Source organism: Rhizobium sp. BK312 (assembly GCF_014193605.1).
Lineage (GTDB): Bacteria > Pseudomonadota > Alphaproteobacteria > Rhizobiales > Rhizobiaceae > Rhizobium.
The window spans coordinates 1-112,492 of record NZ_JACHZP010000005.1 but is presented as its reverse complement, the minus strand read 5'-3'; the positions used below and the strand labels follow the sequence as shown (position 1 = coordinate 112,492).

The 112,492-nt window shown below is 61.0% G+C and carries 108 protein-coding genes, 2 tRNA genes and 1 riboswitch; of the genes, 60 read left to right on the top strand and 50 right to left on the bottom strand.

From position 1 onward, the window contains the following. The first annotated feature begins 201 nt into the window (after nucleotides 1–201). A tRNA-Ser gene (locus tag FHT85_RS15390) sits at nucleotides 202–291 on the top strand. A 16-nt stretch (nucleotides 292–307) separates the two neighbouring features. Here FHT85_RS15390 and FHT85_RS15385 read toward each other — a convergent pair. The 3 genes from FHT85_RS15385 to FHT85_RS15375 all read right to left on the bottom strand — a co-directional run bounded on the left by FHT85_RS15385 (nucleotide 308) and on the right by FHT85_RS15375 (nucleotide 3,034). After that, on the bottom strand, nucleotides 308–835 hold the full coding sequence (locus tag FHT85_RS15385) for a helix-turn-helix domain-containing protein (RefSeq protein WP_312861347.1): 528 nt from the start codon (nucleotides 833–835) through the stop codon (nucleotides 308–310). Nucleotides 836–876: 41 nt separating this feature from the next. Beyond that, nucleotides 877–1,413, bottom strand: coding sequence for a dihydrofolate reductase family protein (locus tag FHT85_RS15380; RefSeq protein WP_112412778.1), 537 nt, complete (start codon nucleotides 1,411–1,413; stop codon nucleotides 877–879). Nucleotides 1,414–1,504: 91 nt separating this feature from the next. Further along, nucleotides 1,505–3,034, bottom strand: coding sequence for an FAD-dependent monooxygenase (locus tag FHT85_RS15375; RefSeq protein WP_312861349.1), 1,530 nt, complete (start codon nucleotides 3,032–3,034; stop codon nucleotides 1,505–1,507). Between the two features lie 209 nt (nucleotides 3,035–3,243). On the opposite strand from FHT85_RS15375, the gene FHT85_RS15370 reads away from it, so the two are divergent. After that, nucleotides 3,244–3,870 carry a TetR/AcrR family transcriptional regulator gene (locus FHT85_RS15370; protein WP_112412780.1) on the top strand — a complete coding sequence of 209 codons (627 nt, stop codon included), beginning with the start codon at nucleotides 3,244–3,246 and terminating at the stop codon, nucleotides 3,868–3,870. Between the two features lie 123 nt (nucleotides 3,871–3,993). Here the strand turns inward: FHT85_RS15370 and FHT85_RS15365 are convergent, their stop codons facing one another. Then, on the bottom strand, nucleotides 3,994–4,890 hold the full coding sequence (locus FHT85_RS15365; protein WP_112412781.1) for an SDR family oxidoreductase: 897 nt from the start codon (nucleotides 4,888–4,890) through the stop codon (nucleotides 3,994–3,996). A 93-nt stretch (nucleotides 4,891–4,983) separates the two neighbouring features. Here FHT85_RS15365 and FHT85_RS15360 point away from each other — a divergent pair, with 93 nt between their 5' ends. Further along, nucleotides 4,984–5,817, top strand: a complete 834-nt coding sequence (locus FHT85_RS15360) for a helix-turn-helix transcriptional regulator (RefSeq protein WP_112338454.1) — start codon at nucleotides 4,984–4,986, stop codon at nucleotides 5,815–5,817. A gap of 245 nt (nucleotides 5,818–6,062) precedes the next feature. Next, nucleotides 6,063–7,001 (top strand): NmrA family NAD(P)-binding protein, encoded by a 939-nt coding sequence (locus tag FHT85_RS15355; RefSeq protein ID WP_183774180.1) that lies wholly within the window; start codon nucleotides 6,063–6,065, stop codon nucleotides 6,999–7,001. A gap of 16 nt (nucleotides 7,002–7,017) precedes the next feature. On the opposite strand, the gene attM is transcribed toward FHT85_RS15355, so the two are convergent. Beyond that, a complete protein-coding gene (gene attM, locus FHT85_RS15350) occupies nucleotides 7,018–7,809 on the bottom strand; it encodes an N-acyl homoserine lactonase AttM (RefSeq protein WP_112412782.1) in 792 nt (263 codons plus the stop codon). Between the two features lie 128 nt (nucleotides 7,810–7,937). On the opposite strand from attM, the gene FHT85_RS15345 reads away from it, so the two are divergent. Beyond that, a complete protein-coding gene (locus FHT85_RS15345; protein WP_246780015.1) occupies nucleotides 7,938–8,822 on the top strand; it encodes a LysR family transcriptional regulator in 885 nt (294 codons plus the stop codon). Here the strand turns inward: FHT85_RS15345 and FHT85_RS15340 are convergent. Further along, nucleotides 8,819–10,129, bottom strand: a complete 1,311-nt coding sequence (locus tag FHT85_RS15340) for an MFS transporter (RefSeq protein WP_112412784.1) — start codon at nucleotides 10,127–10,129, stop codon at nucleotides 8,819–8,821. The two genes, FHT85_RS15345 and FHT85_RS15340, sit on opposite strands and share 4 nt — an antisense overlap. Nucleotides 10,130–10,238: 109 nt before the next feature. Here FHT85_RS15340 and FHT85_RS15335 point away from each other — a divergent pair, with 109 nt between their 5' ends. Then, nucleotides 10,239–10,691, top strand: coding sequence for a winged helix-turn-helix transcriptional regulator (locus FHT85_RS15335; protein ID WP_112338457.1), 453 nt, complete (start codon nucleotides 10,239–10,241; stop codon nucleotides 10,689–10,691). Nucleotides 10,692–10,717: 26 nt separating this feature from the next. Here FHT85_RS15335 and FHT85_RS15330 read toward each other — a convergent pair whose 3' ends face one another. The 4 genes from FHT85_RS15330 to FHT85_RS15315 all read right to left on the bottom strand — a co-directional run bounded on the left by FHT85_RS15330 (nucleotide 10,718) and on the right by FHT85_RS15315 (nucleotide 13,518). Next, a complete protein-coding gene (locus tag FHT85_RS15330; protein ID WP_112412785.1) occupies nucleotides 10,718–11,599 on the bottom strand; it encodes an NAD(P)/FAD-dependent oxidoreductase in 882 nt (293 codons plus the stop codon). Then, complete coding sequence (locus tag FHT85_RS15325; RefSeq protein ID WP_112412786.1) at nucleotides 11,596–12,045, bottom strand: RrF2 family transcriptional regulator; 450 nt, start codon at nucleotides 12,043–12,045, stop codon at nucleotides 11,596–11,598. The genes FHT85_RS15330 and FHT85_RS15325 overlap by 4 nt, the downstream gene beginning before the upstream one ends. Before the next feature lie 69 nt (nucleotides 12,046–12,114). Further along, nucleotides 12,115–12,720, bottom strand: a complete 606-nt coding sequence (locus FHT85_RS15320) for an isochorismatase family protein (protein WP_210293711.1) — start codon at nucleotides 12,718–12,720, stop codon at nucleotides 12,115–12,117. A 48-nt stretch (nucleotides 12,721–12,768) separates the two neighbouring features. Beyond that, on the bottom strand, nucleotides 12,769–13,518 hold the full coding sequence (locus FHT85_RS15315; protein ID WP_112412788.1) for a sulfite exporter TauE/SafE family protein: 750 nt from the start codon (nucleotides 13,516–13,518) through the stop codon (nucleotides 12,769–12,771). Between the two features lie 98 nt (nucleotides 13,519–13,616). Here FHT85_RS15315 and FHT85_RS15310 point away from each other — a divergent pair, with 98 nt between their 5' ends. From FHT85_RS15310 to FHT85_RS15295, 4 genes are all read left to right on the top strand, one after another. After that, the gene (locus FHT85_RS15310; RefSeq protein WP_112412789.1) at nucleotides 13,617–14,498 is read left to right on the top strand and encodes a LysR family transcriptional regulator; all 882 of its coding nucleotides are present in this window, start codon (nucleotides 13,617–13,619) and stop codon (nucleotides 14,496–14,498) included. An 84-nt stretch (nucleotides 14,499–14,582) separates the two neighbouring features. Then, complete coding sequence (locus tag FHT85_RS15305) at nucleotides 14,583–15,389, top strand: alpha/beta fold hydrolase (RefSeq protein ID WP_112399430.1); 807 nt, start codon at nucleotides 14,583–14,585, stop codon at nucleotides 15,387–15,389. 135 nt (nucleotides 15,390–15,524) lie between these two features. Further along, a complete protein-coding gene (locus FHT85_RS15300) occupies nucleotides 15,525–16,646 on the top strand; it encodes an alkene reductase (RefSeq protein WP_112338464.1) in 1,122 nt (373 codons plus the stop codon). Further along, a complete protein-coding gene (locus FHT85_RS15295) occupies nucleotides 16,643–17,371 on the top strand; it encodes an SDR family NAD(P)-dependent oxidoreductase (RefSeq protein WP_112412790.1) in 729 nt (242 codons plus the stop codon). Before FHT85_RS15300 ends, FHT85_RS15295 begins: the two co-directional genes overlap by 4 nt. Before the next feature lie 33 nt (nucleotides 17,372–17,404). Here FHT85_RS15295 and FHT85_RS15290 read toward each other — a convergent pair whose 3' ends face one another. After that, a complete protein-coding gene (locus FHT85_RS15290) occupies nucleotides 17,405–17,698 on the bottom strand; it encodes a hypothetical protein (protein WP_112338553.1) in 294 nt (97 codons plus the stop codon). A gap of 152 nt (nucleotides 17,699–17,850) precedes the next feature. Between FHT85_RS15290 and FHT85_RS15285 the strand changes: the two genes are divergently transcribed. Next, nucleotides 17,851–18,918, top strand: a complete 1,068-nt coding sequence (locus FHT85_RS15285) for a LacI family DNA-binding transcriptional regulator (protein WP_112412791.1) — start codon at nucleotides 17,851–17,853, stop codon at nucleotides 18,916–18,918. Here the strand turns inward: FHT85_RS15285 and FHT85_RS15280 are convergent. Continuing rightward, a complete protein-coding gene (locus FHT85_RS15280; RefSeq protein ID WP_112412851.1) occupies nucleotides 18,915–21,101 on the bottom strand; it encodes a mechanosensitive ion channel family protein in 2,187 nt (728 codons plus the stop codon). The genes FHT85_RS15285 and FHT85_RS15280 overlap by 4 nt on opposite strands. Nucleotides 21,102–21,268: 167 nt before the next feature. On the opposite strand from FHT85_RS15280, the gene FHT85_RS15275 reads away from it, so the two are divergent. After that, the gene (locus FHT85_RS15275; RefSeq protein WP_210293710.1) at nucleotides 21,269–22,240 is read left to right on the top strand and encodes a hypothetical protein; all 972 of its coding nucleotides are present in this window, start codon (nucleotides 21,269–21,271) and stop codon (nucleotides 22,238–22,240) included. Between the two features lie 54 nt (nucleotides 22,241–22,294). Here FHT85_RS15275 and pncB read toward each other — a convergent pair whose 3' ends face one another. The 7 genes from pncB to FHT85_RS15240 form a co-directional block, all read right to left on the bottom strand. After that, nucleotides 22,295–23,599, bottom strand: a complete 1,305-nt coding sequence (gene pncB / locus FHT85_RS15270) for a nicotinate phosphoribosyltransferase (protein ID WP_112412792.1) — start codon at nucleotides 23,597–23,599, stop codon at nucleotides 22,295–22,297. A gap of 199 nt (nucleotides 23,600–23,798) precedes the next feature. Then, complete coding sequence (locus FHT85_RS15265) at nucleotides 23,799–24,758, bottom strand: 2-hydroxyacid dehydrogenase (protein WP_112412793.1); 960 nt, start codon at nucleotides 24,756–24,758, stop codon at nucleotides 23,799–23,801. Between the two features lie 11 nt (nucleotides 24,759–24,769). Next, nucleotides 24,770–26,407: an ABC transporter ATP-binding protein gene (locus FHT85_RS15260; protein ID WP_112412794.1), complete on the bottom strand. Its 1,638-nt coding sequence runs from the start codon at nucleotides 26,405–26,407 to the stop codon at nucleotides 24,770–24,772. After that, entirely contained in the window at nucleotides 26,404–27,558 is a 1,155-nt protein-coding gene (locus tag FHT85_RS15255; RefSeq protein WP_112412795.1) for an ABC transporter permease, read from the bottom strand. The genes FHT85_RS15260 and FHT85_RS15255 overlap by 4 nt, the downstream gene beginning before the upstream one ends. Beyond that, entirely contained in the window at nucleotides 27,558–28,652 is a 1,095-nt protein-coding gene (locus FHT85_RS15250; RefSeq protein WP_112338471.1) for a microcin C ABC transporter permease YejB, read from the bottom strand. The genes FHT85_RS15255 and FHT85_RS15250 overlap by 1 nt, the downstream gene beginning before the upstream one ends. A 171-nt stretch (nucleotides 28,653–28,823) precedes the next feature. Further along, nucleotides 28,824–30,677, bottom strand: a complete 1,854-nt coding sequence (locus tag FHT85_RS15245; RefSeq protein ID WP_112412796.1) for an extracellular solute-binding protein — start codon at nucleotides 30,675–30,677, stop codon at nucleotides 28,824–28,826. Between the two features lie 107 nt (nucleotides 30,678–30,784). After that, nucleotides 30,785–31,420, bottom strand: a complete 636-nt coding sequence (locus FHT85_RS15240) for a TetR/AcrR family transcriptional regulator (protein ID WP_183774177.1) — start codon at nucleotides 31,418–31,420, stop codon at nucleotides 30,785–30,787. Nucleotides 31,421–31,455: 35 nt separating this feature from the next. Between FHT85_RS15240 and FHT85_RS15235 the strand changes: the two genes are divergently transcribed. The 9 genes from FHT85_RS15235 (at nucleotide 31,456) to FHT85_RS15195 (ending at nucleotide 38,923) form a co-directional block, all read left to right on the top strand. Then, entirely contained in the window at nucleotides 31,456–32,025 is a 570-nt protein-coding gene (locus FHT85_RS15235) for an isochorismatase family protein (protein ID WP_112412798.1), read from the top strand. Nucleotides 32,026–32,164: 139 nt separating this feature from the next. After that, the gene (mepA, locus tag FHT85_RS15230) at nucleotides 32,165–33,199 is read left to right on the top strand and encodes a penicillin-insensitive murein endopeptidase (protein ID WP_112412799.1); all 1,035 of its coding nucleotides are present in this window, start codon (nucleotides 32,165–32,167) and stop codon (nucleotides 33,197–33,199) included. 100 nt (nucleotides 33,200–33,299) lie between these two features. Next, nucleotides 33,300–33,680, top strand: a complete 381-nt coding sequence (locus FHT85_RS15225; protein WP_015338371.1) for a methylglyoxal synthase — start codon at nucleotides 33,300–33,302, stop codon at nucleotides 33,678–33,680. Nucleotides 33,681–33,714: 34 nt separating this feature from the next. After that, complete coding sequence (locus FHT85_RS15220) at nucleotides 33,715–34,737, top strand: glucokinase (protein WP_112412800.1); 1,023 nt, start codon at nucleotides 33,715–33,717, stop codon at nucleotides 34,735–34,737. A 263-nt stretch (nucleotides 34,738–35,000) separates the two neighbouring features. Further along, nucleotides 35,001–36,740 (top strand): ABC transporter ATP-binding protein, encoded by a 1,740-nt coding sequence (locus tag FHT85_RS15215; protein WP_405047963.1) that lies wholly within the window; start codon nucleotides 35,001–35,003, stop codon nucleotides 36,738–36,740. Between the two features lie 14 nt (nucleotides 36,741–36,754). Further along, nucleotides 36,755–37,579 (top strand): 4-hydroxy-tetrahydrodipicolinate reductase, encoded by an 825-nt coding sequence (dapB, locus tag FHT85_RS15210; RefSeq protein WP_112401132.1) that lies wholly within the window; start codon nucleotides 36,755–36,757, stop codon nucleotides 37,577–37,579. 25 nt (nucleotides 37,580–37,604) lie between these two features. Continuing rightward, nucleotides 37,605–38,240, top strand: coding sequence for a 2,3-bisphosphoglycerate-dependent phosphoglycerate mutase (locus FHT85_RS15205; protein WP_112338479.1), 636 nt, complete (start codon nucleotides 37,605–37,607; stop codon nucleotides 38,238–38,240). A 99-nt stretch (nucleotides 38,241–38,339) separates the two neighbouring features. Further along, nucleotides 38,340–38,630 (top strand): CopG family ribbon-helix-helix protein, encoded by a 291-nt coding sequence (locus FHT85_RS15200; protein WP_112338480.1) that lies wholly within the window; start codon nucleotides 38,340–38,342, stop codon nucleotides 38,628–38,630. Then, nucleotides 38,627–38,923: a type II toxin-antitoxin system RelE/ParE family toxin gene (locus tag FHT85_RS15195; RefSeq protein ID WP_112338481.1), complete on the top strand. Its 297-nt coding sequence runs from the start codon at nucleotides 38,627–38,629 to the stop codon at nucleotides 38,921–38,923. The genes FHT85_RS15200 and FHT85_RS15195 overlap by 4 nt, the downstream gene beginning before the upstream one ends. 7 nt (nucleotides 38,924–38,930) lie before the next feature. Here the strand turns inward: FHT85_RS15195 and phnF are convergent, their stop codons facing one another. After that, the gene (phnF, locus tag FHT85_RS15190; RefSeq protein WP_112338482.1) at nucleotides 38,931–39,665 is read right to left on the bottom strand and encodes a phosphonate metabolism transcriptional regulator PhnF; all 735 of its coding nucleotides are present in this window, start codon (nucleotides 39,663–39,665) and stop codon (nucleotides 38,931–38,933) included. Nucleotides 39,666–39,766: 101 nt separating this feature from the next. On the opposite strand from phnF, the gene phnG reads away from it, so the two are divergent. The 15 genes from phnG to phnN all read left to right on the top strand — a co-directional run bounded on the left by phnG (nucleotide 39,767) and on the right by phnN (nucleotide 52,746). Beyond that, nucleotides 39,767–40,243 (top strand): phosphonate C-P lyase system protein PhnG, encoded by a 477-nt coding sequence (gene phnG, locus FHT85_RS15185; RefSeq protein WP_112338483.1) that lies wholly within the window; start codon nucleotides 39,767–39,769, stop codon nucleotides 40,241–40,243. Next, nucleotides 40,243–40,869 carry a phosphonate C-P lyase system protein PhnH gene (phnH, locus tag FHT85_RS15180; protein ID WP_112338484.1) on the top strand — a complete coding sequence of 209 codons (627 nt, stop codon included), beginning with the start codon at nucleotides 40,243–40,245 and terminating at the stop codon, nucleotides 40,867–40,869. Before phnG ends, phnH begins: the two co-directional genes overlap by 1 nt. A gap of 3 nt (nucleotides 40,870–40,872) precedes the next feature. Continuing rightward, on the top strand, nucleotides 40,873–41,982 hold the full coding sequence (locus FHT85_RS15175) for a carbon-phosphorus lyase complex subunit PhnI (RefSeq protein WP_112338485.1): 1,110 nt from the start codon (nucleotides 40,873–40,875) through the stop codon (nucleotides 41,980–41,982). Continuing rightward, nucleotides 41,979–42,875 (top strand): alpha-D-ribose 1-methylphosphonate 5-phosphate C-P-lyase PhnJ, encoded by an 897-nt coding sequence (locus FHT85_RS15170; protein WP_112338486.1) that lies wholly within the window; start codon nucleotides 41,979–41,981, stop codon nucleotides 42,873–42,875. Before FHT85_RS15175 ends, FHT85_RS15170 begins: the two co-directional genes overlap by 4 nt. After that, nucleotides 42,872–43,648: a phosphonate C-P lyase system protein PhnK gene (gene phnK, locus FHT85_RS15165; protein WP_069610919.1), complete on the top strand. Its 777-nt coding sequence runs from the start codon at nucleotides 42,872–42,874 to the stop codon at nucleotides 43,646–43,648. Before FHT85_RS15170 ends, phnK begins: the two co-directional genes overlap by 4 nt. Nucleotides 43,649–43,657: 9 nt before the next feature. Beyond that, nucleotides 43,658–44,365 carry a phosphonate C-P lyase system protein PhnL gene (phnL, locus tag FHT85_RS15160; RefSeq protein WP_112412802.1) on the top strand — a complete coding sequence of 236 codons (708 nt, stop codon included), beginning with the start codon at nucleotides 43,658–43,660 and terminating at the stop codon, nucleotides 44,363–44,365. Continuing rightward, nucleotides 44,362–44,979: a DapH/DapD/GlmU-related protein gene (locus tag FHT85_RS15155; RefSeq protein ID WP_112338488.1), complete on the top strand. Its 618-nt coding sequence runs from the start codon at nucleotides 44,362–44,364 to the stop codon at nucleotides 44,977–44,979. The genes phnL and FHT85_RS15155 overlap by 4 nt, the downstream gene beginning before the upstream one ends. A gap of 91 nt (nucleotides 44,980–45,070) precedes the next feature. Beyond that, nucleotides 45,071–45,625 carry a pyridoxamine 5'-phosphate oxidase family protein gene (locus FHT85_RS15150; RefSeq protein ID WP_112338489.1) on the top strand — a complete coding sequence of 185 codons (555 nt, stop codon included), beginning with the start codon at nucleotides 45,071–45,073 and terminating at the stop codon, nucleotides 45,623–45,625. A gap of 224 nt (nucleotides 45,626–45,849) precedes the next feature. Then, nucleotides 45,850–46,704 (top strand): phosphonate ABC transporter ATP-binding protein, encoded by an 855-nt coding sequence (gene phnC, locus FHT85_RS15145; protein WP_112412803.1) that lies wholly within the window; start codon nucleotides 45,850–45,852, stop codon nucleotides 46,702–46,704. A gap of 95 nt (nucleotides 46,705–46,799) precedes the next feature. Then, nucleotides 46,800–47,711, top strand: a complete 912-nt coding sequence (gene phnD / locus FHT85_RS15140; protein ID WP_112412804.1) for a phosphonate ABC transporter substrate-binding protein — start codon at nucleotides 46,800–46,802, stop codon at nucleotides 47,709–47,711. Between the two features lie 66 nt (nucleotides 47,712–47,777). Next, on the top strand, nucleotides 47,778–48,758 hold the full coding sequence (phnE, locus tag FHT85_RS15135; protein ID WP_112412805.1) for a phosphonate ABC transporter, permease protein PhnE: 981 nt from the start codon (nucleotides 47,778–47,780) through the stop codon (nucleotides 48,756–48,758). 8 nt (nucleotides 48,759–48,766) lie between these two features. Next, nucleotides 48,767–50,113 (top strand): phosphonate ABC transporter, permease protein PhnE, encoded by a 1,347-nt coding sequence (gene phnE, locus FHT85_RS15130; RefSeq protein ID WP_112412806.1) that lies wholly within the window; start codon nucleotides 48,767–48,769, stop codon nucleotides 50,111–50,113. Between the two features lie 189 nt (nucleotides 50,114–50,302). Next, nucleotides 50,303–50,989: a DUF1045 domain-containing protein gene (locus FHT85_RS15125; protein WP_112412807.1), complete on the top strand. Its 687-nt coding sequence runs from the start codon at nucleotides 50,303–50,305 to the stop codon at nucleotides 50,987–50,989. Nucleotides 50,990–51,004: 15 nt separating this feature from the next. Then, nucleotides 51,005–52,144 carry an alpha-D-ribose 1-methylphosphonate 5-triphosphate diphosphatase gene (locus FHT85_RS15120; RefSeq protein ID WP_112412808.1) on the top strand — a complete coding sequence of 380 codons (1,140 nt, stop codon included), beginning with the start codon at nucleotides 51,005–51,007 and terminating at the stop codon, nucleotides 52,142–52,144. After that, nucleotides 52,141–52,746, top strand: coding sequence for a phosphonate metabolism protein/1,5-bisphosphokinase (PRPP-forming) PhnN (phnN, locus tag FHT85_RS15115; RefSeq protein WP_112412809.1), 606 nt, complete (start codon nucleotides 52,141–52,143; stop codon nucleotides 52,744–52,746). The genes FHT85_RS15120 and phnN overlap by 4 nt, the downstream gene beginning before the upstream one ends. Nucleotides 52,747–52,827: 81 nt before the next feature. On the opposite strand, the gene polA is transcribed toward phnN, so the two are convergent. Next, on the bottom strand, nucleotides 52,828–55,830 hold the full coding sequence (gene polA, locus FHT85_RS15110) for a DNA polymerase I (protein WP_112412810.1): 3,003 nt from the start codon (nucleotides 55,828–55,830) through the stop codon (nucleotides 52,828–52,830). A gap of 538 nt (nucleotides 55,831–56,368) precedes the next feature. On the opposite strand from polA, the gene FHT85_RS15105 reads away from it, so the two are divergent. Further along, nucleotides 56,369–56,785: a MarR family winged helix-turn-helix transcriptional regulator gene (locus tag FHT85_RS15105; RefSeq protein WP_112338499.1), complete on the top strand. Its 417-nt coding sequence runs from the start codon at nucleotides 56,369–56,371 to the stop codon at nucleotides 56,783–56,785. 66 nt (nucleotides 56,786–56,851) lie between these two features. Here the strand turns inward: FHT85_RS15105 and FHT85_RS15100 are convergent, their stop codons facing one another. After that, nucleotides 56,852–59,194: an EAL domain-containing protein gene (locus FHT85_RS15100; RefSeq protein ID WP_112412811.1), complete on the bottom strand. Its 2,343-nt coding sequence runs from the start codon at nucleotides 59,192–59,194 to the stop codon at nucleotides 56,852–56,854. A 199-nt stretch (nucleotides 59,195–59,393) separates the two neighbouring features. Between FHT85_RS15100 and FHT85_RS15095 the strand changes: the two genes are divergently transcribed. Beyond that, nucleotides 59,394–60,782, top strand: a complete 1,389-nt coding sequence (locus tag FHT85_RS15095; RefSeq protein ID WP_112412812.1) for a dipeptidase — start codon at nucleotides 59,394–59,396, stop codon at nucleotides 60,780–60,782. A 103-nt stretch (nucleotides 60,783–60,885) separates the two neighbouring features. After that, complete coding sequence (locus FHT85_RS15090) at nucleotides 60,886–61,809, top strand: nucleoside hydrolase (RefSeq protein WP_112412813.1); 924 nt, start codon at nucleotides 60,886–60,888, stop codon at nucleotides 61,807–61,809. A 41-nt stretch (nucleotides 61,810–61,850) separates the two neighbouring features. Here the strand turns inward: FHT85_RS15090 and FHT85_RS15085 are convergent, their stop codons facing one another. From FHT85_RS15085 to FHT85_RS15065, 5 genes are all read right to left on the bottom strand, one after another. Then, nucleotides 61,851–63,023, bottom strand: a complete 1,173-nt coding sequence (locus FHT85_RS15085; protein WP_112412814.1) for a M20 aminoacylase family protein — start codon at nucleotides 63,021–63,023, stop codon at nucleotides 61,851–61,853. Between the two features lie 186 nt (nucleotides 63,024–63,209). Further along, the gene (locus tag FHT85_RS15080; RefSeq protein ID WP_112412815.1) at nucleotides 63,210–64,265 is read right to left on the bottom strand and encodes an ABC transporter ATP-binding protein; all 1,056 of its coding nucleotides are present in this window, start codon (nucleotides 64,263–64,265) and stop codon (nucleotides 63,210–63,212) included. Further along, nucleotides 64,262–65,809, bottom strand: a complete 1,548-nt coding sequence (locus FHT85_RS15075; protein WP_246780014.1) for an ABC transporter permease — start codon at nucleotides 65,807–65,809, stop codon at nucleotides 64,262–64,264. Before FHT85_RS15075 ends, FHT85_RS15080 begins: the two co-directional genes overlap by 4 nt. A 218-nt stretch (nucleotides 65,810–66,027) precedes the next feature. After that, nucleotides 66,028–67,044: an iron ABC transporter substrate-binding protein gene (locus FHT85_RS15070; protein WP_112412852.1), complete on the bottom strand. Its 1,017-nt coding sequence runs from the start codon at nucleotides 67,042–67,044 to the stop codon at nucleotides 66,028–66,030. Between the two features lie 315 nt (nucleotides 67,045–67,359). Further along, nucleotides 67,360–68,697: an MFS transporter gene (locus FHT85_RS15065; protein WP_112338509.1), complete on the bottom strand. Its 1,338-nt coding sequence runs from the start codon at nucleotides 68,695–68,697 to the stop codon at nucleotides 67,360–67,362. Between the two features lie 392 nt (nucleotides 68,698–69,089). Here FHT85_RS15065 and cyoA point away from each other — a divergent pair, with 392 nt between their 5' ends. The 5 genes from cyoA (at nucleotide 69,090) to FHT85_RS15040 (ending at nucleotide 74,246) form a co-directional block, all read left to right on the top strand. Continuing rightward, a complete protein-coding gene (gene cyoA, locus FHT85_RS15060; protein WP_112412817.1) occupies nucleotides 69,090–70,208 on the top strand; it encodes a ubiquinol oxidase subunit II in 1,119 nt (372 codons plus the stop codon). A 47-nt stretch (nucleotides 70,209–70,255) separates the two neighbouring features. Continuing rightward, complete coding sequence (gene cyoB / locus FHT85_RS15055) at nucleotides 70,256–72,259, top strand: cytochrome o ubiquinol oxidase subunit I (RefSeq protein ID WP_075856461.1); 2,004 nt, start codon at nucleotides 70,256–70,258, stop codon at nucleotides 72,257–72,259. A 4-nt stretch (nucleotides 72,260–72,263) separates the two neighbouring features. Continuing rightward, nucleotides 72,264–72,893 (top strand): cytochrome o ubiquinol oxidase subunit III, encoded by a 630-nt coding sequence (gene cyoC / locus FHT85_RS15050; RefSeq protein ID WP_112338511.1) that lies wholly within the window; start codon nucleotides 72,264–72,266, stop codon nucleotides 72,891–72,893. Beyond that, a complete protein-coding gene (gene cyoD, locus FHT85_RS15045) occupies nucleotides 72,890–73,294 on the top strand; it encodes a cytochrome o ubiquinol oxidase subunit IV (RefSeq protein WP_112338512.1) in 405 nt (134 codons plus the stop codon). Before cyoC ends, cyoD begins: the two co-directional genes overlap by 4 nt. 187 nt (nucleotides 73,295–73,481) lie before the next feature. Then, nucleotides 73,482–74,246, top strand: a complete 765-nt coding sequence (locus FHT85_RS15040) for an SURF1 family protein (protein WP_183774174.1) — start codon at nucleotides 73,482–73,484, stop codon at nucleotides 74,244–74,246. A 34-nt stretch (nucleotides 74,247–74,280) separates the two neighbouring features. On the opposite strand, the gene FHT85_RS15035 is transcribed toward FHT85_RS15040, so the two are convergent. Then, the gene (locus FHT85_RS15035; RefSeq protein ID WP_112401141.1) at nucleotides 74,281–74,847 is read right to left on the bottom strand and encodes a histidine phosphatase family protein; all 567 of its coding nucleotides are present in this window, start codon (nucleotides 74,845–74,847) and stop codon (nucleotides 74,281–74,283) included. Nucleotides 74,848–74,959: 112 nt separating this feature from the next. After that, nucleotides 74,960–75,032: riboswitch (cobalamin riboswitch) on the top strand. A gap of 58 nt (nucleotides 75,033–75,090) precedes the next feature. Here FHT85_RS15035 and FHT85_RS15030 point away from each other — a divergent pair. Genes FHT85_RS15030 through FHT85_RS15020 form a run of 3 tightly spaced genes read left to right on the top strand, consistent with a single transcriptional unit; the run spans nucleotide 75,091 to nucleotide 76,714 of the window. After that, entirely contained in the window at nucleotides 75,091–75,300 is a 210-nt protein-coding gene (locus FHT85_RS15030; RefSeq protein WP_015338334.1) for a CbtB-domain containing protein, read from the top strand. Nucleotides 75,301–75,312: 12 nt separating this feature from the next. Beyond that, nucleotides 75,313–76,053 (top strand): CbtA family protein, encoded by a 741-nt coding sequence (locus FHT85_RS15025; RefSeq protein ID WP_112412819.1) that lies wholly within the window; start codon nucleotides 75,313–75,315, stop codon nucleotides 76,051–76,053. A 34-nt stretch (nucleotides 76,054–76,087) separates the two neighbouring features. Further along, nucleotides 76,088–76,714 carry a hypothetical protein gene (locus FHT85_RS15020; protein WP_112412820.1) on the top strand — a complete coding sequence of 209 codons (627 nt, stop codon included), beginning with the start codon at nucleotides 76,088–76,090 and terminating at the stop codon, nucleotides 76,712–76,714. Between the two features lie 113 nt (nucleotides 76,715–76,827). Here FHT85_RS15020 and FHT85_RS15015 read toward each other — a convergent pair whose 3' ends face one another. Beyond that, nucleotides 76,828–77,136, bottom strand: a complete 309-nt coding sequence (locus FHT85_RS15015) for a GCG_CRPN prefix-to-repeats domain-containing protein (RefSeq protein ID WP_112338518.1) — start codon at nucleotides 77,134–77,136, stop codon at nucleotides 76,828–76,830. A 238-nt stretch (nucleotides 77,137–77,374) separates the two neighbouring features. Here FHT85_RS15015 and FHT85_RS15010 point away from each other — a divergent pair, with 238 nt between their 5' ends. Further along, a complete protein-coding gene (locus tag FHT85_RS15010; RefSeq protein WP_112338519.1) occupies nucleotides 77,375–78,982 on the top strand; it encodes an inorganic phosphate transporter in 1,608 nt (535 codons plus the stop codon). Nucleotides 78,983–79,122: 140 nt separating this feature from the next. Here the strand turns inward: FHT85_RS15010 and FHT85_RS15005 are convergent, their stop codons facing one another. The 6 genes from FHT85_RS15005 to FHT85_RS14980 form a co-directional block, all read right to left on the bottom strand. Beyond that, complete coding sequence (locus FHT85_RS15005; RefSeq protein WP_246780001.1) at nucleotides 79,123–79,566, bottom strand: MucR family transcriptional regulator; 444 nt, start codon at nucleotides 79,564–79,566, stop codon at nucleotides 79,123–79,125. Nucleotides 79,567–79,757: 191 nt separating this feature from the next. Next, on the bottom strand, nucleotides 79,758–80,324 hold the full coding sequence (locus FHT85_RS15000) for a helix-turn-helix domain-containing protein (RefSeq protein ID WP_112412821.1): 567 nt from the start codon (nucleotides 80,322–80,324) through the stop codon (nucleotides 79,758–79,760). A gap of 46 nt (nucleotides 80,325–80,370) precedes the next feature. Then, on the bottom strand, nucleotides 80,371–81,159 hold the full coding sequence (locus tag FHT85_RS14995; protein ID WP_112412822.1) for an EAL domain-containing protein: 789 nt from the start codon (nucleotides 81,157–81,159) through the stop codon (nucleotides 80,371–80,373). After that, entirely contained in the window at nucleotides 81,149–81,304 is a 156-nt protein-coding gene (locus FHT85_RS14990) for a hypothetical protein (protein WP_162700984.1), read from the bottom strand. Before FHT85_RS14990 ends, FHT85_RS14995 begins: the two co-directional genes overlap by 11 nt. Nucleotides 81,305–81,490: 186 nt before the next feature. Continuing rightward, the gene (locus FHT85_RS14985; RefSeq protein ID WP_246780000.1) at nucleotides 81,491–82,264 is read right to left on the bottom strand and encodes a sugar phosphate isomerase/epimerase; all 774 of its coding nucleotides are present in this window, start codon (nucleotides 82,262–82,264) and stop codon (nucleotides 81,491–81,493) included. 269 nt (nucleotides 82,265–82,533) lie between these two features. Then, nucleotides 82,534–84,411, bottom strand: a complete 1,878-nt coding sequence (locus FHT85_RS14980; protein ID WP_112412853.1) for an adenine deaminase — start codon at nucleotides 84,409–84,411, stop codon at nucleotides 82,534–82,536. Nucleotides 84,412–84,737: 326 nt separating this feature from the next. Here FHT85_RS14980 and FHT85_RS14975 point away from each other — a divergent pair, with 326 nt between their 5' ends. From FHT85_RS14975 to FHT85_RS14960, 4 genes are read left to right on the top strand one after another with little or no spacing between them, the layout of a single operon-like run. Beyond that, the gene (locus FHT85_RS14975; protein WP_112412824.1) at nucleotides 84,738–85,775 is read left to right on the top strand and encodes an ABC transporter substrate-binding protein; all 1,038 of its coding nucleotides are present in this window, start codon (nucleotides 84,738–84,740) and stop codon (nucleotides 85,773–85,775) included. A 46-nt stretch (nucleotides 85,776–85,821) separates the two neighbouring features. Next, nucleotides 85,822–86,646 (top strand): ABC transporter permease, encoded by an 825-nt coding sequence (locus tag FHT85_RS14970; RefSeq protein WP_112412825.1) that lies wholly within the window; start codon nucleotides 85,822–85,824, stop codon nucleotides 86,644–86,646. Further along, nucleotides 86,646–87,437: an ABC transporter permease gene (locus FHT85_RS14965; RefSeq protein WP_112412854.1), complete on the top strand. Its 792-nt coding sequence runs from the start codon at nucleotides 86,646–86,648 to the stop codon at nucleotides 87,435–87,437. Before FHT85_RS14970 ends, FHT85_RS14965 begins: the two co-directional genes overlap by 1 nt. A gap of 6 nt (nucleotides 87,438–87,443) precedes the next feature. Then, nucleotides 87,444–88,502 carry an ABC transporter ATP-binding protein gene (locus FHT85_RS14960; RefSeq protein ID WP_112412826.1) on the top strand — a complete coding sequence of 353 codons (1,059 nt, stop codon included), beginning with the start codon at nucleotides 87,444–87,446 and terminating at the stop codon, nucleotides 88,500–88,502. 651 nt (nucleotides 88,503–89,153) lie between these two features. Here the strand turns inward: FHT85_RS14960 and FHT85_RS14955 are convergent. The 6 genes from FHT85_RS14955 to FHT85_RS14930 all read right to left on the bottom strand — a co-directional run bounded on the left by FHT85_RS14955 (nucleotide 89,154) and on the right by FHT85_RS14930 (nucleotide 95,004). Further along, nucleotides 89,154–90,113: a sugar phosphate isomerase/epimerase family protein gene (locus tag FHT85_RS14955; protein ID WP_112412827.1), complete on the bottom strand. Its 960-nt coding sequence runs from the start codon at nucleotides 90,111–90,113 to the stop codon at nucleotides 89,154–89,156. A gap of 17 nt (nucleotides 90,114–90,130) precedes the next feature. Next, nucleotides 90,131–91,138, bottom strand: a complete 1,008-nt coding sequence (locus FHT85_RS14950) for a Gfo/Idh/MocA family oxidoreductase (protein WP_112412828.1) — start codon at nucleotides 91,136–91,138, stop codon at nucleotides 90,131–90,133. Between the two features lie 10 nt (nucleotides 91,139–91,148). Continuing rightward, entirely contained in the window at nucleotides 91,149–92,123 is a 975-nt protein-coding gene (locus tag FHT85_RS14945) for an ABC transporter permease (protein ID WP_112412829.1), read from the bottom strand. Beyond that, nucleotides 92,123–92,899, bottom strand: coding sequence for an ATP-binding cassette domain-containing protein (locus tag FHT85_RS14940; protein WP_007695014.1), 777 nt, complete (start codon nucleotides 92,897–92,899; stop codon nucleotides 92,123–92,125). Before FHT85_RS14940 ends, FHT85_RS14945 begins: the two co-directional genes overlap by 1 nt. 17 nt (nucleotides 92,900–92,916) lie before the next feature. Beyond that, entirely contained in the window at nucleotides 92,917–93,873 is a 957-nt protein-coding gene (locus FHT85_RS14935; RefSeq protein ID WP_112412830.1) for an ABC transporter permease, read from the bottom strand. A 99-nt stretch (nucleotides 93,874–93,972) separates the two neighbouring features. Beyond that, on the bottom strand, nucleotides 93,973–95,004 hold the full coding sequence (locus FHT85_RS14930; RefSeq protein ID WP_112412831.1) for a sugar ABC transporter substrate-binding protein: 1,032 nt from the start codon (nucleotides 95,002–95,004) through the stop codon (nucleotides 93,973–93,975). A gap of 201 nt (nucleotides 95,005–95,205) precedes the next feature. Here FHT85_RS14930 and FHT85_RS14925 point away from each other — a divergent pair, with 201 nt between their 5' ends. Continuing rightward, nucleotides 95,206–96,231, top strand: coding sequence for a LacI family DNA-binding transcriptional regulator (locus FHT85_RS14925; RefSeq protein WP_246779999.1), 1,026 nt, complete (start codon nucleotides 95,206–95,208; stop codon nucleotides 96,229–96,231). Nucleotides 96,232–96,293: 62 nt separating this feature from the next. Here FHT85_RS14925 and FHT85_RS14920 read toward each other — a convergent pair whose 3' ends face one another. Genes FHT85_RS14920 through iolD form a run of 5 tightly spaced genes read right to left on the bottom strand, consistent with a single transcriptional unit; the run spans nucleotide 96,294 to nucleotide 102,097 of the window. Further along, nucleotides 96,294–97,427, bottom strand: a complete 1,134-nt coding sequence (locus FHT85_RS14920; RefSeq protein ID WP_112412833.1) for a Gfo/Idh/MocA family protein — start codon at nucleotides 97,425–97,427, stop codon at nucleotides 96,294–96,296. Nucleotides 97,428–97,453: 26 nt separating this feature from the next. Next, nucleotides 97,454–98,515, bottom strand: coding sequence for a sugar phosphate isomerase/epimerase family protein (locus FHT85_RS14915; RefSeq protein ID WP_112412834.1), 1,062 nt, complete (start codon nucleotides 98,513–98,515; stop codon nucleotides 97,454–97,456). Between the two features lie 3 nt (nucleotides 98,516–98,518). Further along, nucleotides 98,519–99,334 (bottom strand): SDR family oxidoreductase, encoded by an 816-nt coding sequence (locus tag FHT85_RS14910; protein ID WP_112412835.1) that lies wholly within the window; start codon nucleotides 99,332–99,334, stop codon nucleotides 98,519–98,521. Continuing rightward, nucleotides 99,331–100,224: a myo-inosose-2 dehydratase gene (iolE, locus tag FHT85_RS14905; protein WP_112412836.1), complete on the bottom strand. Its 894-nt coding sequence runs from the start codon at nucleotides 100,222–100,224 to the stop codon at nucleotides 99,331–99,333. Before iolE ends, FHT85_RS14910 begins: the two co-directional genes overlap by 4 nt. Nucleotide 100,225: 1 nt before the next feature. Continuing rightward, entirely contained in the window at nucleotides 100,226–102,097 is a 1,872-nt protein-coding gene (iolD, locus tag FHT85_RS14900) for a 3D-(3,5/4)-trihydroxycyclohexane-1,2-dione acylhydrolase (decyclizing) (RefSeq protein ID WP_112412837.1), read from the bottom strand. Nucleotides 102,098–102,201: 104 nt separating this feature from the next. Between iolD and iolG the strand changes: the two genes are divergently transcribed. The 7 genes from iolG (at nucleotide 102,202) to FHT85_RS14865 (ending at nucleotide 109,755) form a co-directional block, all read left to right on the top strand. Continuing rightward, nucleotides 102,202–103,209, top strand: coding sequence for an inositol 2-dehydrogenase (gene iolG / locus FHT85_RS14895; RefSeq protein WP_112412838.1), 1,008 nt, complete (start codon nucleotides 102,202–102,204; stop codon nucleotides 103,207–103,209). A 3-nt stretch (nucleotides 103,210–103,212) separates the two neighbouring features. Next, the gene (locus tag FHT85_RS14890; RefSeq protein WP_112412839.1) at nucleotides 103,213–104,643 is read left to right on the top strand and encodes an NAD-dependent succinate-semialdehyde dehydrogenase; all 1,431 of its coding nucleotides are present in this window, start codon (nucleotides 103,213–103,215) and stop codon (nucleotides 104,641–104,643) included. 10 nt (nucleotides 104,644–104,653) lie between these two features. Continuing rightward, entirely contained in the window at nucleotides 104,654–105,460 is an 807-nt protein-coding gene (locus tag FHT85_RS14885) for an HpcH/HpaI aldolase family protein (protein ID WP_112412840.1), read from the top strand. Further along, on the top strand, nucleotides 105,460–106,428 hold the full coding sequence (locus FHT85_RS14880) for a hydroxyacid dehydrogenase (protein ID WP_112412841.1): 969 nt from the start codon (nucleotides 105,460–105,462) through the stop codon (nucleotides 106,426–106,428). Before FHT85_RS14885 ends, FHT85_RS14880 begins: the two co-directional genes overlap by 1 nt. After that, nucleotides 106,421–107,545, top strand: a complete 1,125-nt coding sequence (locus FHT85_RS14875) for a Gfo/Idh/MocA family protein (RefSeq protein ID WP_112412842.1) — start codon at nucleotides 106,421–106,423, stop codon at nucleotides 107,543–107,545. Before FHT85_RS14880 ends, FHT85_RS14875 begins: the two co-directional genes overlap by 8 nt. A gap of 165 nt (nucleotides 107,546–107,710) precedes the next feature. Then, nucleotides 107,711–108,595 (top strand): MurR/RpiR family transcriptional regulator, encoded by an 885-nt coding sequence (locus FHT85_RS14870; protein WP_112412843.1) that lies wholly within the window; start codon nucleotides 107,711–107,713, stop codon nucleotides 108,593–108,595. A gap of 815 nt (nucleotides 108,596–109,410) precedes the next feature. After that, entirely contained in the window at nucleotides 109,411–109,755 is a 345-nt protein-coding gene (locus FHT85_RS14865; protein ID WP_112412844.1) for a hypothetical protein, read from the top strand. Between the two features lie 32 nt (nucleotides 109,756–109,787). On the opposite strand, the gene tnpC is transcribed toward FHT85_RS14865, so the two are convergent. The 4 genes from tnpC to FHT85_RS14845 all read right to left on the bottom strand — a co-directional run bounded on the left by tnpC (nucleotide 109,788) and on the right by FHT85_RS14845 (nucleotide 112,401). Further along, a complete protein-coding gene (tnpC, locus tag FHT85_RS14860; RefSeq protein ID WP_112412845.1) occupies nucleotides 109,788–111,332 on the bottom strand; it encodes an IS66 family transposase in 1,545 nt (514 codons plus the stop codon). Nucleotides 111,333–111,400: 68 nt separating this feature from the next. After that, nucleotides 111,401–111,754, bottom strand: a complete 354-nt coding sequence (gene tnpB, locus FHT85_RS14855; protein WP_112412846.1) for an IS66 family insertion sequence element accessory protein TnpB — start codon at nucleotides 111,752–111,754, stop codon at nucleotides 111,401–111,403. Beyond that, nucleotides 111,751–112,137 (bottom strand): IS66-like element accessory protein TnpA, encoded by a 387-nt coding sequence (gene tnpA / locus FHT85_RS14850; protein WP_112412847.1) that lies wholly within the window; start codon nucleotides 112,135–112,137, stop codon nucleotides 111,751–111,753. The genes tnpB and tnpA overlap by 4 nt, the downstream gene beginning before the upstream one ends. Nucleotides 112,138–112,324: 187 nt before the next feature. Next, a tRNA-Met gene (locus FHT85_RS14845) sits at nucleotides 112,325–112,401 on the bottom strand. Nucleotides 112,402–112,492 lie beyond the last annotated feature (91 nt).

The following is a 112,492-nucleotide window of genomic DNA, read 5'->3' as shown; positions in this document are numbered from 1 at the left end:
TTTGCGGGCAGACCGGTCTTATGCCGCCTCATCCATTTCCTTAGATAAGTGGAGCGCGAAATAAGCGCAATGGGGATGAGACGCAGAGTTTTTTGTCCAGAAGTCAAAAAACTGTCAGATTCGGGTTGATCCTAGAAAATTCATCGGTATATATCGCGCCGTTCCCACAATAGCTCCTTTATCGGATGCGAAAGTGCAGATGGACAGGTGGCCGAGTGGTTTAAGGCGCACGCCTGGAACGCGTGTGTGCGTGAAAGCGTACCGTGGGTTCGAATCCCACCTTGTCCGCCATTTACAACTGTTTATTCTACACCTCCAGACAGTCCAGTAATTCAGAGATCGCGCGTTCATAATTCGCATGCTCCGGGTCCGTTGCTGCCGGCTGTGGGCCATTCGCGTCCGTCGCCACGGCAAGCGCTGCACCGTGCGTATAATCGACAAGAATATGCACCCATAGCAGAGCTTGCGACGGCGAAAGGCCAAGTTCTCCCAGCAGATCCGTCAGGTTGTCGGTGATCCGCCTTGCATGGTCTGGAAATACGGCTGGCCGGTTGAAGATCGCAAGGGTCAGACCTGGATAGCGCACCACCTTTGCCCGATACGCCTTTAGCAAGCCCTCTATTCGAGACCGAACCGCTCCCTCCGGAGGCGCGGCAACGTCGGCATAGACGCTCTCCGCCAGTGCCTTGATCAATCCGTCCCGGTCCTGGAAGTGGTGATAGATCGTCATCGGGTTGACATTCGCACGCGTGGCGACCGCCCGCATCGTCAGATTTTCAAATCCCTCGCTGCTCAGGAGAGCCAAAGCCTCCGAAAGAATTTTTGCCGGCGACACGCCGTTCTCATCGGCGCGTGGCCGGCCTCGGCTTCGCTTGGTCATTTCGCAACTGTGTAGGTCGTTTGCACCAACCCGGAGGGAAATGGACAGGTGCTCACATGCGTGAGATGAACGTCGCGCGAGAGCGGGCCGAACAGGGGGCGGCCGCTGCCGAGCAGTATCGGAACGCGCGTGATGACCAGATCGCTGATCAAGCCCTCCCGGAGGAAGGACTGGATGATCCGCCCGCCGTCGACATAGACGCGGCGACACCCTTCCGCTTCGAGCATGACCATAGCCTGCTTCGGCGACTTCCGCGTGAAACGGACCTTGCCGGCAAGCTCGGACGGAACCGGCTGTTCTGCCAGGGTGGCCGAAAGAACGAGCACCGGGCGCGTATAGAGCCATGGCTTCATGTCGCGGACTGCATCGAAGGTGCCCCGGCCCATTATGATGGCGTCGATGTCTTCGATGAAATCATCGTAGCCATGGTCTTCGCCGGAAGCGTCATACCTGAGCAACCACTCGATGTCGCCGTCATCACGAGCGATGAACCCATCCAAGCTGGTTGCTATGAAAACATGGCCGCTCATCATCGCATCTCCATAATTATACTTTGTATAATTATGGATCGTTGGCGTTGTCAAGAATAGATGATGAAAGAGCGGGCCGAGTTCGGCCGAAGAGCTACGCTTCCCCGAACCAGCGAGATGCGGCATCGGCGGCGGCTTCAACGTCCGGCTCTGTCTCGCAGACCCAGGTGACGACACCATCGGGCCGCACGAGCAAGGCACCCAAGCCAAGCCGATCCCTGACGTCACTGGCGAGATAGGCAATCCGGTCACTCCAACGATCGGCAAGCGCTTCAAGCGATGCGCTGGCATCGAAATCGAGCAGCAGGCCTCCGCCTGCTCTCAGAAGATCGCCGACCCTTTTCCCATCAGCCAATTCGAAATCAGGAGCGCTGCGGCCGACGAGCGGATGGCTGCCACCGAGATCATAGCGGAGAGAAACGCCCCAGACGCGTTCGGCGAAATAGGTTGCGCCATCACGCGTGTCGATCAGATCGCGGATGATGGCTTCGAGGGCACGCGAGCTCCGGCTCGGCCGGATGAGCGCCACCTGCGCACGTGACCAGTCGAGCACCTGCGCTCCGACGGGATGCCGCTCGCTGGAATAGGTATCGAGCAGGCTGTCCGGCGCATCGCCACGGATCACGGCGGCAAGCTTCCATCCAAGGTTCATCGCGTCGCCCAGACCAAGGTTGAGGCCCTGGCCGCCCAAGGGGGAATGGATGTGCGCGGCATCGCCGGCAAGCAGAACGCGCCCTCTGCGATAACTGGTCGCCTGGTAGGCGCGGTCCGTCCATGTGGTGGCAAGCTTGAGCGCCGTTAGAGTGACTTCGGTGACGGAGATACGGCGCAGCACCGACTGCACATGCTCGAGCGTGATCGGCTGGGTCCGGTGGAAAGCACCGCCGTCGAAGTCGACCATCGCGATCGTCGCGGGCGGCGAAAAAGTGTACATGCCCGTCGCGGTGTAGTGGCGGCCTGTTTGAAGCTTGCCCGGGTCTGCGATCTCGACGTCAGCAGAATAGCCGGTAAATTCGGGATCGGTGCCGACAAATTCGAAGCCGCCAGCCTTACGAACGATGCTGCGGCCGCCGTCGCAGCCGACGAGCCAGTGCCCACGAAAGGTCTCGCCTCCGGCGCAGACGGAGACACCTTCATCCGACTGCTCGAAGCTCTCGACGCCGAAGCCGCGGCTGATCTCGACGCCCATCGCCTCGGCGCGAGCGGCCAGGATCGTTTCGAGGCTTTCCATCTCGACCATCATGCTGGTGCCGGCCGGGCTTGGCAGGCGATAGGGCCATTTCGAGGCATCGATATTGTCATGGAAGAACTGGATACCGGCAAAATGGCCGCCGGGGCGGCCCGGCTGATGCATCCAGTGCGCAGCCGATGCGGCGCGATCGCCCGAACCGTCCTTCGGAGTTTTGGGTGCAGCGATATCGCCCAGCAGGCCGCGACGATAGAAGGCTTCGATGGTCGGCGCCGAAAGGCCGCGCATGCCGAAGGGAAGGCGCTTCAGAGGCGAGCGCGGATCCTCGGCCTGCTCCAGCACCAATACGGAGAGACCGGCGAGACGCAGCTCACAGGCGAGAAACAAGCCGACAGGTCCGCCGCCGGCAATCAGGACATCATAAATCAAGAGAATTCCTCAAGCGAGCAGCGCCGCAAGGGCGCCAGACATTCCGGCTTCCAGGAGCCCCAGCCGGCGCGAGTCGGTGGAAAAAGCCAATCTCCATTCGAGCGGGCGACGGTGCCGTCACGGGAACAGCCATAAAACCTGTGCCAATTTCACCGATTTTGTGATCGCAATATTTTTACACTCGGTATAAATTTACTTATGGTATAAATATCTTCATGTCAAATCGAATCAAACTCCGGGACCGTAAGAAGGAGATGACGCGTCAGGCGATCTCCAACGTCGCAACACGCCTGTTCGTCGAACATGGCTTCGACAAGGTTTCCGTCGCCGACATCGCTGACGAAGCAGAAGTCGCCAGGAAGACGGTATTCAACTACTTCCGCCGCAAGGAGGATCTGGTTTTCGATCGCGAGGATGAGGTGCGCGAGTTGGTGCGCAAGGCGATTGCCGACCGCGGCCGAGCGCCGCCGGTGCGCGCCTTCCAGGCGCTGATGCGGGAACTGGTGGAGACGCAGCATCCCCTGTTCAGGATCACGGAGCGGCCTATCGCGTTCTGGCGCATGGTGGCGGAGAGCCCGGCACTGACGGCGCATGCATGCGGACTGCAGGTGAGCCTTGCCGGCGATCTCTCGATAATGCTGTCCGACGCCGTGGGCCGGCCCGCTTCCGATCCAGAGGCGCGGCTCGCCAGCACCATGTTGATGGCGACGCTGGTGACCGCCTATGGCGAGGCGCTGCGCGCCTTTCGCCAGAACGGAAAGCCCGACGCCGCTCTGCTAGGCATCATGGACCGCGGCTTTGCCGGCGTTGACGCAGCACTTGCGGGCACGCCCTACATCTGACCCTTGAAATTTCCGGATCGCAGCCTGAAACGATGAAAACCCGGCCGAAGGGTCGGCCGGGTTTTCGAATACATGCTCAGCCAGACTTCGATCATCCGCGGACCGTGGCCGATGGCACCGGCATTACGCTGCGGAAACCTGCAGCTCTGCAAGATCCTGAAGCAGCGTCGGACCTTTCGGCTCCCAGCCTAGCGTCTGGCGCGTCTTGGCGCTGGAAGCCGGCATGTCATGTCCCGCGAACAGGGCGAGCCAGCCGAAATAATCCTGCGCCTCCTCCTTGGCGACGGACTTGACCGGCAGGCTCAAGCGCCGCCCGATGGTCTCGACGATATCGCGCATGGGCACGCCTTCTTCGGCGGCGGCGTGATATTTGGCGTTCGGCTCGGCCCGTTCCACGACGAGGCGATAAAGACGGCCGACATCGGTAAAATGCGCCGCCGGCCAGCGGCTTGATCCATCTCCGACATAGGCGCAGACACCCTTTTCCCGGAATATCTGGATCAAAGGCGTAATGAGCCCCTGGCTGACCGGATCATGCACCTGCGGGAGGCGCACGACCGAGACATTGACGCCGATTTCACTCGCCAATATCCCGGCTTCCTCGGTGGCGGCACGCGGATGCTTGTCGGAGCGGACGATCGGATTATCTTCCTTCGCGGGCTCGCCCGGCACCGTGTTGGCGATCGGCGTGCCCGACGTAATGACCAGAGGGCGCGCGGAACCGGCAAGCGCCGAGGCGAGCGTTGCGATGACTCGACGATCATCCTCGCAATTCTGGGCGAATCTCGTGAAGTCATGGTTGAAGGCAAGGTGGATGACGCCGTCGGATTGCGAAGCGCCGCTTTTCAGGATGGCCGCATCCTCGATCGTGCCGTGAAGGACTTCGGCGCCGGCAGCGGCGAGGGCGACCGCCTTTTCCTTCGAGCGCGAAAGGCCGAGCACCTGATGGCCTGCACCGATCAATTCCCTGACGACATGCGAGCCGACATTTCCGGTCGCACCGGTAACGAATATACGCATATGCACTGTCTCCTTATTTCGTCGGAGACAAATCTGTGCCTATCGTTTATTCTGGTAAAGTAGTGACCTTATCATAGTAAAGACACTAACAGGATGACCGATCTCATCGAAACCGAAAGCGCGCTCGGGACCTATCTGAGGGACCGCCGCGCGAAACTCGACCCATCCGCCCTGGGATTTGCCGGCGAACGGCGGCGCACGCCTGGACTACGGCGCGAGGAAGTGGCGCAGCGCGCCAATATCAGCCCGACCTGGTACACATGGCTGGAACAGGGCCGTGGCGGTGCGCCTTCCGCCGACGTGCTCGACCGGATCGCCCGCGCGCTGATGCTGACGGAAGTGGAGCGCGAGCACCTGTTCCTGCTTGGCCTCGGGCGTCCGCCGGAAGCGCGCTATCGCAAGAATGATGGCGTTACGCCGCGGCTGCAGCGCGTGCTCGATGCGCTGGAGCCGAGTCCCGCCATTATCCGGACCGCCACCTGGGACGTCATCGCCTGGAACCGGGCAGCACCCGTGATGCTGATCGATTACGGATCGCTGCCACCGGAAGAACGCAACATTCTGCGCTATATCTTTCTCGATCCGCGTGCGCGCGCCGTGCAATATGACTGGGAAAGCGTCGCCCGTTTCGCCCTGGGCGCATTCCGTGTCGATGCAGCGCGCGCAGGCGCATCGAGTGAGATCGAGCCTTTCGTGGCGGAACTTTGCCGCATCAGCCCGGAATTCAGGGCCATGTGGCGCGAAAACGATGTTCCTGGCACCCACACCGAAGCCGTCAAACACATACGCCATCCCATCCTCGGCCCGCTGGCATTCGAATATTCGGCCTTTTCGGTCGATGGCCGGACGGATCTCAGCATGATCGTCTACAATCCGGCAACGCCTGACGATGCCGAGAGGATCAGGTCGCTGCTGCCTCAGCCGTAAGTACTGCGTCGCGCGCGGGTACCTATCTATTGACAGCATCCGTGAAGCCGACCTAGATATCGTCCGTCGAAAATGGCTGGCTTGGTCTCGGTAGGCCCAGGCCCTTCTCCCTCCATGGAGAGGCTCTGTTCCGCGCTTGCGCGGATACCCCGACAGTCCCTGCGCCTCGTGCGCGTTTCGGGTCTGCGCGGTGGTAGCCATTTGACGATGCTCCCTCGGCAGACCATGTTCGAAGGAGCCGTTGTATGTCCATGATCGATCGATCCAAGCCTATCCTCGTCTATCTCGCGGCCGGCGTTCAAGGTAGCGCCGTCGTCCACGCCGCGTTGCAGCGTGGCCTCAAGGTTCGGGCGCTTGTGCGAGACCGGGAGCGCGCCGCCGCACTCTTGCCCCCTTGTGTCGAGCTTGCTGAAGGGGATCTTCGCGATGCCGCCTCGCTTCGCGCCGCCAGCACCGGCATCAGCCATGCCGTGCTGCAGATTCCGATCGGATCTCAGGGGGACATGCGTATCCAGGCCGACAACGCGATATCGGCTTCGCTCGGATCCGGCATGAAATCCATTGTGCTGAAGCTTGCGAGCGCCAGCCGACCAGCGCCTTGCGAGGAACCGAGCTTCGCCGCCAACGCCATGATCGAAGACATTATCCGCACGTCAGGCCTGCCCTTCGCCACAGTTCGCCCCACAATGTACCTCGACAATCTCTTGAAGCCTTCGGCGCGCAAGGACATCATTGAACATGGGATCTTTGCGCCACCGATTGCCGAATCCCAGCGGATCGCCTGGACCTCGGTCGAGGATTGCGCCCGTGCCGCTGTTACTGTTCTGGAACGGGGCATTGTATCAGGCGATCATCGCATCGCCGGGCCGGAAAGCGTTGATGGAAACGAGCTTGTCACGCGCATCGGTGCGGGGCTTGGTCGCCGGATTGCCTATCGCCAGCAGCCGCTCGACGAATTCGAGCGGGATGTCGATGCGGCGATGGGGCCGGGAACAGGGCGCCGCGTCGCCTCGAAATTCCGCTTCTTCGCATCGCATCCGGAACAGGCGGATGCCATGCTGGCCGAGCCCTTCAGGCCGCGAGCCGGCCTGGAGGATTTCCAGCCGACGGGCGTCGAGGAATGGGTTCGTCAGCATCGAGCACAGTTCTTCAATACGGAACAAGCGCCATCAAGTCGGGGCTGATCGGCGGAATGCGCCTTCAATCATAATAGGCCGGGGCGTGCTTGAACCGAGGCCACGCCTCGGGATCATGCCCCGTGACCACCAGCGCATCGGTCTGTTCGGCAAGCGCACGCAGCTTGCCGACGGATCGCACCGTGTCGACGGCGGACGCCATGAAGCCGGGGAGCGCTTTTTCGTTCCAATGATCGAGCGTATAGGCGGCATCGATCGCCAGCAATATCGCGCCTGCGTTCGACAGCTGCACGAGAAAGGATTGATGGCCGACGCTATGGCCCGGCGTGAAGATCATCCGCAGCACGCCGTCGCCATAGAGATCGTAGCCATCGGTCGCGTCGCCCTCCAGGAAGCGCCATTTCAAGCCGGGACGGTCGAAATCACGACGGACATAGGCACCGGTAGCGAACCAGTCCGGCGCAAAGGCATAGTCATATTCGCGACGTTGGGCGATATGGGTCGCGTTCGGGAAACGGCCGATAGCGCCACTGTGGTCGGAATGCAGGTGGGACAGCACGACGAAGCGGATGTCTTCACCGGATATGCCGATCTTTGCTAGCTGCGCGACGCATCCTTGCTCTTCGGTCATCACAGGCTGATAGCTATCGATCACATCGCCCCAATAGCAGCGCGGATCGGTCAGACCTTCCGCAGCCAGTCCGCCATCGATGACGACATTACCCTTCGGATGCGTCAGCAGAAACCAGGGAACCGGGATTTCGCAATCGGCGTCTCCACCCTGATTCATCCTGATATCGTGCGCCTTGCAGCGCTGCGTGCCCGATTGAAACATGTAAAGCCTTATATCGCTCATGAGCCTGACCTGTGGTTGCTGTTTGAGTGCCGTTTTCGGCGATCGAATGCTTCTCTACTAGAGGGCATCATCCACTTACATTTATCGGCTGAGCCGATATATTGGCGCGTATGGATCTGTTGGTGGCGATGCGTGTCTATGTGAGGGTGGTGGAAAGGGGCAGCATGTCGGCCGCCGCCCGCGATCTCGGTATGGGCCAGCCTGCCGTCAGCGAGCGCATTGATCGGCTGGAGCAATATCTCGGCACGCGGCTGCTGCACAGAAACACCCGCAAGCTTTCCGTCACTGATGTCGGCGCCGCCTTCTACGAGCGCAGCAAGCAAGTTCTCGAAAGTGCCGACGATGCCCTGACGGTCGCGAATGGCGATCAGTCGCTCCGCGGTACGCTCAGGATCGCAGCGCCGCATGGCGTCGGCGAGGTCCTGCTGCCATCGATCCTGCTGCAGATGCGCAAGCGCCATCCGCTGCTAAAGATCGAGCTGATCCTCAACGACAGGATCGTCGATCCCGTGACGGAGGGCGTCGATATCTCGCTGCGTCTCGGCGATCTTGGCGAAGGCAGCTTCATTGCCCGCAAGCTCGGCCATGTCGGCCGTGTGCTCGTGGCCTCGCCTGCCTATCTCGATGAGCATTGGGTGCCAACGATACCCGACGAGCTTGCCGACCACCCCTTCCTGCGGGTCTCCGGGCTCTTCAACGGCGGACGGCTTCCGTTGATCGGCCCGGAGGGACGGACCGAACTTGCCCCTATCGATATTGTGCTCAGCACCAGCCATTGGCGGCCGCTGCACCGCTTGCTGCTGGATGGAGCCGGCATTGGTGTCCTGCAGGAGCCGGTCTGCGCGGAGGATCTGGCGACCGGTAGGCTGATTCGCCTGCTGCCCGAGCTCACCGTGCCGGGATTCGATCTGCATACGCTCTATCCGGCAATAAGGCCGGCTCCGCCCCGGATTCGAGCGGTGCTCTCATTGTTGGAAGAGCAGCTGGGCTCGGCTTCCCCGCCGGAAAACTAGCTATTTTTGTGATCGACGCTCCGTGTCGCCACCTCAGGCGTTGCCCGCAAGGTCAGCGCCCAGAAGAGAAGCGTTGTGAAGCTTATAACCCCACCCGAGATGCAGACGCCCGTCCAGCCGGCATGAGCATAGATGATGGTCGCCGTCGAGGAGCCGACGGCGCTGCCGATGGAGTAGAAGACCATGTAGGCGGCGGTCAGCCTATTCTGCGCATCAGGCCTGACGCGATAGATCATGCCTTGATTGGTGACGTGCACCGCCTGCAGGCCAAAATCGATGACGAGGACACCGAGGATGAGCCAGAGGATCGAGCGATCCAGCATCGAGATTGGTAGCCAGGCAAAGAGCATGAGAACAAGCGCGATGCCTGTCGTGCGCTGGCCATGGCCACGGTCGGCCCAGCGCCCCGCCCTGATGGCGCCGAGCGCACCCGCGGCACCGGCAAGGCCGAAAAGGCCGACTTCGGTGTGGGATAGGGAGTAAGGCGGCGCGGTCAGCGGCAGCACGAGCGGCGCGAGCAAGGTCGTGATGTTGGCGAAGATCAGCGTGGCGATGATCCCGCGGATGCGCAGGACCGGCTCCTCGACAAGTAGGGTGCCGAGCGAGCGGATGAGACCGAAATAGGAGAGTCCGCTCCTCGGCTTCTCCTGCCGCGGCAGCGCGCGCCAGAGGAGAAGCGCAATTACCAGCGTCAGTGCGGCTGAGACAATGTAGACGGTCCGCCAGCCGGAGAGGTCGGTCAGCATTCCCGCGACGCTACGCGCCAGCAGGATGCCGAGGACGATGCCGCTTGTGACCATGCCGACGATATGGCCGCGCTCGGCAGGTTGCGCCAGGCTCGCCGCATAGGCAACGAGCGCCTGTGTGACCACGGCCAGAAAACCAACCGCGGCCATGGAGGCAAGCAGCATCGCGGCACTGGACGAGAAGCCGACGAAGACGAGTGCTGCCACACTCAGCAGCGATTGCACGATGATGAGCTTGCGCCGGTCGACAAGGTCGCCGAGCGGCACCAAGAGGATCAGGCCGAGCCCATAGCCGAGTTGCGTCGCACCGACGATGAGGCCGGCAACCGTGCGCGACAGCTTGAGATCATCGGCCATGACATCGAGAAGCGGGTGGGCGAAATAGGCGTTGGCGACAGCAAGGCCGCTCGCGACGGCAAATAGGAGAATCGTTGCTCGCGTCAGCTGCGAATTGGCCTCTCCCGAGTATTCGGCACCCTTGGACGAACCCTCTCGTGAGGAATGAGGGCGCAGAATGTCCTTCGCGCTGCCGGCCGGCGGCGCGTCCTGATCGATCGTCATTGCAAAACTCCCGATTCTTCGGTTTAATAATGAAACCAACAATCGAGTAACATCATTGGTTTAATCATGCAACCATTCCTACTAGCAAAAGACTGGAAGGGCTAAGGCGATGGTCGCGCGGAAAAGCCTGAAGGGTGATTATTGTCCGAGCGCACGGTCGCTCGACGTGATCGGCGACTGGTGGTCGCTTCTGATCGTGCGCGACGCCTTCGACGGGCTGACGCGCTTCGGCGAGTTTCAAAAGAGCCTGGGGATCGCCAAGAATATTCTCACCGAGCGCCTGCGCACGCTTGTCGCGAGCGGCATCCTGGAGCTTGTGCCAACAAGCGAAGGCGGCACGCGCATGGAATATCACCTGACAGCGATGGGAAAGGATCTCTTCCCGGTGATGGTGGCATTGCGGAAGTTCGGCGAGCGCCATCTCTTTGCACCGGCCGAGGAACATTCGCTGCTGGTGGATCGCGCCACGGGACAGCCGGTGCAGCTCGACATCCGGGCACAGGACGGCAGGTCCATCGGACCGGATGAAACGGTTATCGTGAAGGTGCCGGAAGGCGAATAGCGCAAGTATGTCTTCCGAAACCGGGCTTAGAACACCAGCGAACGATGCAGCTGCGCGCCCGCCCAGGCACCATCGCCGACCGCGAGCGACACCGAATGCGGGATACGGGCAGCGTCGCCACAAGCGAAAGCGCCTGAGATAGTCGTTTCTTTCATGGCATCCGTCTGGATCTGGGTGCCGAAAGGCGTTTCCTCGATCGCGCAGCCGAGCCGCTCGGCAATCGGGCTCGAGGGCGACACGCGCGATGCGGTAAAAAGGCCGGCAAACGGCAGCAGCCGTCCATCGGTTAGCCGAACATCGGCCTTTCCTTCCAGCCTTGCGATGGGTGCCGCCTCGATCGTGACGCCGCGCGCGGCGAGATCGGTACGCTGTGCCCCATCCGGAACAAAGCTGCCGTTGAGGAAGAGCGTCACCTCGCCCCATTCCGGCAGCAATTGCGCCTGATGCAGCGACATCGGGCCGGTGGCGATGCAGCCAATACGGCCCTGACCGAGTTCGTAGCCGTGACAATAGGGGCAATGGAACACGCTCTTGCCCCAGCGTTGGCCGAGGCCCTCGATCTCGGGCAAGGCATCGGAGACGCCGGTCGCGAAGAGAAGGCGGCGGCCATCATGGCGCGTGGCATCTGCCATGGTCACGACAAAGGCATCCTTCTCGCCCTCGGCCTGTTCGGCCGTGCCCTCGACCCAGGTCAGCGTCGGATAGGCGGAAAGCTGTTCGCGCGCCTTGCGGGCGATCTCGCCGGGGTTGATGCCATCCTGGCCGAGAAAGCCGTGGGATTCCTCGGCGAAACGATTGCGCCGCTTGCCCGCGTCGATGACCAGCACCTTGCGGCGGGCACGGAGAAGCTGGAGGGCGGCCGCCATTCCGGCGTAGCTGCCTCCGATGACGATGACGTCGTGGCTCATGACGGGGTCCTTTCTGAGCGCCACTGCGCATGACGCCGCGCAAATTCGCCGGCGAGATCGGCCAGCGTGACGTTTTCGAAGCGCTGGAGGAGCAAGGCTTCGGCTTCGGCAAAAGCATCATCGAGGACGGAATTGACCGATTGCTCGACCAGACATTCTGGCGTCTCGTTGCGATTGCCGATGGCAAAGACGGCAGGCTCGCCGAGCGCTTCGTGCAGCTGGCGCAGCGTGACGCTTTTGAGATCGGCCGCAATAGTCCAGCCGCCGGTATGCCCCTTGGCGGAACGGACAATGCCCACCTCGCGCAACAAGCCCATGGTGCGGCGCACGACGACCGGATTGGTGTGCATGCATTGCGCCAAGGTTTCGGAGGTCAGCGGCCCCTCCTGCTCGGCCATATGGAGCAGAGCGTGGAGAACGGAGGAAAGTCGGCTATCGCGTTTCATGTAACTTCAATTATTACGATTCGACGCGACATTCAAGAGCGGCCTGCATTGATGAGGCGAGACCTGCGACTAAGCCCGCTCTTTGAAACGAACCTCGCGTGCCGAAGCGCAGATCTTGATCTCGTCGCCGAGCGACCATTCCGCCGCCCTTGCCGCCATGGCTGCGGGCACGCCCTGCGAACCCGGCCCAGCGGGAACATCATAGGTGGCGTGCGCATCATGCGGCAGCAGCACGCCATAGCCGCGCTCAAGCGCCGCCCGCGCCGTTGCGGCAACGCACATTTCCGAGAGCACGCCGCATATCACCAGATCCTTCACGCCGAAGGCTGTGAGAATGGCGTCAAGATCGGTGCCGTCGAAGCCGTCATCCTCCGTTTTCCTGATGACCACTTCGCCTGATAGTGGTGGAAAATGGAGTTTCCATCCCGACTGAAACGGCTCATCCAGCGCGCCCGCCGGACCATCATTCTGCAGGAAAATCACGGGGGCCCATGCTGACCGCGCCTTGTGTAGCAAGACCTCCACCGCCGACCTCAACATGGCGTAGCCCGGAACTGCACTTGGGCCTTGTACGAAGGCCTTCTGGACATCGACGACCAGCGCGGCATCGGCCAATGGATTGTTATCGGAAATCTCTCGCTGCTCTTCTTCCATCAATCCTTCAGATCCTGCCATGAAACAAACTCCATATGGGTGCGCACCGGGCAGCCCGGCAAGACTGCCTCAGAAAGAGGCCTTCATCACCATCTCTGCGCCAAGCACCAGCAGACAAATCAGAAACCAGCGGCGGAAAGTGGCAGGACTGACGCGATTGCGAATGATCTGGCCGGCCCACATGCCGGCAAGTGCCGGGACGACCGCGAGGGTAGAGAGCGCGAGATTGTCGATGCGGAAGGCGCCGTGCCAGGCAAGCGCTGCGGCCAGTGCCACGGTGGACACGGTGAAGGAAAGGCCGAGCGCCTGAACCAACTCCTCCTTCTCCAGTCCGAGCGACTGCAGATAGGGTACTGCCGGCACGACGAAAACACCGGTCGCCCCTGTGAGCAGACCGGTGACCCCGCCGACGAGCGGCGATAGCAGTGGCTCGAACCTTGCGGGCACATGCAGTTGACGGGCGAACAAAGCATGGCCGGCATAGACGATGAGCGCCGCACCCAGCGCAGCGTTCGTCGGACGCGTATCGTCGGCGGCAAGAAAATATGAGCCGGCGAAGGTTCCGATGACCACGGCAAGAACCAAGAGAAGGAAACGACGGGCAAGTGAACCAAAACTAGGGCCGGCCAGCAGCTGCCAGGCATTGGTAACGGAAGACGGGACGATCAGCAGGCTGGCCGCGACGAGCGGCGAGATCAGCGCGCCCAGCACGCCCATCGCCACGGTCGGCAGCCCCATGCCGGTGACGCCCTTGACAGTGCCGGCGACGAAGAAGGTCGCGAAGATCGCCGCGACGAGCCATATCGAATGATCCATCATGCCTTTTCAGTAGCAGAGACAAAGACCGGCACAATGCGGATGATGCGAAGCCAGCCTTCGGCTTTTCCGAAGGCTGGAGATGCGATACTCTTCAGCCCATGCGCTTTGATCTGACCGACCTTCGCCTGTTCCTCGCCGTCGTCGATGCCGGCAGCATCACGCATGGAGCCGCCGATGTCGGGCTTTCGCTGCCGGCCGCCAGCGAGCGGCTGCGGGATATGGAGGTGAATGGCGGCGTAAAGCTGCTGGAGCGCGGGCGACGCGGTGTGAGCCCGACGCCCGCCGGCGAAGCGCTAGCCCATCATGCCCGGTTGATCCAGCGGCAGCTCACGCAGATGCGCGGCGAGCTTGGCGAACATGCCAGCGGCTTGCGCGCTAGCGTCCGGCTTCTCGCCAACACCGCGGCGATTGTCGAATACCTGCCGCCGCGCCTTGCCGGATGGATGGCCAGGAACCCGCGAACGGACATCGATCTCAAAGAGCGCCAGAGCATCGAGATTGCCCGGGCCGTTTCGTCCGGGCTGGCCGAGATCGGTATCCTGTCGGACGCGGCCGATACCTCCGGCCTGATATTGCGGCCCTTCGCGATCGACAGGCTCGTGGTGGTGATGTCTCGCGACCATGCGCTCGCGCCGTCAAAGCAGATCGCTTTTGCAGAAATCCTGCACGAGCATTTCGTCGGGCTCGCAGGCGGAGCGCTGCAGGATCATATCGACGCGCAGGCCGCCCGACTCGGCAGCCGATTGAAAATGCGGGTGCGGATGCGGACATTTGAGGCCATTTGCGAGATGGCAGGCCGGCGCATCGGCATCGGCATCGTACCCGAAACGGCAGCACGACGCTGCAGCCGATCCGCGAAAATTGCGGCCCTCCGTCTCACCGACCGGTGGGCGACGCGTCGGCTTTCGATCTGCGCCCGCTCCCTCGAAGAGCTGCCATCGCCCGCCCGCGATCTTTTCGAGCACCTAGCAACGATATGACCGTAGCCTGTTGAAAAGACGCGCCGGCATCGACTAGTCTCGCCGCATGGCTGTCAAGAGGAGACGGCACAATGGGAGGTGGGTATGGAATTTCACGATGATGAGCTTCATCGCTTCGAAGCCGAAGGGGCCGCGCCCTTGCCGCAAACCGAGGTGGAAGGCCATGTCGATCATGATGGCGCGCGTATCTGGTACGCTTCCTATGGCAGCGGCGCACCGGTGATCCTCCTGCATGGCGGGCTCGGAAACAGCGGCAATTGGGGCTATCAGGTGCCGGCGCTGATCGACACAGGCCATCAGGTTATCGTCATCGACAGCCGGGGCCATGGCCGCAGCACACGCGACGAGCGACCATACACGTATGAGCTCATGGCCTCCGACGTTCTCGCCGTCATGGACAGGCTGAAGATCGACAAAGCCGCCATGGCCGGCTGGAGCGACGGCGCCTGCATCGGCATGGTGCTTGGAAAAACCCATCCGGAGCGCGTTTCCGGCGTCTTTTTCTTTGGCTGCAACATGGATCCGAGTGGCACCAAGGAATTCGTGGCGACGCCGATCATCGAGCGCTGCTTCTCCCGCCATACGAAGGATTACGCAGCTCTTTCCGCCACGCCGGATAGGTTCGATGCCTTCGTCGAGGCTGTCGGCCTGATGCAGCGGACCGAGCCGAACTACACCATCGCCGATCTCGCCGAGATCAATGTGTCTGTTGCCATCGTGCACAGCGAGCACGATGAGTTCATCAAGCGCGAACACGCCGATTATCTTGTCCGGCATATTCCCGGGGCAAAATTGATCTTTCTGCCCGGCGTCAGCCATTTTGCACCGCTGCAGCGGCCGGCGCAGTTCAACGCAGCTCTGCTCGCCTTCCTCGCTCGGACTGCCGCCTGAGATCAGATTCAGTTGCGCATGTCCGATCGTTGGAATAAATGATGACCATCATCTTATTCGAACTCCCGAGACCGAATCGCCGCTGACAGGCCCTTCCGCCCCGGGGAGCAATTTGGCTCCAGGCAGGAGAATTTTATGACAGCCACTTTGTTTTCGCCTCTTTCCATTGGTCCTTACGAACTCGCGCATCGCATCGTCATGGCGCCGCTGACCCGCATGCGGGCGAGCCAGCCCGGCAATGTGCCCTCGGCTTTGAATGCAGAATATTATGCGCAGCGCGCCAGCGAGGGTGGGCTCATCATTTCCGAGGGCTCGCAGATTTCACGCGCCGGACAGGGCATGCCGGCAACGCCGGGCATTCATACGGCCGAACAGATCGCCGGCTGGAAGGCAGTGACGGATGCGGTTCATTGCAAGGGCGGCAAGATCTTCCTGCAGCTCTGGCATGTCGGCCGCATCTCCCATTCCTCGCACCAGCCTGATGGCGCTCTGCCGATTGCTCCTTCGGCCATCGCCGCTCAGGGACAGGCCTTCACGGCCTCCTTCGAGCGCGTGCCCTTCGAGACGCCACAGGCGATCGATATCGACCTGATGCCGCTTTTGATCGACGTCTATGCTCAAGCCGCCGCCAATGCCAGGGAAGCCGGCTTCGACGGCGTCGAGATTCATGGCGCCAATGGCTATCTGATCGAGCAGTTCCTGCAGGCGCGCACGAACCAGCGCACCGACCAATACGGCGGCTCGATCGAGAACCGCACGCGGTTGTTGCTCGAGGTGGTCGAGGCGGTTTCCGAAGTCTGGGGGTCGGATCGCGTCGGTGTCCGCCTCTCGCCCTTCGGCATCGCCAATGACAGCGGCGAGGACGATCCCTTACGCCTCTATGGCCATGTCATTCGCGAACTGGACCGGCTCAACCTTGCCTATCTGCATCTGATCGAGCCGCGCGCCAGCGGTGCCGGCCAGGCCGAGGTCGACCATAAGAACGTGCCGTCGGCTGCGGAATTGTTCCGGCCCGCCTGGTCCGGCACGTTGATCGCCGCGGGCAATTTCCGGCCTGATACGGCTGAAGCGGCACTTGCCGCGGGCCATGCCGATGCCATCGCCTTCGGTCGCCTGTTTATCGCCAATCCCGATTTGCCGGAGCGCATTCGTCGCGGTGCTCCCCTTAATCCCTATCATCGCCCAACGTTCTATGGCGGCGGTGCCGTGGGTTACACCGACTATCCGACGCTGAAGGCCAGGGAGGCTGCCGAATGAGCACGCCAAGCGCAATTATTGTCGGAGTGGGTGCCGAGCAGGGTCTGGGTGCGGCGCTCTGCCGGCTTCTCGCGGACAAGGGCTATCATGTCGTCGTTGCAGGCCGGACCGCAGCGAAGATCAATCAGGTGGCCGCTACCATCCAGGTAGTCGGCGGCAGTGCCGAGGCGATCGAAACGGATGCGACGGATGAAGCCGCGGTCATCCGGCTATTCGAGCACGCCTTTACCACTCGGAACGACATCGCTCCGCCCGATCTGGTCGTCTTCAACGCTGGCATCAATCGCCAGATCGGCTTCCGCGACCTGACGGCCGCCCAATTCGAAGAATTCTGGCGCATCTGCTGTTTCGGCGGTTTCCTCGTCGGGCGCGAGGCTGCGCGGCATCTGGCGCCGCTTGGCCGTGGCACCGTGATCTTCACCGGCGCTTCCGCCAGCTTGCGCGGTAAGGCAGGCTTTGCGCAATTTGCCGCCGCCAAGGCCGGTCTTCGCATGATCAGCCAAAGCATGGCACGCGAATTCGGTCCCCTCGGCCTTCATGTCGCTCACACCATCATCGATGGCGGCATCGACGGGGAACGGCTGCGCTCGCGTCGGCCGGATGTGGACGCCGATGGGCTGTTGAATATCGACGCCATCGCCGAGAGCTACTGGCATATCCATCGTCAGCATCCTTCGGCCTGGACGCAGGAGCTCGATCTGCGCCCTTACAAGGAAAATTTCTGAGGCTCGAAATTTCGCGCGCTCCATGGCGTAGCTCTAGCAATTCCGCGACAAAGCCTTGGCGATCGCGAGAAACTTCGGGTCTTCTAGCCCATTGCGATGCCGGATCTCGGCTTCGTTTTCGGTGTCAGACGCGTCGCTCGGAATCGTAAAGGACCATGCCGAGGGATGTTTCCGGCGGCGGCGGAAAATGTTTGCCAGTCGACCCAGCAAACCTTGCCGGCCGGCCCCGCCCTTGTCCTCCGGTGAAGGCGGCTCGACTGCATCCGGATTGCCCGGATCGCCCCATCGATCATCATAGAGATCCTTGAAGAGATAATTAGTCAGCATCGGTTTGCCTTTCATTTTGAATCGATTCAATTATAGCTTACTTTGCCTTCTTGAATCGGTTCAATAATAGACCTTAAAACTGCACCGTCAAGAAGAATTGAACCGATACAACTTCGTTGCTAGTATCCGCCGGAAACATAAGGAGCATTTCATTGGCTAAGGGCACCATCAGGCTCGCGGATGTCGCTAAGGCGGCAGGCGTATCGCAGGGGACCGCCTCTAATGTTTTCAACCGGCCCGAAGTGGTGCGCGAGGAAGTGCGTGAGCATGTGCTCGCGACAGCCAAGCGGCTCGGCTATGCCGGGCCGAGCCTGACCGGCCGGCTGCTGCGGGCGGGAAAGGTCAATGCCATCGGCGTCGCCGCGGTCGAGCCGATTGCCTATTTCTTCAATGACCCTTGGGCCAGGGCTCTGCTGGCCGCGGTTTCCCGCGTGTGCGATGCCAGCGGCACCGGTTTGGCTTTGGTCTCGGCCAAGGACCGGCAGACGGTGGACTGGAACATCAAGAGCGCATTGGTGGATGGCTTTATCCTGCTCTGCGTAGAGGGCGGGGAGAAACTGGTGCAGTTGACGCGCGAGCGGCAATTGCCCTTCATCGCGCTCGCCTTGAATGACGAGGACCCGTCGATCCCTTCGATTAGCGTCGACAACGTGGGAGGCGCGGCCGTTGCGGCGCGGCATCTGGCGGAATTGGGCCACAGGCGTTTCGGCGTGCTCGCAACAGAACTTTCGGACGACAATGTGGGGCCGGTCGGAATTGCAGAGATCGAACGCGGGATCTATTCCACCTCCCGCAATCGCGCACTCGGTTATTGGCAGGCGCTCGAAGCATTCGGGATTGGCCGCGAGGACGTGCCGATCTATGAGACGCTCAACGACAAGCCAAGCGTTGAAGCCGGGCTGAACTACCTGTTTTCCCTGCCCGAACCGCCGACTGCGATCCTCGCCATGTCCGACAACATCGCGCTTCTGGCGATCAACTGGCTGCGGGCGCGAGGTCTCTCCGTGCCGCAGGACGTCTCCGTCATCGGCTTCGACGGCGTGCCGGAAGGCGGCATGGTAGAGCCCGGCCTGACGACGATGGCCCAGCCCTTTGCCGAGATCGCGGAACGCGCGGTGCAGGCCGTTCTTCACGATGCCGTGCCGGCCGAGCGCGAGATGATCGGCGTCACGCTGATCGTGCGCGGCAGCACGGCGGCGCCGAGACCCGACCGGATCTAACCTGCCTGCTGCGCGCCATCCACATTTGCCGCCCGCATCTCGATAAGCTGCCGGGCAGCGGCGGCAGCGGCGTCCTTGTCGCTTGCCACCTGCACGGTGGGGAAGGCGAACTGGATGCCGTTTTCGTCGAAGGACTGCTTGATTAAGGCCAGCGCGCTGCGGCGGATGACGGAGAGCTCGTCGGGCTTGGCGGTGATCGCCAGCCTGATCTCGATCGCGAAATCACCGAACTGTTCGACGCCTTTCATCTTCAGCGTCTGGATGATGCTCGGCTTCAGGTCCTCGTCTTCGAGCAGGCGTTGGCCGATATCCTTGACGACGCGCTTCAGCTTCACGAGATCGGTATCGTAGGTGACCTTGACGATGATCTTATCGATCGCCCAGTCGCGGTTCATGTTGTTGACCGCACCGAGCGAGCCGAAGGGGATCGTCGCCAGCGGGCCGCGCTGGTGGCGCAGCTTGACTGAGCGCAGGCTGAAGGATTCCACCACGCCCTTGTAGTGGCCGCTTTCGATATATTCGCCGATACGGAAGGCATCGTCCCAGAGATAGAAGACACCGCTGATGACGTCCTTGACGACGGTCTGCGCACCAAAGCCGACCGCCACGCCGACGACGCCGGCGCCGGCGATCAGCGGCCCGATCTGAACACCGAGGCCCGACAGCACCATCATGACGGCGATGATGCCGATGACGACGGCAAGGATGTTGCGGAAGATCGGCAGCAGCGTCTGCAGCCGGGCGCGGCTCGCCCTCATCTCATCCGATTCGCCGGCGGCCGGCAGGGATTGCATGACTTTGCCGTCGATATAGGTTTTCGCCAGCTGCCAGACGAGATCGGCAACCAGAAGGATGATGATGCCGCCGAGAATGCCACGAGCGATACGGCCGACATTCGATTCACTGCCGCTCATCATCGCATGCGCCTCGACCCCCAGCATGTGGCCGAGCCATAAAGCCGCAAAGGTAATGATCAGCGCCCGCAAACCGCGGTCGAGCAGCACAGCCGCGATCTTGCCGGCACCGAAAATACCGTCGGCCGCATCATGCAGAGCCCCGATCGCCTGCGTGGATATCGACAGGACGCGCGGCAGCAATATCGCATAGATGCCGATCCACAAAAGGCCATCGAAGCCGGCCACCCAGAGACACCAGAGCACCACGAAGAAAATCGTCAGCAACCAGGAAATGGTCTTTGCCCCACGGCTTTCCGCCGGGAGCGGCCTCGACCACACGGCAGCCGTGGCGATCAGGAACAAACCGATGCCGAGCGTGTAGCCGATGAGGTCGCGCGCACCTGCGGAAAAGTCCAGCGACGTGACGGCCTGTATGATCGCCCAGCCGCAGGCGAAATAAATGGCAAACAGTGTGCATCGCCGATACCAATATGATGCGACGCGCCGCCGCTCGGCGATGCGGGCGGCCCCGCCGTCCTCATCCAAAACATCATTGGCGCGGCGCATGGCGATCAATTCCATCACAAGCTTGCCGATGGAGATCGCCAGCCTGATCGATACCATCGCGATGACGCAGGCGATGGCGAAATTTTCGATGACCGGCGGCCAATCGAAGGCAAGAAGCGGAACGAGTGTCACCAGGCCATGGATGATGGCGGGCACGACGCCGCCCAGAAACTGGAAGCGCGCTGCCTGCAGTTCCGTCTCGGTACCGGCAGCCCTCTCGGTGCGCTGCATATGCCTGGTGTTGATGAAACGGGCAACGGCGAGTTCGGCCACCAATCCGAGGAAGAACAGGAGGACAATCTGAACGATGATGCGCACGAGCCCGACCGACTTGCCCTCTCCCTCCAGCTTTTCCGATGCGGTCATGACCTCATAGGGCAACGTCATCGCAGCGCCGGAGACCAGCTCGAGGTGATGCCGCGTGTGGCCGAGCATGCCCGACAGAACCGACATCTGATTGCCGTCGGCGGGAGCCGGATCGGTGGCGGGTGCGGGTTTATCGCTGGCGGACGCAGGCTGACTGTTGAGCTGCGTGGTAAGCCACTGCCTGACATCGGGCTCGTTCAGCAGCTGGATCAGCTCGCGAACCTTGTCGGGCGGCGGAGTTGTCGGCTGCGGTGCGGCCGCATTCTGAGCGAAGACCGCCATGGGCACAGCCAGTACGAAAAGACAAAAAAGCAGGCCTCCGATCGTCCACCTGCCGCCCCTGACATTCCTCATCTGCGCTGCCCTTCTTGCCATCGGACCATCCGGCCCGCTCCTGCAGACTATACGCGTTTTTGACACGGGCAAGCAGGCACTTACGGCTCCTAATCCTGATCATGCCGCCATTGCCCCGCAACGGCTGTCGCGCTAGGTTCTGCTGCAATACCGTTCAGGACTCGGGGATGCGCGTGTTCAATTTCCTGAAAAGTCTCTTCGGCAGAGGCGAGCAGGCAGAGGTGCGTACCGGCCAAACCTCCCCGACGCGGGAGCCGGAGAACACGGCCGCTACCAAAACCCTCGATCTCAACATTCCCGATGAAGCCTTGCAGGACGAAGCGGTTTTCGCCGCCTATCTGCAGGAACGATTGCCGTTCTTCGGCGACCTGATCCGTGCCGATTACGATCCTGCCGTCGGCAGCCTGACGCTGCACAGCCGCAACGGCGATACGATGACAAAATTCCTGAGCAATGCGCTGCTGGCACTGCGGGAAAAGCGTGGGCCGGCGCGCGCGCAGGCGCTCCTCAACTATCTCAACATGACGGAGGCCATGGTCGACAGCGGCGATCTCGCCAAGGTCCTGCCGGTGCTGAAGGCGCGCGATTTCGTCGAGGTTGCGCGCCAGCAGATGATGCAGGCCGTCAAGGACGAGCCAAATCCGCCGCAATTCGTCTATCTGGAGGAAGCCGAGAACCTGATCAAGCTCTTCGTCGTCAACGGCGAAACGGCGGTCAACTACGTGATGGCCGAAGCACTCGACGATTGGGGCATCGATGCCAGGGAACTCGCCGAAACGGCGCAGGCCAACCTGCAGAAGTTCCTTGCCAAGACCGGCGTCCAGATCGCCAAACGCAGCCGGTTCCAATATGTCGAGGTGGACGGCCAGTTCGAATCCAGCATTGCCTTCCTGCCGAATTTCTGGGCGCAGGTGCAGGAGCAATCCGGGGGCGCCGCGCCGATCGCCGCCTTCCTGTCGCGCGACAAGGTGTTCTTCACGCATGAGAACGACATTGAAGGTCTGCAGCTTCTGGAATTGATCAGCGCCGATCTCAGCGACGTGCCCTACGTTATTTCGCCGGATCAATATCGCTGGGAAAATGGCCGCTGGACGCTATTTCGCCGCGTCACCCGGATAGAAGCGGCCATTCGCCACTAGACGTTTTACGCATTCCGGACGGAAAACCGCTAGGCATTTTTCCTGGGAAACGCCTTAAACCAGCACTTCCTGATCGACGCGATCTTCCGCGCCGAAGAACTTCAGATAGCGCTCGACTTCCGCAGGCTCACCCGTCGCCTTCTGAGGATTGTCCGAGAGCTTCACGGCCGGTCGGCCGTTTACCTCGATGACCTTGCAGACGATCGAAATAGGGTTAAGGCCCTTGAGTTCGGTCGGGGCGCAGCCGGCGAAATCGTTGGTGAGATTGGTGCCCCAACCAAAACTCATGCGGACGCGGCCATCGAAATGCTTATAGGTGTCGATGATGGCATCGACATCGAGGCCGTCAGAGAAGATCAGCAGCTTCTGACGCGGATCGCGGCCCATCTTCTTCCACCATTCGATGATCTTCTCGCCGCCTTCGATCGGCGGGGCGCTGTCGGGACGGAAGCCGGTCCAGTCGGCCACCCATTCCGGAGCGTTGCGCAGGAAGGAAGCCGTGCCGAAGGCATCGGGCAGCACGACGAGCAGATTGCCGCCATAGAGACGGTTCCAGTCACGCAGCACCTTGTAAGGCGCCTTTCCGAGCTCTTCATCATTTTTCGCAAGGGCTGCGGCGACCATCGGCAGCTCATGGGCATTGGTGCCGACGGCTTCAAGATCGGAATCCATGGCGAGCAGCACGTTGCTTGTGCCGGTGAAAGCGTGCGGCACGCCTTCCTTCAGCGCCTCGACGCACCAGCGCTGCCAGAGGAAGCTGTGACGGCGGCGGGTGCCGAAATCGGAGATGCGCAAACCCGGCAGCTCGCGCAACCGCTCCACCTTCTCCCACATCTTGGCCTTGGCGCGGGCATAGAGCACATCGAGGGTGAATGGACCGAGCGCCTTCAGTGCCGTTCGCGAACGAAGCTCGTTGATGATGGCGAGTGCGGGGATTTCCCACATCGTCGTGTCCTTCCACGAACCGTGGAAGTCGAGAATATACTGGCCGTCGCGCTTCGAGAGCTCATATTCCGGCAGCTGGAAATTCGACAGCCAGGCGAGGAATTCCGGTTCGAAGATCTGTGCGCGGCCGTAGAAACTGTTACCCGCCAGCCAGATCATCTCCTTCTTGGAGAGGCGGAGCGTTCGGGCATGGTCGAGTTGCTCGCGCAATTCCTTCTCGTCGATCACTTCGGCAAGGCGAACGCTCTTGGTGCGATTGATAAGCGAGAAGGTGGCATCGACATCCGGATAGAGTTTCCAGATCATCTGCAGCATCAGAAGCTTGTAGAAATCCGTATCGATCAGGCTGCGGATGATCGGATCAAGCTTCCAGGTATGGTTATAGACGCGGGTGGCGATATCCGTCTTGGTCATGTCGTTCCTGCCCCGTCTCCTGCCCTACGGACGTCATGCTAACCGCCGACCATCCTGCCGTCATGCGGTTGTAGCGCCTTGTTATCAAAAAATGTTGAGCGAAAGTCCAGTCGCTGAAAGAAAATTGATGTGAGGGCAAACGCGCCACATTTGACCGTCGGAAGCGAAGCGCCGCAACTTCCCCCGCATCCTACCGGATTTAGTAACCCCGGTTGCGATCTACCAGATGCTGCAGCGGTTCGCCGCGTTCGAAGCGGGCGATCTGCTCCTCGACATGGCGCATCAGCGCCCTTTCGTCAGACATGGCGGAATCATGCGGCGTGATGATGACATTTTCCAGGTCCCAGAGCGGATCGTCCGCAGCCAGAGGCTCGACGGCGAAGACATCGAGGGAGGCGCCGCCGAGAATGCCGGTACGAACAGCCGAAGCGATATCGGCCGCAACCTGGCTCTTGCCGCGGCCGGCATTGATGAAAACCGGCTTGCCGAGCGGGCCGTTGCGATGCAGCCTGGAAAAAAGCGAGGCGTTGTAGATACCCGTCGTCTCCGGCGTCAGCGGCAGGAGGCCGACCAGGATGTCCGTGCGCGCCAGGAATGCATCGAGCCCGGTGGCATCGAAGGTTTCCATGCCGTCGATCTCTTTTTTGCTGCGGGACCAGCCGATGACATTGAAGCCCATGATCTTCAACTTGGCGGCGGCATCGCAGCCGAGAACACCGAGGCCCATGACGCCTACGGTAACTTCGGCGGCTTCAGGGCCATTCTGCTGCGCCCAGACGTGCTGGCGCTGATTCCTGAAATGCCCCTGCACATCGCGCAGATGCATGAGGCACTGCATCACGACCCATTCGCTCATGCGCACCGTCAGGCTGCGATCGACGAAGCGGACTATCGGGATGTCAGGCAGGCCGGCAATCGACATCATCGAATCGACACCGGCGCCGCCCGAGAAAATCACCTTGAGATTGGGCGCTCTCTCGAAAAGATCGGCATCCGGCTTCCACAAAAGCGCGTAGTCGACATGGGAGAGATCAGTGCCTTTATTGGCGGGATCGCCCAGATTGATGCTGCTGCGATCGGCAAAGGCCGCCTCAAGCGCCTTAGCAACGGACACAGGATCGAATTTGAGGTCGACGAGAATGGGGCTTTTGGCCGGCATGATGGTGGTCTCTATTGCTGGATCGCGGCGGTCGGCACCGCCTCGATATTGAAGGCGGCGGCAAGCAGCGCCCTGGTGTAATCCTCTTTCGGCGCCCGGAAGATATCGACGGAGGCGCCCTGCTCGACGACCTTGCCGAAGCGCATGACGATCAGCTCGTTGGCGAGCGCTTTCACCACTTTCAGATCGTGGCTGATGAAGAGATAGGCAAGATCGTGCTTCTGCTGCAGGTCGCGCAGCAGATCGACTACCTGCGCCTGCACGCTCATATCGAGCGCCGAAGTGGGCTCGTCGAGCATGACGAAACGCGGCTTCAGCACCATGGCGCGGGCAATGGCAATGCGCTGGCGCTGGCCGCCGGAGAATTCGTGCGGGAAACGCCAGCGGGTGGACGGATCGAGGCCGACCTCCTCCAGCGCCCAGCAGACGCGCTTGTCGCGCTCGTCGGCCGAAAGCGAGCGCTCATGCACCTTGAGCCCTTCAGCGATGATCTCGCCGACCGACATGCGCGGGCTGAGTGATCCATAAGGGTCCTGAAAGACGACCTGCAGCTGGTTGCGGAGAGGCCGCATCTCGCGGAACGAATAGCCGGCTATATCCTTGCCGACGAAGGCGATACGGCCCTTGGAGGAAATGAGCCTGGCGAGCGCCAGGCCGAGCGTGGTCTTGCCTGAGCCGGATTCGCCGACGACGCCGAGCGTCTGGCCGGCGCGGAGCTTCAGATCGATGCCGTCGACCGCCTTCACATGATCGACGACCTTGCGCATGAAGCCGGCCTTGATCGGGAACCAGACGCGAATATCGCTGCCTTCCATGACGACGGGCTTGTTCGCATCGCTTGCCGGCGGCTCGCCGCGCGGCTCGGCGGCCAGCAAATGGCGGGTATAGTCATGCTGCGGTCTCGTGAAGACGTCCTCCACCGTGCCGGTCTCGACGATCTTGCCCTTGGTCATGACGCAGACACGATCGGCAAACTTGCGGACGATGCCGAGATCGTGGGTGATGAACAGCATCGACATGCCGTGCGCGCCCTTGAGATCGCGCAGCAATTCCAAAATCTGCGCCTGCACGGTGACGTCGAGCGCAGTCGTCGGCTCGTCGGCGATCAGGAGTTCGGGGCGGTTAGCGAGCGCCATGGCGATCATCACGCGCTGGCGCTGGCCGCCGGACAGTTCATGCGGATAGGCCTTGAGACGCTTTTCCGGCTCGCGGATGCCGACCTGGTTCAAGAGTTCCAGCGTACGGCTGCGCGCGGCCTCGCCCACGATACCCTGATGCAGCGCCAGGATTTCGCTGATCTGCTTTTCGATCGAATGAAGCGGATTGAGCGAGGTCATCGGCTCCTGGAAGATCATCGTGATGTCGTTGCCACGCACCGCGCGCAGCTCGTTGTCCGATGCCTTCAGCAGATCCTTGCCCTTGAACAGGATTTCGCCGGAGGGATGGCTTGCGGACGGATAGGGCAAGAGCTTCAGGATCGAATTGGCCGAAACCGATTTTCCTGAGCCGGATTCGCCGACCAGCGCCAGCACCTCGCCCTTATGGATATCGAAGGAGACGCCATCGACGGCGATCGAGGTCTGCCCGCCCTGATGAAAGGCGACGGAGAGGTCGCGGACGGACAGCAGCGGAGTGGAGTTTTCGCTCATCGGAACGTCTTCCTCGGATCGAAGGCGTCGCGCACGGCCTCGCCGATGAAAATCAGCAGCGACAGCATGATCGACATGGTGAAGAAGGCCGAAAGCCCCAGCCAGGGAGCCTGCAGATTGGATTTGCCCTGGGCGATCATTTCACCCAGCGACGGTGAGCCGGGGGGCATGCCGAAGCCCAAGAAATCCAGTGAGGTCAGGGTGGTGATCGAGCCCGACAGGATGAAGGGCACGAAGGTCAGCGTCGCGACCATCGCGTTCGGCAGCAGGTGGCGATACATGATGGTACGGTTGTTGACGCCGAGCGCGCGGGCGGCGCGCACATATTCGAAATTGCGCGCCCGCAGGAATTCGGCGCGCACGACGCCGACGAGACCGACCCAGGAAAACAGCAGCAATATGCCGAGGAGGATGAAGAAGCCGGGCGGCAGCACCGAGGCGATGATTAGCAGAATATAGAGCACCGGCATGGACGACCAGATTTCGATGAAACGCTGCATCAGAAGATCGGTCCAGCCGCCGAAATAACCCTGTATCGCACCGGCGCAGACGCCGACGACGGCCGAGCAAATGGTGAGCGCCAGGCCGAACAGCACCGAGATGCGGAAGCCGTAGACCAAGCGGGCGAGCACATCGCGGGCCTGATCGTCAGTGCCGAGCCAGTTGAAATTGCTCCAGTTGCAATTCGGATCGGCAACACCGCCGGGATAGCCCGAGCAGCTCGTTTCCTTGCTCATCGCCCAGAAAGGCGGCGTCGGCGCCGACATTCCTTTAGGCAGATTGGAGTTGGCGGTCTGATAGGAATAATGGATCGGCGGCCAGATCATCCAGCCATTGGCATTGATCTCATCCTGAATATCCGGGGCGCGATAATCCGTCTGCGCCAGGAAACCGCCGAACTTCTCCTCGGGATAATCGACAAAGACCGGCGTCAGAATCTCGCCCTTGTAGGAGACGAGGATCGGCCGGTCGTTGACGATGAATTCGGCGCCGAGGCTGAGGACGAACAGCACCAGGAAGATCCAGAGCGACCAGTAGCCGCGACGGTTCGCCTTGAAATTCTCCCAGCGGCGCACATTGGTCGGCGAGAACAGGCCCTTGCGCGGCGGCTTCACCGTTGTTGGGAGCGTCTGCTGATTGGCTGCGTCCATCACACGTCCCTCCGCTCGAAGTCGATACGCGGATCGATCCAGGTGTAGATGAGGTCTGAGACGAGGCTGACGACGAGGCCGAGCAGCGAGAAGATGAAGAGCGTGGCAAACACCACCGGATAATCGCGTTGGACGACGGAGAGATAGCTCAAGCGTCCCAAGCCATCGAGCGAGAAGATGTTCTCGATCAAAAGCGAGCCGGTGAAGAAGGCGGAAATGAAGGCGCCGGGAAAGCCGGCGATGACGATGAGCATGGCGTTGCGGAAGACATGGCCATAGAGCACGCGCCGTTCGGAAAGCCCCTTGGCGCGGGCGGTGATGACATATTGCTTCTTGATCTCCTCGATGAAGGAATTCTTGGTGAGCAGCGTCGTCGTGGCGAAGGCGGCGAGCGACAGCGAGATCAGCGGCAGCACAAGGTGCCAGAGATAATCGAGGATCTTCTGCCACCAGGTGAGGTCGGCGAAATTATCCGAGACGAGGCCGCGCAGCGGGAACCAATCGAAGAAGGAGCCGCCGGCAAACAGCACGATCAGCATGATGCCGAACAGGAAGCTGGGGACCGCATAGCCGACGATGATAATGCCCGACGTCCAGACATCGAAAGTCGATCCGTCCTGCACCGCCTTGCGGATGCCGAGCGGAATGGAAATGGCGTAGGAGAAGATCAGGATCCAGATCCCGAGCGAGATCGACACCGGCAGCTTCTGGGCGATGAGGTCGATGACGGTGGTATTGCGGAAGAAGCTCTCGCCGAAATCGAAGCGGATATAGTTCCACATCATCTGGCCGAAACGCTCGAGCGGCGGCTTGTCGAAGCCGAACTGCTTGTCGAGCTTGGCGATCAGCTCGGGATCGAGCCCCTGCGCGCCGCGATATTTCGAGCCGCTGTCGTCGAAGGATTGCTGGGCAGCCAGGTCCGTACCGCCACCCGACAGGCGGCCGTTGGCGTTATCTCCCTGCCCGGTCAGCTGCGCGATGACCTGCTCGACCGGGCCGCCCGGCGCGAACTGCACGATGGTGAAGGAAATCGCCATGATACCGACGATGGTCGGGATCATCAGCAGGAGGCGTCGCAGGATATAGGCGCCCATCAGTCCGCCGCTCCCTCGAAGAGGGGTATGTTCCGCCTCGCCTCAATCCGTCCGTCGATCAAATCACATTCCCTTCCGCCGGATCGAGACCGGCGCAGTCATATCAGCTTGAAACTATCCGAATCAGCCTTCTGCATTTGGAGCCAGCAGGCCCCTCATTGCAAGAGAGGCTCACTTTCCGGCGCTTTTCGACCACCAGACATCGGGGAAGCCGATGGAATATTCGGGCAGTTGGGCCGGATGCGCGAACTTGTCCCAATAAGCGATATGGAAGCTGGTGGTGTAAAAGAGCGGAACCACGTAGTGATGGGCGAGCAATACACGGTCGAGCGCCTTGGCGGTGGCGTCCTTCTCCTCGACGTCTTTAGCGAAAATGACCTTGTTGACAAGAGCATCGATGCCTGGATCAGAAATGCCGGCAAAATTACGTGAACCCTTACGATTGACGGACGCAGATCCCCAGAAATCAATCTGCTCGTTGCCGGGATTCAACGTTTGCGCCCAAACCGTCCAGATTATGTCATAGTCGAAGTTCTGAACGCGATTGATGTATTGCGATGAGTCGACCGTGCGGACGGTAGCGTTGATGCCGATTTTCTTCAAATTCTGGGCATAGGGTAGAACCCATTTTTCCACGAAAGGACTGCCGAGCAAAATCTCGATCGAAAAGGGCTTGCCCGTCTGAGCATTCACCATCTGGTTGCCCTTCAGAACGTATCCCGCCTGCTTGAATAGATCGAGCGCTTTACGCAGATTGTCGCGGGCCTTCTGCTGATCGCCGCCAACCGGGTTGGTATAAGGCGTCGTGAAGACTTCAGCCGGAACCTTGTCCTTCACTTCATTGAGAACGCCGAGCTCTTTACCTTCCGGTAGGCCCGACGAAGCGAGCTTCGTGCCGAAAAAGAAGCTATTGACGCGGCTGTACTGGTTGAAAGCGATGGCGCGGTTCAGCTCTTCGAAATCGAAAGCATAGTTCAGCGCCTCGCGAACACGCTCGTCCTTGAACTGTTCGCGACGCATGTTGGGCACGAGCGCCTGCATAACGCCGGTGGCGCGAAGCGGATTGGGCACTTCCTCGCGCTTGATACGACCGTCCTTGGCGGCGGGAAAATCGTAGCCGGTGACCCAGCGGCTTGCGACGTTATCCTGCCAATAGTCGATAGTGCCGCCGCGGAAGGCCTCGAATTCTACATCATTATCGGTGAAGTAAGTGTAGGAGATCGACTTTAAATTGTTCAAGCCGACATTGACGGGCAAGTCCTTGCCCCAATAATCGTCGCGCAATTCGTAACGGATGGTGGAACCGGGCGAGACGGAAACGACCTTGTAGGGTCCGGATCCCATAACGGGCTCGAGTGTGGTGCGGGAGATATCTCGCGGTTTACCGTCCGGCCCCGTACCTTCCCACCAGTGCTTTGGCACGATCGGGAACTGGCCAAGAATCGACGGCAGTTCACGATTGTTCTTCTCGTCGAAATAGAAGGTCACATCGCGCTCGCCGGTCTTTTCGGCGCGTGTCACATGGCTGTAATAGCTGGTGAAGAGCGGATTGAGTTCCTTCGCCTTGTCGAAACTGAAAACGACATCCTCTGGCGTCACCGGCTGTCCGTCTGCCCACTTTGCTTCGGGCCGCAGGCGGAAAGTAGCATTGGAAATATCGTCCGGATAGGAAACGCCTTCGGCGAGCAAGCCATAGGAGGAGGAAATCTCATCATCTGCCGATTTCAGCAGGCTGTCAAAGACGAGACCGGCTCCTAACGAACTTATACCTGCTACCGGATTGCCCTTATACAACACCGGATTCAGCGTATCGAAGGTGCCATTGCTCGACAGCTTCACCTCACCGCCCTTGGGCGCCTCCGGATTGACATAGTCGAAACGCTTGAAGCCGGGTTGATATTTCAAGTCGCCAAGAATAGCCGTGCCGATGCGGAATTGCGGCTCTTCGGCTTTCGTGGATAGAGGCATTGCCAGCAGGCAAAAAAGAGAAACGACCAAGCCTGCTTTCAACCGCGACAATGCCATTCATGATCTCCTGATGATGTCTGAGGAATCAGCATACGGCAAATGAGGGCAAAAAGCAGGACGCAACAACTCATCTCGTTGCAAAGGCTGAAAACCGTGTCCGAGGCTCAGTTTTTTGCCGTAGCATCCTCAAGACGTTTGCGCAGCATCAGCCGCAGTTCCGCAAAGACGCGCCGGTCCTCGGCGGCATCCGGGTCGCTGGAAACGACGACGGCAATGCGCAGCAATTCGAGCACGATGCCCGCCATCAGAACGATATCGTCCGTGATCGGCGGATGGGCCTGCCGCAGAAAGGCGGCAATCAGCTCTCGCAACTCCGCGCGCGAGCGCGCCTTGCGGTCCTTGGGAATATCGCGACGCCCGGCTAGTACGGGAAACTCGGGATATTGTTCGATGAAAGCGGCGAGTGCATCGAAGATTGCCTCACCGCTACCGGCGGCGGAAAGCCCTATGCTCCGTTCCGCCATGTCACGAAGCCCCGCCTTAAGGCGCTCCAGGCGATCGATATGCAGCGCCTCAGCGAGCAGGGGCTTTGTCGGAAAGAACTGATAGAGCGAGCCGATCGACGAATGCGCCTCCGCCGCGATCTCCGTCATCGTTGCCGCATCGTAACCCCTGCGCGCAAAGACTTTTGCCGCCGCTTCGAGCAGAACGGCAACGCGATCGTGGCCTCGCTGCCGCTTCGGCGCGCGCGTCTTCAATTCTTCACTTGATTTTTGTGAGGCCATCCTCATATTTTCCATTGTGAGGATACCCTCATGTTTTCTCGGAGCCCCAGATGTCACTTTACGATCCCAAAACCACCGCTCTTGTTTCCATCGACCTGCAAGGCCTCGTGCTCAGCCGCCCGCTTGCGCCCTACTCCGCCCAGCAGATCGTCACCAATACGGTCGCCATCGCAAACAAACTGAAGGCCGATGGCGGAACGACCGTTTTCGTGACCGTCGGATTTTCCGCAGACTATGCCGACGCTGTCAATCAGCCGACCGACGAAAGCTTCCCGGTTCCCCCAGGAGGCTTGCCGCCGGCCGCGCTCGAAGCTCCGGCCGAGATGGCAGCGCTGACGCCCGATGTCACCATCGTCAAGCGCCAGTGGAGCGCCTTCTACGGCACGGAACTCGATCTGCAGCTGCGCCGCCGTGGCATCAAAACGCTGATCGTGACTGGCGTCGCCACCAATTTCGGTGTGGAAGGCACCGTGCGCGATGCCCACGCGGCAAATTACGCCGTCATTGTCGCTGAAGATGCCGTGACGACCCTTTCGCAGGAGATGCAGGATTTCGCCTGCACGAAAGTGCTGCCGCGGCTGTCGCGTATCCGCAAGACGGCGGAAATCCTGGCGAACTGATCTGTAGTAACGACGGCCATGCCGGCAAAGGCGGTCGGCCGTAGCCACCGGCGATTGCCGCGGATTCACTTCCATCCTGTTTCAGGATAATCTCCCAGCAAATCACTTCGGCTAATGCCGACCGCCTTCAAGGATATGCATGGCTTCACTTCTGGCTCGCGCCTTTCGAACGATCGGCAAATTCTCTCTCGCAACCTCGATCGGGATGGGCCTTGTCGCCAGCGATGCGCTGGCGCAGCAGGCCACACCTTCGCCCGGCAGCGCAAAAGCGGTCTTCGGCGCCGTGACGTTACCGACGCAGGGGGTACCGCAATCGATCGGCTTCTATGCCAAGGGTTGCCTTGCGGGCGCGGTGGCTCTGCCGGCCGACGGCCCGACGTGGCAGGCGATGCGCCTGTCGCGCAATCGCCGCTGGGGCCGGCCGGAAACGATCGGCCTGCTTGAGCGCCTGTCGCGCGACGCGGCGAAGAATGACGGCTGGCCGGGCCTGCTTGTCGGCGATATCTCGCAGCCGCGCGGCGGTCCGATGATCAACGGTCACGCCTCGCACCAGATCGGCCTCGATGCCGACGTCTGGCTGACGCCGATGCCACGGCGCAAGATGACGGCGGAAGAGCGCGAAGCCCTGTCTTTCACCACGATGCTCGCCAAGGACAAGTTTCTGACGATCAATGACAAGGTCTGGACGCCGGCGCATGCGCGCCTGCTGATGCGCGCGGCGAGCTATCCCGAGGTCGAGCGCATCTTCGTCAACCCGGCCATCAAGAAGAAGATGTGCGAGACATGGACGGGCGACCGCAGCAATCTCGGCAAGCTTAGGCCGGAATACGGGCACGACTCGCATTTCCACATCCGCCTTCGCTGCCCTCCCGGCTCGGTCGGCTGCACGGGGCAGGCCCCGGTCGCCGCCGGCGATGGCTGCGACAAGTCGCTCGCCTGGTGGTTTGGACCCGAGCCCTGGGCAAAGCCGAAGCCCAGCACCAAGCCCCCGGTCAAGCCACGCGAAGTCATGGTTGCCGATCTGCCCAAGGCCTGTCAGGCCGTGTTGGCGGCACCTTCGGCTGCTTCCGCACGCTCGGCTGCCTCCGGCGATAAAGCTGCCGGCGTTTCGGCGGAGACGGACGCAATGCCGGTTTCGGGTGATACGCCGCCAGGTCAGATTCCACAGCAATAGATCCTGCACCCGTCCTTGCCCGAGGCGTCTTTCAAAACGCGCCCCCTTGGTATAGAAGGCGGATAAATCGATTGAAAGCATCGGGCGGAGCAAGGATTTCATGGCCGGCAGCAAATGCATCGCATTGATCGCGCATGATCAGAAAAAAGATGCGATGGCAGAATTTGCGCGACGCAATGAGGCCGCCCTTGCCAATTGGAACATCGTCGCCACGGGCACGACGGGCGGCCGCGTGCTGGATGCCTGCCCCGACCTCAAGGTCACCCGTCTGAAAAGCGGCCCGCTCGGTGGCGACCAGCAGATCGGCGCGCTCATCGCCACCGGCGAGATCGACATGCTCGTCTTCTTCATCGATCCTCTCACTCCGCACCCTCACGACGTCGACGTCAAGGCATTGACGCGGCTTGCCGTTCTCTACGACATTCCGATGGCGCTCAACGAATCCACTGCCGAGCGGCTGATCAAAACACTGAACCATTAATCCGCCTTGCCGGCGGCAGACCACGGACCTGGCCATGCCCGAGCTCAATCACAGCGATGCCCCCCTGCCTTTCCCAATCCTGATCGGCGATATCGGCGGCACCAATGCGCGTTTCTCCATCCTCGTCGATGCGGACTCCGAACAGGAGCATTTTCCGGTCGTGCAGACGGCGAATTTCGCCACGATCGACGACGCAATCAAACTCGCGCTTGAAAACAGCAAGGTCCGACCCCGTTCGGCAATTCTTGCCATGGCGGGTCCCGTGCAGGGTGACGAGATTCCGCTGACCAATTGCGATTGGGTGATCCGTCCGAAGACGATGATCGCCAATCTCGGCATCGAGGACGTGCTCGTCATCAACGATTTCGAGGCGCAGGCGCTCGCGATCGCCGAGATTTCCGACGAGCATCGCCAAACCATCGGCCAAGCATCCGGGAACATGACCGCATCGCGCGTCGTGCTCGGGCCGGGTACCGGGCTTGGTGTCGGCGCCCTGGTTCATACCCAGCATCAATGGGTGCCTGTACCGGGCGAAGGCGGGCATATCGATCTTGGGCCGCGCACGGAACGCGACCTGCAGATCTGGCCGCATCTGGAACCCATCGAAGGCCGTATCTCGGCCGAACAGGTGATCTGCGGCCGCGGCCTTCAGAACCTCTATCATGCGATCTGCGCGGCTGACGGCATCGAACCGAGCCTCAAGGAGCCGGCCGATATCACCAATCATGCACTCGCCGGCACCAACAGGCAGGCCGAGGAGACATTGACGCTGTTCGTTACCTATCTCGGCCGCGTCGCCGGCGATTTCGCCATGGTCTTCATGGCGCGCGGCGGCGTCTATCTCTCGGGCGGCATCCCGCAGAAGATCCTGCCCGCGCTGCAGAAGCAAGAATTCCGCGCCGCCTTCGAAGACAAGGCACCGCACACGGAATTGATGAAGACGATCCCGACGCACGTGGTCGTCAATCCGCTGGCAGCGCTTTCCGGCCTGGCGACCTATGCTCGCAAATCCACGAGCTTCGGCCTTGCGACGGAGGGCCGTCGCTGGCGGCGTTAACCGCTTGCCAAACAGCTCATGGCGCGCCAAAACAGCCGGCGCGCCTCCTTTTTGAAGAGGCCGCCTTCCTCTATAGTGATTGCGGCTCCGCGATCGGCCTTAACCAGCGCGGCACGCCATGTCTAGCCAAAGCCGTGCTAACTCTTTAATAGAGCCGCGAAAGCACGTGCCAGATGCGGCTCGCTTGGTTCAAGACAGGAAGCCGATTATTGAAATTGCCTGACCCGAAAAGCAAAAACGTCGACAGCGAAGCCATCACCGGCATGCTGAAGCGCATTATCGCCGAGAACGGCCGCGATCATATTCGCGGCTACGCCATCGCGATTACCTGCCTTATCCTCGTTGCGCTTTCGACTGCTTACATCGGCTACATCGTCAAATCGGTCATCGACAGCGCCTTCATCGCCCGCAATATCGTCGATGCCTGGAAAATCTGCTTCAGCATCTTCCTCGTTTTCGTGGTGCGCGGTTTTGCCGGGTATTTCCAGTCGGTCATTCTGTCGAAGATCGGCAATAACATCATCGCTCGCTACCAGCGCCGGCTCTATTCGCATCTGATGACGCTGTCAGTCGGCTTCTTCAGCGAAGCGCGCTCCGCGCAGCTCGCCGCCCGCATCAGCCAGAACGTCTCGGGCATCCGCGATGTCATGAACCTGACGATCACGTCGACGGCACGCGACCTTCTGACCTTCGTCGCCCTGCTCTGCGTCATGGTCTTCCAGGATCCGGTGCTCAGCATCGCATTCGTCGTTATCGCACCGCCGCTCTTCTTCGCGCTGCGCTATATTTCTAAGCGCCTGCGCGCCGCCACGCGCGATGCGATCGTCCTGAACAGCCATGTACTCGGCGCGATGCAGGAGACTATTCAAGGCGTTTCCATCGTCAAGGCCTTCACGATGGAAGAGGAGCTCGAGCGCAAGATCAACAAGCTGATCACCGCCGCCGAGCACCGGCAGAACCGCATCGCCCGCCTTTCGGAGCGCAACGGACCGCTGATCGAAACCGTCGCCGGTTTTGCGATCGCCAGCCTCTTTGCCTATGCCGCTTATCGCTCGATCTACGACAATGTCTCGCCGGGCGTGTTCTTCTCCTTCGCCACTTCGCTGCTGCTTGCCTACGATCCGGCCCGCCGCCTTGCAAAGCTGCAGGTGCAGCTGGAGCGCGCGGTCGTCAATGCACGGATGATCTACGAGCTGCTCGACATGGAGCCGCGCCAGCGCGACCTGCCGGATGCCAAGCCGCTTAACGTGACCGACGCCCGCATCGAGTTCCGCGACGTTCATTTCGCCTATGGTGATGAATCCGTACTTTCCGGTGTCAACTTCACGGCCGAGGGCGGACAGACGACAGCGCTCGTCGGGCCTTCTGGCGCCGGCAAGTCCACCGTCATCAATCTGATCCCGCGCTTCTACGACCCAAAATCCGGCAGCATCTTCATCGACGGGCAGGACATCGCGCATGTGACGAAACAGTCGCTGCGGGAACAGCTCGCCTATGTGTCGCAGCAGCCCTATCTCTTTGAAGGCACGATCCGCGACAATATCCGCTACGGCCGCCCGAACGCGACGGATGCCGAGATCGAGGAAGCAGCGCGCCTCGCCTATGCCCATGATTTCATCGAGGCGCAGCCGATGGGGTATGACACACCGGTCGGCGAAAACGGCGTGACGCTGTCCGGCGGCCAGCGGCAGCGCCTGTCGATCGCCCGCGCGCTGGTGCGCAACGCGCCGATCCTGCTTCTGGACGAAGCAACCTCTGCGCTCGACACGGAGTCCGAAGCGGCCGTGCAGAAGGCACTGGAAGAGGCGATGAGCGGCCGCACGGTCGTCGTCATCGCGCACCGCCTGTCGACGGTCATCCGCGCCGAGAAGATCGTCGTCATGCAGAACGGCCGAGTTGTCGAAGAGGGCAACCACGAGACGCTTGCGACGGCCGACAATGGCCTCTACGCTCGGCTCAACAACCTGCAGCTACCGGCCATATCAAGCAATTCCCGCAAATAGACGATAGAGACGACATGAGCGACGATGCGATGAAGCTGGTGGTGGTTGGCGCGGCGGGCCGCATGGGGCAGGCTCTCATCCGCATCATTCATGCAACCGATGGCGTGGCCCTGCATGCCGCCGTCGCTCGTCCCGGCTCCGCCTTCATCGGCAAGGATGCCGGCGAGATCGCCGGGCTCGGCCCGATCGGCATTCCCGTCACCGACGATCCGCTTTCCGCCTTCCTTCACGCCGAAGGTGTCATCGATTTCACAACGCCGGCAACCAGCGTCACCTTTGCCGGCCTCGCCGCACAGGCACGCATCGTCCATATCATCGGCACGACGGGATGCTCGGATGAGGACGAGGCGAAGTTCAAGGCGGCGGCGCGCCATGCCCGCATCGTCAAATCGGGTAATATGGGCCTCGGCATCAATCTTTTGAGCGTGCTTGTCGAACAGGCGGCGCGGGCGCTGCCTTCGAATGACTGGGATATCGAGGTGCTGGAGATGCACCATCGCCACAAAGTCGATGCACCCTCGGGCACCGCGCTGCTGCTCGGTCAGGCGGCTGCGAAGGGCCGTGGTATCGACCTCAACGACAATTCCGTGCGCGTGCGCGACGGCCATACGGGTGCGCGTCCTGTGGGCACGATCGGCTTTGCGACCCTGCGCGGCGGCGGCGTGGTCGGCGATCACTCGGTGATCTTCGCCAGCGAAAGCGAGCGATTGACGCTGTCGCACAGCGCCGGCGACCGATCGCTGTTTGCGCGCGGCGCGCTGCAGGCAGCGCTCTGGGCGCGCGACAAGAAACCCGGCTTCTATTCCATGCTCGATGTACTCGGGCTCTCCACACGTTGATCCGAACCTATCAGGGAGAAATTTTATGAGCGGTACTCTTGTCCTCGTTCGCCATGGCCAGAGCGACTGGAATTTGAAGAATCTCTTCACCGGCTGGAAGGATCCCGATCTGACCCCGCTTGGCGTCGAAGAGGCCAAGACTGGCGGCAAGGCACTGGCGGATTACGGCATCAAATACGATATCGCTTTTACCTCCGCATTGACGCGCGCCCAGCACACACTTGATATCATCCTCAAAGAAATCGGCCAGACGGGCCTCAAAACGATCAAGGATCAGGCGCTGAACGAGCGCGACTACGGTGATCTCTCCGGCCTCAACAAGGATGACGCCCGCGCCAAGTGGGGCGAAGAGCAGGTCCACATCTGGCGCCGCTCCTACGACGTTCCGCCGCCCGGCGGCGAAAGCCTGCGCGACACCGGTGCCCGCGTCTGGCCCTACTACCTCACCGAAATCCTGCCGCGCGTGCTTGCCGGCCAGAATGTGCTGGTGGCCGCCCATGGCAATTCGCTGCGCTCGCTCGTCATGGTTCTCGATCGCCTGAGCAAGGCGCAGATCCTTGAGCTGAACCTCGCGACCGGCGTACCGATGGTCTACAAGCTCAAGGCCGATTCCACCGTCGCCTCGAAGGAAGTCCTCGGCGACATGTCCGGCGCGCATTAAGCTATTGAACGGAAGCCACCCCTCATAGGCCTGAGATGAGGGGTGGGAAATGCCGCAATATGTGTTACACTGCACTGCGTATGTAACACATGGGCCGACATGAGCGACGCGACATTTACCTTCCGAGTTGAAGAAGAGTTGAAGGCGGCTTTCAGCGAGGCTGCGAAAGCGCATGATCAGACCGGTGCGCAGTTGCTCCGGGCTTTCATGCGCGATTATGTACAGCGCCAGCAGGATGCCGCTGACTATGACATGTGGTTTCGCCAGCAGGTGCAGGCCGGTCTTGCTTCAGCCAACGCCGGCAATCTCATTCCTGACGACAATATAGACGCTGAATTCGCTGCGTTACGAGAAGAAACACGCCGCAAACTCAGCGGGCGTTCTTCGTGAAACTTGCCTGGACTCCCGAAGCAAGAGCTGATCGACGCGCCATCTATATTTACATCGAGGCCGAGAATGCCTCCGCGGCAATCGCGCTGGACAAGCTCTTCGCCAAACGGTCGAAACAGCTCATCACCCATCCGATGACGGGCCGATCCGGCCGCGTGTCCGGGACGCGAGAACTCGTCGTGCATCGAAACTATTTGCTGGTTTATGACGTCGCCGGCGAGACGGTGCGCATAATTCGCATCCTGCATGCCGCACAGCAATGGCCGCCGAACGATTTTCAGCCGACTTCGTAGCTCGGCCTTAATTCTCAATCGTGAACCGCACCCTGTCTGCGGCGAAGCGGGAAATCGAATACTGCACCGGGACATTGTCGAGATCGGCGTTCAGCGCCTGGGCGACGAGAACAATGGCGCCCGGGGATAGCTGCAGATCGGCAAGATCGCTCTCGTCGGCATGTGTCGCGGTAATCTCGGTGACGACGCGGACGTAATCGGGAACGCCAAGCTCCTTGAATGCCTTGGTGATCGAACCGGTTGTCCGATAGACCTCCGCGATATCGCCGAAACGATCCGCCGGAAACCAGCTGGTGGCGCGCGATACAGGCCGATGGTCCGCCTGACCCAGCGTCTCGAGCCTTATCAACGGCGTTCCCGTCCTGACCTTGAGCTGTTTGGCCAATTCGGTGCTGGCGGCCTCTTCGCCGGATGCAAGCAAGACGCTGCGGGTTTCGCGCACCTGATCGCCGATCCCTTGCGAAAATCGCGTACGTCTCGAAATCGGAAAACTTAGCCGCTCCTTGCGCTCGATCAGCGTCCCGCGTCCCTGCACGGCCCTGACGATGCCTTCCTGGGCGAGTGCTGCCAGCGCGCTTCTGATCGTGTGCCTGTTGACGCCGAACTGCAGCGCCAGCACCGTTTCCGGCGGCACCATGCCCGTCTCGTCGAAGTCGCCGTGATTAATGGAGGTGCGAATGCGGTCGGCAATCTGCCGCCAGAGCGCCACGCCCGTCTGCCTCTGTATCTTCTGCCCTGCCATTTCGCCCACTCGCCCTGTCACACGCTTGTCACGACTCGCTAATAGATATAAACATATCTTGTATGGTTGTCTATATCAATAGACATTTAGAGGAAGGCGCGATGAATTCAGCACAAAGGCAGGAAGCGGCGGCACAGGAGCGTCGGGAACGCAAGCGCGTCGCCGATCTCTTGGCGCAGGCAGAACGCGACGAGCTAGAGGCGGCATGGGAAGCATTGCCGAGCAAGCCGGCGGTACAGCCGGTGCGCGGCCCCGAGACCGGGCTCGTCATGGTGCGCGGCCGCATCGGTGGTGGCGGCTCTCCGTTCAATCTCGGCGAAGTCACGGTGACACGCGCTACCGTCCGGCTGGCATCCAACACGATCGGCCATGCGCACGCGCTCGGCACAGATCGGGAAAAGGCCCGGCTTTCGGCCATCTTCGATGCACTCTGGCAGCAATCGGCTACGAAAGAGTTCGTCGAAAAGGCGATCCTGCAGCCCGTGACCGAACGTATCGAAAATTATGATCGCAAGCGCGCGGAAGAGACGGCGGCGACCCGCGTCGATTTCTTCACCATGGTTCGCGGAGAAGATTGATGAGCCTTTCCAGCACCCCGACCTTCGGCAACGAAGCCCTGACCGGCGGTTTCACCGATCCGGTTTTCGACGCCCAAAGCGTCTTCAAGATGACGATGGACGCCATGGCGCGCCCGGGCACCCTGCAGACCATTACCGCCGATATTGCGCCGCCGGCTCCGCTCGGCATCGCTGCCGGCGCCATCGGCCTGACCCTTTGCGATCACGACACGCCGGTCTGGCTCTCCAATGGTCTCGCGCGATCGAGCCTGCCGGAATGGCTGGCATTCCATACAGGCGCACCCATCATATCGGAGCGGCTGGAGGCACATTTTGCCTTTCTTGAAGCTGGTATGGCGCTTTCCTCCTTCAGCCAGTTCGGCATCGGCACCCAGGAATATCCCGATCGCTCGACGACGATCATGCTTGAGATCGAAAGCCTCGAAGGCGGCAAGGAACTGGCGCTATCGGGTCCGGGCATCAAGGATATCACCATGATCGCACCGATCGGCCTGCCGGATGCGCTGCTGCGCATCTGGAACGACAATCGCGCTCTCTTCCCGCGCGGCGTCGATCTCATCCTGACGGCGGGCCGGCAATTCCTCTGCCTCCCGCGCACCACCAAGATCATCGCGACGGAGATGTGACGTATGTATGTTGCTGTAAAGGGCGGTGAAGCCGCCATTGCCAATGCGCACCGGCTGCTGGCCGACCGGCGCCGCGGCGACCGCTCGCTGCCGGCCGTTGGCATCGACCAGATCGTGGCGCAGCTCGCACTCGCCGTTGACCGCGTCATGGCCGAAGCCTCGCTCTATGACCGTACGCTGGCCGCACTTGCCGTTCGCCAGGCCCGCGGCGACATGATCGAAGCGATCTTCCTGCTCAGAGCCTACCGCACGACGCTGCCGCGCTTTGGCTACTCCCAGCCGCTTGACACATCAGCAATGAAGATCGAGCGCCGCATCTCCGCGACCTACAAGGACTTGCCCGGCGGCCAGCTTCTCGGCCCGACCTTCGACTATACGCACCGCCTGCTCGACCCGAGCCTTTTGACCGACGAACCTGTCGACGAGCCGATGCAGCGCCCGGCCGAAGACGGCCGCGTCATGCGCGTTTCCGAAATCCTCGATCAGGAAGGGCTGATCGAAGGCGACGGCACCATGCCCGTCGACCACGAGATCGGCGACCTCACGCGCGAGCCGCTGGAATTTCCGATGACCCGCGATCTTCGCCTGCAGGCGCTGGCCCGCGGCGATGAAGGCTTTCTGCTGGCGCTCGGCTATTCGACGCAGCGCGGTTACGGCCGCACCCACCCCTTCACCGGCGAAATCCGCATCGGCGAAGTGGAGGTCGAATTCGACGTACCGGAACTCGGCTTCGCCGTCTCGCTCGGCCGCATCCAGGTGACCGAATGCCAGATGGTCAACCAGTTCAAGGGCTCGGCCAAGGCGCCGCCGCAGTTTACCCGCGGCTACGGCTTGGTCTTCGGCCAGAGCGAACGCAAGGCTATGGCCATGTCGCTGGTCGACCGCGCGCTGCGCGCCGAGGAACTCGGCGAGGATATCGTTGCGCCGGCTCAGGATGAGGAATTCGTCATCTCCCACTCCGACAACGTGCAGGCGACCGGCTTCGTCGAGCATCTGAAGCTACCGCACTATGTCGATTTCCAGGCCGAACTCGACCTGGTACGGCGCATGCGCCGCGACTTCGAGGCCGCTCGCGAAAGCGGCATGGACCCCATGACGGAGGCAGCCGAATGACCGAACTCGCCACCTACAATTTCGCCTATCTCGACGAGCAGACCAAGCGGATGATTCGTCGCGCCATCCTGAAGGCGATCGCCATTCCCGGCTATCAGGTGCCTTTTGCCTCGCGCGAAATGCCGATGCCTTATGGCTGGGGCACCGGCGGTGTGCAACTGACGGCAGCGATCATCGGTCCGCAGGACGTGCTGAAGGTCATCGACCAGGGCGCCGACGACACGACCAATGCGGTCTCCATCCGTGCCTTCTTCCAGAAGGTTGCCAATGTCGCCGTGACCACCCGCACGGACGAGGCGACCATCATCCAGACGCGCCACCGCATCCCGGAGGCCAAGCTGGGGCCGAACCAGGTGCTCGTCTACCAGGTACCGATCCCGGAACCATTACGCTTCCTCGAGCCCCGCGAGACCGAGACGCGTAAGATGCATGCGCTTGAGGAATACGGCCTCATGCACGTGAAGCTCTACGAGGATATCGCCCGCAACGGCCGCATCGCCACGACCTATGCCTATCCGGTCAAGGTCGCCGGCCGCTACGTCATGGACCCATCGCCGACGCCGAAATTCGACAATCCGAAAATGCATCTTTCGGACGCACTGCAGCTGTTCGGCGCCGGCCGCGAAAAGCGCATCTATGCCGTGCCGCCTTACACCGAAGTCGTCAGCCTGGATTTCGAGGATCATCCCTTCGAAGTACAGCGCTTCGACAAGCCCTGCGCGCTTTGCGGGGCCGAGCAGGTCTATCTTGACGAGGTGATCCTCGACGACAAGGGCGGACGCATGTTCGTCTGCTCCGACACCGATTTCTGCGAAGACCGTCGTGCCCACGGCCATGTCGGCTCGATGCTGGCATCCGATGGATTGACTGGTGGCAAGGAGGCTGCCGAATGAGTGACTTACCCCTTCTGAAGGTCAAGGACATCTCGAAGTTCTACGGCAGCCGCATCGGCTGCCGGGACGTGTCCTTCGAGCTGTGGCCCGGCGAAGTGCTCGCCATCGTCGGCGAATCCGGCTCCGGCAAAACGACGCTGCTCAACTGCATCTCGACACGGCTGCTGCCGACGACGGGCAGTGTCGAATACCACATGCGCGACGAGACCTATCGCGACCTGTTCCGCATGAACGAGGCCGAGCGGCGCTTCCTGATGCGCACCGACTGGGGCTTCGTGCACCAGAACCCGGCCGACGGCCTGCGCATGACGGTTTCGGCCGGCGCCAATGTCGGCGAGCGGCTAATGGCGATCGGCAACCGCCACTACGGCAACATCCGCAACACCGCCATCGACTGGCTGGAGCGGGTCGAGATCGACGCCGACCGCATCGACGACCAGCCGCGCGCCTTCTCCGGCGGCATGCGCCAGCGCCTGCAGATCGCCCGCAACCTCGTGACCGGCCCCCGCCTCGTCTTCATGGATGAGCCGACCGGCGGCCTCGACGTGTCCGTGCAGGCCCGCCTGCTCGATCTGGTGCGCGGCCTCGTCAACGATCTCGGCCTTTCGGCCATCATCGTCACGCACGATCTCGCGGTCGCCCGCCTCCTGTCGCATCGCATGATGGTGATGAAGGACGGACAGGTGATCGAACACGGTCTAACCGACCGGGTGCTCGACGATCCGCGCGAACCCTATACGCAACTGCTGGTCTCTTCGATCCTGCAGGTCTGAGGAACAAACATGGCAACCCCACTCGTCGTTTCCGAAGTCTTCAAAAGCTTCACCATGCATCTGCGCGATGGCATTCGCCTGCCGGTCGTTGCCGATGTCTCCTTCTCCGTCGCATCAGGCGAATGCGTCGTGCTCGGCGGTCCGTCCGGCATCGGCAAGAGCTCGCTGCTGAAGATGATCTATGGCAATTATGCCGTCGACAGCGGCCAGATCCTTGTCACTCACCGGGACAGGATCGTCGATCTTGCCACCGCCGACCCGCGCACTGTGCTTGAGGTCCGTCGCCAGAGCATGGGCTATGTCAGCCAGTTCCTGCGCACGGTTCCACGCGTCGCCGCCGTCGATGTCGTTGCCGAGCCGTTGCTGGCGCGCGGCGTGACCGTGGACGAGGCCAGGGCTAGGGCGGCCGAGCTGCTAGCACAACTGAACTTGCCGAAGGAACTTTGGCAGCTGCCGCCCGCCACTTTCTCGGGCGGCGAACAGCAGCGCGTCAACATCGCCCGCGGCTTCATCACCGACCACGCCATTTTGCTGCTGGACGAGCCGACGGCGTCGCTCGATGCCCGCAACCGGGCCGTCGTGGTCGACATGATCGAGCAGAAGAAGGGAGCCGGCGTTGCCCTTCTCGGCATCTTCCATGACGAAGAAGTGCGCGAGGCCGTCGGCAGCCGCGTTCTCGACGTTTCGCAGTTCTCGCCGCGGAAGGCCGCCGCATGAGCCGCAAACTGGGCGAGACGCCCTTCATCAGCCCTTCGGCCAGCGTCAACAACTCGACGCTCGGCCGCTATACCGAAGTCTCCGACCACTGCCGCATCGATGAAGTCGAGATCGGCGACTATTCCTACATCATGCAGGATGGCGCGGTCTGGTGCGCGACGATCGGCAAGTTCGTCAACATTGCCGCCGCCGTGCGCATCAACGCCACCAACCACCCGACATGGCGCGCCACGCTGCACCATTTCACCTACCGCGCCGCCGACTACTGGCCGGATGCCGATATGGAGACGGATTTCTTCACCTGGCGGCGCGACAACCGCGTTGTCATCGGTCACGATGTCTGGATTGGCCACGGCGCGACCGTGCTGCCCGGCGTGACGGTCGGCAATGGTGCCGTCATCGGCGCCGGTGCCGTCGTTTCCAAGGACGTCGCGCCCTACACCATCGTCGGCGGTGTGCCGGCCAAGCTTATTCGCGAGCGTTTCACGCCCGAGGTCGGCGCGCGTATGGACAAGCTCTCATGGTGGGATTGGGATCACGATCGCCTGCGCACGGCGCTTGCGGATTTTCGCGCCCTTTCGGCGGAGGAATTTCTGGATCGCTACGCCGCCTGAGGACGCTTTCCGCCCAAGCCGGGCTTGCAGGAGACCGGCGGCCGCTTCAGCCTCGGGCGATCTGTCTAGCTCGAATTAAGGAGGCCTCTTAATGGCAAAGCAATTTTCCAGCGTTGACGACCGGCTTCGCGATTTCATCGCGCGGCAGCATATCTTCTTCACGGCGTCCGCGACATCGGAATCCCGGGTCAATGTTTCGCCGCGCGAAACGTTATGCCTGCGCATCATCTCCCCGAATACTGCCATTTATCTCGACCGCACCGGCAGCGGCAACGAGACATCGGCCCACATGAAGGCCGACGGGCGGCTGACGATCATGTTCTGCGCCGTCGAAGGGCCGCCGATGATCCTGCGTCTCTACGGCCGCGGGCGGATCATTCACCGATCGACACAGGAATATCGGGAATTGCTGAATGATTACTATGCGGGGGAAGAGCCGCTCGGCGCACGGCAGATCGTACGACTGGACTTCGATCTCGTACAGACTTCCTGCGGTTTCGGCGTGCCGCTCTTTTCCTACGAAGGCGAGAGGCCGAGCCTCGACCAATGGGCGAAAGCTAAGGGTCCTGATGGCATTGAAGAATATCGGCGCGAGAAGAATAGCTTCAGCATGGACGGCCTGCCGACAGGCATGTTTGACGGCTAAACTTAGCGGAAAGCCCTCAGCCGGCTAATCTTGCAAAAACGACGGGAATTGTAACAGCAGTTACATAAAACTGACATCGGAGCTTCATGAAGCGGGACTAATCGGTTGCCTTGTGATTGGCGCCGACCCCGTCGAAACTCCCTTCGAGGCAGGGGCATGCGCCCATTCTTAGCACCGGTACCGCTGAAATTTTTGCAGCCCGGCAGCCGCGAAAGGGAAGCACTATGTTCGAACTCAGGAATGTCTCGCGCCGGTTTGGAAACAAGCTCGCTGTCGATTCCGTGACTTTGGACATACCGCAGGGACAGATGGTCGGCGTCATCGGCCGTTCCGGCGCCGGCAAGTCGACTTTGCTGCGCATGATCAATCGCCTCGCCGATCCGAGTTCCGGTTCCATCCATTTCGCCGGCACCGAGGTTTCGAAGCTCAGCGGCCGTGCGTTGCGCAGCTGGCAGCGCGATTGCGCCATGATCTTCCAGCAGTTCAACCTCGTTCCGCGCCTCGACGTGCTCACCAACGTCATGCTCGGCCGGCTGAACCAGCGTTCGACGGTACTGAGCCTGCTGTCCGTCTTTTCCCGTGAGGAACGCATTGAAGCCATCGCGGCACTCGAGCGTCTCGGCATCGAGCAGACGGCCCTGCAGATGGCCGGCACACTTTCGGGCGGCCAGCAGCAGCGCGTCGCCATCGCCCGCGCCCTTATGCAGCAGCCGAAGATGATGCTGGCCGACGAGCCAATCGCCTCGCTCGATCCCCTCAACGCCAAGATCGTCATGGATGCGCTGCGCGACATCAACGAACGTGAAGGCATCACCGTCATCACAAACCTGCATACGCTGGATACGGCGCGCAACTATTGCGAACGCATCGTCGGCATGGCAGCCGGTAAGGTCGTCTTCGACGGCAAGCCAACCGATCTGACGGCAGCCGCCGTCAAAGAAATCTACGGCACCGATAAGGACGGCGCCGGCATCGACGAGAGCATGACGTCGACATCCATCAATATCGCCGATCAGGCCGCGCAAGCCGCGGCGACTGAATCTGCCGGCCCGCAACCGCTGGCACTGGCCGGTCTCTGAGAGGGACGGCCGGGATCGAAGGCCCGCGTCAAGGGCGCATTTCTTCTATCAGATCGAAGACATCCGGGGACACCGGTTAATCAGGAGACGAACCCATGTTGAAGAAAGCACTTTTTGCCGCTACGGCGCTGGTTGCGCTCGCAGCCGGCGCTGCTGCCAACGCAGCAGACCTCAAGGAATTCCGCATCGGCATTCTCGGCGGCGAAAACGAAGCCGACCGCCTGCGCAATTACGCCTGCCTTTCCGACCACCTGAAGAAGGAATTCGGTTTCGAGAAGGTTTCGCTGTTCCCGGCTGCCGACTATAACGGCGTTATCCAGGGCCTGCTCGGCGGCACGCTCGACTTCGCCGAACTCGGCGCTTCCGGCTATGCAGCCGTCGCCATCAAGGACCCGAAGGCCGTTACCCCGATCCTGACCACGCAGCAGACCGACGGCTCCACCGGCTACTACTCGATCGGCCTCGCCCTCAAGTCTTCCGGCATCAAGACGATCATAGACGCCAAGGGCAAGAAGCTCGGCTACGCCGATCCGGACTCCACCTCGGGCTACCTCGTTCCCCTCACGCAGATTCCGAAGACCACCGGCGTGCCGAACGACAAGTTCTTCGGCTCGACCCAGTTCAACGGCGGCCATGAAAACAACCTGCTCGCCGCCTATGACGGCAAGGTCGACGTCGCTGTCGACGATTCCTCGGGCGTTGGCGATTTCAAGGACGGCTTCACCTCCGGCACCTTCCGCAAGGAAGTCGACAAGGGCGCCGTGGATCCGAACAAGCTCGTCGAAGTATGGCGTTCTCCGCTGATCCCGAACGGCCCGCTCGTCGTTCGCAACGCTCTCGGCACCGAATGGCAGACGAAGCTGACGGACTTCTTCATGAAGCTCCCGACGGCCGACGCCAAGTGCTTCAACGCCATCGAAGGCGGCGACTTCAAGGGCTACGTCAAGGTTACCCCGGACTTCTACAACGCCGTCATCGACGTTCGCAAAGCTGCCATCGGCGGCTGATCCGCATTCCGATAATTGGGCGGCCGGCAACGGCCGCCCTTTTGCTATTCACAGAGGCTTGACTTCATGACGATCGCCGATACGCACCCGAACATGCAGAGCGCGCCACAGAGCGCCAAGGAGATCGGCGACGCCTGGAACAAGATGGTGGCCAAGCGCCGCCTCTACACCGGCATCGGCCTCGTGATCCTGCTCGCCGCCTTCGTCAGCTCGGTGCGCTTCGCCGACGAAAACAACGCCGGACATTTCTTTGATCGCCTGCCGCATCTCTTCGATTTCCTGAGCTGGCTCATTCCAAAGGACTGGTCGGACGTCTATCGCGCGCTCTTCGATCTGCCGAGCCCGAATGGAGCCAATGGCGCCGGCGGCGAGGAGTTCAATTTCCCGCTCGGCCGCGTCTATGTCTGGGGCAATTTCTATATCCCTGAATATTTCGAGCTGATGATCATCACGATCAACGTAGCGCTGGTATCGACCATCATCGGCGTCGTCTTCGCCGTGCCTTTGAGCTTCTTCGCCGCCCGCAACATGTCGCCATCCAATCCGATTCGTCTGGTGACCAAGCGTATCATGGAACTTCTGCGGGCTTTTCCCGAGATCGTCATTGCCGGATTGTTTTCGGCGATCCTGTCGATCGGCCCGATCGCGGCCATCATCGCCGTCGGCCTGCATACAATCGGCGCGCTCGGCAAGCTCTTCTACGAAGTGGTCGAGAACATCGACATGAAACCGGACGAGGGCATGCGCGCCGTCGGCGCGAGCTGGAGCGAGCGCGTGCGCTTTGCCGCCCTGCCGCAAGTGCTGCCGAACTTCATGTCCTACGCGCTGCTGCGTCTGGAGATCAACGTTCGCGCCTCCACCATCATCGGAGCCGTCGGCGGCGGCGGCATCGGCGAGGAGCTCAAACTTGCGATTTCACGCGGCTTTGGCGCCAAGACATTGGCGCTGGTGTTGCTTCTCTTCCTGACGATCATCGCCGTCGATCAGTTTTCTGCATGGCTCCGCCGCCGTCTGGTGGGCGAACATGCCTTCCTTTTGCAGCATTGAGGTTGACCATGTCCATCATCGACGCCAGCCGCATGCAGGAAATCGAAGCGCGCTATCCGGAGGTTCTTCACCGGTCCTTCCGCCAACGCTTCGGTGCGCTGATGATGTTCATCGGCATTGTCCTCTACGGCATTTATGCCGCGTGGTTCTTCGATCTGCCGAAAGTCATTTCGGAAGCACATTGGGAGCGCGTCGGGATCTATCTTAGCGAATGGGTGAGCTATGACGTGCAGCCGGAATTCCGCATCTCCGGCGACAAGATCACCATTAAGTATCCGCGCTTTTCGCCTTTGGGCGACAATCCCAATCCTGACTGGGTCAAGACCAACCCCGATGGCAGCATGACCGTTTCCGTCAGCGGCACGAGCCGCACGGTAACCGTAACCAAAACGCAGGCTATCGTGACTGCGCACGGCATTACGATCCCGATCGATATCGCCGGCGATGCGCCGAAGATCATCGGCTCCGAGCCCGTACCCAGCTGGATGACCGTCTATGACGACAACATCCTGGTCAATCTCGGCTTTGCCGGCGATGCCAGCATTTCCACTGATCGCGTGAAGATCCGCAAGCGCTTTCTTGGCTGGGCCAACTTCGTGTTCGACACGCATTCGCCCTTCTTCGACAAGCCGGCGAGCGAAGTCATCAGCCTCATCGTTTCGGGGCCGCGGCTGGACCCTGCCCAGTCCAACCTCTCACTGGCCTTCGACAATATCTGGAACAATGGCGCGTGGCAGCATGGCGACGTCTGGACCAAGCTGTTCCAGACCATCGTCATGGCGTTCCTCGGAACACTCCTCGGGTCGCTCGTAGCATTTCCGCTCGCCTTCCTGGCGGCCCGCAACATTACCCCGAACCGGCTGCTCAACCAGATACTGAAACGCCTCTTCGACTTCCTGCGCTCGGTGGATATGCTGATCTGGGCGCTGTTCCTGACCCGCGCCTTCGGCCCCGGCCCGCTCGCCGGCAGCGGTGCGATCTTCCTCACCGAGACAGGCACGCTCGGCAAGCTCTATTCCGAGGGGCTTGAGAATATCGACAACAAGCCGCGCGAAGGCGTGAAGTCTACCGGTTCGCCGACCATTCTCGTGCATCGCTACGGGATCATGCCGCAGATCGTTCCGGTCATCGTCAGCCAGACGCTCTACCAGTGGGAATCGAACGTGCGCGGCGCGACCATCATCGGCGCCGTCGGCGCGGGCGGTATCGGGCTCAAACTTTGGGAAGCGATGCGCACCAACGCGAACTGGGAAAACGTCGCCTATATGGTGCTGTTGATCCTGATCGTCGTCTTCCTGTTCGATGCCGCATCCAACGCCTTGCGTTCGCGGCTGATGGGTGCGCGAGCGAAATAAAAAAGATCGGGAAAAAATCATTACGCATCATCATTCTGTCACGGGAATCCGGTAGCGCAGGCCGGCAAGACCGCAGCGGTCAAGCTGGCTTTAGCCGGATTCGGACCGTTGCTGCCTTGCTGCTCTTGCGGTTTGTCGCAAATCACCCAACAGTGTCCCGCGCAGCCGATTTTTCCAAGGAATGCAGCCTTGCGCTATGCTCTCTATTTCACGCCGCCCAAAGAAGATCCGTTGACATCGCTTGCCGCCCGCTGGCTGGGCCGTGATGCATTTTCGAATGAGATTTTTTCCGACAAGGCCATGGCGCCGCTGCCGGAAGGTCATGCCGAACTGACGGCCGATCCGCGCCGCTACGGCTTCCATGCCACGCTGAAGGCGCCGTTCGAGCTAGCCGCTTCGGTGACCGAGCGAGATCTCCTCGATGTCGCCGCCGAATTCGCCTCGCAGACCAAGGCTTTCACCATTCCGGAGCTTGTACTTGGCCAGCTCGGCCATTTCTTCGCGCTCGTGCCCAGCACCGTTTACGAGCCGTTACAGGATTTCGCCTCGCGTGTCGTGAAAACCTTCGAGCCTTTGCGCGCACCGCTTTCGGACCATGACATCGCAAGGCGCAAGCCGGAAGGCTTGACGGAGCCGCAGCGCGCCAATCTGCTGCGCTGGGGCTATCCTTATGTCAATGACGAGTTCCGTTTCCACATGACGCTGACCGGTCGGGTTCCCACGGAGCGTCAACCCGAACTACAGGAAATTCTGCGCCATCGCTTCGCCGAACATACCGGCAAGCCGCTCGATATTTCCGGCCTCGCCGTCTTCGTCGAAGAAGAGCGTGGCGCTCCCTTTACCGTCCGTTCCTGGCTGCCGCTTGCCGGCGCCTAATATGAAAGAGCCGATATGACCAAAGAAACCGTCCTTTCCAACGCCCGCATCGTCCTCGAAGACAAGATCGTCGAAGGTTCCGTGCTGATCCGTGACGGTCGCATTGCCGCCATCTCCGAAGGCAAGTCCGATATCGGCGAGGATTTCGAGGGCGATTATCTGATCCCCGGTCTGGTCGAGCTGCATACCGACCATCTGGAGGCGCATTATTCCCCTCGCCCGGGCGTTCGCTGGAACAAGACGGCGGCGATCCAGGCGCATGATGCGCAGATCGTCACCTCGGGCATTACGACCGTGTTCGACTGCCTGCGCATGGGCTCGGACGAGGACGGCGGTTTCGAAAAAGGCGAGATGCGCGATATGGCCGATGCCATCCAGGCGGCCCAAAACGAAGATCGCCTGCGCGCCGATCACCTGATCCACCTGCGCTGCGAAGTCTCCTCCGACAACGTCCTTGACCACTTCCAGGATTTCGAGAAGGACCCTTACGTCCGTCTGGTTTCGCTGATGGACCATGCGCCGGGCCAGCGCCAGTTCCAGACGATGGATCAGTACATCTTCTACTATCAGAAGAAGCGCGGGCTCAGCGACGAAGCCTTTGCCAAGTTCGTCGCCAAGCGCCAGGAGGAATCGGCCAAATATGCCACGCCGCATCGCGACGCGATCTCCAAGGTCTGCGCCGAACGCGGCATAACGGTTGCCAGCCATGACGACGCGACGCTCGCCCATGTCGACGAAGCCATCAACTACGGCGTTCGCCTGGCGGAGTTCCCGACCAGTATCGATGCCGCCAAGGCTTCCCACGGTGCCGGCATGAGCGTGCTGATGGGCGCGCCCAATATCGTGCGCGGCAAGTCGCATTCGGGCAATATCGCCGCCCGCGACCTCGCCGAACTCGGCGTACTCGATGTACTTTCCTCCGATTACGTGCCGCTCAGCCTGTTGCATGCCCCCTTCATCCTCGCGGACGAAGTCGAGGGTATTTCGCTGCCGCAGGCGATCGCCATGGTGACGGCGACGCCCGCAAGGACCGTTAGCCTGAACGACCGCGGCCGCATCGCAGAGGGCCTGCGCGCTGATCTCGTGCGCGTCCGTCGCGATCATGGCGTTCCGGTTACGCGCTCCGTCTGGCGAGAAGGACGCCGGGTGGCATGAGCGCAAGCGCCAATCTCGAGCCGGCTAATCTCGGCCTGACGGATGCGACAGCGGGCACGCTCGCCGTCGTCGTCGGCCCGAGCGGTGCCGGCAAGGATACGCTGATGAATCTGGCCGCCCAGCATTTCGCCGGCCGGCCGGATGTCCACTTCGTTCGCCGCGTCATCACGCGCGACGGCGATGCTGGTAACGAAGACCACAGAAGCGTCTCCGACGCCGATTTCGATGCGATGGAACAGGCCGGCGCCTTCGCCGTCTCCTGGGAAGCGCACGGCCTGAAATATGGCATTCCGGCCGACGTCTTCGACGAGCTTGCGCAGGGCCATCTGGTGATCGCCAATGGCTCACGCTCGGCGCTGCATCACTTCCAGAGCGCATTTCCACGTCTGAAGGTCATCAACATCACGGCGACACGCGAAGTGCTGGCCGAGCGGTTGATGGCGCGCGGACGCGAGAGCCGCGAAGACGTGCTGAAGCGGCTGGAAAGAAGCTCGCTGACCGTTGAGGGCAGCTACGACGTCGCCGATATCGACAATAGCGGCACGCTCGAAGAGGCCGAGCGCGCCATTATTTCGGTGCTGGAAATGCTGATCGGCAAATAAGAGTATTTAAGCTGCCCAATCTCGCCCTTGGCGGCGAGAAAGCAATTTCACCGACTTAGGAATGCGACACCCGATATAGCCTCAATGCGCCTCATCCCAATTGTGGGCAGCGCGCGCATCGACCTTCAGCGGCACGGCCATGTCGACCGCCGGCATGGCAGCGTTTTCCATGACGGAGACGATGATCGGCGTCGTGCGCTCGACATCGGCATCCTCGACTTCGAAGATCAGTTCGTCATGCACCTGCAGGAGCATGCGCACACGATCGCCGAGCCCGGCCGCAGCCAGAGCCGGCTCCATCTTGATCATCGCGCGGCGGATGACGTCGGCGGCCGATCCCTGGATAGGGGCATTGATCGAGGCGCGTTCGTTGAAGGCGCGGACGGAGGGGTTGGACGAACGGATTTCCGGGAAATGGATGCGGCGGCCGAAGATGGTCTCGACATAGCCCTTGTCGCGCGCCGCCTGCTTGGCGCCTTCCATGTAATCGCGGATGCCGGGGAAGCGCTCGAAATACCTCTTGATATAGTCGCCTGCTTCCGAGCGCTCGATCGAGAGCTGGTTGGCGAGACCGAAGGCGGAGATGCCGTAGATGATGCCGAAGTTGATCGCCTTGGCGCGGCGGCGCACCTCACTTGGCATGCCATCTACCGGCACGCCGAACATTTCGGATGCGGTCATCGCGTGAATGTCGATGCCGTCCTCGAAGGCCTGCTTGAGCTGCGGGATATCGGCGACATGCGCCAGAACGCGCAACTCGATCTGGCTGTAGTCGGCGGAGACGAGCTTGTGGCCCGGCGTCGAAATGAAGGCGGTGCGGATCTTGCGGCCTTCCGCCGTGCGCACCGGAATATTCTGCAGGTTGGGCTCGGAGGAGGAGAGGCGCCCGGTCGTGGTCGAGGCCAGCGAATAGGAGGTGTGGACGCGCTTCGTCTCGGGATGGACATAGCTCGGCAACGCATCCGTATAGGTGGATTTCAGCTTGGTGAGCTGGCGCCAGTCGACGATCTTGCGCGGCAACTCGAAGCCGGCCGCCGCCAGGTCCTCCAGCACCTGTGCCGAGGTCGACCATTGCCCCGTCTTGGTCTTGCTGCCACCGGCCAACCCCATCTTGCCGAAAAGGATATCGCCGAGCTGCTTCGGCGAGCCGATATTGAAGCGCTCGCCGGCCAGATTGTAGATCTCGTCTTCCAAGGCGGCGGCACCCTGCGCCAGCTCGCCGGAAAGGCGGGAAAGGATCTGCCGGTCGATGGTAATGCCGCGCTCCTCCATATGGGCAAGCACTGGCACGAGCGGCCTTTCCAACCGTTCGTAGACGACTGAAAGTTTTTCTGCCGCAAGTCGTGGTTTCAGCACCAGCCAGAGGCGCAGCGTCACGTCGGCGTCTTCAGCGGCATAGGCGGTCGCGCGGTCGATATCGACGAGATCGAAGGTGACGTTGGACTTGCCGCTACCAGCGACGTCCTTGTAGGCGATCGGCTTGTGGCCGAGCCAGCGCTCGGAGAGGCTGTCCATGCCATGCGTGGCATTGGCGCCGCCATCGAGCACATAGGACAGCAGCATCGTGTCGTCGAAGGACCGCGTCTCGATGCCGTAGCGCTTCATCAGCAGGTAATCGTATTTGAGGTTCTGCGCGATCTTGAGGATGGAGGCATCCTCCAGCAGATCCTTCAATCTCGGCAGCGCATCACGCAACGGGATCTGATTGTCGGCCAGGCCGCCGCCCAACAGATCGCCGATACCGGTCTTGTGAGCGAGCGGCACATAGGCGGCACGGATGGAAGAACCCGAGGGATCGTTGCGGTTGTCGGCGATCGCCAACGAGAAGCCGACGATCTCGGCCTGCATGGCATCGAGTGAGGTCGTTTCCGTATCGAAAGCGACGATACCGGTTTCGCGCGCATCCGCGATCCAACGGTCGAGCGTGGCGATATCGCGGATGGTCACATATTTCGAATGGTCGATCGGCGCGCTCGCAAAACTTGCGGCGCGCGCCTTGGCGAGATCCTCGGGCTCTGTGGTGCCATCCAAAGCCAGACGCGCCTTGGCCGACGGCGCTGGAACCGATGCCCCTTCGGCCTCGACAACGCTGCCGGCAACAAGATCGACATTTTCGCCAACATCGAGATCGGGACCATGAGCGCCCTCGCCCCATTCGATCTTGACGACGGCGGGCTCGATTGCAGCCGCATCGCAGTCGCAGGCCTCCGCGACGCGCCGCGTCAGGGTCGTGAATTCCATGGTCTTCAGGAAGCCGATCAGCTTCGGGCCGTCCTGCGGCTCCAGCACCAGCGCGTCAAGCGCAAGTTCCAGCGGTACATCCGTCCTCAGCGTCACCAACTGGCGCGAAATGCGGGCAAGTTCGGCATTGGCGATGATGTTTTCGCGGCGCTTCTGCTGCTTGATCTCGTCGGCGCGGGCAAGCAGCGTATCAAGATCGCCGAACTCCTCCAGAAGCTGCGCCGCCGTCTTCGGGCCGATGCCGGGAATGCCGGGGACGTTGTCGACCGAGTCGCCGGTCATGGCTTGCAGATCGATCATCTTGTCCGGCGATACACCCCACTTCTCGACCACGTCGGGAATGCCGATCTGCTTGTCCTTCATGCTGTCATACATGTGGACCATGGGGGTGACGAGCTGCATCAGATCCTTGTCGGACGAGATGATCGTCACATCGGCGCCAGCCGCCTCCGCCTGTCGGGCATAGGTCGCAATGATGTCGTCTGCCTCGAAGCCGTCAGTCTCGATGCAAGGCAGGTTGAAGGCGCGAGTCGCCTCGCGGATGAGGCCGAACTGCGGGATCAGCTCCTCCGGCGGCGCCGAGCGATTAGCCTTGTATTCCGGGAAGATATCCTTGCGGAAGGTCTTCGAGGAATAGTCGAAGATCACGGCAAAATGCGTCGGCGTCACACCCACGGAGGTATCGCGCGCCGAAGTCAGCAGCTTCCACAGCATGTTGCAGAAACCGGAGACGGCACCGACCGGCAATCCGTCGGACTTGCGCGTCAGCGGCGGCAAAGCATGAAAGGCCCGGAAAATGAAACCGGAGCCGTCGACGAGGAAGAGATGATCACCTTTTTTCATGGAAGCATGGATAGCGTGACGCACTTCCAACGTCCATATAAACTTCGGTTTTGCAGGCTAGAGCGCTTCCGCTTTTCTTCGAATCGCAGAAACGCTCTATCTTCTGCTTTTATGCAATTCCGGACGGAAAACCGCGATACACTTTTCCTGGAATTGCTTTGATGAGATGACCAGATCTCTCACCGAAACGTTACTAACTTTTAATCAATCTAATCTGCGCATTCCCTTGAAAAACCGCATTCGAAACCTCAAATCCTAATCACCGGCGATTGATACGCCGCGGGTCTGACAACCGGCCTGTCCCCCGCCATGTCAGACTAGGACAAAGGCCTATCCCCTCTCCGGGCCTTTGTCCCTCTTTCATGAGCCGCCATGGCGTCCCCTCCAGGCCATGGCGGCTTTTTCATGTCAAAAAATGCAACCTGTGAAGGTGAAAAATTTACCTGAGTTGCTTATTTCAGAGGGGATCTACCCGAAGAATTGCTGATTGTCTTGCTCCTGAATTATGGGCATATTTGCAATCATGGGATTTAATCGGATGGACTCCGCCGCCTACCTTGCCAGTCAGATGGCGAAGGGATTCGCTCGCTCGCTACAACAACGCGCGGCGACGCTGGGCTTTTCCCCCGGTCAGTTTCCGATCCTGCTCGAATTGTGGTCCGAGGACGGGCTGACGCAGAAGCAGCTGCTCGAGAGGATCGACATCGAACAGGCGACGATGGCCAATACGCTGTCGCGCATGGAACGGGACGGCCTGGTGGAACGCCGCCCGCATCCTTCGGACAAGCGGGCGCAACTGGTCTTCCTGACGAACAAGGCCGCAGCCATGCAGGCGGAAGCGATCGAGGCCGCCATGGCCGCCGATACGGATCTTCTCAAGGATTTCCGGCAATTCGAACGCGAGCTGCTGCTGGAATATATCCGGCGCGTGCTGGAGAATGCCAGGCAGCTTTAGAGCAATCCCAGGAAAAGCATGCAGCGGTTTTCCGCAAAGCCGCTTCATACTTTTGCGCAACGCGCCTCAACCCTGGCCGACCACCTTATTCAAAGCCGACTGGAACTGGCTCGGCCCGACATCGGGCTTGCCGAAGAATATCCCCTGAAGCTGGGCGCAGCCTTCCTCGATGACGATGCGGCGCTGGGTTTCCGTTTCGACCCCTTCCGTGACCACAGGCATATTCAAGCTGTGGCCGAGGCCGATGATGGCGCGGACGATCGAGCGAGCTGCGGGATCGTGTTCGAGGGCGCCGGTGAAGCTGCGATCGACCTTGATCTTGTCGAATGGGAAGGCGCGCAGATTGCTGAGCGAGGAAAAGCCGGTGCCGAAATCATCCATGACCACGCGAACGCCGAGGCGATGCAGCCGCTGCAATGTCGCGATTACAGTCGTTCGTTCGCGCATCAGCGCCGCCTCCGTGATCTCCAGTTCGAGGCGCTGCGGATCGAGGCCGGTTTTGCGCAGGATGCGTTCGATCTGGTCGTAGAGGGTCGGGATCATGAATTGCAGCGGCGAGAGGTTGACCGCGACATTCGCGGGCTCGCTCCAGCGCGTCGCCTCCTGGCAGGCCTGCTGCAGCACCCATTCACCGATCGCAACGATCGATCCACTTTCCTCGGCAATGGGAATAAACGTCTCTGGATCGATCACGCCTCGATCCGGATGCGCCCAGCGCAACAGCGCCTCATAACCGCTGACACTGTCGCTGCCGACGTCGTAGATCGGCTGATATTCCAGGAAGAGCTGACGGCGCAGGATGGCTTGACGCAGATCGTTCTCAAGCTGGCGACGAGTGCGCACGGCCTTGTCCATTTCGGCATCGAAGAAGCAGGCATGACCCCGACCCGCATGCTTGGCACGATAAAGCGCCATATCCGCATTGGCGTACAGCTGCTCGGCGCTCGTGCCATCACGCGGATAGATGGCGATACCGATGCTGACGCCGACGGCCGTCGGATCCCGGGCGGTATCCATCTCCATGCCAAATTCCGAAAGAACGCGTTCGGCAAGGCGCGTGGCCCCCTCAGGCTGCTGACGCCTGGGCTGGATAATGGCGAACTCGTCGCCGCCGAGCCTTGCCACCGTATCGCCCTCCTCGATCGCACGCTGCAGGATGCCGGCAACCTTGCAGAGGATGCGATCGCCTTCCGCATGGCCGAAGACGTCGTTGATGGCCTTGAAGCGGTCGAGATCCAGACAGAAGATGGCGACTTCCCCGCCCCTGCGGTTGGCCACCTGCAGCGCTTGACGCATGCGCTGGTCGAACAGCGAGCGATTGGGCAGATCCGTTAATATATCATGGTGCGCCAGATGCTCGATCATCTGCTGCGCCTGACGCCGCTCGGTCAGGTCGCGCACGACCAATACGCTGCATTCGTGGCCGCGATAGGTGATGGAGCGACGCACGGTTTCGACTGGGATCGCGTTGCCATCATAGCCGGACAGCGTTGTCTCCAGTGGAATGGCCGCATCACTTTGGGCATCTATGTCGATCGCCAGGAAGGTTTCTGGCGGGGCACCGACCACCTGCTGCTGCGACCATCCGGAAATGGTGAAAAATCGCTCGTTGGCATCGATGACCCGGCCGTCACGGATGATGAGCAGGCCTTCGAGCGAAGCATTGGCGAAGCCGCGAAGGTCGGTCAGATGACGGTCGATGAAGATGGCGCCCAGAGCGATGAGGATCAGACCCATCGCGGCGGCCATGACGATGCCTGCGAGGATGCTTCGATCCATGGCGAGGGCGGCCCCCGGCATCCCAATTTCGGGCGTCAGTGTCACGCCGCTCATCGCGGTGAAATGCAGGGAGCAAATCGCAAGCAACAGCAGAAGCGCGCCGACCATGATGCGACTGAAGCCACGAAGGCTGCGAAACACCAGGAAAGCCAGTGAAGAGAAGACGCCACCGATGGCGACTGAAGCGACGACGCGCGGTATATCGAAGGAGAGCTTTGCCGAAGCCTCGATGGCCTGCATGCCCGTGAAGTGCATAGCGGCTATTCCAAACGCCATCAGCATGCCGCCGACTGTAAAGGAAACGCGATTGTCCCATTCGAAGGCAACGGCAATCGCGAGCCATGAGCCGAGGATGGCAAAGACCACCGAAAGCGCGGTCAGCGAAACGCCGTAGGAGATGGGAAGGTTGCTCTCATAGGCGAGCATGGCAATGAAATGCGTCGCCCAGATGCCGACACCACTGGCAAAGGCCGCAGCCGCAATCCAGTAGCGACGCTGATGAGACCCGCATTCCTGTGCACGCGAAAAAAGAAGCATGGTGGCAAGGCTGCCGATGAGGCAGATGGCCGCCGCCACGAGAATAAGCCTGAAGTCATGAGTGTCGCGAATACATGCAATTACTGAAAACATTACGCGTCTCCAGAATACTTTTCTGGATTGACGTTATTTCTAATAATCTAAAAAACTTGTAAACTACATGCGCAACTAATCACATAAGAGCAGGCCTCCATCGAAAGAGGCAAGCTACGGTAAATTTTCGGTTTTAACGCCTCGAAACCGGCTGGCCTTTGGTCTATCGTCGCTCCGAATTTCACGTAAGGAGTCGGATATGACCGATCTATCGCCCGTTCTCGACCGCGCCGATCAGAACCTTCCCTCCAGCCTCGACAACCTCTTCGAGCTGCTGCGTATCAAATCCATCTCGACGGACCCGGACTATAAGACGGAATGCCGCAAGGCGGCGGAATGGCTGGTCACCTACCTGAATTCGCTCGGCTTCAAGGCCTCCGTACGCGATACGCCCGGTCATCCGATGGTGGTCGCTCATCACGATGCAGGCGCTGCAGATGCGCCGCATGTGCTGTTCTACGGCCACTACGACGTGCAGCCCGTCGATCCGCTCGAGCTTTGGGAAAGCGATCCCTTCGCTCCCGCGATCAAGGACCTGGGCAATGGCCGCAAGATCCTGACCGGTCGCGGCACGTCCGACGACAAGGGGCAGCTGATGACCTTCGTCGAGGCGGTGCGCGCCTATAAGGAAACCAAGGGTGCGCTGCCGGTGCGCATCACCATCCTCTTCGAAGGCGAAGAGGAATCCGGCTCGCCCTCGCTCAAGCCCTTCCTTGAAGCCAATGCTGCCGAGCTGAAGGCGGACTTTGCCCTTGTCTGCGATACCGGCATGTGGGACGGCGATACGCCGGCAATTTCGGCAGGCCTGCGCGGCCTGGTGGGCGAAGAAATCGTCATCACCGCTGCTGACCGCGACCTGCATTCGGGCCTTTTCGGCGGCGCTGCCGCCAATCCGATCCACATTCTGACCGACATCCTTGCCGGACTGCATGATGAGACGGGGCGCATAACGCTTCCCGGCTTCTATGAAGGCGTCGAGGAAACGCCTGCTAATATCAAGGCGTCCTGGGAGAAGCTCGGCATGACGGCCGAAAAATTCCTCGGCGAAGTCGGCCTGTCGATCCCCTCGGGCGAGAAGGGCCGGTCTGTGATGGAACTCACCTGGGCGCGGCCGACGGCGGAAGTAAACGGCATTTGGGGTGGCTATACCGGCGCCGGCTTCAAGACGGTGATTGCCGCCAAGGCATCGGCGAAGGTCTCCTTCCGCCTCGTTGGCCAGCAGAATCCGGCGGCGATCCGCGAGAGCTTCCGCGCCTATGTGCGCTCCAAGATCCCTGGGGATTGCTCGGTGGAGTTTCATGAGCATGGCGGCTCGCCGGCCATCCAGCTTTCCTACGATTCGCCGGTACTGACCAAGGCGAAGACCGCGCTTTCCAACGAGTGGCCGAAACCAGCCCTCATCATCGGCATGGGCGGCTCGATCCCGATCGTTGGCGACTTCCAGAAGATGCTAGGCATGGAATCGTTGCTCGTCGGTTTCGGCCTCTCCGACGACCGCATTCATTCGCCGAACGAGAAATACGAGCTGCGCTCCTATCACAAGGGCATTCGTTCCTGGATCCGCATCCTTGATGCGCTAGCCAGCTAAGCGATCCGCGGGACGAACACCGCTTGCGCGCGTCCCACGACCATCCCGCCAGGGCGGCAGGAAACGCCGCCGCGCCACTTCGCTGCGACCGATGAGATAGAGTATGGGAATCTGGATCGATACCGATATGGGATTCGATGATATCGCTGCCATTCTGGTGGTGGCGCATTCGGATCTCGTCATCGATGGCGTTTCGCTCGTCAGCGGCAATGCACCCCTGTCTCATGTTAAGGCCAATGCAGCGAGCGCTGCCGCCGTCTTCAACTGGACCTTTCAGATCCATACCGGCCGCGAGCTGCCCGTTCTCCGCAAGCTGGAAACCGCGCAGAACATTCTCGGCCAGACCGGCATTCCGACCCCAGGCAGAAGCCTGCCGCCGGCCGATCCGCTTCCATTCAGCGACGCATTTACCGCGCTATGCGACTGGCTTTCCAACAGCGACGGGCCGAAACGCATCCTGGCGCTCGGGCCGCTCACGAATATTGCCGCTTTGGCATTGGCACGGCCGGATCTTGCCGCCCGCATCGACGAGCTGACCTGGATGGGCGGCGGCGTCACTGCAGGCAATCACACGGCATCGGCCGAGTTCAATGCCTTTGCCGATCCGGAGGCACTTGCCATTGTGCTGGCGCATGAGCTGCCGTTGCGCATGATCGATCTCGATATCTGCCGCAAGGTCTTGGCCTGGCCGGAGGATGTCGCCCGCATCCGCGAGAATGATGGCGAAAAGGCGCAGCTGCTCGCTGACCTGCTCGAGGGCTATGTCAACATCGCCATCAGCCGCGGCAGACCGGCCATGGCGATCTACGACCCGACGGCTGCCGCCATTTTCGTCGAACCTGACATCACCGCCCTTCGGCATGCCCGGATCGATGCGGAATTGCATGGACGGCACACGCGTGGGCGCACCGTCGTCGAAACGCGCGCCTCGCATGGGCAATTCAATGGCCATTTCGCCGCGGAAATCGATGCCGAAAGGGCACGCCGGATCATATTCGACGCATTGCTGCGAGAGGCTGAACGCTGAAAAGAGGCGGTATACCGCGGTAAGGCACGCTCAGCCCTGTCTCAACCCTCTCCCAATTCCTGCTCGACCAACGTCGTCCAGAAAGCCACACCCGACGCGATTGCCTCATCGTTAAAATCATAGGCCGTATTGTGATGCAGGGCGCCGTCAACGGCCGGGCCATTGCCGAGCCAGACATAGCAGCCGGGAGCGTTCTGGCCGAAGAAGGCGAAGTCGTCGCCGGCGGTCGATGGCGGGAAGCGGATCCGCACATTCTCGCCAAAAACAGCCGTCGCAGCCTTCAGCGCCCGCGCCGTGGCATCGGCATCGTTGATGACGGGCGGGATGCGGCGCTCGAATTGATAGTCGACGGCGATACCGAACATGGCCGCAGTGCCATGCGCCAGGCGTCCGATCTCCTCTTCCAGCTGATCGCGGACCTCCGGCGTATAGGCGCGCGCCGTGCCGCCGATCTCGACCGTATCTGGTATCACGTTCAGCGCCTTGGGATCGCCCGCCTGCAGCGAGCAGGCACTGACGACGGCCGGCTGCAGCGGATCGACGACGCGACCGACGATGGTTTGCAGCGCGGAAAGGAAGGTCGCCGCTGCCGTGATCGGGTCCTTGCCGAGATGCGGCTTGGCGCCGTGGGTGCCGGTACCGCGGAAGGTGATGCGCCAGCTATCCGATGAAGCAAGCTGCGGCCCTTCGACAACCGCCATCTCGTCGACCGCAAGACCGGGCATATTGTGAAGCCCGTAGACGGCGTCGCACGGAAACAGATCGAAAAGGCCATCTTCGACCATGCGCCTGGCGCCACCACGACCTTCTTCCGCCGGCTGGAAGATGAAATGCACCGTGCCGGAAAAGCCGCGCTTGGCGGCCAGATGACGGGCGGCACCGAGCAGCATCGTCGTATGGCCATCATGCCCGCAGGCATGCATCTTGCCCGGGATCGTGGATTTATAGGGACGATTGGCCTTTTCTGGCATGGCGAGCGCATCCATGTCGGCGCGAAGGCCGATATGGCGCGTGCCGTTGCCGACCTGCAGCGTGCCGACGACACCGGTTTTGCCGAGGCCGCGATGCACGGTCAGTCCTGCTTCCTCCAGCAAGGTGGCGACGATGCCGCTGGTGCGCTCCTCCTCGAAGCCGAGTTCCGGATGCGCATGAAGATTGCGGCGGAGCGAAGTGAGGAAAGCAAGATCCGGCTCGATCTCATGATGAAAAGACATGGAGAGACTCCTTCGGCATGGGGCACGATGATGGCGCGCCTAAAGCGCACCGCGATCCTTCAGATTCGCTTCTTGCGCTTTAGGACCTTGATTTGACGCATGTCGTTGTCGCAAAACCGCTGCACACTTTTGCGCGACATGCTTTATCTTCCCCAAAGCATCGCCTGCTTCAACTCGAATTAACGCTCAGCTATCGAGCCTGTCGAACACATGTGCCTTTCCGATGACGCTCACCGAAACCATGCTGCCGACCTCGGGGAGGCCGACGCCGGAACTCCTGATATTCAGCGTCTCGGAGCCGTTGGAGAGCACGACCGTAACAGCGCAGACGGCGCCACCGAACTCGATTTCGGTCACCTTGCCGATGCAGGCAGCACCCGCGCCGGCTTCATCGATCGCCCGGAGGCGCAATTGCTCCGGCCGCAACATGATGTCGGTGCGACCCTGCCGGTTCCCAGCGCCGACCGGGATCTGCCCCAGGACACATTTGGCCAGACCTTGATCGAGATCGGCCGCCAATATGATGGCATCGCCGAGGAAGAGTGCCGTCTCGCGATCCCTCGGGTTGAGATAGAGCGCCTGCGGCGTGCCGGCCTGTATGAGCCTGCCCTCGCGCAGGACAGCAACCTGATCTGCAAAGGACAGGGCCTCCGCCTGATCATGCGTCACCAGGACCGCCGTGATGCCGGCGATCTGCAGCACGCGGGCGACGGCCTTGCGCATGTTTTCGCGCAGGCCGGTATCGAGGGCGGAGAAAGGCTCGTCGAGCAGCATCAGCCGCGGCTTGCGGCCGAGCGCGCGGGCAAGCGCCACGCGCTGCTGCTGGCCGCCGGAGAGCTGATGCGGGCGGCGATCGAGCATGCCGCGGTCGAGTTCGACCATATCGATGAGGGCATTGATGCGCTGATCGCGGTCGCGCGCGCCGCGCTCCATGCCGAAACCGATATTCTCCGATACGCTCAGATGCGGAAACAGGGCGCCATCCTGAGAGACAATGCCGATGCCGCGCCGATGCGCGGGTACGATGGCCTCTCCATCCGCCAGCGTTTCGCCCTGAAGCACCACCTGACCGGCATCGGGAGTTTCGAAGCCGGCGATGATCCGCAGCAGCGTCGTCTTGCCGGAGCCGGACGGGCCGACGATGGCCGTGCGGCTGCCGGCTGCTATCGTGAGGTCGATATTGTCGAGCGCCTGCACGGGACCATAGCGCTTGCTGATATTCTTGATCGCCAGAAAGGTCATTGTCCGGCCGTTCGCTTTGATTGCACGTAGAGAAGAAGGGTGAGCGGCAGCGACAGGACGACCATCATGAAGGCGTAGGGCGCTGCGGAAACATAATCGATCTCGCTGGTCAGCGACCAGAATTTCGTCGCCAGCGTTTCCGTGCCGTTGGGAGAAAGCATCAGCGTCGCCGTCAGTTCGTTGGTGATGCCGAGGGCGACGAGCGCGACGCTGGCCGCAAAGCCGGGAGCGGCAAGCCGCATGGTGATCTGCCGCACCGCCTGCGCCGGCGTGCGGCCGAGCGCCATGGCGGCGCGCTCGAGTTCGACGGGTGCCTGGGCGATGCTGGCACGCAGACCGACCATGGCGCGCGGCAGAAACAGCAGCACATAGGCGAGCAGAAGGGTGGCAAACGTCTGATAGAGCGGCAGGACCAGCCGGACGGTGATCGACACCAGGGCCAGGGCGACGACGACGCCCGGCAGCGAGCCGACATAATAGTGGCAGGCTTCGAGAATGCGCTGCAGCCGGCCGGGCGCGCGTACCGACAGCCATGCCATCGGGGTCGCTGCAATGGTGGCGAGGAGGCCACCAGCAATCGCGAGAAGAATGGTCTGCAGCAAGGCCGAGCCGACCGTGTCGATCCGCCAGACGCCGGCGCCGCCGAGATAAAGCCAGCGCGCCAGGGTGACGAAAGGAACACCGAGCGTCAATGCGGCGGTGACGATGGGCAGCGCGACCGCGGGGACGACGAACCAGCCGAGACGGCGCCGATCAGCCGGCCGGGCTGCACCCGAGCCGATGCGGGCATAGCGTTCGTTGCCACGCGCCAGCACCTCGATGCCGAGCAACAGCAGGCAACAGAAGACGAGCACGCCGCCGAGCATGTTTGCCGCCGGACTGTTATAGGCCGATTGGAACTGGTCGACGATGGCGGTCGAGAAGGTGTCGAAGCGGATCATTACGTAGAGACCGTATTCCGCCAGGAGATGCAGGCCGATCAGCAGCGAGCCGCCGCAGATGGCGAGGCGAAGCTGCGGCAGGATCGCCCGGAAGAAGACGCCCCAGGGGTCGAGGCCGAGCGAGGCGGCGGCATCCTCAATCGCCGGATCGAGCCGGCGCAGGGCGGCTGCGACCGGCAGGTAGAGAAAAGGAAAATAGGCAAGCACCGACACCAGCACGCCGCTCCACAGCCCGCGCATGCTCGGCACGAGGCTGACCCAGGCGTAGCTGTGCACGAATGCGGGAACGGCAAGCGGCGCGGCGGCCAGCCACGACCAGAGCCGTGCGCAAGGAATATCGGTGCGCTCCGTCAGCCAGGCGAGCGTCACTGCCAGCAGGATGGAAAGCGGAATGGTGCAGACTTCGAGCAGGACGGTATTGACGAGGAGATCGCCGACGCGGCTACGAAAGATCAAGGCGCTGACTTCCGCCCAGCCCGTGTCGATCGTGATCCAGACGATGAAGCCGAGCGGCACCAGGCTCAGAAGCGCGACGATCGAAGCAAGGGCGACGACGGATGCATGCCGAACGCGGCTGCGCGGAGCAGCCGTCAACTGGGGCATTCGGATGGCGGCGGCCTCGCCGGCATATGTGTTCTTCTGCAGCAAATCTAAGCTGCCTTTCACGCCCTGAAATGGGAAGGCAACCGCCGCTGCCGGCGATTGCCCGATCGATCGGCTTTAAAGGCCATCCCCATGCCCCTAGCAGGGCACAGGATAGTGATGCAAGAGCCAAGCCCGTCCGAAAGCGCCCTAAAGGCGCCGCGGCACGGGGCGTTGCCTCAGATAAGGCCCGCTTCCGTCATCAGATCGGTAACCTTCTTGCTGTTCAGCTTCGAAGGTTCGACTTTCGGAGCCTGGAGGTCGGAGAGCGGCACGAGTTTCGGATTGGAAGCCTCGCCATTGCCGACGGCATATTCAAACGAGTTACCATCGCGCAGAACGGCCTGGCCGCCCTTGCCGGTGATCCACTTCAGGAAAGCCTGTGCTTCCTTCTGGTGCTGGCTGGACGCCAGAACGCCGCCGCCGGAAATGCTGACAAAGGCACCCGGATCCTGGTTCTTGAAATAGTGCAGCGAGACATTCTTGCTGTTTTCGCCGGTCTTGGCCTGATCGCCGAACCAGTAATAGTGATAGATGACGGCGCCTTCGGTCTCGCCGGCATTGACGGCCTTCATCGCGACGCTGTTGCCCTTGTAGAAGCTCGCATTTTCCTTCATCGCCTTCAGCCAGGCGCGGGTTGCGTCCTCGCCCTTCAGCTCAAGCAGCGCACTGACGATCGCCTGGAAATCGGCGCCGGCCGGCGAAGCGCCCCAACGGCCCTTCCACTTGGGCTCGGCAAGATCGAGGAGCGATTTCGGCAGATCGGCTTCCTTCAGCTTGGTCTTGTCATAGGCGAAAACGGTGGACCGGGCGGCAACGCCAACCCAATTGCCGTCGGCTGCCTTGAAGGTTTCGGGCACCTGGGCGAGCGTCGCCGCATCGACCGGAGCGAAGAGCTTGTTGGCATCGACCAGTGCCATGCCCGGCGAATTTTCCGTCAGATAAACGTCTGCCGGAGAGGCGGCGCCTTCCTGAACGATCTGGTTGGCAAACTGCATATCGCTGCCGTTGCGGATCGTGACCTTGATGCCGGTTTCCTTGGTGAAGCCATCCGCCCATGCCTGCGTCAGCGTCTCATGCTGGGCATTGTAGACGACGATGCCATCGGATTCCGCGGCATGAGCCAGCATCGGAGCGACGGCAAGACCTGCGGCAAGCGCCAGCGCGCTGGTGAGATGAGAAAAGGAAAAAGTCATTAGGTCCTCTCGCTTGGAAGCCACCGTCATCGGGCAGCGATGCGGTAGCCTATATTTTTCCTGACCGTTTTTTTCAAGTTTACGGTGGCCCCTGCTTATCACAAAAGTTTGATAATGGGAGTCAAGATTTCGTCGCGATCCCCGCAGCGAGGTCGAGCCAGGCACGATCAGCATAGGAGACCAGCCCGTCTCGCCGCCAGACTCGTGTCAGGAACATGCAGGCGAGGTGGCCCCTTCCGGCTCAAGCATTGGGCACTAATAAAAAGGCCGCGGCATCTGCATGCCGCGGCCTTTCGCTGAATTCGAAGATCGGTCTCAGTTGTCTCGCGTCTCCAGCGTCTTACTGAAGAAGATTGCGACCAGCGTGCAGACGACGCCCGACAGCAGATAGAGGCTGGTATAGACGAGGCCGAACTGGCTGGAGAGCGCAAGCGCCACGAATGGCGCAAAACCGGCGCCGATCAGCCAGGACAGATCCGACACCAGGGCCGAGCCGCTGTAGCGGTAGTTCTGGCTGAATCGGGAAGCGCTGGCGCCTGCCGCCTGACCGAAGGAGAGGCCGAGCAGCGTGAAGCCGAGAACCACATAAATGTGGCGGCCGGTCGCGCCGCCATCGAGCAGCCAGGGTGCCACGAAGGCGAAGCACGCGATGAGCACGGCGCCGATAGCGAGCTGATTGCGGCGGCCGATCCGATCGGCGAGCATACCGGAACATATGATGGCGAGAATGCCGCAGATCGCACCGAGGAATTCCACCAGCAGGAACGAACCCGAACTCTGCTCGCTGTAGAGCGTCACCCAGCCCAGCGGGAAAACCGTGACCAGATGGAAGGTCGCAAAGCTTGCCAGCGGCACGAAGGCGCCGATCAGGACGTCGCGGCCATGCACGCGCAGCAGCTCCGTCATCTTTACCGGCTCCAGCTCATGACGCTCCAAGAGCGTGCCGAATTCCTCTGTCGCCACCAGACGCAGGCGGGCGAAGAGCGCGACGACGTTGACGGCGAAGGCGCAGAAGAAGGGATAGCGCCAACCCCAATCCAGGAAGTCCGCCGTCGTGAGGCTCGTGACGAAATAGGCAAACAGGGCGCTTGCCAGCATGAAGCCAATCGGGGCGCCAAGCTGCGGGATCATCGCATACCAGCCGCGATGGTTCGTCGGGGCATTGAGCGCGAGGAGCGAAGCAAGACCATCCCAGGCGCCGCCGAGCGCAAGGCCCTGCCCAATGCGGAAGATGGCGAGCAGGATTATCGCGTAGACGCCGACTTCGGAATAGCCGGGCAGGAAGCTCATGGATGCCGTGGATCCGCCGAGCAGAAACAGGGCGATCGTCAGCTTGACGCCACGGCCATAGGTGCGATCGATCGCCATGAATATGAACGAGCCGATCGGACGCGCGATGAAGGCGAGCGAGAACACTAGGAACGAAAGCAGCGTGCCATGCAGCGGGTCGGCGAAGGGGAAGATCAGCTTCGGGAAGACCAGTACGGATGCAATGGCATAAACGAAGAAATCGAAGAATTCCGACGTGCGACCAATAATCACGCCGATGGCGATGTTGCCGGGGGCGACCGAGCCGCCCGCATGCATGCTGCGGGCATCGCTCTCCAGAGTTGAAGATGTGGGGTTCAGTGTTTCATGCGTTACGCTGACCATGCGCGGGAGCCTCCCTCTCCGAGCACGAATTCCTCCACGAACTCGCGCGTAATGAAAATGTCGATCAAACGTGCGAACATATCAAGTATCCAGCATGAAATAATTCGCAAATTAGCAATCAGTCGAGCCATTATCTGCCTTTGGCGCCGCGTTCCGGACGAAGAACAACCGCCGGTGATAGCCATTTGTTCCGATCCGGGTATATTAGCGCCGGCAAAAGCGAATTGCTCAATAGAAAACCTTCTGGATTTCTGAGGGTTTTCCCGATAGGTGGGACAGCATTCCATACCGCAATGCACTCTATCTTGCTGCGGTGCGACGAAACACCTCATATCGTTCATGACCGCCGTCCTTTAGTCGCGGTAGGGTCGAAACAAAAAGAGCTTTAAGACGTGCTAAGACTATCGAAGATTTTCAGCCGTTTGTCTGTCATCCCACTGTTTTTGCTGCTGTCGGGCTGCAATCTGGTGGTGATGGATCCCTCCGGCGATATCGCCATGCAGCAGCGAGACCTCATCATCATTTCGGTCGTGCTGATGCTGATCATCATCATTCCGGTGATCTTCCTGACCCTGTATTTCGCCTGGAGATACCGCCAGTCGAACAAGGAAGCGACCTACGAGCCGGAGTGGCATCATTCGACGCGTCTGGAACTGGTCATCTGGTCCGCTCCGCTTGCTATCATCATCGCGCTCGGCGCGGTGACCTGGATCAGCACCCACCAGCTCGACCCTTACCGCCCGCTCGACCGCATCGCCGCCGACAAGCCGCTCAGCGCCGACGTGAAGCCGCTGACGGTCGAAGTGGTGGCGCTCGATTGGAAATGGCTCTTCTTCTATCCGGAATACGGCATCGCCACCGTCAACGAGATGGCAGCTCCCGTCGACCGCCCGATCAATTTCAAGATCACGGCCTCGGCCGTGATGAACTCCTTCTTTATTCCGGCACTGGCTGGACAGATCTACGCCATGCCGGGCATGGAGACGAAGCTCCACGCCGTCATCAACCATCCCGGCGAATTCCAGGGCATGTCCGCCAACTATAGCGGCGCCGGCTTCTCGCACATGCGCTTCAAGTTCCATGGCCTCAACCAGGCCGATTTCGACCAGTGGATCCAGAAGGCGAAGAGCCAGGGCACGGCGCTCGGCCGCCAGGAATATCTAGCGCTTGCCAAGCCCAGCGAACGCGAGCCGGTACGCTACTTCAACACCGTCGACGACGGGCTCTACAACGCCATCCTCAACATGTGCGCCGATCCGAGCAAGATGTGCATGAGCGAGATGATGCATATCGACGCCAAGGGCGGCGGCGGCAAGGAAAGCCACGAAAACCGCGAGCGCCTGATCTATGACAATCGCGATGGCGCCTCGGCCGAGGTCACACCGGTCAAGGCAGACGGCGGCGCCGGCCACACCATGCAGCATGGCGACAACTCCATGCCGGGCATGGATATGGGCAACGGCTCTTCTTCCGATTCGTCGACCGGTTCGGCGCAGCATCAGGGTCATTGATCCGGTGCGCTCAATAACAAGACATTCATAAGGGACAGAGGCAATCCATGTTTTCCAACCCGGACCTCTATAAATTCATCTTCGGTCGGCTGACGCTCGACTCCATTCCGTATCACGAGCCGATCCTCGTCGTGACCTTCCTCGGCGTCGCCATCGGTGGTATCGCGCTCCTCGGCCTGCTGACCTATTTCCGCCTCTGGGGCTATCTCTGGAAGGAATGGTTCACCAGCATCGACCACAAGAAGATCGGCATCATGTATGTCGTGCTGGCGCTGATCATGCTGCTGCGCGGTTTCTCCGACGCGCTGCTGATGCGTCTGCAGCAGGCGATCGCCTTCAACGGATCCGAGGGCTATCTGCCGCCGCATCACTACGACCAGATCTTCACCGCCCACGGCGTCATCATGATCTTCTTCGTGGCGATGCCCTTCGTCACCGGCCTGATGAACCTCGTCGTGCCGCTGCAGATCGGCGCCCGCGACGTGTCCTTCCCGTTCCTGAACAACTTCTCGTTCTGGATGACGACGGCAGGCGCGATCGTGATCATGATCTCGCTCTTCATCGGCGAATTCGCCAAGACCGGCTGGCTGGCCTACCCGCCGCTTTCCGGCATTGCCTATAGTCCAGACGTCGGCGTCGATTATTACATCTGGGGCCTGCAGGTCGCGGGTATCGGAACGACGCTTTCGGGCATCAACCTGATCGCAACCATCGTCAAGATGCGCGCGCCGGGCATGACCTTCATGAAGATGCCCGTCTTCACCTGGACGTCGCTCTGCACCAATATCCTGATCGTTGCATCCTTCCCGATCCTGACCGCTACGCTCGCTCTGCTGACCCTCGACCGCTATGCCGGTACGAACTTCTTCACGAACGACCTCGGCGGCAATCCGATGATGTATGTCAACCTCATCTGGATCTGGGGCCACCCGGAAGTCTACATCCTGATCCTGCCGGCCTTCGGCGTCTTCTCGGAAGTCGTCGCCACCTTCTGCGGCAAGCGCCTCTTCGGCTACGCCTCGATGGTTTACGCCACCTGCGTGATCATGATCCTCTCCTACCTCGTCTGGCTGCACCACTTCTTCACGATGGGCTCGGGCGCCAGCGTTAACTCCTTCTTCGGCATCACGACGATGATCATCTCGATCCCGACGGGTGCGAAGCTCTTCAACTGGCTGTTCACGATGTATCACGGCCGCATCCGCTACGAGCCGCCGATGCTGTGGACCGTCGGTTTCATGGTGACCTTCACCATCGGTGGCATGACCGGCGTCATGCTCGCGGTTCCGCCGGCCGACTTCGTGCTGCACAACTCGCTGTTCCTGATCGCCCACTTCCATAACGTGATTATCGGCGGCGTTCTGTTCGGCATGTTCGCGGGCGTCAACTACTGGTTCCCGAAGGCCTTCGGCTTCAAACTCGATCCCTTCTGGGGCAAGATGAGCTTCTGGTTCTGGCAGATCGGCTTCTGGTTCGCCTTCATGCCGCTCTATATCCTCGGCCTGATGGGCGTCACCCGCCGCGTCAGCCAGTTCGACGATCCGTCGCTGCAGATCTGGTTCATCATCGCCGCCTTCGGTGCCGGCCTCATCGCTATCGGCATCGCCTGCTTCCTCATCCAGCTCGCCGTCAGCTTCATGAAGCGCGAAGAGCTTCGTGACCATACCGGCGACCCCTGGGGCGGCCGCACGCTGGAATGGTCTACCTCGTCGCCGCCACCGGCCTACAACTTCGCCTTCACGCCGATCGTCTACGATCACGATGCGTGGTGGGACATGAAGAACCGTGGCTACGTCAGGCCGACCGAAGGCTTCATTCCGATCCACATGCCGAAGAACACCGGCACCGGCATCATCCTCGGCGTGCTCTCCATCGGCTTTGCATTCGGGATGATCTGGTACATGTGGTGGCTCGCCGCCATCACCTTCGTCGCGATGATCGTCATCACGATCGGCCATACCTTCAACTACAAGCGCGACTACCACATTCCCGCCGACGAGGTCGTCAAGACCGAGAACGAGCGTACGAAGCAGCTCGCAGGACAGGTGTAAGACTATGACGACCCACTCTGCACAAGCTCCCATGGACGGCGAAACACCCGCCTTCTATCTGAAGGAGGAGCATCATCCGGAAGGCAGCACCATGCTGGGCTTCTGGATCTACATCATGAGCGACTGCCTGATCTTCGCAGTCCTCTTCGCCACCTTCGCCGTACTCGGCCACAGCTATGCGGCCGGCCCGTCGCCGGCCGACCTCTTCGAGCTGCCGCTCGTCGCCCTCAACACGGCGATGCTGCTCTTCTCGTCCATCACCTATGGCTTCGCCATGCTGGCGATGGAGAAGGACAACAAGTCGGGCACGCTAATGTGGCTGACGATCACCGGCATCTTCGGCGCCCTCTTCATCTTCTTCGAACTTTACGAGTTCTATCACCTGATCCTCGACGGTGCCGGGCCGCAGCGCAGCGCCTTCCTATCGGCCTTCTTCACGCTGGTCGGCACGCACGGTCTGCACGTCACCACCGGTATCGTCTGGCTGATCACGCTGATGGTGCAGGTTGGCCGCTATGGCCTGATTCCGGAAAACAAGCGCCGCCTGATGTGCCTTTCGATGTTCTGGCACTTCCTCGACGTCGTCTGGATCGGCGTGTTTTCCCTCGTCTACCTCATGGGAGTTCTCGGATGAGCTCGAACGCAAACCATTCGCATCATTCCGGCGACGCCCACGGCCACGATCATCATGGCGGCCACGAGGCATCACACGGCACCTTCAAGAGCTACATGACGGGGTTCATCCTCTCCGTCATCCTGACCGCCATTCCCTTCTGGCTGGTCATGGGCAAGGTCATCTCCGATCCGGCCGTCACCGGAGCGATCGTCATGATCCTCGGCGCGATCCAGATCGTCGTGCACATGATCTACTTCCTGCACATGAACACCCGCTCGGAAGGCGGCTGGAACATGATGGCGCTGATCTTCACCATCGTGATCGTCATCATCGCGCTGTCCGGCTCGCTCTGGGTCATGCATCACCTCAATGCGAACATGATGCCCATGTCGCCCGAGATGATGCGCAACATGCCGTAAATTCGAGCGGCGGGCCTTCAGACGAAGGCCCGCCCTCTTCCCGGCGCGAGAATTCGCCGGATGCTGCGCAGTGCATGCTTAAAATGCCGGAAGCCGCAGCCAAATCTTCCCGACCGCGCATGATCTTCAGCGAAGAGTATTGAACCGCCCGAAATCATGCGTCAGCGCGTCCCCGGAGACCTGCGCCATGACCGATATTTCCTCGAGCACATCTCAGGGCAAGCCGCGCTCGACGCTTAACCTTATCATCTGGGTATCGCTGCTTCTGCTCCTGACCGCCCTTCTCATCGGCCTCGGCACCTGGCAGGTGAAGCGGCTGCACTGGAAGCTGGATCTGATCGCCAGGGTCGATGCGCGCGTGCATGCGCCGGCGGTTCAGGCACCCGGCCCGGCGCAATGGGCCGATATCACGGCCGAAAACTCCGAATACAAGCATGTCCAGGCAAGCGGCACTTTCCTCAACGAAAGGCAAGCGCAGGTCTATGCCTCGACTGTGCTCGGCGCGGGCTATTGGGTTCTGACGCCGCTGAAGCTTGCAGACGGCACGATCATCATCATCAACCGCGGCTTCGTTCCCACAGAGAAGCGCAATCCGACGACGCGCGCCGAAGGCGAGCTTTCCGGGGAGACTACGGTGACCGGCCTGCTGCGTATCAGCGAGCCAAAAGGCACGCTGCTGCGTTCGAACGTGCCGGCGGAGGAGCGCTGGTATTCACGCGACGTGGCGGCCATCGCCAAGGCCCGTGGGTTGCAGAACGTGGCACCCTATTTCATCGATGCCGACGATGCGAAAAATCCCGGCGGATTGCCCGTGGGCGGGCTAACGCAGATTACCTTCCACAACAGCCATCTCGTCTATGCCATCACCTGGTATGGACTGGCTGCCATGACATTGGGGCTGGCCGTCTATCTCGTCTATTTCGAGAGGCAGCGGGCAAAAGCGGCTCACTGAGGACTGGAGCGTCGCATTTTTGCTGGAATTGGCCTTAGATCGTCATTTTCGGGAAACGAAGCTGCCAGCGTCGGCCGTCGCTCGTCATCTCGACAATCCCGAACGGCTCGACATCAACAGCCCAGAATGCTGCGGGCGGCGACTGCAGGGCCTGCAGAACAGCAGCACGAATAACGCTCGCATGGGTGATGACGACGATATGGCCGGTATCGTCGATGTGATTCCCCATCCATTCGCCCACACGCTTCATGACCGCCGACAGGGTTTCGCCCCCATGCGGCGCAACCGACGTATCCGTCATCCAGAGCGCCAGGGAATCCGCATCCCTTTCATGCAATTCGGCAAGGGATTGCCCGCGCCAATCGCCATAATCGCATTCGCGCAGGGCGACGTCCGGGATAGCATCGAGGCCGAGGACGGCGGCGGTCTGGCGGGCACGCAAAGCCGGGCTCGCCCAAACCCGGTCGATTGCCCCGAGCCCGAAGGACAAGGATTGAGCCTGCTGAACCGCCTTCGCCTCCAAGGGCTCGTCATCCGGAAAGCAGCCGTTCCGATGGGCTCGCGTCGCCCCATGACAAATCCAGCTCAAACGCGTTTTCATAAGATTCCTCTGTTTCCATCCCCTACCGCGCTCTTGTCGCGATTTCGCATCGCTGTGGCGCTTGATTGACAATCATATTTGCAGATAGCTATAAACTTGCACTTGCGGGTGTGGAAGCCGGTGGAATCCCGGCGCGGTCGCGCCACTGTAATCGATGACGGAAACTTCGCCCTCGAGAGCCAGACCCTTCCCGCAAAAACCCTTCCGCAAATGGAACGCGCTTTTCTTAACGAGGGAAATACAATGTCCGACACCACTTTCGCCCCATCCGCAGTTCCGCAGCCGATCCCGCTCGGCCAAATCCTGCCCTGGGCCATTTTCGCCGGCCTTCTGATGCTGCTCGCGATCTATTTCATCGGCGCAGAAGAAGGCGCGACCTCGCTCATCTCGGGCATGTATGTGCACGAGTTCGTGCATGACGCCCGTCACCTTCTCGGCTTCCCCTGCCACTAAGGGGTCAAGCACATGGTTGGACGTCTTTTGCTCCGCGGCATGATCGTCGGGGCCTTTGCCGGTATTTTCGTTTTTGCATTCGCCCACATCTTCGGCGAACCGCTGGTCGACTGGGCTATCAGCTTTGAAGAAAAGGCCGCGCAGGCAGCCGGCGAAGCGCCGGAACCGGAAATCGTCAGCCGCGCCACGCAGGCGGGCATCGGCCTTTTCACCGGCAGCGTGATCTTTTCGACCGCAATAGGCGGATTGTTCGCGCTGGTCTTCTCGTTCGTCTACGGCCGCATCAGCCCCTTGGGTGCGCGCGGCACGGCGGCGCTGCTCGCGCTCGCCGCTTTCGTGACGATCTCGCTCGTGCCCGACATCAAGTATCCGGCAAACCCGCCGGCCGTCGGCAATTCCGAGACGATCGGTGCGAGAACAGAGCTGTTCTTCATCATGATCGTTGCCTCCATCGTCGGCATGATCGTCGCGGTGGGCTTCGGACGCAGGCTGGCGGCGCGATATGGTTCCTGGAACGGTGCGATCATTGCCGGCATCGGCTACATCGTCTTCATCGCGCTGATCCAATATCTGCTTCCCTCGATCAACGAAGTGCCCGAGCAATTCTCGGCCGTCGTACTCTGGCGTTTTCGCATCACCTCGCTCGGCATGCACGCCATCCTTTGGACGACGCTCGGCCTTGCCTTCGGAGCCTGGGCGGAACGCCAACTGCCGCAGACACGCTACCGCAATGCCAGCTTGCGCCGGGCTTAGTGTGGTAAATAGATCGCGTCCCGCGCATGGCAACATGCGCGGGAGACGCCCGTATCCAGGCGGCGTCCTGTTTGCAATCTTCTGTCTCATCGTTGCGGGTTGGCCGGCTTCGGTTGCCGCGCATGGCGGCGGCTCCTCCGGCAGCCAGGCTGGCATTCCGATTCCCAGTCTTACCCATGGCGAGATGGCAGTGATCGCTCCCTATTACGGGCGGATCATCTCGCTTGCTGAGAGCGTATCGGATACCGACGAAACCTTCCGCCGTCTCTTGAACTTTGCGCAGATCCAACGCGCTTATTGCCTATGGGGCCTGATGCCGGGCAGCGTCAGCGACGAGGAAAGCCCATTCAACGAATGCTCCCACGCCTACCTCGCCGCGGCGAAGGCGGTGCTGCTGCAAATGCGCGTCATGAAAGTGGAGAAGGCATCGGTCGACGATCTCGTCTCCGACATCGACACGGCACTCGTGCGCAACAATCTCTCGCTCATCCTGTGCAAATTCAGCGGCGAGAGCTTCAATACGGCCGATCTCATCCGGCCGGAGCTTGCCGATATCGCGCTTCATATGAAAAGCCTTGCTGTGATCTTGTCGGCCAGCCTACTCGTTCTTGCGGGACTCTGGCTCGGAGCGCGCGCGTTACGACTGCAAGCTCAGCCTTAAAAACCGTTCTATCTTTTTGTTTTTATGCGATTCCGGACGCAAAACTGCTGCGCATTTTTATCGGAACTGCCCTCAATAAAACACCGCCGCAAGATGCGGCGGTGCTTCTGATCTCACCAGTAGTGCGGACGATCGCGCCAGCGGCCGTCGCCCCAGCCATCGCGATGATGGCGATGGCCGTGCCAGCCCCATGGCGGCGGCGGTGGCGGCCTGTAGTAACCCCAGCGCCGGGGCGGCGGACCCCAGCGATTGGGGCGGCATTCGCCCCAGCGCGTCAGGTGCCAGCCACGACCGCAGGCATAGTCAACTTTCACAATCGGCACGGAGGCCGTTGGCCCAACGGCCGGGATAGGCATTGCCTCTGCCGAAGATACAACCAGGCTGCCGAACAAGGCAGCAATGGCAATCACGGACGATCTCATGTTAATGGCCCTCTATCCAAGTCCCTTACATGGGGATTTAACCCCCGAAGGTATGAACGCCGGCTGAACCGAAAATGGCCTTTTGGAGGCAAATCAAGATCAGCCCGAGAACCTGCCGGCAGTTGAACGGGCTAGGCACTGCCCGCATTTGCAGTTCGCCGCAGCCTGTTCCCGCGTCACGAGAGTTTCATGAAGGAGGCTTACACCGACGATATCAATTGCCATAAAGGAGTTTGGGATGGTCGACCTCGCTTCAAACACATCGGAGGGTGGCAATGCCAACCATCCAATTCATGGCGCAGGCAGCTCGGCAAAATGGTTTCTGCCGCTCTTCGGCATCGTCGTCCTGGCCGGTCTCGTCTATGTCGCCTACGCTCTCGGCAGCGATCTTGCGGAGGCCGCCGCAGTTCCGTGGATATTGCTCGGGCTGGCGCTGCTGATCGCGCTCGGCTTCGAATTCGTCAACGGCTTCCACGATACTGCCAATGCCGTTGCCACCGTCATCTACACGCGCTCGCTGCCGGCGGAGTTCGCCGTCATCTGGTCGGGCTTCTTCAACTTCCTCGGCGTTCTGACCTCATCGGGCGCCGTCGCCTTCGGCATCCTGGCGCTGCTGCCGGTCGAGCTCATCCTGCAGGTCGGCTCCGGCTCCGGTCTCGCGATGGTCTTCGCCCTGTTGACTGCCGCCATCATCTGGAATCTTGGCACCTGGTATCTCGGCCTGCCGGCCTCGAGCTCACATACACTTGTCGGCTCGATCATCGGCGTCGGCCTCGCCAACCAGTTCCTGGCACCCGCCGGCTCCGCCACCAGCGGTGTCGACTGGTCGCAGGCAAGCAGCGTCGGCATGTCGCTGCTCTTGTCGCCGATCATCGGCTTTGCCATGGCCGCCCTATTGCTGCTGGTCGCCAAGGTGCTGATCCGCAACAAGGAGCTCTACGAAGCGCCGAAGGGCAATGCACCGCCTCCGCTCTGGATCCGCGGCCTGCTGATCTTCACTTGCACCGGCGTGAGCTTCGCCCACGGCTCGAATGACGGCCAGAAGGGCATGGGTCTGATCATGCTCATCCTCATCGGCCTCGTACCGACCGCCTTCGCGTTGAATAAGACGCCCGACGTGAACTATCTCGAAGCTTACAAAACTGCCTCGACGCAAGTCGAGACGGTACTCGGCAAATATGTGAAGCCGGGCGTTGCCGCACCGGCCGATCCGAAGGCCACCGTCAGCAGCGCCGTAAAGACCAAGACCTGGACGGACGCGACGACACCGGCTCTTCAAGCATATATTCATGCCACGAGTGCGGAGATCGCGGCCTATCCAAGCGTCGAGAAGCTGCCGAACGGGCTCGTCGGCAACGTTCGTAACGATATCTATCTGATCGGTGAATCGCTGAAATTGATCGACAAGCAGAAGCTGCTGCCGATGAGCGCCGAGGACCTGAAGGCCGTGACCAACTATCACGCCGCCGTCGATCACGCGACCAAATTCATCCCGCTCTGGGTGAAGGTTGCCGTGGCGCTGGCGCTCGGCCTCGGCACCATGGTCGGCTGGAAACGCATCGTCGTGACCGTCGGCGAAAAGATCGGCAAGACGCATCTGACCTATGGCCAGGGTGCTGCCGCCGAAGTCGTCGCCATGCTGACCATCGGCGCCGCCGACCATCTCGGCCTGCCGGTATCGACGACGCACGTCCTGTCCTCCGGCGTCGCCGGCACCATGGCGGCAAACGGTTCCGGCCTGCAGTGGTCGACGGTGCGCAACATGCTGATGGCCTGGATCCTGACGCTGCCGGCTTCGATCACACTGGCCTTCGTGCTGTTCATCGTGCTGCGCCAGGTCTTCTGATCGACAGCGGAGACTATTCCTGAAGACGGTGGCGCCCTGACGAGGGCGCCATTTTGTTTGCAGCATTGCGCGGACGAATTCTCACGGAGCACACAAGCAGCGCCGGTCAAGCGTGTGCGAAACGCCTGTTCCGAAATTGCTCAGTCGACGGTTTCCCTCTTGTTGCCGTTCGCACCGAGGCCGGAAATCTTGGCAAGCTCCGAACGGCGATTGGCATAATTCTGCGCCACCATCGGGTAGTTGGGAGCAAGCCCCCATTTCTGCCTGTATTCCTCGGGCGTCATGCCATAATGCACGCGCAAATGACGCTTCAGCGTCTTGAAGCGTTTGCCGTCTTCGAGGCAGACGATGTAGTCGTTCGTCACCGATTTCTTCAAATCCACAGCCGGCACCAGATTGGCGCGCTCGACGATGGAAGCCGACCCATCCAATGTTAGCAACACCTCATGAATGTCCTTGATCAGCCTGGGAAGGCTGTGGATGGGAACGGCATTATGGCTGACATAGGCCGAAACGATCTTCACGCAGCCATCGAACAAGGAAGGCTTCGGCAGAGCGGGGGTTTTTGTCTCGAAAGAATCCATGATCTTTTCCCGGATCTCATTGGTTCCTCGTGCGCCGCCCCGCTCGAATTGCATCATGTGCCATACCCGCGGACGGACATCGCACCGTTTCGATTTGCGCCCTGTTTCGGGGCGCTGTCCCGGTTCGATAACCGGGGCTCAATGCGTCCGCATCAAATGCGTACGCAATTACAGCCAGTAGCTTCCGCCTCCTATTTCGTATCCGCAGCAGACTGCGGCAGTTCGCCGGCAGGATCCGCGAAGTAGACCGCCAGCTTGTTACAAAGGGTGACGAGCGGCATGCCAAGCATGAACGCCGTGTGAGTGGGATCTCCGCCGCAATGCTGCAAAGTCTGGAGAATGAGCTTACGCTCAACATCCTCCATCGTCTGGCCCACCAGTGTTTTGACGGCGGCATCCACGGGTTCGTGCAGTGATTGGCCATCGCCAAGATGGAGAGCAATCTCCTCGAGCAATCGATTTTCACTTGCGGTCACGATGACGACATCATCGGCATGACCGCCGAGTTCACACAAGACATAGAGACCCGTCTCCGCATCGATGGTGACGCGGGCCACCGCCTCGGCGGCCTGATCGCAAATGAGGACATGTGGGCCTGCTCCGCCGACGAAAGTGGCTGACAGCTCACCGCCGCTTCCGGAGAAGACGATGCGAAGCCGGCTGACCAGGGCGCGCAGCAATGTCTTCGTCTTGAGTTCGCTCGCCGCACGCGCCGCCGATATGTGATAGGCCGATGTGAAAGCCAGTCGCTGCATCATGGCATCACCTGCAGAGCGAGAATGACAGGCTCCGGTGCGCAATTGTTCATGCCACCCCCCGCAAGACAGCTTTGCGCTTATGACGTCGAAGCCGCGCCAGGGAAACCGGCCTCGAAAGCAGGAAACCCTGGACATGCGTTGCGCCCGCCTCCTGCGCGGCATTGAGTTGAGTGCCGGTTTCAATCCCCTCGACGACGACAAAAGGAGCGAAACAGGATGCAAAACCGACGATGTGGGAGAGGCTATTGCTTCCGTCGCGGCCAGGCCTGTTATCCCAGACAAAGGCTGCATCGATCTTGACGATATCTGCAGGCACCTGCAGCAGCGATGCCGGCGTGGCAAACCCAGACCCGAAATCATCGATCGCGATACGACAACCGAGAGCACGAATCATCTTCATGCGTTCGATGGATACGCCGACGACCGGATAGCTTTCGGTGACCTCAATGACAAGCCGCGAGGCAAGTTCCGATCGGCGGCTGATTCGGCCGAACACATCGGCAAACCGATCCGAATGCGACAGGCTGGTGGCGGAGAGATTGAAACCGAGTACCAGCGTCTCATCCGCAGCCAGGTCGGACAGCACCATATCCAGAATACGCAGATCGAGATCGAACCAGCGATCCTGGCGTTCAAGGAGCGAAACGAAGGTGCCGGCCGTATGCACGGTTCCGTCCGAGTCCGTTACGCGTGCCAAGCTTTCGGCATAGAACACCTTGCCGGGATTCGCGGCATCATGAATCCACTGCGCGGCAAAACCCAGCCCGCCTTCGGCAATCGCCTTCAAGATCAGGGCTCCGTGCCCCTCTTCCTCGCGGCTTGCATTACCGTTCATCGGGCCTCCCTTTCGGGGCGAAGCGGCAAAGCATCGGGAAGCCGGAAGCAGCAGCCGCGCGCGGCGCATATCGCGTCCAAACATAGGACTTCAGATAGCTATAATCTGCCTCTTCCATCTTCCAGACACCTTCAACCTCAATCATTGAGGCTTCCCTCCATCGAGCTGGAAATATTGCGCCGAAGACCGTAGTCAACCGGCGAGGATATGCGTACGAGATAGTTATTTAATAATTGCTAATAGACTAATTAACGATCACTGCAAAAGTCAATCTCCGCGCGGCACTCTTCCTTTCAACTAAATTAAAATATTAATGCTCTTCAACAATTATTCACCATTTGGGGCGGGACCACCAGCCACTTCGCTTCGCAGACTGTAGAGCCAAACCTAAATGTGACAAATCCTTGTGCCACAATCTTTCCCATTCCAGGCTCACGATACCGCTATAGCCATCGGCGTCGAGCACCCAACGCAGCGCCGCCATCGGGAACTCGCCGGTGCCGGGCTGTACATAACTGTAGGGCAGCCTGGGCCCCGGCCGGGAAACGCTGTCCTTGACATGGAGATGGTGCGTATTGCGACGAACCTGCCTCCAGGTTTCGACGGGATCCTGCCCGCCCTTGCGCCAAGTGTGATGTGTATCCCATATCAGCGCGCAATCTGGGGCTATTTCAAGGAAGCGCGGGATGGCGTCCGGCAGTGCTAGGAAATCATGGGTTTCGATGACCATATCGGCAAGAAAGCCTTCGCGCACGGCGATCTCACGCCACCATTGCAGCGTGGCCAGCGCCTCAGCCAGCTCGCCCTCATCGGCGGTTTCACCACCATCGAAAACCCTGAGCGAACGAACGCCGGCGGCCTCCGCCCAAGGAAGATAGCGCAGGAACTCCTCCTTCGCCTGGGCCGTCGCTCCGACCAGACGCAACGAAGTATTGAAGGCGCAGACGCCTACGGCAGAGCCTTCCAGCACCTTGGCCAAGCTTGCGGGAGAGCCGAATCTGTCCGTGAAATAGGCGACGAGATCGATGGTGCTCCCAAGGGCTCGGATTTCTATCGCATCGATGCCGTGGTTTGCCGCCAGTTCGAGGGCTTCGACCAGTTCCAATTCCGCACATCCCAAAGTGGAAAATGCCGATGTTATTCGCGGCGCATGACTATCAAGTGCAATCACCAGAGCCTCCTCCGCCCTGTTGCCGGCTACCGCCGCTTAACGTGCCCGTGAACACGCCCAGCCTCCACAGCTTGCCGCTCGACATAAGTAACCGGACGGATAATTAAGAAGCTGGCTTCCACCGTCAAGCGCGGATTACAGGGCCGCCCTCATCAACCTTCTATACCGCAAGGCGGATATTCCGAATGGTCTGGCGGATATCCTTACCAGACGATCGGGTGAGTTTCGCCGGTCGCGACATTGACGAAACCTTCCGGCGCCCTTCCGGAGGGAGCGACCAGCACCCAGCGCCAGGGCGCGCAGGTGAGCGTCGCAAAGGAAAGCCGTTCGGGAAAGCCCGGCCACCAGCGCGGCGAGAACGTCGGCTCATACATCCAGTCGATCTCGGCCCCGGCCTTATACAGCGCCTGCATCTCCGCATCCAGCTCCTCGGCCGAGCGTGCGGTCATCAGACCGCCGACTTCATAGCGAACGCGGGCGACGACCTTGCCGCCCGAGACCAGCACCCAGCCGCCCTGCTGCTCCTTCAGCGCGTTGGCGACCATGGCCATGGCTTCATCGGAGGAACCGACCACCCAGATATTGTGCTTGTCATGGCCGAGCGTGGCGCCGAGCGCAGTATCCGGCGTGCGCGGGCCTGTTCCCAGCCAGAACATGCGCGCGACCTTGGCCTCGCCGGAAAAGCGGTCGACGATCGCGAATTTCGTGACGTTGCGATCATGGTCACGCTCAACGGCACCATCGCGGACCGGCAGATCCATGGTGATGAAATCATCGGCCCAGTGGAACGGTCGCAGCAGGGCAGCCTTGGCCGTGGCCTCATCTGACGGAGCGACAATGCGAAAATCTTCCGCCGTGACGATACGATCGATGCGAACCGTCTGCGTCGCCCATGCTGGCCAGTCGACCTCGGGGCGAACGCCGACGAAGGTCTTGCCTTCGGATGCCGGCTTGCCATCGGCCCAGACCTTGGCGATCGATAGCGTCTTCACATCGTCCAGCAGCACGATATCGGCAAAGCGGCCGGGCGCGATGGAGCCGACCCAAGGAGTCAGGCGCATGTGGCGGGCGGGATTGATCGTCACGCATTGAATGGCGATTTCCGGCGCCAGCCCGTTTTCGATTGCCAGGCGGACATTGTAATCCGTAGCACCGATCTTCAGCGTATCGCTGGCGCTGCGATCGTCGGTAACGAAGGCGATCTGCGACCAGTCGGACAGGCCTTTCTCGATCAGGCCCTTGATGACCTCGGGCAGGGAATGCGGCCTGAGCTCGATGAACAGGCCATGCGTCAGCTTTTCCCAGATCTCCTCCAGGAACCAGCCTTCGTGATCGGAAGCGAGGCCAGCGCCGGCAAAGGCATTGATCGACGGCAGATCACGCAGGCCCGCGCCGTGACCTTCGACCACGCCGCGCTGCTCGAACGTCGCGCGGATCATGCCCCAAAGACGATCGTAAGCCGGATTCTCCGGGTTGCTGACCGAGGGCCAGTCCATGACTTCGTCGAGGCCGGCCACCATCAGGCTCTCATTGAGAAAGGACTTCTGCTCGTCATAGCCGAAATGACCGCCGCCCCATTCGTAAGCGGTCGGCGGAACGGCCGATCCCGGCAGGGGGAATATCTTCATCGGCGAGCCGCGGCGGCGGGCCTCGAGCCAGAATTCCAGATTGCGGGTGCCATTCACGTTGGAAAACTCGTGACTTGCCTCGCAGGTCCAGGTGACACCATGCGGCATGACCAAGGCCGCTTCCCATTCCGGGGTCAGATGCGAGCTTTCGATATGCTTGTGGGCCTCGCCGAAACCGGGAACGGCTGCGAGATGCGGCTCGTGCACGCGCTCGCTCACCTCGCCCTGATAACTGCCGGCCGGGCCGACATAGGCGATCCGCCGGCCCTTGATGACGACTTCCTGATCCTCCAGCCAGCTGCGGCTATGCACATCCAAAAGCCTGCCGACGCGCAGCAGGCGGTCCGCCGGACGGCGGCCGAGCGCGGTCAGCGTCAGATCCTGACGGATCAGGACTTCGTCCGCCGCATTAATGAGCAGATCGTCGGGAAGATTTGTGTTCGGGGATGTCATGAGAAGCATGCCTGCAGGATATTCGGTCGATTGAGGGTAGAGATGACCGATCCGCGTGTAAAGCTGGCTGGCCCACCGGCAGAATAATCGCATGTGAAGTGAAGGCATTGCTGCGCTACTCCGTCTCCCGAGCAGGGAGAAGAGTTCGCGGATCTCAACGAGATTCGATGGCTAGACATCGCTGCGTGACGCAACATATTCATCCTATCAAAGGCAAAAACCACCACCCTGCCCATTTGTTGGGCTTGTAAAGCCGGTGCTCGAAAAATAGTATCCTGCAAGCTTGAAACATATGCCCGATTTCATTGACCAAAAGGATTTCGAGAATGAACGGCCTCACCCTTGCCCGTGTCGCGGGATTTGCTTTCCTTGCCGCGGCAACCGCCATGCCGGCCTTCGCTCAGGCAAAGACGCTGACCGTTTCCTGGTGGGGTTATAATGGCGAGAAGATGCAGGCCAACATCATCGAGCCCTTCAAGAAGATCTGCGGCTGCGACGTGGTCTTCGAAACCGGCAACAATGCCGATCGCTTGAACAAGCTGAAGCTACGCAGCGGCAAGGGCGTCGACGTCATCTATCTCACAGACAGCTATTCGCAGCTTGGCATCCAGCAGGGCCTCTTCCAGGAAGTCGACCGGAGCAAGATCCCGAGCCTTGCCGATCTCTACGATATCGCCAAGGCGCCGCAGGGCGATTACGGCCCGGCTTACACGATCGGCCGCATCGGTATCGTCTATGATACGGCGAAGGTGAACCCGCCGATCACCTCCTGGAATGATCTCTGGCGGGACGACCTGAAGGGCGCCATTTCGTTGCCCGGCATCACCACGACAGGCGGGCCGCTGACGGTGCTCCAAGCCGGCAAGCATGCCGGCGTCGATTCCTATGCCGATGCTGACAAGGCCTTCGACGCCATCGAGGCGCTGAAGCCAAATGTCGTCAAGAACTACAATACCGGCTCCGAGCTGGTGAACCTGATCTCGACGGGTGAGGCCAAGGTGGCGATGACGCAGGATTTTGTTCTGTCATCGTTGCGATCAGCCGTTCCGACGATGGCCTGGGCCGACTTGAAGGAGGGCGACATCGCCGTCCTCAACACGGTCAATATTCCGAAGGGCTCGGAAAACGTCGAGCTCGCGCATCAGTTCATCAACTTCATTCTATCGAAGGACGTACAACAGGCCGAAGCCGAACAGGGTGTCGATGCACCGGTCTCGACCAAGGTGGTGCTGCCGCCGGAAAAGGCCAAGCTCTGGACCTACGGCGCCGAGATGATCGCCAAGCTCAGCCGCATTGACTATCAGAAGCTGATCGAGGCGCAGCCGGACTGGGTCGATCGCTGGAACGAGATATTCGGCATGTAACAGGACATGCCGCACACTCCCGCGGCGTCCTCACGGAATTTAGTTGATGAAGCATTTTATGAAATGGGGGTTGGCGACGCCGGCGATCGTGGCCGTAACGCTGTTCCTGCTCGTTCCCGTCGTCATTACGATCGCAGCGACCTTCGGCGAACCCAAGGGGGTGCTTTCCCCCTATGTTGCTTTCTTCTCCAGCGGCTTTCGCCGCACGGTGCTTTTCAGGACGATCGAAGTGGCGCTGATCACAACGGCGATCTCGCTATTTATCGGCTTCATCGCCGCCTATGTGATTGCGCAGATGCCGGGCCGCGCCAAGAGCGTGATGATCATCGCCGCCGTCTTTCCGCTGCTGACCGGCGTCGTCGTGCGCTCCTTCGCCTGGCTGATCATTCTCGGCAAGAACGGCATTCTCAACACCATCCTCCTGTCGATCGGCGTCATCAGCGAGCCGCTCTCGATGCTCTACACCGAGGGCTCGGTGATCGTCGCGATGGTCTATCTCTTCGTGCCCTTGATGATCCTGACCCTTGTCGGCGTGCTTGAGGCCATACCGCAGGATTTTATCCAGGCGGCGACATCGCTGGGCGCCACGCCGGCCGCAACCTTCCGACAGGTCATCCTGCCGCTTGCCACGCCCGGCCTTATCGTCGGCGCAGTGCTGGTTTTCACCGGCAGTTTCACCTCCTACGCCACGCCGCAGCTGCTCGGCGGCGAAAAGCAGATGATGATGGGCACCTTCCTCTATCAGCGCGCCATGGTCACCTTCGACTGGGTCGGCGCCTCGACGATCGCCGCCATCATGGTTGTCGTCACGATCGGCATTGTCGCGATCATGAGCCGTCTCGCGCGACGGCTGAACCCGATGGCGGTATGATCATGACAAGAACGGCCCATCCCGCGCTCATCGCTTTCACCGCCCTCGTCTTCCTCTTCCTGCTGGCGCCACTCGTCATCATTATCGGCGCCGCCTTCAGCGACACGACCTATCTCACCTTCCCGCCGCAGGGCCTGACCCTGCACTGGTTCGCGAACATCTTCCGGATCGAGGCCTTCCGCACGACGGCAATCACCAGCCTGGAGCTCGCCTTCCTCGGAACGGCACTTTCGCTGCTGATCGGCATTCCCGCCGCCTATGCCATCAGCCGCTACAGGGTCGAGTTGCCGCGCTGGCTTTCGACACTCTTCGTCCTGCCGATCCTCGTTCCGGAAATCGTCTTCGGCTTTTCGCTGATGAAATCGATCACGATCGGGCTCGGGCTGCCGATCTTTCCGAGCCTCCTGATCGGCCATGCGCTGTTGGCGCTGCCTTATTCGGTGCGCGTCGTCAGCGCCAGTCTCGCGAGTTTCGATTTCTCGATCGAGGAGGCTGCCATCAGCCTCGGCTGTCCGCCGCTGAAGACCTTCCTGACCGTTGTGCTGCCGAACATCCGCGCCGGCGTCATCGCCGCCTTCATTCTTGCCTTCATCACCTCCATCAACGACGTCTCCGTCTCGGTCTTCCTGACGGGGCCTGGCATATCCACCCTTCCGATCCAGATCCTTGCCCATATGGAACAGTTCTTCGACCCGACCATCGCCTCTGTTTCCGTGCTGCTGATGCTCGTGACCGTCGCCGTCATGGCGATCGTCGAAGCCACCCTGGGGCTCACCTTCCTGACAAAGTAGCCGCTCGTGACCGTATCGCTCTCCATCAATTCCATCAGCGCGCATTACGGCAAGACAGCCGTCTTGCAGGATCTTTCGCTTTCGGTCGCGGCTGGTGAACTGGTCTCGCTGCTCGGCTCCAGCGGCTGCGGCAAGACGACGACCTTGCGGCTGGTCGCCGGTTTCCTGCAGCCGACCAGCGGCACGATCAAGCTCGGCGACCGCGACCTGACGACGCTGCCGGCGCATGCCAGAGATATCGGCCTGGTATTCCAGAACTATGCGCTGTTTCCGCATCTGACGGTACTCGAGAACGTCGCCTTCGGCCTCAAGCAGCGCCGCATGCCGACGAGGGAGCGCCTCGCGAAGGCCGGCGCCATGCTGGAGCGCGTCGGTCTTTCCGGCCTCGGTGACCGCCTGCCCGGCGCCCTCTCCGGCGGCCAAAAGCAGCGCGTCGCGCTCGCCCGCGCCCTCGTCATCGAACCGCCGCTCCTCATGTTCGATGAGCCGCTGTCCAATCTTGATGCGAAGCTCCGGGTCGATATGCGCGTGGAAATCCGCCAGCTGCAGCGCGCCAACGGCACGACCTCGCTCTACGTCACGCATGATCAGGAGGAAGCCTTCTCGATCTCGGATCGCGTCGCCATCATGAATGCCGGCCGCATCATGCAGCTCGATACGCCCGAGACCCTCTACCGCAAGCCTGCCAATAGCTTCGTCGCCCGCTTCGTCGGTTTTGAGAATCTGCTGCCGTTGCGTGTTGTTGAGCGAGAGAGCGCCGTCGTCATTGCCGAGGCTGCAGGCGGCGCAAGGATCACGCTGTCTCAGAAAGATTTCGGTCCGATTCCAGACAGCTGCATTCTTGGCTGCCGCGCGGATGGTCTTTCGGTTCGGCGCGAAGGCAACGGCCTGCCTGCGGTTCTGGGAACACGCACTTATCTTGGCCGCGCCTATCAATATCAATGTGAGACGGCGGCCGGCGCCATCGTCGCCAATGGCCCCTTATCGGAGCCGATGACGGCTGGAAGCAGCGCGGTGCTCGTGCCGGTGCCGGAGCAATGCTGTATCCTGGAGCCCGAAGGATAAGATGCACGTTGATCTGGGATCTCGAGGTACGATTGGTTTCCCGCCCACGATATTGTTCTTGGGAAGGATGCGCTTTGTTTTGGGGCAGGCTTTAGAGTTTTGTGCCTTGCGGGGTGTGTTTGGCCGCTTTTGGGCCGCTGGCGAGGCGTTAAATGTTCGATGCGTTACCAAACACAAAAAGCCCGCTTGAGGCGGGCCTTTTTGTATTTGGTTTTGTAGGCAGGCTTTGAACCGTTCGCGTTGCTCGCCCTTCCGGTTATGGTCCTGAGGCGGGAGGATCTAGCATCGCCATTGAAGCTGGGTCTTCGCGCGAGCGATAGAGTATGTCCAAGATTTCGCAAATAGGAGGGAAGGAAGGACTTGGTTGCGGGGGCCTGATCACACAGAAACTTGTAAAGTCTCAAGCCTCGGAGTGGTTGTAAGGAAATTATTTCCGCTTTACGCTGATCGTCGAAGAACTCGACGGATTAGCCCCCATTCGCCCGTTTCGGTCTTTTGGACGTGGTGTTGACCGCCCTCGGAATCGCCCTACTTTTGCCCGTGCTTATGATGATTTGGCAATAGAAGCGGACAGGTTCAGTGCACCTGCGATGTGATTGCCACCAAAGGCGTGAGGTTCACACCTCAGTGGCCATTCAGCGGGAGGACCGATCATATCGCCTGAGGCACGAAGTCGCTCGCAGCCACAGGCATTACGCCCTTGAGGAGTGCGATAGACTTCTCCAGCCCTTCGAGGCTGTTAAGCAGCACATCCTCGTGCTCGACCGACAGCCAACCGTCGTAGCCCGCCATCTTCAGGTGATAGCAGAATTGGCGCCACCATTCCTCGCCATGACCGAAGCCGAGCGTGATGTAAGACCAGCTACGGGCCGGGATGTCCATCAATGAGCCGTTTTCGAGAAGCGACGTCGTCGCCTGAACAGGACCGTTCAGCATCGTGTCCTTAGCATGCACGTGATATACGGCCTCACCCAGAGCCAAGGCCGCGACAAGCGGATCGGCGCCCATCCAGAACAGATGCGATGGATCGAGGTTTGCGCCAATGACCGGACCGACGGCGGCGCGCAGTTTCAGAAGCGATGGCACGTTGTAGACATACTGGTTGCCATGCAATTCCAGTGCGATGCGTGCGACACCGTTTTCTCTCGCGAGGGCGGCGATCTCCGTCCAGAACGGCAGAAGCTTTTCCTCCCACTGATAGCGGAGGATGGCCTGCGTTTCCGGCGGCCATGAGGAGACGACCCAATTTGGCATCAGATCGCCTTCACGGCCGGCGGGCAGGCCGGACATGGCGCACACCGTCTTGATTCCCATGTCGCCAGCGATACGGATCGTGTCCTTCAGGCATTCGCCCTGCTCCGGCTGGGTGGGATGCAAGGGGTTGCCGTTGGCGTTGAGGGCGATAATCTCCAGACCGCGATTTTCGAACGCTTTGGCGAAGTCGCGGCGCGAATCGGCGCTCGCCTTCATCGACTGCAGATCGAAATGCGGCGCGGTCGACCAGCCGCCTGTATTGACCTCGACACCCGAGACACCAAGTCGGACGGCGTTGTCGAGAAGCGCTTCAAAGGACATGCCGCCGAGGCTGTCGGAGACGAAGCCGAGTTTCATGAGTGGATCCTCTTTTGTCAGTGGTAGAGAGACGGCTTGTCCATCTTTGCGATTGTGACGCGCCCACCCTTCCGGAGCGCCTCGACGCCAGCTTCCGCGGCAAGAGAGGCGCAATAGCCGTCCCAGGCATCGGAAGCGATAGCCGGAAATACGCCGGTTCGAACGAAGTTCAGGAACGCCTTGTTCTGCAGCCGATAGGCTTCCGCGAAACGAGGACGCCAATCGGTTGCATAACGCTCGTACGCCATCAGTTGACCGTTCTGGCGGATATAGACCGGGGCATTGAGGAAGATCGATCCCTTCTCGCCGACGAGTTCGCCGCGCACGTCATAGCCATAGGCCGCATTGTTGTTGATTTCGATGTTCACAAGCTGGCCCTTGTCGGTTTCGAGGACCATGAACACCGGCGCTCCCGTCCTCGATGCATTAATGCCGGCCGGCTGAAAGACCGAAATTGCCGTGTAGTCGGCGCCCAGCACAAAGCGCGCGACATCCAACTCGTGGGGTGCGGAGTTGGTGATCGCCATCTGCCCGGTAAAATTCGCCGGCGCTTCGACGTTGCGGTGGAAGTTGTGCATCATGATCGCATGGCCGAGCGCGCCATCGTCAAGCCCCGCTTTCATATCGCGATAGGACGGATCAAAGCGGCGCATGAAGCCGAGTTGAACGAACTGGCGGCCGCGCGACACCTCCGCCTCGATCACGACCAGGCACTCCTTCGCGCTCTGTGACAGTGGCTTCTCGCACAGGGCCGGCTTTCCGGCCTCGATCGCGGCGAGCGACAGCGGCGCATGCGTTTCGTCGGGGCTCGCGATCAAGATGGCATCGACATCGCCTCGCCTTATGGTTTCGACAGGATCGGAGGCGATATCGGCAGCACCGCATTCGTCCGCTATCTTTCGGGCGCGCTCCGGCGCGGCATCGCAGACCACCTGCAAGGTTGCTCCCGGCAGATCTTCGGCGACAATCCGGGCATGGTCCGCCCCCATGATGCCGGCACCGATGATCGCTATTCTGACTGACATTCCGATATCCTTATTTCTTGAGAGCCCATTGGCGGAGGGACCGGTCGCCGTAGGCTGCGAGCACCACGATCACCCCCAATATCAGGATGAACCACTGCGGCTGCACACCCATGACGACGAGATAGGACTGGATGGAAGAGAGCACGAATGCGCCCATCAGTGCGCCGATCAGGGAAATGCGCCCGCCGGCAAGCAAACAGCCGCCCAGCACGCACGAAGCGATCGCCTGGAGTTCCATGAGCCGCCCCATCGAGCCATCCGCGAAGCCGAGCTTGCCGGCTTCCAGCGCTCCGCCGAAGGCGGCGAGCATGCCACACAGGACGAAGGCGGATAGTTTGATACGATCCACCCGGACGCCGCGGGAATGAGCGCTCTCGGCCGAGCCGCCGACGGCGAGAAGCCGGTTACCGAACGGCATCGCCTTCAACATCACCCAGAGAACGACGAGCACCACCATTAGCCAGTAGAAGGCTGTGTTGAAGTTGAGGAAGTCACCCCCGCCGAGCACGACGTAGGTCCAGCCCTTGCGCGCCGCATAGGGAATGGAGAACGAGAATCCTTCCGTTAACGCGATGGCGATGCCGCGGAAGATCATCAGCGTACCGAGCGTGATAATGAGGGATGGCGTACCGGTCCGCGTAACGAGCAGCCCGTTGATCAGGCCAATCGCCGACCCAACCAGTATCGCGGCCATGACGGCGACCGATGGATCGACCCGCGCCGCAAGCCAGAGATAGGCGAGCGCGCCCATCCCGAACGTCGATCCGACCGAGATATCGATCTCCCCGGTTCCAATCACCAGCGCGACGCCAAGGCTCATCAGCCCCAGGGTTGCCGTGACCTGCAGGATCGTCCCGATATTGTAGAGATTGGCCCAGTTGCCGTCCGAGGTGGCGGCGAAAATGACGACCAGAACGAGGCCGATCAGAAAAATGCCAAGCTCCGTATGACGCCGAATGAGCGGTTTGGCGGCCGACAGTGCCATCAGACCACCTCCTTCTTTTCAACGACGCGGCCGCCCTGGCGGATGACGTCCTCAAGCGCTTCGGCGGTCATGGCATCCGTGGATGCGTCAGCGACCTTTTCGCCGTTTTCCATGATGACGATGCGGTCGGCGAGCTTGTGGACCTGGAAGATGTCGTGGGTGATATAGATGACGAGCAGACCCTGCTCCTTGAGCTGCACGGCAATCTCGTTGACATGCTCGCGCTCTCGCACCGACAGATGGTTGGTCGGCTCGTCCATGATGATGACGCGGTTCTTGAACTCGACGGCGCGACCGATCTTGACCGACTGACGCTCGCCACCGGAGAGCCGCTCCACCTCGTCATCGGCGGAGACATTCTCGCGCAGGCCGAACTGCCGAATGACTCGGGCGGATTTTTCGCGCATCTTGCCGAAGTCGAGAAAGGGGATGCCGAGGATGCGTTTGACGGGTTCTCGGCCAAGGTAGAAATTGCGTGCAATCGACAGGTTATCGCAAAGCCCGACGGATTGCTGGATCGTCTCGATTCCCTGGTCGATGGCAAGCTTGGGGTGAAACTTCTCGACTTTCTTGCCGTCGAAAAAGACCTCTCCGGATGTCGGAGCATGGATCCCGCAGAGAACGCGGATCAGCGTCGTCTTGCCGGCGCCGTTGTCGCCGACCAGACCGACCAGTTCGCCGGCATGAAAGTCGACCGAGACATTTTTCAGGGCATGGAAGGCGCCGAAATAAAGGTCGAGGTTCTTGACCTGAATGAGCGGGTGATTGTTTGTCATTTGAGCGTCCTCCCGCATCAAACACTGTGCCCGAGGAAGCGGGCCAGTTTCTGGTTGAAGATGATTGCGATGATGAGCACGGCGCCGACGAAGGTGATGTACCAGGATGATGGCGCGCCGAGCGCGATCAGTTCGTAGCGCAGGCTGACGACGATGAGCGCTCCGAGAATGGCGCCAAGGATAGAGCCGCGTCCGCCGGTCAAGAGGCAGCCGCCGATGACGGCGGCGGCGATCGCTTCGAGCTCCATGTTTTCGCCGAGCGTTACGTGGGTTTGCGGCTGGTTGCACAGGGTCAAGATGCCGGCGAAGCCCGCCAGCAGGGAGCAGAGGATGAACGTTGCGATCTTGATGCGATCGGTCTGGACGCCGCGCGATTCCGCGCTCTCCCGGCTGCCGCCCGTCGCCAAAAGGCGGTTACCGAACGGTGTCAGCCATAACACAAGGGCAAGAACCGCAGCGACCAGGATCAGCCAGTAGATCGCAGCTTCGACGCCGAAGAGGCTGCCGCCCAAAAGCAGCGTCAGCGGATGGCTGCGCGCATCAGGCGAGAAATTATGGACCGAGCCGCCGGTCCATACATAGATGATGCCGCGCGCCGTAAAGAGACCACCGAGCGTGACGATCATCGATGGCAATTGTCCCTTGACGACCGCGATACCCTGGACGAGGCCTGCCGCCGCCGCAATGACCAGCGCCAGGACAAGGGAGCCGGGCACGCCGAGCGCCGGCTCCATGGTGATAAAGGCGACCCCGGTGAGGCCATAGACCGAACCGACCGAAAGGTCGATCTCCCTGGTGATGATGATCAGAGCCTGACCCATGGCCACGAAGGCAAGGATCGCCGTGAATTGGGTGACGTTCGATACTGTCTGAACGGTCCACCAACCCGAGAAATCGATCCCCGTGAAGACGGCAAACATGACGACGACACCGACGATTGCGCCGAGGCCCTGGTTTCGCAGAAGATGCTTCATGAGACTTGGACTCGCTGATTAGAACTGCGCTTGAGGCGCAATCGAAGGAAGGCAGCCGAGCCTTCAAGAGGCTCGGCTGCCCGGCTTCGGGAGGAACTCCTACCAGGTGTTCTGTTCGTTGTAGGCCTTGTCGCCGAACACGCCCCGAACCTGCTTCGCCCACTGATCGGCGTTGTCCTTGTCGATGATGATCGGGCCGGTCAGGATGTCGCTCTGAGGCGCATATCCGAACTCCTTGTTCCAAAGGAGCCATTCCATCGGCGCGTAGCCCTGCAGCCAAAAGCCCTGGCTATTGGTCGCGAGGATATGTCCCGCGCGCACGCCTTCGATTGAGACTGGACCTTCGTCGACCGTGAGGATTGTCATGCCCTTGTCGTCGACGTCGGGATCGAGCTTCATGTCGTTGGCGACACCCCAGGCCCAGGGCGCAGACCAGCCGGCAACCGTAAAGATGTAGTTGGTGTCCGGATTGGCCTGCAGGAAGGATTGCAGTGTGTTGCGCGCCGTCGCCGGCTCTGCGCCGATGAACAATTCGTCGAACTTGGCACCAACCGTCGCCATGGCGTCCTGCATGCCTTTGCAGCGTGCCTTCAGACCCTGGTGAGCGGAATCGTGGCTGGCGCATACGACATGCTTCGGCATTGGAACTTTGCCTTCCTTCGCCTGTTCGATGGCATATTCGCCAAGCTTCTTGCCTGTGAGGTATTCATCGCCGCCGACATAGGTCAGGTAGGGAATGCGCTCGCCTACGGGCCGACTGTCGGGAATGTTGAAGGCGACAACCGGGATGCCTTCCTCGATTGCCTTGCGCAAGGGCGCTTCGAAAGCGTCGGAGCTGACGATCGGCACGGCGATACCATCGGGATGGGTGGCGATCGCCTGTTCGAGAAGACGAACGTGCTCCTGGACCGAATAGTTGTTGGTTGAAATATACTCGGTCTTGACGTTCGGATACCGCTTCTCGAACTCCTTCAGCGACGTCGTCAGCCAGTTCATGTTCGGATCGTTGGACCCGATATGAGAGACCATGACGAAACGATATTGCTTGCCACTATCCTGAGCGTTGCTTGCGCTGCTCAATGCGGTTGCAACCAGCAAGCTCGAAAGCACAATCCAATTTTTGAGTTTCATGAGTTCCTCCTCCTCAGTTGGACGGTGCGATTATCTGGATTGCTTTTCCATCACTCAAGGGCTTTTAAGCTCATTTTATGATGGCATTACCATCAGTTCTGCCGCATTGTATAAATTGAAGCTAACCAGTTAGAAATTCAGAACTTGTGTGCCAAGTTCTTCTGTCATATGATGGCATTTACATCACGAATGGAGACAGCCTTGAGCAAGCGCCCCTATAACGGTACCTGGAAAGGTCCGACGGTCCACGAAATCGCCCATCTCGCGGGCGTTGGCGTGGCGACGGTCGATAGGGTTCTCAACAACCGAAGCGGGGTACGCGATAAAACCAGAGCGCGCATTCTCGCTGCGTTGGAGAAGCTCCGAAACGAAAACTCGGACAGGGACGTGCCCTTGCAGATTCGTCTCTTCTGCGAGTCCGGCGAAACCTTCAACGCGGCGATGGCGGGCGCCGTGACCGACGTGAATCGGACGCTTCCGGGCATCAAGATCGAGGGCCTCTACGTGCCGACGAGCGAACTCGACCCCATCGCTTTTGCGCGGAACATCGAGCAGGAGGGTGGCGACGCCGACGGCGTTGTGGTCATCGCGAGAGAACATCCCGCCGTCAACCGCGCCATCCGCAAACTGCGAACAGCCGGGATTCCCGTAGTTTGCCTGACGACCGATTTGCCGAGTTCGCGTCGGAGCGCCTTCGTCGGCAACGATCAGTATGCGGCCGGAAGCGTCGCTGCGCTTTTGATCGGCAATGCCCTGCCGAAAGAGCGCAACAGCATCCTGATCGTGATGAGCGTTCCCTTCCGCTGCCAGCAGGAACGTGAAATGGGGTTCCGCAGGGTCCTCCGCTCGGACTTCCCGCATCTCAGGATTGAAGAGCGCGTGATCTCCGACGAGCGGCCCGATAACACGTGTGAGCAGCTGCTTCGATACTTCGAGGCGAATGGCCATCCGGCGGCGATCTACAATGTCGCCGGCGCCAATCGCGGCGTTGCCAAGGCTCTCGAACACATAGGCAAGGCTCAGGAGACCGTGTTCGTCGGGCACGAACTCTCCAACCATTCCCGCGCGTTGCTGGAATCGGGCAGCATGGATTACGTCATATCGCACGACTTTGCCGGTGAGCTGACCTCGGCGGCGCGATGGATAAGAGACAATCTGAACGGGGTATCGACGGAACCACCTCATTCGCAAATCCTTCTTCATACGCGCTATAATTGCGGTCTTTGAAAAGGCGACCCTTCAATGGATCGTCCTCCAAGGGACATTGTCGCCGGCGGCGACGCGGTCCATCAGACCGCGACCGGCCGAATCCATGGTTGGATCGTTGCTTCTGCGCTATCGACCACAGCCTCAACGAAGGCGACGCCCTTCAAGCCGTCATAGGCGAGCGGCACATTCCGGCCGACCACACCTGGCTCGCGCTTTTCCTTCTGTGCGCGGATCGCTTCGGCGAAGCCTGCATAGAGGTTCGCGAAGGCTTCCAGATAACCTTCCGGATGGCCTGGCGGGGTCCGGCTGCGGACCTTCGCGTCTTCCGACAAGTCATCGGCGCCGCGCTTGATGATCTGGACGCGGCCTTCCAATGGCGCATAGATCAATTCGTTCGGCTGTTCCTGGAACCACTGAAACGACCCGCTGGAGCCGAAGACGCGCAACCGCACGCCGTTCGAGTTCCCCAAAGCGACCTGCGAAGACCACAACAGGCCTCGCGCACCGCCCTGATAGCGCATCATCACATGGGCGTTGTCGTCCAGCGCCCGGCCCTCGACAAAGGTCGCGAGATCGGCGGTGAGCGAGTCCAACTTGAGCCCCGTCACGAAACCTGCCAGATGATAGGCATGGGTACCGATATCGCCTATCGAACCACCCCGGCCGTTCTTCTTCGGGTCGGTACGCCATGCCGCCTGTGCGTTGCCCTTCTGCTCGATCGCGGTCGCCATCCATTCGAGCGGATATTCGACCTGCACGGACCGCACTGCGCCGATCTCACCACGCGCAACGCGCACGCGCGCCTCATGCACCATCGGATAGCCCGAATAGGTATAGGTCACACCGACAAAGCGGCCGGATTCGCGGGCGAGTTTTTCGAGCGCCACGGCGTCTTCCAGCGTCGCCGTCAGCGGCTTCTCGCAGATCACATCGAAACCCGCCTCGATCAGCGCCTTGGCGATCGGATAGTGGGTGAAATTCGGCGTGCAGATCGCCACCGCATCGACGCGGTCCGCGCGCCCGACCTCACCTGAGATGAGATCCTGATAAGAGCCATAACTGCGCGAGGGATCTAGGCCCTGCCCGATCGCGAATTCGCGGCCGCGCTCGGGGTCCACGTCGAAGGCACCGGCCACGAGCTGCCATTGCCCATCGAGCCGCGAGGCGAGGCGGTGGATGTTGCCGATATAGGCACCCTGCCCGCCACCCACCATGCCAAGACGCAAGGGTCGTTGAGCGCTCATTTGCCCTCCAGTCCGAGCATCGCCCGGTTAGCGCTGCGATTGGCGCCGGATTTCACGAAATCGTCGAAAGCCCGGTCCGAGACCCGGATGATATGATCCGCGATGAAACGCGCGCCTTCGGCCGCGCCGTCTTCCGGGTTTTTCACGAAGCATTCCCATTCGAGCACGGCCCAGCCATCGAAGCCGTAGGTGGTGAGTTTCGTGAAAATCGCGCCGAAATCGACCTGCCCATCGCCGGGGCTGCGAAAGCGCCCAGCCCGCTTCGACCACGGCTGGTAGCCGCCATAGGCGCCTGACTTGCCGTCGGGGCGGAACTCGGCGTCCTTTACATGGAAGGTCCTGATGCGTTCATGGTAGTGGTCGATGAAGGCGAGATAATCGAGCGCCTGCAGCACGAAATGCGACGGATCGTACATTAGGTTAGCGCGCGGATGCTCGCCCACCTTATCGAGGAACATTTCCCAGCTATGGCCGTCGTGCAGGTCTTCACAGGGGTGGATCTCGTAGCAGACATCCACGCCATGCGCGTCGAAATCGTTGAGGATCGGCGTCCAGCGTTTGGCAAGTTCTTCGAACCCCTCCTCGACCAGCCCCTCCGGCCATTGCGGATAGGGATAGAGATAGGGCCACAGCAGCGCGCCGGAAAACGTCACATGCCGGTCGATCCCGAGCCGTTGCGAGGCGCGGGCGGCAAAGCGCAACTGCTCCTCGGCCCAGGCCCGCCGTCCGGCCGGATTGCTGCGCACATGTTCCGGTGCGAAACTGTCCATGATCGTGTCATGAGCCGGATGCACCGCCACCAGTTGCCCGGTGATATGCGAGGCGAATTCGGTAATCTCAAGCCCGTGGTCGGCCAGCATGCCCTTCAGTTCGTCGCAATAGGCATCGCTTGTCGCCGCCTTCTTCATATCGATGAGACGCGTATCCCAGGTCGGGATCTGCACGCCCTTGAAGCCCTTGTCCGCTGCCCATTTCGCAAGGCTCGGCAAGGAATTGTAGGGTGCGTCGTCGGCCGCGAACTGAGCGAGAAAAACGCCTGGTCCCTTGATCGTGCGCATCGCTTACTCCCCGAGCCGCTTGGCAGGTGCCGGAGCCTGGCCGTCATAGCCGCCCCAGACAGACTGATCGTAGTGAATCACCGATCCCGTCATCATCCCGCTATCGCCGGAAGCCGCCCAGAGCACGGCAAGTGCGACCTCGGCCGGATCGAGCAGGCGTCCGAAAGGCAGTTGCGCTGCGGCCCGGTCGATCGCTTGCGGATCTCCGGTTTCCGCCGCCTGCAGGGCGCGCTCGTGGTCGGAGTTCATCCAGCCGATGTCGAGCTGGTTGACCCGGATCCGGTTGCGCATCAGGGCGAAGCCGGAATTGCGCGTCAGCGTCGCAAGCGCGCCTTTCGAAGCGCAGTAGGGTGCGATGAACGGCTGGCCAGCGTGCTCCGAGGCCGAACCGATGTTGACGATCGTTCCCTCGATCCCTTCCCGGATCATGATCTGCACAGCGTCTTGCATCAGGAAGAACGGCGCGCGCACGTTCACGGCAAAGATCCGGTCGAAAAGGTCAGGCGTAGTGTTCAGCAGATTGCCCCGATCGGTCAGCGCGGCGGCATTGACCAGGATATCCACCCGGCCGAACCGTTCGTCCGTTTCGGCCAGCACACGTCGCACGTCTGAGATGTCGCTGAGATCGGCTGCCACGACCAGCACCGGGGTCCCGTGCTCGGCCGTGATCTGATCCGCCACCTTCGCGCCCTTGGCGCCGTCGCGTCCAACGATCACAAGGCCTGCCGCGCCGGCTTGCGCAAAAGTTCGAGCGATCGCTGCACCCAGCCCCTGCGTGCCGCCGGTGATGACGGCGATCTTTCCATCGATACGATTCATTTCACGACCTCATAACCAGCGGCGTCCATGACGCGCAGCAATTCCTTGTGCCCCTTGCGAGCCATCGCGAGTGGTGGGTTCTTGACCGGATCCTGTTCGGCTTCGACCACGAACCAGCCCTCGTAGCCCTTCGCGGCCAGCGCCTTGACGATTGCCTCGAAATCGAGGCTGCCATCGCCCGGTACGGTGAAGGCGCCCTTGATGACCGCGTCGAGGAAGCTTTCCCTGCTGCAGTCCAGCCCATCCACAACCCCACGGCGGATGTCCTTGGTGTGAACGTGGGTGATCCGGTTGTGATGGTTCTCGATGACCCGCATGACGTCGCCGCCGGCAAAAGCCATGTGGCCCGCATCGAACAACAGCGGCACCGAAGAGTGCTGCATCAGCAGGTCTAGTTCTGCCTCCGTCTCGACCGCCGCCGCCATGTGATGGTGGTAGGAAATCGGCATGCCCTGCCTGGCGCACCAGTCGGCGAAATCCGAAATCCTGCGGCCATAGGCCGCCATCTCCGTCTCGGAGAGCTTCGGCTTCGTCGAAAGCGGTGCGGAGCGGATGCCCTGGATGGAGCGCGCAGTTTCGCCATAGACGATGCAGGGGGCGCCCGCCGCGATGAAGAACGCCATCTGCTGCGCGATGCGCTCCTTCTCGGCCTCGATGTCGCCGTCGAGCAGCAGGCCGGAGAACCAGCCGCCGCAGACGGAAATTCCAAAGCGGGACAGGATCGGCCCCAGTTCCTTCATGTCCATCGGAAACCGGCGGCCCGTTTCCATGCCGGTGAAGCCGGCCTCGGAAGCCTGCCGCAGGCACTCGTCCAGGCTGACGTCATCCGAGAGCTCCGCAAGGTCGTCGTTCCACCATGCAATCGGAGCAATCCCCAGTCTTGCCTTCATATCAAACACCCAAACGCTGCGCTTCGCGGATTTTCTCTTGTGCCGCGCGGGCAGCGCGGACGGTTTCAAAGCTCGATACGCTCGGAACGCCGACGTCCCAGTCGGCATCGCCCGGCACCCACTTCCAGGCATCCGAAACGATCGAGATCACGGTCACGCCGTCATTGCCCTGAGCCCATTTCATTGCGCCCTCGAGGTCGGCAAGGCTTTCGGCCTTGCGGGCCTTTGCGCCCATCGCTTCCGCATGTTTGACGAAATCGACGTGGAGTGGATTTTCCCGGTTCTGCACGCGGGAATCGGTGAGGAGATTGTTGAACCCGGGAACGCCCTTGGCTTGCTGCAGGCGGTTGATGACAGCAAAGCCGCCATTGTCGCAGACGACGATGATCAGCTTGTGTCCCGTCAGCGCTGCCGAATAGATGTCCGAGTTCATCATCATGTATGTGCCGTCGCCGAGCATGACGATCGGCGTGCCGCCCGTGCCACCGGGACCTTCTTGCGCCATGGCGCAGCCCCAGCCGGCGGAGATCTCGTAGCCCATGCAGGAAAAGCCGAATTCGCAATCGAAGGTGTTGGGGTTCTTGACCCGCCAGCCCTTGACCACCTCGCCGGGCGTGCCGCCGGCGGCCGAGATCAGCGTGTCCTCCGGGCGGGCGACCTTGTTCAACACACCGACGACCTGCGCATAGGAGGGAACCGATGCATTGGTCGGGAATTGATGCTCGTCAAGGAGCTTATCCCATTCGGCAAACAGCGCCTTGGCGCGTGGCATCAGGCCCGCCTCGGCCTTATAGTCGCCGAGTGCGGCATCGAGCTCGGCCACGGTTTCCAGCGCATCGCCGACGACGGACAGGGACCGATGCTTGACCGCATCGAAGCGCGCCGCATTGATCGAGATGAACTGCGCCTCTTGGGAAAAGGCCGTCCACGATCCAGTGGTGAAGTCCTGCAGGCGCGTGCCGATCGCCAGGATCACGTCCGCGTCTTTCGCGAGCGCATTGGCGGAGGTAGAGCCCACAATGCCGATCGGCCCGGCATGCACCGGATGGTCATGAGTCAGTGCACCCTTGCCGGCGATGGTTTCGACAATAGGGATTCCGCGTTTCGCGGCAAATTCGGCGACCGTCTCCTCGGCCAGCGAATAGCGCACGCCGCCGCCGGAAATGATCAGCGGACGCTTCGCGGTCCTCAGCAGTTCGACCGCCGCGATTACCGTATCGCGGTCGGGGCGCGGGCGCGGAATCTTCCAGACCTTCGGTTCGAAAAACACTTCCGGGTAGTCGAAGGCGACTTCCTGGATATCCTGTGCCAAACCTATGAAAGCCGGGCCGCAATCCGCCGGGTCAAGCATCGTTGCGACCGCCTGCGGCAGCGATTGCAGGATCTGTTCCGGCAGCACGATCCGGTCCCAATAGCGCACGACCGACTTGAAGGCATCGTTTGCGGTAATCGTCGGGTCACCGAAGTGCTCGACCTGCTGCAGCACAGGATCGGGCAGGCGGCTGGCGAAAGTATCGCCCGCAAGCAGCAGCACCGGCAGGCGATTGGCCATGGCGACGCCCGCGGCGGTCACCATATTGAGCGCACCCGGTCCGATCGACGTTGCCGCCACCATGATCTGGCGGCGGCGCTTGGCCTTGGCAAAGCCGATGGCGGCGAGCGCCATCGACTGTTCGTTCTGGCCGCGCCATGTCGGCAGCGTGTCCTGCACGGTTTCCAGCGCCTCGGACAGGCAGGTGACGTTACCGTGACCAAAGATCGCAAAGACGCCGGCAAAGAGCGGTACGCGCTCGCCCTCGATCTCGGTGAACTGATTGCAAAGGTAACGGACAAGAGCCTGAGCCATGGTCAGGCGCACAGTCTTGCGGGTCATCTCGCCTCCTCCTGCGGATGGGAATGTTGCGTTGTTCCGGAATACATATTGACAAAAATAACAGTTTGCAATGATTATTGCATAACACCTCGGGAGGAATTTGAATGCTGAAAATTGCAGTGCTTGGCGTCGGCCGCATTGGTCGCATGCATGCGGAAAACATCGCGGCCCATCCACGCGCGACGCTTGCGGGCGTCTTCGATGTGCATATGCCGGCAGCCGTGGAAATATCGGAGAAACTAGGCGTTCGGCGCTTCGATTCGGCCGATGAGGTGTTCGCATCCGCTGACATCGATGCCGTGTTGATCGCGACGTCGACCGCCACGCATGCGGACCTGATCGAACAGGCCGTGGCGGCCAAAAAACCAGTCCTGTGCGAAAAGCCGATCGACTTGTCGCTCGATCGCGTCAATGCCTGCGCAACAAGAATTGCGGGGAGCGGCGTACCGGTCATGCTCGGCTTCGTACGCCGCTTCGACGCCGGACACAGCGCATTGCGCCAGGCCGTCAAGACGCGTGAGATCGGCGAGCTACATCAGGTCATCATCACCTCGCGTGATCCCGGCATGGCGCCCGATGCCTATATCGAAGTCTCAGGCGGCATCTTCCGCGACATGACGATCCACGACTTCGATCTGGCGCGGTTCATTCTCGACGAAAAAGTGACCGAGGTCTCCGCGACGGGTTCGCGCCTCGTCGATCCGGCGCTGATGGAGCGCTGCAACGACTACGACACGGTGACCGTGGTGCTGAAAACCGCATCGGGGAAGCAAGCGATCATCAACAACTCCCGACGTGCAGTCTACGGCTATGACCAGCGCGTGGAGGCGTTTGGCAGCGGCGGCATGGCGATTTCAGAAAACCACCCGCTCAACAATCTGCGCCTCTATACCGACTGCCATACCGATCAAGGCGCACCGCTGATGAATTTCTTCATCGAGCGCTATGGCGACGCATTTGCCGCAGAGATCGGCGCCTTCGTCGATGCAGTCGAACAGAAAACGCCGCCTGCGGTTAATTTCGAAGACGGCCGCCAGGCCCTGATCCTCGCCGAAGCGGCAATCCGCTCAATCGCCAAAGGGCGAACCGTAAACACCAGCGAAATCGGGTGAACCATGTACGAACAATTCGGACTTTTCATAAACGGTCGCTGGGTAGCCGGCACCGTTACGGGGGAGATCATCTCTCCTGTTACTGAAAGAGCGCTGGGCACCGTGCCCCTCGCGACTGTCGAGGACACCCGCTCGGCGCTCGATGCCGCCGCGACCGCCCTGCCAAAACTGCGCGCGATGGGCGGCTTCGCCAGGGCCGGTGCGCTGCACAAGGCCGCCGACGAGATGGTCCGTCGCGCCGACGAGGCCGCAAGAATGATCTCCGCCGAGACCGGCAAGCCGCTTGCGCAGGCCGGCCGCGAATGGGGGCTCGCCTGCGATCAGTTTCGCTGGTTTGCCGAGGAGGCGCGCCGTATCTATGGCCGCATCATCGACAGCCGCGTGCCCGGCGGGCGCTTCGAGGTCAGCCGCGAGCCCGTCGGCATCGTCGGCGCCTTTACGGCCTGGAACTTCCCGGCGGCCCTGCCGGCGCGCAAGCTGGCGCCCGCCCTTGCGGCCGGATGCCCGGTGGTGCTGCGGCCTTCGTCTCAGACGCCGGGCGTGGCGATGGTGATGGTCGACTGCCTCAGGGCGGCCAACCTGCCTGACGGCGCCATCAACCTCGTCGTCGGCTCGACGGGCAATACCTATGCGCCAATCATGGCCGACAGCCGCGTGCGCAAGGTGTCGCTGACCGGCTCGACCCGTGTCGGCCAGCAGATGATCCGAGACGCTGCCGATACGGTGAAGAAGGTGTCGATGGAGCTCGGCGGCAATGCCCCACTGATCGTCTATGACGACGCCGATCTGCAGACGACGCTGGATCTGACCGTGCCGACGAAATTCGCCAATTGCGGCCAGGTATGCGTCACGCCCGACCGGATCTTCGTCCACGACAGTCTGCACGACGCCTTTGTTGATGGTTTCATCGCGCGCACGGCCAAAATCAAACTCGGCGACGGGCTCGACCCCGAGACCGGCATGGGACCGCTGATCAATGCCGGCCGCCTGCAGGAGATCGAGGCCATCGTTCAGGACGCCGTCCGCGCCGGCGCGACGATTGCCCATGGCGGCAAGCGTCCTGCCCATATCAATAGCGGCTTCTTCTTCGAACCGACCATTCTCGTCGGCGTCACAGACGACATGAAGGTCTTCGCAGAGGAGAATTTCGGACCGATCGCCGCGATCACCCGGTTTTCAACCGAAGACGAAGTGCTGACCCGCGCCAACGCCTCGGAAATGGGCCTTTCCGCCTATGCCTTCACCCGCTCGCCCGATCGCGTCAGGCGCACGGTGGCGGCTCTGAAATCGGGCATGGTCGGCATCAACAGCTTTGCTTTGGCGGCTTCCGAAGCGCCCTTCGGCGGCACCAACCATTCGGGCATGGGCAGAGAGGGAGGCATCGAGGGAATAGATGACTATCTCGATACCAAGCTCGCCCAGATCGTATTCTGAGGACGCGGCCATGTTCACCAACAAGCTCAAACAGCAATGGTCCGAAGGCAGGCCGGCCATCAACGGCTGGCTGTCGATCGGCAACTCCTTCACCGCAGAGATCATGGCCGCGCAGGGCTATGACTCAGTGACCATCGATATCCAGCACGGCGCCCTCGACTATTCTTCCGTGCTGCCGATGTTTCAGGCCATGCGCGCTTCAGGCGTCACGCCGATGGCGCGTGTGCCGTGGCGCGAGCCCGGGATCATCATGAAGGCGCTCGACGCCGGCGCGCAAGGCATCATCTGCCCGATGGTGAACTCGGCAGAGGAGGCGGCGGAATTCGTCAGCTATCTACGCTACCCGCCGCAGGGACAGCGCAGCTTCGGCCCGACGCGCGCGGCCTTCGCATATGGCACCTACGGACTTGCCGCAAACGACGAGATTCTAGCGCTGGCAATGATTGAGACGCAGCAGGGCATCGACAATCTGGATGCCATCGCCGCGACGCCCGGCCTCGACGGGATTTATGTCGGCCCCGCCGATCTGACCCTCGGCACGCAAGAGGGCCGACTGCCGCCCGGCTTCGACCGCGAAGAGCCGGAAATGATCGACCTCATCAAGCGCATTCTCGCGGCCTGCAAGGCGAATGGCATCCGTGCCTGCCTGCATTGCGGCACGCCGGACTACGCCGCTCGCGCGATCGGCTGGGGCTTCGATCTCACCACCGTTTCGGGTGACAGCCGCCTTCTGGCCGCTGCTGCTGCCGCCTCGGTCAAAACATGGCGCGACCTGACTGGCTCAGCCCTCATCCAGGCCACCAAAGGAGCATATTGATGCCGCACCTTCTGGCCGCCGGGAAACTCCACCCCTCTGGCGAAGCCCTGCTGCGCGACCTTGAGACACGAGGCTTTACCGTGGATTATATCGAGGAGGTCTCCGAACCGTCCTACGCGCCGCTGATTGCGAAGGCCGACGCGCTGGTGATCCGCACGCAGCCGCTGTCGGCGGCGACGATTGCCCAGGCGGAGCGGCTGAAGGTCGTTTCGCGTCATGGTGTGGGCTACGACTCGGTCGACCTTCCCGCGCTCAACAGGCGCGGGATCGCTTTGACGATTGTCGGCGACGTGAACTCCGTGTCGGTCGCCGAGCATGCCATGATGCAACTCCTCGCCGGAGCAAAACGCGTGCTGCTCGCCGATCGGGCCGTGCGCGAACCGGGCCAATGGGGCTGGCGAAACAGGCTCGAGCAGCAGGAGATCTCGGGCAAGAACCTGTTGATCATCGGTTATGGCCGGATCGGGCGTCATCTGTCGCGCATGGCGTCCGGGTTCGGGATGCAAATCCGCGCCTATGATCCCTTCCTGGAAAAGGTTGGCTGGCCCGAGGGACCGGTCAGGCCCGTACCGCTTGACGAGGGACTAGGATGGGCCGACTGCATCTCGGTCCATATCCCGAAAGCCGACAGTCCTGCGATCGGCGCAGCCGAAATCGCCCGCATGAGGCGGGGGGTCGTCCTCGTCAACACCGCGCGCGGCGGCGTCGTCTGTGAACAAGCGCTGGCCGACGCGCTCGCCTCCGGCCAGGTGGGTGCCGCCGGCGTGGACGTGTTCGATGACGAGCCGCCAGCGAATGGTTCTCCGCTCTTTGCCCATCTCAACGTCATCCTGTCGCCCCATATCGCCGGGCTGACGGCCGAATGCGGCGAGCGCATGGCCATCGCCGCGATTGAGAATTCCGTCAATTTCCTCGCGGGCACCATCGACCCGCAGCTTGTCGTCAACCCGGATTTCGCACGTGTCTAAAAAACCCCTCCTCCGTGTCGGCCTGATCGGCACCGGCTTCATGGGCAAGGCCCACGTCTTCGGCTTTGCTTCCGCGCAAAAGGTCTTCGACCTGCCTTACCGGCTGGAGATGCACACCGTCGCCGATATCACCGAAGAGGCGGCCGCCCGCGCAGCAGGCGATTTCGGCTTCGCTCATGCCAGCGCCGACTGGCGGACGTTGGTGTCCAACCCCGAGATCGATATCATCGACATCACCGCGCCGAATGCGCTGCACAAGGAGATGGCCCTCGCCGCCATTGCCGCCGGCAAGCATGTCTATTGCGAGAAGCCGCTGGCACCGCTTTCCGCTGACGCACGCGAGATGGCCTTGGCTGCGGAGGCGAAAGGCGTCAAGACGCAGGTCGGCTTCAACTATCTGTGCAATCCGATGCTGCGCCTTGCCCGTGAAATGATCGCTGCCGGCGAACTGGGCGAGATCCACGGCTATCGCGGGCTTCACGCCGAAGACTATATGGCGGATGCGTCCTGCCCCTTCACCTTCCGCCACGATCCTGCAGGCGGCGGAGCGCTGGCCGACATCGGCAGCCATGCGCTTGCAACTGCTGAATTCCTGCTCGGCCCGATCAGTGAAGTCATGGGCGACTGCATCACCATGATCAGCGAGCGACCCGACGGCAGGGGCGGCACACGCAAGGTGGAAGTCGATGACGTCGGACGCGCCTTCGTGCGCTTTGCCAACGGCGCACAGGGCTCCATCGAGGGCAACTGGATCGCCACCGGCCGCAAGATGCAGCATGATTTCGAGGTCTACGGCACGAAGGGCGCGCTGGCATTCACGCAGGAGCGCTTCAACGAGCTGCATTTCTATTCGAACGCGGATCCGGCAGGCCGGCGTGGCTTCCGCAGGATCGAGGCCGCACCCGACCATCCTCCCTATGGCCATTTCTGCGTCGCTCCAGGGCATCAGCTCGGCTTCAACGACCTGAAAGCAATCGAGATCGAGGGCTATATGCGTGCGATCGCCGGCGAAATCCCCGAACCCTTCGGATTTGCCGCCGGTTCGCGCATTCAGCAACTGGTCGAGACGATCCAACGCTCGTCATCCACGCGTCAGTGGATGAGCGTTCTCGCCTGACGGAGCCGCGCCGCCACCCTGCTTTCCGGCGTCCGGTTTTCCTCCGGACGACCACCCGCTCATGAGGAACTTGATGTCTCCGAAAATCCTCATCGCCAGCCTGGGCAATCCAATGCGTCCATTCATTTTGTTTGCGTTTTGCAGTAATTATTGCAAGATCCGGCCATGAAGCACCAGACGCAATCAGACGATGCCCCCAAGGACTATGAAGAGCTGATCCGTCTGATCCATGAACGTCATGCTCAGATGAGCAAGACCTACCAGCGGATTTCGGTCTATCTCACACAGAATCCGAATGAAGTCGCGGTGCAATCGGTCAACACGATTGCCGAGCGCTGCGGCATGCACGCATCGAGTTTCGTGCGTTTCGCACAGGCGCTCGGCTATAACGGTTTCAAGGAACTCCAGCTCCTGTTCCAGAGACGTCTAACGACAGCCGCGCCGGGCTTCGAAGCCAGAGTGCGAGCGCTCGGAGACGAATTGCAGAACCGCGAGGATCGGTCCGAATATGGTTTCCTGCACGATCTCGTGGTGCGCGACATCGCCTCCCTGCAAGAATTGCTGGAGCGCATCAGCGCTGAGGACCTCGCAATCGCAGCGGATGCGATCGAAGGGGCCGAGACGGTCTACCTGATCGGTCAGTTGCGTTCCTCGCCGGTCGTTGATCTGCTGCGCTATATCCTGACCATGCTTGGTAAGCGCTGCATCCTGCTGGATCCGGGCGGCGGGCTGGCCACACATATGGCGCGTACGATGCGGATGGAGGATATCCTCATTGCCGTCTCTTTCCGCTTCTACGCGACAGAAGTCGTCAACATCGTCGAGGAGGCGGCAAAGTCCGGTGTGCCGATCATCGCCATTTCCGACAGCACGCTTTCCCCGCTCGCCAAATCGGCGAAGATCCTGTTTGCCGTGCCCGAGCATGACTATACCTTTTCGCGCTCGCTCGCGGCGCCGATGTGCCTGGCGCAAGCGCTAACGGTCGCCGTGGCAGCTCGCGTCCAGCAGAACGAGACGGCGCCGCGCATTCCGACCGTTACTGGGACCTGACGGAAACCTCTCATCAAGCCCGCTGATGTCGCTCAAGATTCACTTCACAGTCGACCAGAGCGCGAAACATAGGCGACAGGTGAGCAACCGCACTCACCGCGGATCGGATCTCATTGAAGCTGGATTGAACGAAGGGTGGTTTGTCTGGCACAATTGGGATTGGCGGCGATCTGCTGCGGCAGGGTGAAGACGACGTGGAAATAGCCGCGCGGCAGAACGTCGGCCTGCCGGGCGGCAAAAGCCAGTCATGGCTCGGCTGTCATCGCATCTCGGTGATTGCTGCTCGCCAGCGAAAAGACAGGACTCACGGCCGAGCTTTCGAGACATCCGATTCAAAACCAAACGGCGCTTGATGATGTAACCGGGGAAAAAGTTTCCTTAGATGGAAACGCCGTCTCTGGACCCCCCAACCGGCGTCGTTATACTTCTCGACGACACCATCGAAGGGCTCGTACGACGCCCGTGCATCGAAGCCCTGGGCGTTCGGTTTCTCAACGAGCGCATGCTCGAGCCTTTCCAGATGCCATGCCTACCGGCATCAAGATGCCCGACGATCGACCAATGGAGCAGCATGGGAGCGACGTCGTCCCGGTCCGGCCGTCGCTCGGCCTGTGCTGCGCCCGAAGCTCCCGCTGCCGGTCCCTTTGACCTGATGGAGAAGCGTAAGCGCTGTCTCCCTCGCACATTGACCAAGAGCGTTGGCTCGTTTCGAGCACTACCGCGCGATAGAGATTGCAACAATGCGCCAACTACGGTGATTGCAGGACTACTTGCCACGGTTTACTGAAAGACTGCCCACTTAACCGGACGTCCTCATGCCCTCCCGCCTCACAAATCGTTTTGAAGGATATAGAAGGCTTCAGCCTGCGAAATTCCAACGGGACGCTGCTCTTTTAGAGCTTGTTCAATCGCTCGGCATAGATGGCTCCGTCTTTCATATCCTGAACGAGATACCCGAACAGGGCGAGGACCTCTTCACACTGCTATGCGACGACCAACTTGTTGTGTCGTTCGAGGTTCCTCGCGGAAAGATACCGCTTTACGCCGCAGACATTGTTAAAGTTTCCATCGCGGAATATCGCAACAAGATCGGACAAGGGAAACACCGCATACGTCTCGATGAGACGTTAAAGAACGCGCGAGTTCTGCTGGGCAGGTAGGAGCGGTGCCCGTAATGGGCCGACAGTAGACCTCAGCCGTGTGTTCGCTGCGCGTAATTCCACGGCAGCAGTTCATCGATCCGGCTTTGCCTGTGACCGTTGACGATGGCGGTGAGCGTAGCGGTCAGGTAGGTCAGCGGTTCGACAGCATTGAGTTTGCAGGTCTCGATGAGGGAGGCGACGGTCGCCCAATTCTCGGCTCCCGCATCGTGGCCCGCAAAGAGGGCGTTCTTCCGATTGAGGGCAATCGGTCTAATGGTCCGCTCGACGCTGTTGTTGTCGATCTCGATGCGGCCGTCGGTCAGGAAGAGCTTCAGACCATCCCAGTATTTGGCGATGTAGGCCAAGGCTTCGCCGAGTGGGGACTTCGTCGCGACACGGGCACGGTGACGGGCGAGCCAGGCCTGCATGTCTGTGACCAGCGGCGATGATCGTTCCTGCCGTCCGACAAGGCGAGCCTCGGGATCAAGGCCGCGCAATTCGCCCTCGATCCGATACAGTTCACCGATCCGTTTGACGCCGTCGGCGGCGATGGGTGCTGAGCCGTTGCGGGTGATCTCCACAAGCTTGCGACGGGCGTGTGCCCAACAATAGGCAAGCCGAATGTCCGGGCCGACACGCTCAGGTGCGATCAACCTGTTGTATCCGGCATAGCCATCGACCTGCAGGATGCCGGAGAAGCCCTGCAATATCCGTTCGGCATGAACGCCCCCGCGACCGGGAGCATAGCTGAAGGCCACACCTGGTGGATCACCGCCGCCCCAACGACGATCATCCCGCGCGAGCGCCCAAAAGTAGCCGGTCTTGGTCTTGCGCGTGCCGGGATCGAGCACTGGCGCACGGGTCTCGTCCATGAAGAGCTTGGTCGACCGCTTCAGGTCGGCAATCAGTGCGTCGAAGACGGGGCGCAATTCGAACGCTGCCCGACCGACCCAGTCGGCAAGCGTGGAGCGGTCGAGATCGATGCCCTGGCGGCTCATGATCTGGGCCTGCCGATAGAGCGGTAGATGATCGGCATATTTGGAGACCAGGACATGGGCAATGGTCGCTTCCGTCGGCAGGCCCGCTTGGATCAGGCGTGCCGGAGCCGGGGCCTGAACGACACCGTCGGTGCAGGAGCGGCAAGCATATTTAGGACGACGAGTAACGATGACACGGAATTGCACCGGGATGACATCCAGCCGCTCGGAGACGTCCTCGCCGATGCAATGCAGGCCGCCGCCGCAGGCGCAGATCAGGCTTTCCGGTTCGATGATCTCCTCGACACGAGGAAGATGAGCGGGCAGAGAGCCGCGATTGACGGCACGGGGCTTGGGCTGCGGCTTCCCAGAGGGGCTATCGGCTTCGTCTTCGGCATGGACGGCAGCAATGGCCGTTTCCAGGTCTTCCAGTGCGAGATCGAATTGTTCAGGATCGGCCTTCTCGGATTTGCGGCCGAAGGCCGCCTGCTTGAAAGCCGCGACCAGCTTCTCCAGCCGCTCGATCCGGTCATCCTTGCGACATTCACGCGCTTGCGCCGCGATCAGCATGGCCTTCAGCGCAGCAATATCGTCTGGAAGATCGGCGGCGTCCAACATGACCGAAGTCTATCAAAACCAACGTCGCTTCGCCGTCGGAATTTACCGCCCGAGTCATCGTGCCGCATCTATTCGATGGCGTCCGGCGGTCTCGCTTCCACGGAACGCACACGACGCCAGTCGAGGCCTGCAAACAACGCCTCGAACTGTGCGTGGGCCAAGGTCATCAGGCCGTCCCTGACGCCCGGCCAGGTGAAGATGTGCTCTTCCAGCCGCTTGTAGGCCATCACCAGTCCGCTACCGTCCCAATAGATCAGCTTCAGCCGGTCTGCTTTCCGTGACCGGAATACGAAGACCGTCCCTGTAAAAGGGTCCTTGTGCAGTTCGCTCTTGACCAATGCCGCCAGTCCATCGTGGCCCTTGCGGAAGTCGACGGGCTTAGTGGCCACCATGATCCGAACCCGGTTCGATGGAAAGATCATGCCGGAACCGCGCAGGCACGCGCGACAGCGGCGATGCGGGCGGCAGACGCGCCTTCTTCCAAACGGATCGTGAGACCGCCAATGATAATCTCTGGACGGCTGGATTTTTTGATCGGCGGTTCCGCAACGGGTGGATCGACGATGACGGCTGCGAACTCTACCGTATCCACGGGTGCAGGGAGTACAAGCTTGCCTTTCCGCGCCATCGTCCGCCAGGTGGACAGGTGGTTCGGCTTCAGGCCGTGTCGCTCCGCGACCTCACTCACCATTGCGCCGGGCCGAAGGCTCTCCGAAACGATCTGCGCCTTGACGTCATCCGGCCAGCGCCGGTGAACCTCACGTCCAGGCCTCCTGGTCGTGAGAACCTCCAATGTAGTCTCCATGGAGAAACTCCCGTTGCTCGCCCATGGAAAAGCGATCACAGATTAGAAAGACGAGGACAATGTGGAGGCAGAACACCGGTTACGGAGAAGCTGGCATCCGGCGAACTGCATAGGGCGGCCAAGCGCAAAAAGCTCCTCGGCGATTTGGGTCTTTGCGCCCGCGATAGTGGTTTTGGAGATGGAAGATTGGTTGCGGGGGCAGGATTTGAACCTGCGGCCTTCAGGTTATGAGCCTGACGAGCTACCGGGCTGCTCCACCCCGCGTCACCAGCGCAAACCGCGTTGCGGTTTGTCGCGAGTAGCAAGCCGCGTTTCGGCTTGCGTCATCCGAGCAAATTGCTTTAGCAATTTGTCA

What these genes read in the sequence shown, in the direction of transcription:
- FHT85_RS14920 (WP_112412833.1), bottom strand. Translation starts at nt 97,427, where the DNA reads ATGGTGGGTGGCGGGCAGGGTGCCTATATCGGCAACATCCACCGCCTC.
- FHT85_RS14885 (WP_112412840.1), top strand. Translation starts at nt 104,654, where the DNA reads ATGTTCACCAACAAGCTCAAACAGCAATGGTCCGAAGGCAGGCCGGCC.
- phnH (WP_112338484.1), top strand. Translation starts at nt 40,243, where the DNA reads ATGAGCCTTTCCAGCACCCCGACCTTCGGCAACGAAGCCCTGACCGGC.
- FHT85_RS15315 (WP_112412788.1), bottom strand. Translation starts at nt 13,518, where the DNA reads ATGATGGATCATTCGATATGGCTCGTCGCGGCGATCTTCGCGACCTTC.
- iolE (WP_112412836.1), bottom strand. Translation starts at nt 100,224, where the DNA reads ATGAAGGCAAGACTGGGGATTGCTCCGATTGCATGGTGGAACGACGAC.
- FHT85_RS14910 (WP_112412835.1), bottom strand. Translation starts at nt 99,334, where the DNA reads ATGAATCGTATCGATGGAAAGATCGCCGTCATCACCGGCGGCACGCAG.
- FHT85_RS15340 (WP_112412784.1), bottom strand. Translation starts at nt 10,129, where the DNA reads ATGACGATCGATCAGGACGCGCCGCCGGCCGGCAGCGCGAAGGACATT.
- FHT85_RS15170 (WP_112338486.1), top strand. Translation starts at nt 41,979, where the DNA reads ATGACCGAACTCGCCACCTACAATTTCGCCTATCTCGACGAGCAGACC.
- FHT85_RS15280 (WP_112412851.1), bottom strand. Translation starts at nt 21,101, where the DNA reads ATGAGGAATGTCAGGGGCGGCAGGTGGACGATCGGAGGCCTGCTTTTT.
- FHT85_RS15250 (WP_112338471.1), bottom strand. Translation starts at nt 28,652, where the DNA reads ATGGGCGCCTATATCCTGCGACGCCTCCTGCTGATGATCCCGACCATC.
- FHT85_RS15320 (WP_210293711.1), bottom strand. Translation starts at nt 12,720, where the DNA reads ATGGCAGGATCTGAAGGATTGATGGAAGAAGAGCAGCGAGAGATTTCC.
- FHT85_RS14950 (WP_112412828.1), bottom strand. Translation starts at nt 91,138, where the DNA reads ATGTCAGTCAGAATAGCGATCATCGGTGCCGGCATCATGGGGGCGGAC.
- phnK (WP_069610919.1), top strand. Translation starts at nt 42,872, where the DNA reads ATGAGTGACTTACCCCTTCTGAAGGTCAAGGACATCTCGAAGTTCTAC.
- FHT85_RS15000 (WP_112412821.1), bottom strand. Translation starts at nt 80,324, where the DNA reads ATGATGCAGCGACTGGCTTTCACATCGGCCTATCACATATCGGCGGCG.
- FHT85_RS15040 (WP_183774174.1), top strand. Translation starts at nt 73,482, where the DNA reads ATGACCGATATTTCCTCGAGCACATCTCAGGGCAAGCCGCGCTCGACG.
- phnL (WP_112412802.1), top strand. Translation starts at nt 43,658, where the DNA reads ATGGCAACCCCACTCGTCGTTTCCGAAGTCTTCAAAAGCTTCACCATG.
- FHT85_RS15310 (WP_112412789.1), top strand. Translation starts at nt 13,617, where the DNA reads ATGCGCTTTGATCTGACCGACCTTCGCCTGTTCCTCGCCGTCGTCGAT.
- FHT85_RS15175 (WP_112338485.1), top strand. Translation starts at nt 40,873, where the DNA reads ATGTATGTTGCTGTAAAGGGCGGTGAAGCCGCCATTGCCAATGCGCAC.
- cyoB (WP_075856461.1), top strand. Translation starts at nt 70,256, where the DNA reads ATGTTTTCCAACCCGGACCTCTATAAATTCATCTTCGGTCGGCTGACG.
- FHT85_RS15035 (WP_112401141.1), bottom strand. Translation starts at nt 74,847, where the DNA reads ATGAAAACGCGTTTGAGCTGGATTTGTCATGGGGCGACGCGAGCCCAT.
- FHT85_RS15355 (WP_183774180.1), top strand. Translation starts at nt 6,063, where the DNA reads ATGTCCATGATCGATCGATCCAAGCCTATCCTCGTCTATCTCGCGGCC.
- FHT85_RS15020 (WP_112412820.1), top strand. Translation starts at nt 76,088, where the DNA reads ATGCGCGGGAGACGCCCGTATCCAGGCGGCGTCCTGTTTGCAATCTTC.
- FHT85_RS15360 (WP_112338454.1), top strand. Translation starts at nt 4,984, where the DNA reads ATGACCGATCTCATCGAAACCGAAAGCGCGCTCGGGACCTATCTGAGG.
- FHT85_RS14970 (WP_112412825.1), top strand. Translation starts at nt 85,822, where the DNA reads ATGAAGCATTTTATGAAATGGGGGTTGGCGACGCCGGCGATCGTGGCC.
- FHT85_RS15095 (WP_112412812.1), top strand. Translation starts at nt 59,394, where the DNA reads ATGACCGATCTATCGCCCGTTCTCGACCGCGCCGATCAGAACCTTCCC.
- cyoD (WP_112338512.1), top strand. Translation starts at nt 72,890, where the DNA reads ATGAGCTCGAACGCAAACCATTCGCATCATTCCGGCGACGCCCACGGC.
- FHT85_RS15305 (WP_112399430.1), top strand. Translation starts at nt 14,583, where the DNA reads ATGGAATTTCACGATGATGAGCTTCATCGCTTCGAAGCCGAAGGGGCC.
- FHT85_RS15205 (WP_112338479.1), top strand. Translation starts at nt 37,605, where the DNA reads ATGAGCGGTACTCTTGTCCTCGTTCGCCATGGCCAGAGCGACTGGAAT.
- FHT85_RS15080 (WP_112412815.1), bottom strand. Translation starts at nt 64,265, where the DNA reads ATGACCTTTCTGGCGATCAAGAATATCAGCAAGCGCTATGGTCCCGTG.
- FHT85_RS14880 (WP_112412841.1), top strand. Translation starts at nt 105,460, where the DNA reads ATGCCGCACCTTCTGGCCGCCGGGAAACTCCACCCCTCTGGCGAAGCC.
- FHT85_RS15200 (WP_112338480.1), top strand. Translation starts at nt 38,340, where the DNA reads ATGAGCGACGCGACATTTACCTTCCGAGTTGAAGAAGAGTTGAAGGCG.
- FHT85_RS14940 (WP_007695014.1), bottom strand. Translation starts at nt 92,899, where the DNA reads ATGACAAACAATCACCCGCTCATTCAGGTCAAGAACCTCGACCTTTAT.
- FHT85_RS15295 (WP_112412790.1), top strand. Translation starts at nt 16,643, where the DNA reads ATGAGCACGCCAAGCGCAATTATTGTCGGAGTGGGTGCCGAGCAGGGT.
- FHT85_RS15245 (WP_112412796.1), bottom strand. Translation starts at nt 30,677, where the DNA reads ATGGCATTGTCGCGGTTGAAAGCAGGCTTGGTCGTTTCTCTTTTTTGC.
- FHT85_RS15290 (WP_112338553.1), bottom strand. Translation starts at nt 17,698, where the DNA reads ATGCTGACTAATTATCTCTTCAAGGATCTCTATGATGATCGATGGGGC.
- FHT85_RS15330 (WP_112412785.1), bottom strand. Translation starts at nt 11,599, where the DNA reads ATGAGCCACGACGTCATCGTCATCGGAGGCAGCTACGCCGGAATGGCG.
- FHT85_RS15260 (WP_112412794.1), bottom strand. Translation starts at nt 26,407, where the DNA reads ATGAGCGAAAACTCCACTCCGCTGCTGTCCGTCCGCGACCTCTCCGTC.
- FHT85_RS15370 (WP_112412780.1), top strand. Translation starts at nt 3,244, where the DNA reads ATGTCAAATCGAATCAAACTCCGGGACCGTAAGAAGGAGATGACGCGT.
- phnD (WP_112412804.1), top strand. Translation starts at nt 46,800, where the DNA reads ATGTTGAAGAAAGCACTTTTTGCCGCTACGGCGCTGGTTGCGCTCGCA.
- FHT85_RS14980 (WP_112412853.1), bottom strand. Translation starts at nt 84,411, where the DNA reads ATGACATCCCCGAACACAAATCTTCCCGACGATCTGCTCATTAATGCG.
- FHT85_RS15090 (WP_112412813.1), top strand. Translation starts at nt 60,886, where the DNA reads ATGGGAATCTGGATCGATACCGATATGGGATTCGATGATATCGCTGCC.
- phnE (WP_112412805.1), top strand. Translation starts at nt 47,778, where the DNA reads ATGACGATCGCCGATACGCACCCGAACATGCAGAGCGCGCCACAGAGC.
- FHT85_RS15225 (WP_015338371.1), top strand. Translation starts at nt 33,300, where the DNA reads ATGGCCGGCAGCAAATGCATCGCATTGATCGCGCATGATCAGAAAAAA.
- FHT85_RS15215 (WP_405047963.1), top strand. Translation starts at nt 35,001, where the DNA reads ATGCTGAAGCGCATTATCGCCGAGAACGGCCGCGATCATATTCGCGGC.
- FHT85_RS15120 (WP_112412808.1), top strand. Translation starts at nt 51,005, where the DNA reads ATGACCAAAGAAACCGTCCTTTCCAACGCCCGCATCGTCCTCGAAGAC.
- FHT85_RS15065 (WP_112338509.1), bottom strand. Translation starts at nt 68,697, where the DNA reads ATGGTCAGCGTAACGCATGAAACACTGAACCCCACATCTTCAACTCTG.
- pncB (WP_112412792.1), bottom strand. Translation starts at nt 23,599, where the DNA reads ATGACCAAGACGGATATCGCCACCCGCGTCTATAACCATACCTGGAAG.
- FHT85_RS15150 (WP_112338489.1), top strand. Translation starts at nt 45,071, where the DNA reads ATGGCAAAGCAATTTTCCAGCGTTGACGACCGGCTTCGCGATTTCATC.
- dapB (WP_112401132.1), top strand. Translation starts at nt 36,755, where the DNA reads ATGAGCGACGATGCGATGAAGCTGGTGGTGGTTGGCGCGGCGGGCCGC.
- tnpA (WP_112412847.1), bottom strand. Translation starts at nt 112,137, where the DNA reads ATGGAGACTACATTGGAGGTTCTCACGACCAGGAGGCCTGGACGTGAG.
- tnpC (WP_112412845.1), bottom strand. Translation starts at nt 111,332, where the DNA reads ATGTTGGACGCCGCCGATCTTCCAGACGATATTGCTGCGCTGAAGGCC.
- FHT85_RS14935 (WP_112412830.1), bottom strand. Translation starts at nt 93,873, where the DNA reads ATGAAGCATCTTCTGCGAAACCAGGGCCTCGGCGCAATCGTCGGTGTC.
- FHT85_RS15365 (WP_112412781.1), bottom strand. Translation starts at nt 4,890, where the DNA reads ATGCGTATATTCGTTACCGGTGCGACCGGAAATGTCGGCTCGCATGTC.
- FHT85_RS15015 (WP_112338518.1), bottom strand. Translation starts at nt 77,136, where the DNA reads ATGAGATCGTCCGTGATTGCCATTGCTGCCTTGTTCGGCAGCCTGGTT.
- FHT85_RS15335 (WP_112338457.1), top strand. Translation starts at nt 10,239, where the DNA reads ATGGTCGCGCGGAAAAGCCTGAAGGGTGATTATTGTCCGAGCGCACGG.
- FHT85_RS15275 (WP_210293710.1), top strand. Translation starts at nt 21,269, where the DNA reads ATGCGCGTGTTCAATTTCCTGAAAAGTCTCTTCGGCAGAGGCGAGCAG.
- FHT85_RS14865 (WP_112412844.1), top strand. Translation starts at nt 109,411, where the DNA reads ATGCCCTCCCGCCTCACAAATCGTTTTGAAGGATATAGAAGGCTTCAG.
- FHT85_RS15030 (WP_015338334.1), top strand. Translation starts at nt 75,091, where the DNA reads ATGTCCGACACCACTTTCGCCCCATCCGCAGTTCCGCAGCCGATCCCG.
- phnG (WP_112338483.1), top strand. Translation starts at nt 39,767, where the DNA reads ATGAATTCAGCACAAAGGCAGGAAGCGGCGGCACAGGAGCGTCGGGAA.
- phnE (WP_112412806.1), top strand. Translation starts at nt 48,767, where the DNA reads ATGTCCATCATCGACGCCAGCCGCATGCAGGAAATCGAAGCGCGCTAT.
- polA (WP_112412810.1), bottom strand. Translation starts at nt 55,830, where the DNA reads ATGAAAAAAGGTGATCATCTCTTCCTCGTCGACGGCTCCGGTTTCATT.
- FHT85_RS15010 (WP_112338519.1), top strand. Translation starts at nt 77,375, where the DNA reads ATGGTCGACCTCGCTTCAAACACATCGGAGGGTGGCAATGCCAACCAT.
- phnC (WP_112412803.1), top strand. Translation starts at nt 45,850, where the DNA reads ATGTTCGAACTCAGGAATGTCTCGCGCCGGTTTGGAAACAAGCTCGCT.
- FHT85_RS14955 (WP_112412827.1), bottom strand. Translation starts at nt 90,113, where the DNA reads ATGAAACTCGGCTTCGTCTCCGACAGCCTCGGCGGCATGTCCTTTGAA.
- FHT85_RS14975 (WP_112412824.1), top strand. Translation starts at nt 84,738, where the DNA reads ATGAACGGCCTCACCCTTGCCCGTGTCGCGGGATTTGCTTTCCTTGCC.
- FHT85_RS14945 (WP_112412829.1), bottom strand. Translation starts at nt 92,123, where the DNA reads ATGGCACTGTCGGCCGCCAAACCGCTCATTCGGCGTCATACGGAGCTT.
- FHT85_RS15235 (WP_112412798.1), top strand. Translation starts at nt 31,456, where the DNA reads ATGTCACTTTACGATCCCAAAACCACCGCTCTTGTTTCCATCGACCTG.
- FHT85_RS14870 (WP_112412843.1), top strand. Translation starts at nt 107,711, where the DNA reads ATGAAGCACCAGACGCAATCAGACGATGCCCCCAAGGACTATGAAGAG.
- attM (WP_112412782.1), bottom strand. Translation starts at nt 7,809, where the DNA reads ATGAGCGATATAAGGCTTTACATGTTTCAATCGGGCACGCAGCGCTGC.
- tnpB (WP_112412846.1), bottom strand. Translation starts at nt 111,754, where the DNA reads ATGATCTTTCCATCGAACCGGGTTCGGATCATGGTGGCCACTAAGCCC.
- iolG (WP_112412838.1), top strand. Translation starts at nt 102,202, where the DNA reads ATGCTGAAAATTGCAGTGCTTGGCGTCGGCCGCATTGGTCGCATGCAT.
- phnF (WP_112338482.1), bottom strand. Translation starts at nt 39,665, where the DNA reads ATGGCAGGGCAGAAGATACAGAGGCAGACGGGCGTGGCGCTCTGGCGG.
- FHT85_RS14930 (WP_112412831.1), bottom strand. Translation starts at nt 95,004, where the DNA reads ATGAAACTCAAAAATTGGATTGTGCTTTCGAGCTTGCTGGTTGCAACC.
- FHT85_RS15325 (WP_112412786.1), bottom strand. Translation starts at nt 12,045, where the DNA reads ATGAAACGCGATAGCCGACTTTCCTCCGTTCTCCACGCTCTGCTCCAT.
- FHT85_RS14995 (WP_112412822.1), bottom strand. Translation starts at nt 81,159, where the DNA reads ATGAACGGTAATGCAAGCCGCGAGGAAGAGGGGCACGGAGCCCTGATC.
- FHT85_RS14890 (WP_112412839.1), top strand. Translation starts at nt 103,213, where the DNA reads ATGTACGAACAATTCGGACTTTTCATAAACGGTCGCTGGGTAGCCGGC.
- FHT85_RS15105 (WP_112338499.1), top strand. Translation starts at nt 56,369, where the DNA reads ATGGACTCCGCCGCCTACCTTGCCAGTCAGATGGCGAAGGGATTCGCT.
- FHT85_RS15155 (WP_112338488.1), top strand. Translation starts at nt 44,362, where the DNA reads ATGAGCCGCAAACTGGGCGAGACGCCCTTCATCAGCCCTTCGGCCAGC.
- FHT85_RS15075 (WP_246780014.1), bottom strand. Translation starts at nt 65,809, where the DNA reads ATGCCCCAGTTGACGGCTGCTCCGCGCAGCCGCGTTCGGCATGCATCC.
- FHT85_RS15345 (WP_246780015.1), top strand. Translation starts at nt 7,938, where the DNA reads ATGCGTGTCTATGTGAGGGTGGTGGAAAGGGGCAGCATGTCGGCCGCC.
- cyoC (WP_112338511.1), top strand. Translation starts at nt 72,264, where the DNA reads ATGACGACCCACTCTGCACAAGCTCCCATGGACGGCGAAACACCCGCC.
- FHT85_RS15265 (WP_112412793.1), bottom strand. Translation starts at nt 24,758, where the DNA reads ATGCCGGCCAAAAGCCCCATTCTCGTCGACCTCAAATTCGATCCTGTG.
- FHT85_RS14915 (WP_112412834.1), bottom strand. Translation starts at nt 98,515, where the DNA reads ATGCGCACGATCAAGGGACCAGGCGTTTTTCTCGCTCAGTTCGCGGCC.
- FHT85_RS15380 (WP_112412778.1), bottom strand. Translation starts at nt 1,413, where the DNA reads ATGATGAGCGGCCATGTTTTCATAGCAACCAGCTTGGATGGGTTCATC.
- FHT85_RS15085 (WP_112412814.1), bottom strand. Translation starts at nt 63,023, where the DNA reads ATGTCTTTTCATCATGAGATCGAGCCGGATCTTGCTTTCCTCACTTCG.
- FHT85_RS15005 (WP_246780001.1), bottom strand. Translation starts at nt 79,566, where the DNA reads ATGGATTCTTTCGAGACAAAAACCCCCGCTCTGCCGAAGCCTTCCTTG.
- phnN (WP_112412809.1), top strand. Translation starts at nt 52,141, where the DNA reads ATGAGCGCAAGCGCCAATCTCGAGCCGGCTAATCTCGGCCTGACGGAT.
- FHT85_RS15070 (WP_112412852.1), bottom strand. Translation starts at nt 67,044, where the DNA reads ATGACTTTTTCCTTTTCTCATCTCACCAGCGCGCTGGCGCTTGCCGCA.
- mepA (WP_112412799.1), top strand. Translation starts at nt 32,165, where the DNA reads ATGGCTTCACTTCTGGCTCGCGCCTTTCGAACGATCGGCAAATTCTCT.
- iolD (WP_112412837.1), bottom strand. Translation starts at nt 102,097, where the DNA reads ATGACCCGCAAGACTGTGCGCCTGACCATGGCTCAGGCTCTTGTCCGT.
- FHT85_RS15025 (WP_112412819.1), top strand. Translation starts at nt 75,313, where the DNA reads ATGGTTGGACGTCTTTTGCTCCGCGGCATGATCGTCGGGGCCTTTGCC.
- FHT85_RS15255 (WP_112412795.1), bottom strand. Translation starts at nt 27,558, where the DNA reads ATGGACGCAGCCAATCAGCAGACGCTCCCAACAACGGTGAAGCCGCCG.
- FHT85_RS14990 (WP_162700984.1), bottom strand. Translation starts at nt 81,304, where the DNA reads ATGATTGAGGTTGAAGGTGTCTGGAAGATGGAAGAGGCAGATTATAGC.
- FHT85_RS15240 (WP_183774177.1), bottom strand. Translation starts at nt 31,420, where the DNA reads ATGGAAAATATGAGGATGGCCTCACAAAAATCAAGTGAAGAATTGAAG.
- FHT85_RS15100 (WP_112412811.1), bottom strand. Translation starts at nt 59,194, where the DNA reads ATGTTTTCAGTAATTGCATGTATTCGCGACACTCATGACTTCAGGCTT.
- FHT85_RS15220 (WP_112412800.1), top strand. Translation starts at nt 33,715, where the DNA reads ATGCCCGAGCTCAATCACAGCGATGCCCCCCTGCCTTTCCCAATCCTG.
- FHT85_RS15300 (WP_112338464.1), top strand. Translation starts at nt 15,525, where the DNA reads ATGACAGCCACTTTGTTTTCGCCTCTTTCCATTGGTCCTTACGAACTC.